Genomic DNA, 99,023 nt, shown 5'->3' on the forward strand with positions numbered 1-99,023 from the left:
GACGTTGTCGGACGGCTGACCAAAACTTCCATCGTCAAACTTCTCCTCGATCTAGAAGCCAAAGGATAACGGGAGGAATCGAAAGCGTATGGAGCCATCCTCACATTTCATTACAATATGCTCGGATTCTATAGGAGACACAGCGGAGGCTGTCGTACAGGCTGTTATCCATCAATTCCAGAATCAGCGTGTCACGATCAGAAGATACGGCAATGTAAGACATGAAGACGAGCTGCGCAAGCTGATGGAAGAGACCGCCCAGCTTCAGGGATTTGTCGCGTACACACTGGTCCAACCGGAGCTGCGGGAGATGATCCGCGAGGAAGCGGTACGTCTCGACCTGCGGATTGTGGATATCATGGGCCCGATGATGCAGGCCTTCATTGATACCTTTGATGATTCGCCCCAGGCCCGGCCAGGGCTGCTTCACCAGCTCGATGAGGATTATTTCCGCCGGATTGAGGCGATTGAATTCACCGTAGCCTGTGACGACGGGCGTGATCTTGGCGCGATGCTGAAGGCAGATATTGTACTGCTGGGCATGTCCCGTACCTCCAAGACCCCGCTCAGCATCTTTCTGGCCCACCGGGGCAAAAAGGTCGTGAATTACCCGATCGTTCCCGAAATCGGCCCGCCGCAGCAGCTGATGAGCCTGCCGCCGAACCGTCTCATCGGTCTCACCATGAAGCCCGAGTACATGCTGAAGATCCGCTCCGAGCGTCTGAAGCAGCTTGGACTTCCGGCAGGCTCGCAATATGCCAGCCTGGAGCGCATTTCTGAAGAGATGGAATATGCCGCCGTGCTGTTCCGCAAGCTGGGCTGTCCCGTTATTGATATTACAAATAAGGCGATTGAAGAAACAGCAGGTATTATTATGGGCTATATTACCGATTCTCCGTAAGTTTAGATGATTGCAGGCCTGAACCCATACAACTAACATACTGGAGGGAAACCATATGGAACGCGAATTGGCACTGGAAATTATACGGGTAACAGAACTGGGCGCTTTATCTTCAGCCCGCTGGATTGGAAGAGGCGATAAGAATGCTGCGGATGATGCGGCCACAACCGCCATTCGTTCCATGTTTGATTCCGTCTCCATTGATGGGACTGTGGTCATTGGTGAGGGTGAGATGGATGAAGCGCCGATGCTCTATATCGGCGAGCAGGTCGGGAACCGGAACGGCCCTTCGGTCGATGTAGCCGTTGATCCACTGGAAGGCACGGAAGCAGTGGCCTGCGGGCTGCACAATGCCCAAGCCGTAATTGCCATCGCGGACCGGGGCAGCCTGCTGCATGCCCCTGACATCTATATGGAGAAGCTGGCCTGCGGTCCCGAGCTCGCCGGAAGACTCAGCTTGGAGGATCCGGCTGAGGTCACCTTACGCAAAGCCAGCCTCATCACCGGCAAAGCGCTCTCCGAGTTGACGGTAATGACCCTTGACCGCAAGCGGCACGAGAAGCTCATCGCCACCCTGCGAGGACTAGGCGTGCGCGTCAAGCTGATCGGCCACGGCGATGTGGCCGGAGCCATTGCGGCAGCGCTGCCGGACAGCGATGTCGATCTGTACATGGGTTCCGGCGGAGCACCGGAAGGCGTGCTGGCAGCCGCGGCGATGAAATGCCTCGGCGGAGAGTTGCAGGGCAAGCTGCTGCCGGAGGGTCCCTTCGAGCTACAGCGCTGCCTCCTGATGGGTATCGAGAATCCGACACGCGTGCTCTCGATGGAGGATATGGTCGGCACCGGTGACGTCATTTTCGCCGCGACCGGCGTAACTTCCGGCGAATTCCTGAACGGCGTCCGCTTCATCGGCAAAGACCGTGCCGAGACCCATTCCGTCATTATGCGGGCGCAGAGCCGCACGATCCGCTATATCCGCAGTATACATTTCCTGCCTGGCAAGGATATCCCACAGGTAACGGCCAGCAGAGCGAATGCGGCTTTGATGTAAGGTACACTCCCCTCTCTTGAATCCGTTGTTTCGGGGTACAACAATAAAGAAGGGTTTCCCCTAGTCCGGCAGGACTTAGGGAAACCCTTCTTTATTATGGATACTCTAGCTTTTTGTAGCTTAACGGGTACGGCTGTGGTCTCTCAGAACTTCATTATTGTTCTTAACCTTTACTTCACCAGTCTTATCTACCCGCGCTTCCTCACGTTTCACTGTATCTTCCACACGCTCGGTCCCCTGGACTTCACGTTTATGCACATCCACTTCACCAGTGACCACCGTATTCTTGTGAACATTTACCTGTTCTTCACTTACCGGAATGCGGATCGTTTCATCTGATCCGATAGGTTCAGACGTGGAATCGTTATTCACAGCGCGCCGTTCAACCACAATTTCCTCATGGCTGACTGGAACATTGATGGTTTTCTGCTCCTCGATAATTTCCTTACGCACATTAACTTCACCCGTCTGGACCTTATTTTTGGACACATCCAGCTGTTCTTCACGCAAGCGCAGTTTACGGGCTTCGTCGTTATCCCTGTCAACATAATCAGTAGACCGCGTATTATCTAGTGTTGTGCTGTCTATGCCATCCGCGGAACCGGAGTACACATCTCCTGTCATTCCCGGCCGGTTCACATCATCAAGTCTTCTGCTCTCCCGAAGATCATGCGCCGGTGTTGAATTCATCGTATCCAGACCTGTATCCTCGCGCCCTTCCAGACCGGAGCCGTTAAATGTAGCATCTACGGTGTCGCTTACGGAATGACGGGCACTAGCCTCTGCCTGTCCTTCAGGAATTGCTTCATCTATATAACGGTCGGAGTTTGCGGAGTGATGACTGCGGAACACAGAGTACACATCACTCGCCCGGGAGCTGTCTGCATCCACCATGACAAGAATCCGGCCTTCATCCACATAGTTATCGTAACTTTGCGCTTCATCCTCCGGTATGCCAAGTCCAATCAATCCGCCTACAAGTCCGCCGGTTCCAGCGCCAACCGCAGCTCCTGCCAGCGTAGCTGCAATCGGTCCCGCAGCAAGGATAGGTCCGATCCCTGGAATGGCCAGCGCTCCAATCCCTGCCAGAAGTCCGGTTACACCACCCAGCACACCGCCGGTTGCTGCTCCTGAAGCCATTCCCTCAGGGGCTTTGGTGCCCGTCTCATTATTAATGTTATCTACATCTTGTTTGTTTCGTGCAATCACTGAGATATCGTCTGTCATAAATCCGCGGCCTTTTAACTCCTCAATAGCCTGCGAAGCCTCATGTTCGGTATAAAATACACCTACAATTTTCTTATTCATTACGATTCCCTCCTGATAGCATTTTTTTTGGGGTATTCCTTTATCATTCAGTTTGTTTCACACCTCTTACTTAACCAAACAACCAAGGCCGAAACTGTTTACTAAACCTTTCCACGCGGAATCCACAAAACAATTTATGAAACAGGAAAACATTCGGGAAATAGTCAACCAGACACATTTTCATCAAAAATATTGAAATTAAGTTAGATAATCTAACGTGTATATCCTGGTTTTTCACCATTTGTTAAGCCTTTAGGAACTTTGACCGTTACCCCGATACAGATTATACAAAAGGGACTATACTCCTCATAAGATACGGTTAACTATCATCACATTACTAAGGAGGCATAGTATGAATATGCGGCTAAAGGTTTTGAAGAAGCATCTGCTCTTCTGCTGCAGCGAGCACTGCAATAATCAGGACGTGGAAGATGTCATGCAGGAATTCAAGGAACAGCTTGTGGACAAAGGGATTAACAAAACCGTCAAAATCAATAAAACCAGCTGTCTCGGCCTTTGCGGCAACGGTCCTTTTGTTATTGTCTACCCCGACGGCATCTGGTATTACAATGTGACTACAGATGATGTGGAACGTATTGTAGAAGAGCATCTGGTGAATGGTGAGCCGGTCGAAGAACTGGTCATGCTCAAGATGGAAGCCTGATTCCGGCCCGCTCCTGTATGGCTGCCTTTTCATCATTCTATGCCCCCGCTATGCCTCCCCTATTCTCCATCCCGGAAGTCCCGCCCTACGCTTGGGGTCTGGGACTTTTTTTGCGGTTAAGCTGCCTTGGGCGATCTATTGTATAATGAGGTGTATCCTAATCCCGGAGACATTCCATACTGAAAAGAGGCTGAAGCATGGCCATATTCCAATATAATTCTGAGCGCCCTTTCCGGGGCAATCCCGATCTGCATCTTCATTATTGGGGACGTGAAGCGTGTGCTCCTGGACACAGCGTCGGCCCCGGCGTAAGGGACCTGTACAAAATCCATTTCATTCATGCGGGAACCGGCCAGGTGACTGTCGGGAGAGAAACCCATATTCTGCAGCAGGGTCAGGCGTTCCTGACGTATCCCCATATCGTTACTCATTATGCCGCAGACATGGAGCATCCCTGGACCTATTCCTGGGTTGCTTTTACAGGGGAGGAAATGGGCTATTTGCTGTCCAAAACCTCACTCGCACCCGAACACCCTGTCTTCCCTATGGATGATTCACTGATGCCCGCGCTCTATGACCGGCTTACTGCTGAGGCTGACCATGCGGGCAGTCTCGATTTGCCGCTGAAGGCGATTATGTATGAGTTCTTCGGACTGCTGGTACGCATGGTTCCGGCGGCTGCAGACCCCATCCCTCTTCCACGGCAAAAGAGCATCTACGTCGAGCAGTGCCTGCACTATCTGCATGCCCATTACTGTGAGAATGTGACCGTTGAACGCATGTCCTCCTCCCTGAAGCTGGACCGCAAATATTTATCGGCATTATTCAAAAAGACCGTCGGCCTGCCGCCTCAGCAATACCTGCTTAATTTCCGCATTGCCAAAGCCTGCGAGCTGCTGATGGAGACTCCCTGTACGATCGGTGAAATCTCACGTTCTGTCGGGTACCAGGACCCGCTCTTATTCTCGCGCATGTTCAAGAAGGTCAAAGGCTGCTCACCCAAGGAGTACCGCATCCGCCATGCCGATAATGACATTGTTCTATAAACTTCTTCCTTGCTGACATACGTTTGCCCCCACGCTTCCGCTACAATAAGCGTATGCTAACAAAACTTTAGTTTATGCTTCCGATGCGATTTTTGCCGAAGTCAATCTGGAAGCGTATGCTAACAAAACTTAGGTTTATGCTTCCGATGCGAGTTTTGCCGAAGTCTCTCAGGAAGCGTGTGCTAACAAAACTTTGAGGAGGCAACAATAAATGTATAATGCAAATCCTGAACGTTACAACCAGATGAAATACAACCGTACCGGCCGCAGCGGCCTGCTCCTTCCAGCGATTTCGCTTGGACTATGGCATAACTTTGGCGGGAATGATGTATTCGAGAACGGCCGCGCCATGATTAGAAGGGCCTTTGACTTGGGGATTACCCACTTCGACCTGGCCAACAACTACGGCCCGCCTGCCGGATCAGCCGAAGAGACCTTCGGGCAGATTCTGCGCAAAGATTTCGCCGCTTACCGCGATGAGATGATCATCTCCAGCAAAGCAGGCTATTACATGTGGCCAGGCCCATATGGCGAATGGGGCTCGAAGAAGTATCTCGCCTCCAGTCTCGATCAGAGCCTGAAACGGCTGGGACTGGATTATGTGGATATTTACTATCACCACCGTCCGGACCCGAATACACCTCTGGAAGAAACGATGGCCGCCTTGGATCTGCTGGTTCGCCAAGGTAAAGCGCTGTATGTCGGCATATCCAACTATAGACCTGAAGAAGCACGTGAAGCCGCACACATACTCCGGCGTCTCGGCACACCTTGCCTTATCCATCAGCCCAATTATTCCATGATGTCGCGCTGGATTGAAGAAGGGCTCCAGGATGTGCTCGCCGAAGAGGGCATCGGTACCATCGCCTTTTCACCGCTGCAAAAAGGCATCCTGACCGACCGCTATCTCCATGGAATCACACCGGATTCCCGCGCAGCCGGACCGAGCGTATTTCTGTCCGAGAAGGAAATTACTGCAGAAGTCATCAGCAAGGTCAGTAAGCTGAACGAGCTGGCGGCTGCACGCGGACAAAAAATGTCGCAGTTGGCCTTGTCATGGGTGCTTCGCGGCGGCAAAGTAACTTCGGCTCTGATCGGCGCAAGCAAGGTCAGCCAGATTGAGGATGCCGTTGCCTCCCTGAATGCTCCTGAGCTCAGTGCGGAAGAACTGGAGCAAATCGAGACTATTTTACGGGGATAACCTCCCACAACTACAGCACAGAAAGGAATGCAGATGAACACACACCGTTTAGGAGCATCCGATTTATACGTGAGCACTATGGGGCTCGGCTGCATGTCCCTGGGAACAGATGAAGTCAAGGCTACAGCCATCATACATGAGGCACTGGAGCTGGGAGTCAACTTCCTGGATACCGCCGATCTCTATGATGACGGCCGCAATGAAGAGATTATCGGCCAGGCGCTTCGCGGGCGCCGGGCGGATGTCATCCTTGCCACCAAAGTAGGCAACCGTAGAATTCCCGGACAAGAGGGCTGGAGCTGGGACCCATCCAAAGCCTATATCCGCTCTGCAGTGAAAGAGAGCCTGCGCAGACTGCAGACCGATTATATTGATCTCTATCAACTGCATGGCGGTACTCTTGAAGATCCGATGGACGAGTCCATTGAGGCATTTGAAGAACTGAAGAAGGAAGGGGTAATCCGATATTACGGCATCTCCTCCATCCGTCCAAATGTGATCAGGGAATATGTCTCCCGTTCCCATATTGTCAGTGTCATGAGCCAATACAGCATCCTGGACCGCCGTCCCGAGGAAGCGATTCTGCCGCTGCTGCAGCAGAACGGCATCAGCCTGATTGCCCGGGGACCGCTGGCAGGCGGGATATTAACCGAGCATGGCGCCGCCAAAGCACACCGGGATTACCTGGGCTATGACAGCGGGGAACTGCCGGTTCTCCATGAACGTCTGGTGCAGCAGACTGGAACTGCCCGCACTCTGACGGAGACCGCCCTGCATTATCCACTGGCAAATCCTGCTGTGGCCGCTATCATTCCGGGTGCAAGCAGCCTGGAGCAGCTGCGGCGGAATGCAGCCGCTGCGGCATCTCCCCCACTCACTCCGGCAGAGCTGGCTGCGATTCAGCACACCAGCAAGAGCAACCGGTACGCGCAGCACCGGTAGAGCAGCACAAGACAAAGAGGCCGTCCCTGTGGACAGCCTCTTTGTTGGTTCCCCTCACCCAAAGACCTGGGTAATGTACACCATCGCCAGCAGACCAAAGATAAAAGAATAGGTGGACGGGCGTTCGTACCCGTGACCGTGGCTCTCGGGAATCAGCTCCTTATAGACAATGAAGAGCATCGCTCCAGCGGCAAAAGCCAGCCCATACCCCACCGCGTTCTGCATATAACTGGCTGTAAAATATCCGATCACCGCCGACACCATCTCCATGAGGCCGGTTAAGGCGGCCAGCATCAACGCTTTTCGCCGGGTCACCTGGGAATTCAGCAAGAACACTGCAAGAATCAGGCCCTCCGGCATATTCTGTGCTCCGATGGCAATCGCCACCATGGGACCGAGGCTCGACTGCTCGCTGGCATAGCTGAAACCCGTACTGAGTCCTTCGGGAATATTGTGAATGAACAGAGCGATCAGCACGAGCAGAGCTTTGGAATCCATGTTGGTGAAGCCGGGTTTGTTCTCCACATCGATATGCGGAATATTGTTCTCGATTAGATCAAGAAGCAGTATTCCGGTTATCAGACCCAGGCTTAACGCGAGGATTCCCGATTCATTAATCGCCTGCGGCATTAGGCCAAAGGTGGATGCGGATACCATGATTCCGGCAGTGAAGGCCACCAGCACATCCTTCCATAGCTCGGACAATCTTCGGACAAACAGAACGGGAACCACCCCAAGCACGGTAGCCATAGCCGACAAAAAGCTGCCAAGCAGCGCAGTTTGCAAGTCTTCAACCCCTTTAGTGGACAGGACTCTTAGACCCAGCTTATGCTTCCGGCAGGCACGGTTATGTCTGTTATTTACATATATCCTCTACTGCTCCGGCAGTAGCGGCAGATACATCAAATCCTCATCCAGGTATTCAACCCCCAGCTTCATCGCCCTCGGCTCTGTGCCATAGCGGATAAATCCCAGAGATTCATACAGCCGTTTGGCGGACAAGTTAGCCGATGTTAAGGTCAGATTAAGGATTTCCAGGTCCGGTACCTGCTTCGCCCGCTTAATCAGCTCCAGCATTAAGAGCCGCCCAATCCCCTGCTTGCGCACACACGGATCAACATATACAGAATATACATGGGCTTTGTGACGGATCTTCGGTCTGCTCTCACGGAAAAAGGTTACGATACCCACCAGCCTTTCTTCCGCATCGAAGGCTCCAAGGGTGAAGTTCTCATCCGAGGGTTCCAGCCTGATCCGGGTGGTGACTATGGAGATCTTAGACTCCGACTCATAGGAACTGAGGAAAGCTTCCGGATTCTGCAGCAGCGACTGCAGCCGGAGCTCGCGGTAAATCTCCGCATCGGTAGATGTCAGCATTCTTATGTACAAAGGTATCCCTCCTGACCCGATTCTATCTTAATCTTATACTACCTTAGATATTTCCACTTGTATTGAATCGGCTAGAAGCGCTGGGCAATTGACAAAATGGCTGAATTTAGGTATATTTACTTTTATAAAATTATATTTTGCAAAATATAATTTAAATACAAATGTTTAATTCAAGAAAGGAGCTTCATGATGTCCGAGTCCAATTCTGCTTTTGGCCAGGCTCTTGTGAAATCGTTAATTGGAGAACGCGGACATATTCCGATTGCCAGAGCCTTGCCGGATATTACATCCGAGCTCGCCGGACAACGTACTGAAGGGATTCCGTACAGCATTTATCAATTATTGAAGCATATAAGCTATTGGCAGGATTTCATGCTGACCTTCCTGGAGGGGGGCAAACCGCAAGCGCCAGGAAGTGTGATGGAAAGCTGGCCGACAGAGGAAGCACCCGGGGACGAGGCAGAATGGCAGGACACCGTGAGGCATTTGCTGCAAGGCGTAGAGAAGGCGGTTGCTTTTGCCCAGACCGTACAGCTTGACGAACCGCTCCCCGGTTTTCCGGGGGAGACCAAGGGCGGAATTTTACGGAATATCGCCTCTCATAATTCCTACCATTTAGGAGAAGTTGTTCTGCTTCGCCGTCTACACGGGGCCTGGCCGCCACCTGGCGGGGGCTATCCCGCCTAATCCAACACAAAAGAGGGAATTGAAATGATGATTTTGAGTACTATACTTGTGGCGCTAGTAGCGCTGGAGCATGTGTATATTTTGGTCTTGGAGATGTTCATGTGGACCACCCCAAGAGCACAGAAGGCGTTCGGAACCACCAAGGAGTTCGCGCAGGACACGAAATCACTCGCAGCCAACCAAGGGCTGTACAATGGTTTTTTGGCCGCCGGACTGGTGTGGGGCTTGTTCCATCCGAATGACACGTTCGGATTCCAGCTTCAGCTGTTTTTTCTAATCTGTGTCGGGGTTGCAGCGGTCTATGGCGGCATCACGGCCAAGAAATCCATTCTGTTAGTCCAGGGTCTCCCGGCTTTTCTGGCGATAATCGCCCTTCTTCTGGCGAATCTGTAAATCTGATTTTTGACCATCCTATACGGACATGCGGATGACTTCCAGGTTGAGGAAAGACATTCGTAGGATAACTAAGTAAGAGGGGGCCTATAAGCTATATATTAGCTGCTTAGGCCCCCTCTTGCATTCTATTTAATAGCTATATAAATCTCCAATTCAGCATTCGCCGGATCCAAATCCCTCGCATCATATCGCTCAAAATCGCCACTATAGGTTCTTTCATCCGGTGATTCCTTGAAGTAAGTCCAGATCTCATGCCACGCCTCAGCTACTACTTCGTACACAGGTCCCTTTTTCGTCTTAAATACGAGGTATTTACTTTCGGGAACGACCGCAACTGCGTAATCATTGTTGCCTTGAACCGAATCACTGCTTGATTCATGCCCAATGACAACCGTGTAAGCTCCGCTGGCATCACTCTCATAATCCGTATACACTGCGTAAATGAAATGTGAATTCCTAGCCCAGGCTGCAGTTACGAGATTGCTCTGATAATAAGTCTCCCACAGCTTGGACAATTGCCCTTCCGGTCCTGCCTCTGCGGCGTTCGTAGTACGTACAGATACTCCGGTAATTATCAGTTTTGGCTTGTGAATTGAAAAAGTGTTCATGGTCCATCCCCCTCTTGCACTCAATTATACAAGGAGAAAGTAGACAGCTTGCTGTCATGTTTAACGGTTATCCCCCAAATCCACTATGACACCGTTGTTCTCCAGATTCTGAATGACCTGCTCTGCTTGCTTATTCAGCGGGTTATCTGCCAAAAATACTTCTTTTAAATGCGGCATAGTCTCCAGCACTTCAATATCCTGAATGAGGTTATCATCCAGATAAAGATGCTCCAAGGTTGAATTATTCTTTAACGGCGTCAAATCTTTAATTTGATTGCCGCTCAGTATGAGCCATTCTAACTTCAAATTCTGAAGAGGTCTTAGATCTGCCACCTGATTATTGCCAGCTAGAAGATCAGTCAGCTTATGTAGATTCTTAAGCGGTGCTAGACTCTTTATCTTGTTGTCTTGAACAACCAGATTTTCCAGTGAACTTAACCCAGATAGCGGTGTAAGGTCAGTAATCTGATTCCCGTCAACGGCTACAAACGTCAGTTTTTTCAGCTTACTGAGCGGTGTAATACTTTTAATCTTTTGGCCGGGAACAAATAAGCTCTGCAGGTTAACGGCATATTCAAGTCCTTGCAAACTGACGATTTTATTCTTGGATTCCATAGGATACAAAGATTCCAACTTCTGCAGATCAACCGCCTTCACCTCTTTATTAGCCGGCAGCTTTAATTCCGCCCGAATGGCTTTTGCCAAAGCCGGGTCCGTAATGAGAGATGCGGCCCAAATGGATGTTACCGGTAAGAATACGACAACCAAACAGAATACGATGATATTTTTTACTAATTTAGCAGGCATTTAGATTCTCCTTTTTAAAAACCTGAATAGTGACCCTCCTTTCTTTTATCGGATTTTTCACAAAAACTTACAGCACCTCTCCCATGACTCTATGATTATCCTGCCTTTGATTCATGAGGTATAGCCCCGTATTAAATGAAAAAAGCCCCCAAAACCACTGGGAAGCGGAATGGAAGGCTGCTGTGATTTTATGAATGGCTTGTTGGTTCTGCACTAATTATTTTGTTGCTCTGTTCCCTTTTCCTGTTATTCACCGAATACAAAACAAACAACAAAATAAACCACAGAGGCGTAAACAATAATGCCGGACGCGTATCTTCAGCAAACAGCATAATCACCAGTATCGCAGCAAACAAAGCTAAGACCACAACATTAATCGCCGGCGTGAACGGTGCTTTGAATTTGGATTTTGCCTGCAGATCAGGCCGGGTCTTCTTATATTGGATATGGCATACGAGAACCACACCCCACACCCAGATAAAACAAATGGCACTTATAGTGGTTACAATTCCAAAAGCCTGCTCCGGAACGAGTTTGCTCAGAAGAGCCCCGGCAGAGATGACAAGCGTAGATATGAATAACGAATTCCCGGGAACATGATTTTTATTCAGTTTGGCAAAATGAGCGGACGCCCGGTCCTTCCGGCTCAGATTATATAGAATCCGGCTGGTCGAGAACATCCCGCTGTTGCATGCGGAAGCGGCTGAAGTTAATACGACGAAATTGATAATCCCCGCAGCAATTGGAATCCCTACCAGACTAAAGGTTCTCACAAAAGGGCTTTCCGCCGGACTGAGCTCCGTCCATGGGTTAATGCACAGCAGGACGAATAACGCACCAACGTAGAAAAAAAGGATCCGCAAAGGGATTTTGTTGATCGCGGACGGGATATTTTTCTCCGGATCCGCAGTTTCCGCTGCCGACACTCCTACTAATTCCACGCCGACATAAGCAAATACAACCATCTGGAAGGAAAATAAAAAACCTTTCACACCGTTCGGAAATACACCTCCGTGTTCCCACAGGTTCCGGACCGTTACCGATCCTGCATCCGTCTTGAGCCCCATAATCAGGAAAATGACGCCAATGCCGATTAAAGCAAGGATCGTGATGACCTTGATTAGAGCAAACCAGAACTCGAGTTCTCCGAAGTTTTTGACGGTCAGTAAATTAAGTCCTAACAAAATGATCAGGCAGACGACAGCCGGTACCCAATGCGGAATATTAAACCAGTACTGCACATATACGCCTACTGCAATCACATCAGCCATAGCCGTCATGATCCAGCAGAACCAATAGGTCCAGCCCGTGATGAACGCGACCCGGGGACCCAGATAGTCTTCGGCAATATCCGTGAATGACTGATATCCCGCTTTTGACAGCAGAAGCTCTCCAAGTGCCCTCATTACGAAAAATACAGCGATACCCACGATTAGATAGGTAATCATGATGGATGGCCCTGCCTGCTGGATCGCTTTACCCGACCCCAGGAATAATCCTGTACCAATGGTGCCTCCGATGGCGATCAGTTGAACATGCCGGTTTGCCAGTTCTCTTTTTAATTCGGTTTGTGCCATACCTTATTCCCCCTTATGAATACATACATTGATGCACAAAAAAAAGAGACTGGATGTCATCCAATCTCCCGGTTCATAAGAATAGGAAAGAATACTTGCCTGCTGATGCATCAGCATGACAAATACATTCCGTACTCTTCTGTCCTTTTGCCTGAGATTGTGAACCCTTCGGCGCCGCGAAATTCCGCGGTCTCTCCAGAAGCTGCTCCTGCTATAGTGTGATCCATAGCAATCATAGCTTGCGAATTATGAAGTTAATGTACAATGTGTTTCTGATATTCTAACATATTACTTGCGATGTGAGTGTTAGATCAGTGATAAAAGTCTCAAGCTAATTATTTCCAGATTTCTTCGGCAATCTCTTTAATATAGGCCAGTTTGTTCCACTGCTGTTCTTCTGTCAGGTGGTTGCCTTCTTCCGTGGAAGCAAATCCGCATTGGGGGCTTAGGCAAATCCGGTTCAAATCGACGTATTGCTTCGCTTCCTCAATGCGCTTCAGAATATCCTCTTTGTTCTCAAGCTCACCAAATTTGGAGGAGAACAGGCCAAGCACAACCTGCTGATTGTCCTTCAGGAAACGAAGCGGCTTGAAATCACCTGCCCGCTCTGTATCAAACTCCAGATAATAGCCGGAGTAGTTATCGATGCTCAGGAGCGTTTGCGCGATAGGCTCGTAACCTCCGCCTACTCCAGCATAAGTCGAAACATAATTGCCGCGGCAGACATGTGTTGTAACCACGAGATCGTCCGGCAGACCCGATACCACCGCCTCGTTCAATCTGGCAAATTCATCCGCATAATCAGCCACATTCACGCCAATCTGCTGCATGAATGAAATAAACTGTTCGTCGCAAAGTGCCCCCCACGTGCAATCGTCAATCTGAATACTGCGGCAGCCTGCTTCATAGAAGGCAAGAATCGACGCTTTGTACGCCTTGGCAATATCCGACACCAGTTCCTCCCGATTCGGATAGATGGCGTTCGTAGTTTCCTTATTTTCTGCCCGGTCCAGCTCGAACAGGAATTGCGCAGCCGCAGGAATTGATTGACGCGCAACAACGTCTTCGCCTGCAACTCCTTTTAGGAATGCATAATGGGATACAAAAGGATGACTGCTGTAGCTTATTTTGCCGGACAAACGGGAGGTTTCCGGTCTGGACTGCGCGCCGTTGAATTGATAGCCCTGGTCAATAATCGTCCGCTCCACACCGTCAAATCCCCAGAAGAAGTCCAAATGCCACCAGGAGCGGCGGAATTCACCGTCGGTTACCGCTTGAAGGCCAACCTCTTTCTGTTTCTGTACGAGCTTAATGATTTCGGCGTTCTCCACTTCCTGGAGCTGCCCGGCAGTAATTTCACCGTTCTTGAATTGCAATCTGGCCTCTTTCAACGCGCCCGGGCGCAGGAAGCTGCCGACAATGTCATATCGGAATGGAGTAATGGTTCTCTTCTTAGGTTCGGTTTGTGTGCTCATAGGTTAATCTCCTCGTAAAATAGAATGAATTTAATATAGCATACCCAATGGGTATGCCATTCTACGAAAGAGATATAGCAGGCTATAGGAATTGGTTATAGCCGGAATGAGCATTGAAACTTTGACTTAGCATGTGATCTGCGGCATTATCGCATGATCTTCCTGACCCACTTGACCTTGTCACCATAAGGCGGAAATAAGAAAGGGATATCCAGCTTCGTGCTCTTGGTCAGGACGCTTTTGGTATGGGAGAACAGTTCGAAGCTGTATTTCCCGTGATACGCGCCGATCCCGGCATTCCCTACTCCCCCAAAGGGCAGGTGGTGATTGGCAACATGGCTGATCGTATCATTCACACACCCGCCGCCGAAGGAGACGCGTGAGAGTACTTCCTGCTCAACCTGAGATTGTTCGGTGAACAAGTACAATGCCAATGGTTTGGGACGGGCGTTCACCATTTCAATGGCCTCCTCCACCTGACGGAAGCCCATAATGGGCAGTATTGGCCCAAAAAGTTCATCCTGCATCGCAGGGTCCGACCAAGAGGTAGCGGCAAGAAGCGTCGGCTCGATATAGAGCTCCTCTCTGACTGTTGTCCCGCCCGCAAGCACGCTATTGGGCTCCGCTTCCAGAATGGCGGCCAGCCGGTCGAATTGGCGTTCATTAACGATTCGGCCATAATCCGGACTTACTCTTGCGTCCGGCCCGAAGAAGGTGGCCAGCACCCTTTTCATCCGGGTAATCAATTCCTCTCTAATCTCTTCATGGGCAAGCACATAATCCGGGGCAATACAGGTCTGACCAGCGTTGATCATCTTCCCCCAAATAATCCGTTTGGCCGCAACATCGAGATTCGCAGTCCGCTCAACGATTGCCGGACTTTTGCCTCCAAGCTCCAGCGTGACGGGCACAAGGTGCTCTGCTGCGGCTTTCATGACAATCTTTCCAACCGGCACACTCCCCGTAAAAAAGATATAATCAAAAGGAGCATGAATCAGCGCCGAGGTGGTCTCCTTCTCTCCTTCAATCACCCGGATATACGTCTCGTCAAAGGTTTCACCGATGAGCTTCTTAACGGCAGCAGTCACTGCAGGGGTATTCTCAGAGGGTTTCAAGACTGCACTGTTTCCTGCCGCAATGGCTCCGATCAGCGGCTCAATCAGCAATTGGAACGGGTAATTATAGGGTCCGATGATTAGAACGGTCCCGTAAGGCTCTTTATACTGGTGACTTCTGGATAATGCAAGATAGAACGGTGTTTTTACCCTTTGCGGCTTCATCCACCGCTTCAAATGCTTGCTCATGTAGCGGATGCTGTCCAGCGTATAGCCTATCTCCGTCGAATAAGCATCAAATTCACTTTTGTGCAGATCCTGATACAACGCCGCCAGTAACGTCTGCTCGTTCCGTCTGATCGCATCCGACAGCTTCCCCAGCTGCTCCAGACGAAACTCCACGCTACGCGTATAACCGCTATTGAATTTCTCGCGGTGCTCCTGCAGGATTTCATTTACCTGCTCCGGGTTCCACTGCTTCATATTCCTGCTCCTCTTTAAATAAAATAGGTTTAGAGACAATCCCGTTCCAAAGCCATTAGAAGCCTTCTTAACAAATCCACCGATTCCTGCATAGACAACTCATAATATCGCTGGGTCCCTAATTGCTCAACTTTGATTACTCCTGCATTCCTGAGCAATTTCAGATGATGGGACACTGCCGGCCGGGACAAAGTCAGCTTCTCGGTAATTTCATTCACCGTCATCCTGCCATCCTCAGATAGATGGAGTAGAATATCCTGACGGTGCGGATCGCTTAAAACTTGAAGAATTGGAAGGCTTTCGCGAAAAATCTGCAATGCCTGCTTTCCCATGCTGGTGCCTCCTTGTCTCTGCAGTCCAAATGTTTAAACATTTAAACCAATAATATAGAATCATCTTACACTTTGCTTGCCCAATAGGCAAGAGCGCTCCGATGAGTGGACGATAAAATGCCGGCTTTCCACAAAAAGAAGGTGCGAGGAGCCGGTTCATCACCGGACGCTTCTCGCACCTTCATCTTCTTGTCTAGATCAACGCGTTGAAATGGCCCTCTGCATCAACCGTTGCTGTCCGGGGATCGGTCAGACCGATTCCCTTGAATCCTCCCTTTTGTTCAGTCCGCCAGACCGGGGAAGCGTCTTGAAGCGGAGGCGCCGGTACAAAATCGACGGAGGTGATACTCCCGCTTTTCTGCACCAGTTGGGCCTCCAGCAGTCGAATTTGCCGCTGCAGCTGCTCACGGCGATAGGGAGTCTGCTGATCTCCACCCTGCGCTGCATTCACCTTGTCGAGTTCCATCAACAACCGGCTCCGCTGCTTCTCCAGGGAACTAACATCGCTTTGTGTGCTGCCGTAAGCTGCAACGGGCTGTACCGGGCTTAGGCCTAATACTGTCTGTGCCGCCATGATTCGTCCCTCCGTTTCCTTGGCCCTCATTCTCAGTTCAGGCCTTTCGAAAGTTCTAATCATATCTATTACCCGGCCGTCGCCGCGATGACAACATTCCATCGGCATATCCAAAAATAATCGTCGCATAGTCCCAGTCTGCCTCTTGTTTCGACCCTCCCTAAGGCCCACACTGAAGTCCCCAGGTGCAAATTAATGCAAATGCCGGGGCATCTTTAAGAAAGAGATTCTGAAAAATCTATTTTTTAAACAAATCCGGCAAGATGTCATAAATATATTGGTTCACCCAATTCCATGCATGTGTGCCGCCATCGCTGACGATAAAATAAAAATTCCCTTTATTCATGTCCGCTGAATATATGAAATTCTCTTTGAGCTGCTTCATGGCATCGATCTGAGGCTTCATGTTCGGATAAGCGATGTCCAAGCTGCCTGTGGCGCAGAACAGGTAGTAATCCTGTGGCGTGTAACCGGATTGTTTGGCTACATTGGCAAGATACGCCGCGGTTTCCTGTGCCTTGGTTCCTCCACCTCCCTGACCCATGATCCAACTGTCACCGCTCAGTGGCATATAATACTTGAAATAATCGAGACAATTGATGAACGTATACCAAGTCGTTACAGACCCCATGGAGAACCCGCCGAATGCCCGATGCCCTCGGGATGCTTTTAAATCCTCAGTACTTGCGGATGCTGCATAGGTACGATATTTGGTTTCCACCATTGGAACAATGTCTTTCATTAATTCCTCAGGGAAGTACTCGGGTTCATTTTTCCCTCCATAAAAGGTAGGTGTCACTACAATAAGCGGCTCAATATCACCTTTGGCAATCATATTGTCCAGGATTCTCTTCATCTCTTTGCTTTCGCCGGGGCCGCCAAAAATGAGGTTTTCATTCTCGCCACCGCCATGCATAAGGTATAGCACATTATATTTCTTGCCAGCATTAGAAGCGTTGTAACCGGGGGGAAGATAAACGTTCAGCTTCTTTACGTCTTTCCCATTATTAAGATTAGTGGCCGTGTATGACAAACTTTCGATGGTACCCGGCTGGTTACTCTCTAATCGATATTCGTCCGGAATCGTTGTAAATTCCTTCTCATTTGCCGCTTCCTCGGTTAATACCAGCTTGCTGACCGCTTCTTTTATAGCAGCGTATTGTATGTCGATTTGGCTCTGGGTAACCTTCTTGCCGTTAATAACACCTTCTGCAGCTTTAACGGCAGCTGTTACAATACTTGCATTTTGGTAACGTGTGAGATCAAGCTTTTGCGTACTCTTGATCAAATTCAAGAGATCATAAGGATTTAATCCACTGACAGCATTTTGGGTCTTACCTGTGAGCAGGACATTTCCGAACTTCCCTGTATCGTTCCATGCAGTGCCTGTAGAATCAAACGCATTAATGGTCCCCGCCCGCTCTGAACCTTTAGCATCGTTAACCTGTAGCTCGATTCCGATCACTTTTCCGTTTTCAGGCTTCTTTTGCAAAGCAATTCTTGCCTCCACTATATATCCGTCCTTCACTTTCTTAGTAGAAGTGTAAAACCGTTCGCCATTCCCTACGTCAACAGACTGAATATTTTCGTAGTTTACGCGGAAATGCAAATCATCTACACCATATTCCTGTGACTTGTCATTGTTCTCATCCAGGAAAATTTCCAATGAATCTTGCATGTATGGCGTTCCGGATTGTACAGACAGGTTCTTATCTTTGATTTCTGCAAGGATATACAGGGCCTTATCATCCCATAATGCTTTAAATACAGCCGAAGTATCGATACTACCCGATACATATTTCGGTGTAATCCTTGGCGCGTTACTCCATATCTTATCTAATGTACCGTCCATTACCGGCGAACCGAAGTAGGCAACCATTCTCCCTTGGGCGTCCAATCCACTACTGTCTACCGGTATTTTTTTGGGCCCCGCCTGTGAGTTTGTGTTTTTCTTGACCACATTGATTTTGGCAGTCAGGGTTATCGACTCTTTATTTTCCTTTATCATTTTCCATGTAATGGTTGCAGTGCCCTTAGCAAGCGCTTTCACAATTCCGGTCTGATTAACCGATGCCACCGATGGATCACTGCTGCTCCATTGAAAGGTCGAACTTGACTGCTGGTTAGCAATCTGCAAAGTGAACGTTTCCCCGACCGACAGTACTATAGTTCCCTTGTGTATAAATCCAGGTTTATCCTTGGGTGAAGCTGCCGACGCATTTGACGATAAGCCTAGAACATTTGCAAATATCATGGAGAAAAGAGCCAAGAACACAACTGGTAACCGAAATTGCGTTGTACCTTTCTTCAACAATATCGCCTCCGTCAATGAAATTGGTAGTTCTGATGTAGAGCCGCACCTCGCTTTCCACAAAGGATATCATACGAGAATTGCTTATCCACTCACTTGCAATTACGTTTTAGCAAGCGGCTTTATTTTATCTTATTTCAATATAAATATCAATGTAATGAGAACGAATGCAAACGCATAAAATTGATCATTTCCATGTACTGAAATATAGGCTTCTTTAACTTTATAAGTGAGATGTACTTACAGTAATTTAGCTAAAACGACAATGCCAATGAGTTGTTCAGATCAAAGCGGGTCGGCGGGTGGGGTAAGTGGTGAAAACGATCGAATGGAGGGGGAAACGTAAAAATGAAAAACTGCATCCTACTGGGGATTCGGTAAACCCTTATTGTGAAAATAAAACATTTTCAGAATCGCATTCATTTAATCAGTAATTTTTTTAAGCTCAAAAATAGTCGCCTCTGATAACAAGATAAGCCTATCGTTATTAACAACTAAAAAGCTTAAACCTACAGGTATGCTTATTTTTTTCGATTACAATTTTATCGCCAATAAATATTAACATTATTTATGAAAAGGTTACCTTCCGCATTATAGACGGCGAAGGGAGCGTTCGGGGACATGCTCACCTTAACGATCTTGCCCCCGTTCGATCCTGAAATTTCCAATTCGGAGACGGCTGTATTCGGGCGCATTCAAGTTGTTGAGTTCTCATCCAAATGATAGATTAGTTGCACTAAGCCTGAGGAGAACTTTCTTGTACTAACCATTTTCAAATTCAACCTCTGTTTTATGTTCACAAAGAGCGGTTTCCCTTCTCCCAAAACAACAGGGTGAACAGATAACCTAAATTCATCAATAAGTCCTAAATGAATAAAAGTTGTGATAAGGCTTGCTCCACCATATAGCCAGATATCTTTGCCCGGTTTATTCTTTAAGTTATTTACTTCTTCAAGAATATGATCATTTATGAATATTGCTTTATGATCAGTACCTGTTTGCGTTCTGGAAAATACATATTTCTCTTTACTATGAATCAATTCCCATAATTCTTTATCAGAATCCGTATCATCGATTGCCGGAGTAAATTGTCCCCATAGATCATAGCTTTTTCTTCCATAAAAAATAGTATCAATTTGATTTAAGAAATCATTAAATCCCAGCTCAGGGTCCATAATGCACCAATCGACTTCACCATTTTCCCCTTCAATAAAACCATCTAAAGTAACCGCTAAATCTAAAATTATTCTTCGTTTCATGATTTGTTACTCCTTTCGTCATCTATTGAAGACAATACACAATACAACTCTCTAGTATCCATTCCTTGATTCCTCCCTTCTATTCTGTATGTTACATTGAAATTACGACAAAACTTGTCGTAATTGGGGATACCATACCAAATTAAGTCCGTCTACTTTGTATACGTTAAAGCCTTTGTATATGAGTATTAGTAAATAAAGAATCCTGATATTTCAACCCAGCACCTATTGCTCTATCCATACAGATATGAGCGATCCAGATGATCGATCCTACTAATAGATAATCATTTGAAAAATATAAGTAAGCTAACGCAAAAAGCAAAGGAAAAATAAAGGTGTGTCCCAAATTATAAACAATCGCACCTATTTTCTTATTCATTGTGTACCCAAGCATTGTAAGGTCAGGAACGAATAAAAGAACAACAAACAACCAGACGGGAAACTGTAGCTGCATGTAAATAAAAAAGGAAAGTGCTAAGGCAAGTGCATATTCAATATGAACGATTTGTTTATTCGTCATTATCTCTCTCCTTATAGGTCTTTATGAAATAAACCAAGCATGAGTTTTTCGATATCTTCTATATTCTCTAAATACTTCACCTCACTCGCACGTTCTTTAATGGTCTGCACGACTTTCAATCCCTGTTGATAAAACCGGATTTTCTCCTCAAGTTTCATGATTTTTTGATCGAATAACAGTACTGTTGTATCCTTACATTCTGATGATATAGATTTGTTGTCTCGTAATAGAAGTAATTGTTGAATTTCCTTTATTGTAAAACCTAATTGCTTTAATACGATGATAAGCCGTATCTGTTTTTCACATTCTTCATCAAATTCCCGATAACCATTTTCTCGCCTTATTGGATTCAATAAGTTCTCTTTCTCATAATAACGAATGGTATCCGGTTGAATCTGATACTTGGTCGCAAAATCCTTGATTTTCACTTTAGCCCTCCCTTCAGTAAAATCATAACATTGGAGTAAACTCCAAGGTCAACTATTCATTCGGCCTATTTTCCCCTTATAATTGATTGATACACTGGAAGCACTGATGCTGATTTATTTTCACCGGAAAAGTGGGATGACGATATGAAAAAAATATTATCTTTTATGGATTGGGGCCTATTTGCACTTCGATCGTATCACTATATTTTGCTAGCGTCCCGTCTATTGCAAGAAAGTGAATTTTCGTTCCTAACGGTAGTGAATATCCTTTGGCTGATTCTAGCGCTTGTCGTCCCTATGCTGTTCTGGTTCCCTGGGCTTAGAAATAACAGGACTTGGTTCTGTATACTGGAGCTGCTGCTGGGCGGTTCTTATTATGTAAATTCTTCCATCCATCCGGATCTGACTTCAAGGGCGGACTATTTGCTGCTCAGTCTTATCATGGGATACTTAATGACGAAGAAGACGATCTGGGTTATTCCTGTGCTGGCTTTCATTCCTTTTTTATCGCAGACTTACTTGCATTTGCCTTGGGAGCAGGCGTTTAGCTTCGCATCTGACAATTTGCTGTTCTGCTTCATCGGTATATGGGCGAGCTCCGTAGCCAAAGCATATGAAGAGAAGAATAAACTGGCACTAGAAGTGGAGCGGCAAAATAAGCTGCTAACCCTCTACTCTGCGGAAATAGAGACAATGACGCTTCAGGAAGAGCGCAACCGTATGTCGAAGGAGCTTCATGATACATTGGGGCACTCCTTTATTTCACTTATTATGAGCCTTGATGCTTCAATTGCCCTTCTGGATCGGAAGCCTGAAGAGGTTAAAGGCCGTTTAATCCGCTTAAGGGCACTCGCTGAACAAAATCTGGACGACATGCGAAACATTGTGCATGAAATGGGAGAAGAAGAGGGGGCGAGTATTACACAGCAGGTGGAGAACCTTGTCCTCCGTTTCCAAGAGCACACGGGAACTGTAATAACCGTCAATCTGCTGGGGACAGAGCCTAGAGTGCATTTTGAAGTGCGGCAAGCGGTCATACGTATCATCCAGGAAGCTTTTACGAATGCGCTAAAACATGGAAGGGCATCTCAATTGTACTTAGAACTGGAGTTTTCCGTGAGCAGGCTGCGGTTAATTGTTCGAAATAACGGCATACCAATTAAAAAAATGGATTATGGCTTCGGATTGACCACGATGAAGCATCGAATTGAGCGATTGGGAGGCAGCTTGTCCGTGGATTCTAAGGAGGAAGCTGAGGCGATTACCGAAGTCAGATGTGAAATTCCGCTGAAAGGGGTACTGCTGCATGTCGAACATTAAGGTGCTGATTGCTGATGATCAAGAATTGATCCTGGAAAGCTTACATATCGTGCTGTCCATGGAGGAAGATATCGAAATAGCTGCGTTGGCAAAAAACGGGGAGGAAGCCATTCATGGCTGTGAGCAGTATCATCCCGACATTGTGCTGATGGATATCAACATGCCTGTCATGGACGGCGTAGCTGCAACTGCCCTGATTAAGAAGCGATTTCCTGACATCAAGATTATTATGCTGACCTCTTATAAGGAAGTAGAGTATGTGCTTGCGGCTTTAAGTCATGGCGCAGAAGGTTATCTGCTCAAGGCCATCCATCCCAAGGATTTGGCTGCAGGTATACGCGTGGTTCATGCGGGAGGCACCTTAATAACCCAAGAGATGGCGGGCAAAATGATTAAAAGCATGAGCATGAACAATTCCTCCGCCTTAAAAAGTAATGAATACGGGCTCAGCGCCCGTGAACTTGAAGTGCTGCATAAGCTGGCTTCCGGCCTGCGTAATCAAGACATTGCTGAAGCGCTTTTTCTTAGTGAAGGGACAGTGAAGAATTACATCTCAACGATTTATTCGAAGCTTCAAGTCAAGGGAAGGCGAGAAGCTGCCCGCATAGCCCGAGATTCGGGCATACTGGATCACAAGTAACCATGTCATGACCAAAGCGCACTGTGTCTTTATGACTTTTTCAGTATAAACTCATAACTACCAAACGTTATAGGAGCTGATGAAAGACATGAAGAAAAAAAGGTCCCGCAACATAGAGCGGCTGCTTCGCTTTCCAATAACCTGGATGCTTGTGGGTGCGATCGCTATTATTCTTGTACAGGGGTTATTCCTTGTGCTGACCGAGCGAGTAGACGGGGCCGGTTCCCTATTCTTAACACTCCTGTTGGGTTTAGTAGCCATCCTGGTGTATAAGCTTATTATGAAATACGTGGCTCTGCGGCCCATTCCAGAGCTATCCGGGCAGCACGCAGGGGTGGAAGCTATCCGAGGCGTAATCACCGGAGCGATTTTTATCGTAGTATCCACGCTTATTATTGTTATACTCGGCGGCTACACCTTTCATTGGGCGGCTGCTGCAGATCCGGGTTCTATTCTCATGACGTCGATTGAAACGGCGCTGAGCGCAGCCATTGTCGAGGAACTGGTGTTTCGTGGATTGATGTTTCAAGCTATACAGAAATTAGGGGGCAGCTGGATTGCACTCGCGATCACTTCGCTTACCTTTGGGGCCTTCCATCTTGGCAATCCAGGAGCAACACTATGGAGCGCACTTGCCATCACCCTAGAAGCAGGGGTTCTGCTCGGAGCCGCATTCTTGTGGCGCCGTAATTTGTGGTTCGCCATGGGGCTGCATTTTTCTTGGAATGCACTCGAAGGTTCGCTTGGCATTCCTGTGTCCGGACTACCTGCGGCCGGGTTGTTTACTGTGAAGACAAACGGCGCAGCATTGCTCACGGGAGGGGATTTTGGCCTGGAGGGCTCCATTGTTACGGTGATCCTAGGACTTGTGATTGCCATTCCGATGCTGATCGGTGCTGCACGGAAACGGCCATGATTTGTTTCTCTCAGATTAGAATGGAAAGTTGGATCTTGCAAAAGATTGTCCAGCTCATGAACTCACGATACTAAACTGAATTAGCCTTTTGGATAAATAGTATAACGTAAATAAAGTTCCCCACAGCATGCTGTGGGGAACTTTATCCCATCAGAGGCGAACCGCCAACGCTACTCCCCTTGTCCGTTCGCCGCTCCCAACCCTCCACAATATTCAATTAAACCCGCCGTTTACGCGAATCGTTTGTCCCGTTATCCAACGGGCTTGGTTGCTGACGAGCAACTCGAGAACATTCGCAATGTCCTCCGGTTCGCCGAGCCGTCCGAACGAGTTCATTCGACGGAACGAATCGACCAACTCCGGTGATTTGCCATCCAGGAACATATCGGTTGCCACTTGCCCAGGTGCGATGCAATTGATGACAATGTCCTTGGGACCGAATTCCTTGGCCAATTGACGTGTTAACTGCTCGATCGCTCCTTTCGTTGCAGCATATACGCTGTATGTTGGAAGCATAGCACCAGAGACGGACGATGAGAAGTTAATGATGGTTCCGCCTTGCATCATATGCTTCATCGCTTGTTGGCAAGCAAAAAGGGTCCCTTTCACATTGAGCGCGAAATGCCGATCAAAAGTCTCCTCAGTAATATCAGCAATCGCATGATTTTCCATGATGCCAGCATTATTGACCAATATGTCCACACGCCCAAAGCGTTCTAGCGTTTCCGAAAACAACACTTCAATTTCGTTCACCTTGCTCACGTCGGCTTGGATTGATACCGCTTGGCCGCCTAATTGCTCAATCGACTTTACAACCTCGTCCGCTTTGCCCCGGTTCGAGGAATAATTGACAGCAACCTTCGCTCCGGATCGCGCTAATTGGATGGCCACTTGGCGACCGATGCCCCGTGACGGTGTGGACGAGGGTCTGTTGATCGAGCGATTAAGCGAGTCTAAGGAACAGAACGAACGCCTCCTTGAGCGTAAAACCGACGTAGAGCAGCGCCTCATGGAGTGTACCTCCGACCCGATTCCGGTGAAGCTGGTGCAGCAATTGTTAGGTCAATTCCACTCACTGCTGCACTCTTCTCCACCAGAGACGCAGAAGACCCTTTTCCAGAGCGTCATCAGGCAGATTCACTTCGGCGTCCCGAAGGACATGCATAGCATTGAACTGGAGTTTAACCCACAAGTGCAACAGCATTTTTTTGAACTGGCCCCTTCTGCCGAAACGGCAGAAGGGGCTTTTGCTGTGAATCGGCAAAAGTCCCCGTCGAGGTACATCGTCATTCTATTGTATAAATAAAACGCTCATACATCCGGCGATAGTTCTTCTGTCCTAGCCACTTTTCTAGTGCATCTGTTAGTTTGCTGATAGGAATTTTATGCTTATCGCCTATCTCGTTTATTTTCTTAATAGCTTCTTAGGTAGTGTGGAATTTTACACTGTCCAGTATACTAAATACTCAAAATAATGATATTATTGGAAAATTGTGTTATTATTAAGCGGCACATAATACAAATTATAGGAGGAATAGAAGGATGTTGAAGAAGATTAGTTCCATATTAATTTCGGGCGTATTAATGCTATCCTTATCATCCAGTGTTTTTGCAGAACAGGGAGATCCTTCAAACCCCGATTCTACGATAATTTCGGTTAATCCAACAGTGATTAATGATCAAGACTCTATTAGGGAGAGTTTTAATGAGTTGGGAATTGATGCGGATACACAAGAGAAACTTTTGGGAAAAATGGAAAGAGGAGAAATACTAGATTCGGAAAATCCAGCAAAAATGAATGAAGGTGTTACAACTAAATCCTCCAATCCCAAAAATAGTGTATTAGGTAAATCAGCAAATTCCGCTGGTTATACTACTCGGACCGTCTTTCCAGATGGATCTATTTCTATTCTATCAGTTACGCCTGGGGCAGGAACTGTTTGTGGCTCAGGGTACTGCAATTATCAAAATACAAAGATTTATAGCAGCAATACAGTTGTAACTGCATCATTTTTAGCCAACTTCACTATTGTAAATGGCGGATATAGTTACATTTCGAATGTCTGGGACCCAAGTGTAAGAACCTTTATTAGCACTTCATTTTCAAATTTAAGTTTAAATATTACAAGACCATCTGAATCTTTACAATTTAGTGCTCAAGCTTCAATGACTTGGATCTTCTCCTCAGTTGCAGGCTCACAGAATCAGTATCTAAATTTAGATGTGAAAAATGGAGCTGCCACATCTACTCCAAACTAACATCGCTTTTACTTTATCTGATATTGGCGGTGAAATATTGAAATTCACTAAAAAAATCGGTCTTTTAACTATTGTTATTATTGTTATTGTTATTGGGGCTTATTTGATTGGTAGAATCGGGATGGACTTTAATTACTGAAAAATAAATTTTAATGTAAGAATACTCTTGCGGTCCCTTCTGCCGAAACGGCGGAAGGGACTTTTGCTGTGCATCGGCAAAAGCCCCCTTCAAGGTACATCATTATATAGTACAAATAAACCCTCAGTAGCCCGTTTACGCACCATTCTGACCGGAGTGTGACCTACCCTGCTCCTATGGCCCTTATGCTGTAAATACAGGCTCCTGCGAGTTTTTCCTCAAAAAACTTGCCGCTACTTATGATACGGTTCACCATGATTGATCTTAAACTATCATTTCGAGGGAGCGTCTACTTCAGCAGACAACGGTCATCTTACCGTCTGGTATACGAGACCTATGGCTCCAGAGTCAAATGTCTTGTTTTCCAAAAGTTTAAGATTGATCTTATCCTTAAGACCTTGGAATAACGGTAACCCGCTGCCGATCAGGACGGGAGAAACCGTAATTTTATACTCATCTATTAAATCTAGCTGCATAAGATAGTGTGCTAATCTGGGACTGCCGAGGATGACCATATCCTTGCCTGGCTGCTGTTTGAGGTTCTGGATCTCTTCCTCGATACCTTCTTTCACCAGTCTGGAATTGTTCCATTCGACTTTCTCCAGCGTGGTGGAAAAAACGATTTTGGCGGTCTCTTCGATCCACTCGGCATGATTCCGCTCATGCTGCGAAGCTGATGGGTTCGAAGGCACAGATGGCCAGTAACTGTGCATCATCTGATAAGTCCCTCGTCCCCAAATGACAGTGTCGGCAGTACTCAGAATGTCTTTCGCGTGTTTCTCCAAATCAGCATCGTAGGAAACCCAGCCAATGTCCATTTCACCGTTTGGGCCTTCTACAAAACCGTCAAGCGATGCGTGCAGAAATAGAACGAGTTTTCTCATTTTCAGCTCTCCTTTGTTCACGAGGGATATCTAGATTATACATTAACTACATTTTAGTATATTTCAACTTGGATGTTTCTTATGGATTGCTAATATAATCTGACCTTCCGTAGCTGAGTTGGGTATGTTAAGGGGATGAAGGATGAATTTTTTCGCCTTTCTCAAGCATCTGGATGAACTGCCGGATCCGCTTCTCTCGGGTTTCTGTTTTTTTGGCATTGTGAATTCGAAATACGATTGCGTATTTATTTTGTCTGTCGAGCGTATCATAGAACGCCTTGGCCTTGGCATTGCGCTCCAACTCGATCGCGAAGTCCTCGGGCAGCGAGGCGATGCTTTGAGATTCGTAGGCTTTATCCCAGTTCCCATTCTTTTGGGCCTCTTCAATTGCCTTATATCCGGAAGTCTTCATTCGTCCGTTTGTAATCAGCTGTTGCGCTTTTTCTTTATTGACTTTCGACCAGATGCTCTTGGCCCCGCGCGGAGTGAACCGCTGCAGCCATGTTTTCTCATCTAAAGCTTCTTTCTGACTGTCAACCCATCCGTAACATAAGGCAACCTCGAGCGCTTCGTTATATGAAATCGTAACGACGCCGGAATTTTTTTTCGCAATCTGTAATCGGATGCCGGGTGAAGTATAATTATCGCCGAGCCAGCTCTCAAAAGACAGTGGATCGGCAAAGGACATAACCGGCAAGTCACTCGATTTTTTTACCATATAAGTCACCTCCTGATTCAAGTGTACACAATAATAGCTGACAATGGCAGTCAGTGATTTTCGACCGGTGTTATTGGAATAAGTGCCCCATTTTGATCGTGCTCGTGAGAGTTAGCCCTTGGCCGCACTCGTCAAAAAAGCATATAATTCTTGCACATGTAAAAGAAACAGCAGGTCTCGTTCATGAGACCTGCTGACCTGCTGTTACTATTCTATTAACTTGGCTGTTGTGATTTTTTAGCAACCCTCATGTGCCATTCAGCACAAATGACAGGCGTCGCTACAATTCATTTGTATATCCCCCGCAGGATTGCCGAAAGATGAACGGGGTCTCGAACACGACCGAAGAATTATGATCTGTCGTTCCTCGTATGGCCTCCAAGATCAGATTAATGGATACACGAGCCATCTCCTCCACCGGCAGCTTCATTGTGGATAAGGACGGCACTGTGTATCGTTCGATCTCGTGGTCGCCGTACGTCATGATCTCCATTTGGTCCGGAATCTTGATACCGGCTCCATGAAAGACCGACAACGCCGCGACCGCCATAAGACTGATTGGGAAAAATACAGCCGTTGGAGGTTCACCCTCCCCCGCAAGCATTCGCAGGGCCGCGTCATTCCCCCCCTCCATGGTCATGGGGGCACTCTGGATATGCGCCTCACTCAATGTTAAACCATACCGTGGGCAGGACTCGATGAATCCCGTTTGGCGCTGGCTGTTTTTGGTCTTTTCCATATAATCGGGCATGATAATACCCACATGTTTGTGTCCACGAATTGCGAACAGTTCGGCGGTCTTTCGCCCGATTTCGTAATTATCGACATGGACGTTGGCATAGACACTACTCTCCCGGTTGAAAATGACCGTGGGCAAGCCTAATGGATTTTGTTCCAAATAATCTTGATCCTCTTGAGAAATCCCCGTCAAGATTACTCCGTTGAACAGCCCGGCGTCGCACCTGCTCCTCATCTTATGGATCTGGGAACGCCGATAGGGATGGATCGTCATCTCGAACTCGTTCTCCTCCTGCATCATAACGCCCTGCGCCCCCATGAAGAAACGGCCAAGCATGTCGGCAGACAGGTCGTTCGGCCAGAATGCGGCAATGATCGGGATATTCTTATTGCCGGACTGCCGCAGGCGACGGGCAGCCACATTGGGTAAATACCCATATCCCTTCGCTGCCTCAATCACTCTTTCCTGGGTTTTTTTTGAGATTCTCATCTCATCGCCGCGGCCATTCAAGACCAGGGATACAGTTCCAACAGATAAGTTTGTTTTCTCGGCTATCTCTTTAATGGTGGACATTGATTTCACCCTGTTCTTATTGATTACGACTATCCATGTATTCCTTACTAGTTTATCAGAGATCGCAGCTTTCACCTATTCCATACTTCATTTCACCGGTTGGAGCTTCCTTTTAGGTTTGACAAATAAGACTACCCAATGATACCTTAATAATGCTTGCTAAAACGAAATTGCAATGCGTACACTTATTAACCGTGGAGACCAGAAAATGAAGAATAAAGCAGTCATTTCTACCTCGCCCTCACTGTGGACCACAGACTTCGTACTAGTCACCACTGTCATGACGCTTACGCGTATCTGCACCCAAGTTCAGACCATATCCATGCCTCTCTATTTCCAGCATCTCGGGGCAAGCATTACACTGGCGGGGCTATCCATGACTGTCTTCACTATTGCTGCTATGGTCTGTCGTCCGTTCGTCGGAGCGTTGTTGGATCAACGGGGACGGAAGCCGATCCTGATCATGGGATTGTTTCTATATGCCCTCTCCACATTGGCTTACGGTTTCATTACCGTGATTCCGCTTCTGCTTGTTTTTCGTATCATTCACGGAGCATCATTTTCGGCCGGTTCTACCTCCACCAGCGCCATGATTACCGATATCCTGCCAGAGAAGCATATGACACAAGGGCTGGCATATTACGGTATGTTCGGCACCCTGTCCATTGCCCTAGCTCCGTCCATGACTCTTTACCTCATCGAACATTCCACCTACATGGCGCTCTTCAGCGTAACATCGGGGCTTAGTTGTATTGCCTTGTTGATCGGCCTAGCCGTTCATTCCGAGCGAAGCCGTCCCCCCAAAATAGCCGATCACCGAAACAGGCCAGAGTCGGAGCCGATGGCTACCCCGGCACCCGTTAAATATTCCATATGGAACTCATTTATCGTAAGGAAAGCTTGTTCTCCTGTGCTCACCATGCTCTCGATAACCATCGCGACGAGCGCTGTTACTGTTTTCTTACCAACCTACTCCAGAACTGCCGGAATCCCCGGTATTGGCTTTTTTTTCTTGGTGCAAGCAGTTGCCTTGGCCGCATCCAGTGTAGTGGTCAGCCATCTTTCTAAGCAATGGGGGGCGGTTATGGTGATCCGCTGCAGCTTACTCGCGCTTGGCTTCTCTATCATGATCATAAGTCTATGCCCCACCCTATGGGCGATTCTGTGTGCAGCCGCGGTTTTCGGATTTGCCAATGGACTGTTGATGCCTCAACTCAATGCCCTGGCTGTACTGAGCGCAGAACCCCATCGCAGGGGGCAGGCAAGCGCCATGTTCTACCTGGCGCTTGATATTGGGATCGGGACCGGCGCGGCGGTCTGGGGAATGGTCTCCGATACCATCGGTATCCGGTGGATCTACCTTATTGCCGGATGCTTGCCCTTAATAACTCTGTTGGTCTCTGTATTGTGCCGTATCGATTACAATCTGACATCCGTTCAAGCAGAACAACAGAATCGGTCACATGGCAACGCTGGAACCACGCCCGCAGGGCAGTCGAATGAAGGCGACCTCAATGTTCCTTGATGATTATGCATGGTGAACTCTCTTGACTTAAGTCAATGCTCCCGCCTCACCCCCTTAGTACAATGGAAGCAGAATGTATTAAAGGGGGAATGTTAATGTCTGCAGCAGTGGCGCGAACGGGGGGAATATCCCTTATTGTGATGGCGGTGGCCGCCGCATTTTCGTATGGATATGTTCATGGAAGTCTTATGGTGGAGGGAGATCCAGCCGTTACCTTCGGCAACCTGCAATCTTCTCCTCTGCTATTCAGAGCGGAAATTCTGGGGTGGGTACTGATTATCGCCTGTGATATCGTTGCCGCATGGGCGTTATATACGGTTCTCAAACCTATGCAGCAGGCACTGTCCCTGTTGGGTGCATGGCTGCGCCTTTCTTATACCGCAGTACTAGGGGTTGCGGTCTCCAGCCTGGTTGTCGTCTCCCTTCTTGCTGACAGCAGGGGCCAGGTACTGGCTGGCTTCACACCACAGGAGCTACAGGCGGGGATGATGCTTTTTCTTCGGGCTTTTGAAGCGGTATGGTCGATCGGCTTGATTCTGTTCGGAGTGCATTTGCTCATCGTGGGCTTACTAGCCTTTATATCAAGGAATATCCCGAAGCTTATTAGTATTCTGTTGCTGCTGGCTGGGGTGGGTTATATCGTGCTTCATATGAGCAGCCTACTTGTTCCTGAGTATGAAGAATTTATAAAGGTAGTCAAATGGATATTTATGCTGCCGATGACGGCGGGGGAGCTGGGCCTTGGCCTATGGCTGCTGTTCAGAGTCCCGGCTCCGCGATTTCACGGTGAATCCGCTTCTTGATCCGGCTCAGTGACTCCGGCGTCATTCCGAGATAGCTCGCCAGCTGATGCTGGGGGACGCGACTGATCAGAGCGGGTCTTTTATGAACGAGCGCCTTCAGACGGTCTTCAGGAGAAGAGGCAATAAACGCGGAGAATTCCTCCTGCATCTGACCAAAGCTTTCCTCAATCATCTGGCGGGTCATGGTCTCCAGCTGTGTATGTTTGGTGTACATCGCCTTCTCTATATCCAGCGGACCGACGACCAGCACACAATCCTCCAGACAGGTCAGGGTATACTCCGACGATTTATCCGCCTTATGCGCATTGAAAATGGAGATCGCCTGCTCCTCTGTATAGAAGCCCGAGGTGATATCCCGGCCCATAACATCGACCGCATGCTGCCGCACGCATCCCTTCAGGACAAAATAGCAATAGCCGGGAACCTCCCCCTGCCTTAGCAGAACGGTTCCCTTGCTGTATTCTTCGACAAGAATTTCGTCCAGGATGGCCTGCTGCTCTTCATTGCTTAAAGAGGTCAGCCGGTTCATATATTGGAGTAAAAGATGCTTCATATTCCAGCCCTCCCCACGTCTTATCCCTAATCATCCAGACGTTAATTACTGTGATTACTTAAACAGCTCCAAATACCGTCCCAATCCTTCCACCTCCAGCTCTTCCCTCGGGATCAACCGTAGTGCAGCCGAATTGATCCGGTAGTGCTGCTTCGCCGGCTCCGATCCATCGAAGAACAAATGGCCCAGATAGGCTCCGCTCAGCCTGCTGCGCAGCGCAGTCCGCACCTCACCTCCGCGTAAGTCCGCTTCACGCCGGATCAGCCCTTCGGCAATCGGCCCTCTGAAGCTGGGCCAGCCGGTGGAGGAATCATATTTGTCTGCCGAGCTGAACAGAGGGTCGCCGCTGATCACATCCACATACACACCGTCACGGAATTCGTTCCAATACTCATTCTCATACGGCGGCTCTGTCGCCTTATGCTGCGTGACCTCATATTGCAGCCGGGTCAACCGGCTCTTCAGGTGCTTTTGATCCTCGCGGCTGTTCCAGTGCTGTTCCAGGAATTCATCCCGTCCCGAGCCCTTCAGATAGAACTTATAATCCAAAGGATGGGTTTTATAATAATTCTGATGCAGGGCTTCAGCAGTGTAAAATGGAGCGGCAGAGAGAATCTCCGTCACTATCGGCTTATTGAACCTTTTACTTGCCTGAAGCGCCGCCTTGGACGCCTCCGCCTTCTTCCTCTGCTCTTCACTATGCACAAAGATTACCGTCCGGTAGGAATAGCCCCGGTCCATGAATTGTCCGCCTTGATCTGTGGGATCAATTAGCTGCCAGTAGATGTCTAACAGACGCTCATACGGGAAGATCTCCGGTTCAAATGTAATCTGCACAGCCTCCACATGTCCCGTCGTTTCCGTACCCACTTCCTCATAAGTCGGATTGACGGTGTGGCCGCCCGTATACCCGGAGACCAGCGAGACGATGCCCGGCAGCTCGTCAAAGGGCTTAACCATACACCAAAAACAGCCGCCCGCAAAGGTGGCAAGCTCCGTTCTGTTCTTTTCGTTCAAGCGGCGCACCTTCTTTCGCGAATTTCCCTTATTATATACGATTATCTAAGGAACGGTTGAACTTCAGCGGAAAAGGGTACTGGAAAGGACAGCTTATACTTTAGGCAGGGTACTCTTTATCACCAGGAGGATTACAACAATGAATGCTACAGGAAACGCAGATATAGATACAACTAATACACAGCGGCTAAGAATTGCCCTTACCGGAGCAAGCGGATATATCGGACATAACCTACTGGAGCAACTGACTAGGGAATATGATGTCATTGCGCTGTCAAGACACGGAGACCAGAAGGAGAACAGCGGTCATGTAGAATGGCGTTCCTGTGAGCTGTTCTCCATATCCTCTGCGGAAAAAGCCTTGGAAGGCGCAGACTGTACCATCTATCTGGTCCACTCCATGATGCCGACTGCGAAGCTGACACAGGCGCACTTCGCTGACATGGACGCCATACTTGCCGATAATTTCGCCCGTGCTGCCAGCAAGAACGGCATCCGGCAGATCATCTACCTCAGCGGCATCATCCCGGACAACAAGCCAGAGGATCAACTGTCCCGCCATCTTCGCAGCCGGGTGGAGGTGGAGCGGGTGCTGGGCTCCTACGGCGTACCTGTCACAACGATCCGCGCCGGTCTGATTGTAGGGCCGCAAGGTTCATCCTTCCCGATTCTGGCCAAGCTGGTCCGGCGCCTGCCGGTCATGGCACTGCCGGAATGGACTCGTACCAAGACCCACCCCATTGCACTATCCGATGTCCTGCGGGCCTTGACAGCAAGCATCGGGAGGGCGGAGTTGTACAACCGGGCCATTGATGTGGGCGGGCCTGACTACATGACCTACAAAGAAATGATGATCCAGACGGCAGAGGTCATGCATAAGAAGCGAAAATTAATCGACATCCCGCTTCTGACCATTAACCTGTCCCGCCTGTGGGTTACACTGATTACCGGTGCACCCAAAGAGATGGCTTATCCGTTGATTGAGAGCCTCGCCCACCGGATGGTCGCGAATCCAAGCCGCGAGGTCCCTGGCATCAGCGATGGCCGAATACCCTTCCGGGAGGCTGCGCATACAGCTCTTGAGGCGGAGGCTAAAGATACAGCAGCCCGCAAATCGAAGACTAAGGACCATTCAACAGCCGATAAGAGGAGTAACGGCAAATCGCCTGCGACCCCCTCCCCTAAGAAGCAGCGCCTCTCGGATGTGCGATCCATACAGCGCGTAATCCTTCCAACCGGCAAAAATGCCGAATGGGCTGGACGCTACTATCTGGAGTGGCTGGGACACGCGCTCGGATGGTTCATCCGTATCAATCATGATGGCGGCAATATTTACCGGGTCACTACACGGGTCAGCCAGAATCCTATCCTGGAATTAACCTATCTGCCTGAGCGCAGCCATAAGGAGAGCACGGTTTACCGCATATCCGGAGGTGCTTTTACCAAAAAAGGAGATACCCATGATGGAAGGCTGGAATTCCTCCAGCTTCCCGGTTCCCAGGAATGCATTATCGCTATTCACGATTATTTGCCCTCCCTGCCCTGGTTTCTGTACAAATATACGCAAGCCAAAGTGCATTTATGGGTCATGTATGCATTTCGGGGGCATTTGAAGCGAATGTCCGCACCATCCTAAGCAAAAGCCGCACTGCAGGTCCTAAGACCTCACAGTACGGCTATTTTTGCAGGTAAAAAAGATTGGCACCATCTTCTCCTATCTAATCCACAAGCTCATCCAGTTTGGCTTCCAGTTCAACGAGCTTGTTCTTCGCTTCATCCAACGTTTCCTTATCCCCTGTAGCTTCGGCCCGTTTGATCGCTTGCTTGGCAGCTGCAATCTGCTGTTCCAGATAGAGAATATCAGAGGCATCCCCTGAGCTGCGCAGTATCTGTGAATAGGTCATTCCCGTCATCCTTTCAGATATCTTGTTACGGATTGTTCTTCTCGTACTTTATATAATAGTGGGTCTTGCCATCCCCGTACAGCCCATCACTGATTTGTCATGCCATTTCATGCAAGAACCTATTGACTTGTAAATCTATTGTACCTATAATCAGTCTATGACTTTTCATGTAAGGAGATCTGACATGATAATTGTGGATGAAGTATACCAAACGGTTGTTTATCGTCTATCTGCAGAGGAAATAAAACACCTCATCGAACGTCTCAAGATCAAGAAAGAAGGAGAAATCGAGGGGATTAAGGATAAAATCAATAAGTATGAGCAAAAAAGGCGGGCAGAAGAGGCGATGTACCAATCGCTCTCCCCTATCCGCAAATGGTTTGCAGGACACCCTGCCAGCCATCATACCGCCGTTGAGTATATTGTTCATGTAAAAGACCGGTTTAAACGAATTGACAGCATTAAAAGAAGCATTCAAGAATTGAATCAGGTCTTACTCCTTCTAGATAATCATCCAACTACGGAAGAGATTCCGCTGTCACCAGAGATTATACGTGAAATCAAAACCATTAGGGGCATGGAGGCACTATAGAAATGAATGTGACGCTGGAGCAGCTTGGCGGAGGAGTGGATACGATTTGGGTCGTATTGAGCGCCGCTATGATTTTGCTGATGGAGGGTGGTTTTGCCCTGCTGGAAGCCGGTTTTGTAAGGTATAAGAATAGTGTGAACATCATCATGAAAGTGTTTGCCGATATCACCATAGGAACGCTGATATTTTATATTTTCGGATTTGGGCTCATGTACGGCAAAGACGCCGGCGGTTTGGTAGGCACGAGCGGATTTATGCTTCGCGGTGATCTCTCCAATCTCCATTTCACCATCTCGCTCGACACCTTCTGGCTGTTCCAGGCGGCATTCACCATCGCTGTCATCTCCATCGTGTCGGGTGCGGTTGCCGAACGGATCAACTTCCGTGCTTATCTGCTGTACGTTATTTTAATGACCGGCCTGATCTATCCCCTGGGGGGACACTGGGCCTGGGGCGGCGGCTGGCTTAGCCAAATGGGCCTGCAGGACTTCGCAGGTTCGGCTGTCATTCATGCCCTTGGAGGATTCTCGGCACTGGCGGCAGCAATCGTAATCGGCCCTAGAAAAGGAAAGTTCAATCAGGCCGGGAACAGTACGGTTGCCCTGCCAAGCAATCTGCCGTTAGCTTCAGTCGGAGCTTTCCTGCTCTGGTTCGGCTGGTTCGGCTTTAACGCAGGAAGTACCTTAAGTGCTACCGATGTCCGGATCGGACATATCGCTATCACTACTATGCTATCTGCAGCAGCAGGCGGCGGAATCACACTGATCTATACTTTATTCCGCTACCAGCGTTCAGATGCGCCATCCGTAATCAACGGCTCCCTTGCCGGTCTGGTCGGTATTACTGCCGGCTGTGCGTTTGTCAGTGACGGTGCGGCTATTCTGATTGGCGCCGTCTCCGGTCTGCTCATGATGGCGGCCACCAACTGGCTGGAAGCCCGCCGCATAGATGATCCGGTGGGCGCCTTTCCGGTGCATGCCGTATCCGGTGCTTGGGGGACCATAGCTGTAGGTTTGTTCGCCACGGATGGTGGACTGCTCTATGGCGGCGGCTGGCATCAGCTAGGGGTACAGGTCCTTGGACTGGTTACATTAGCTGCCTGGGGTTTCGCAACTACCTGGTGTGGTCTGAAGCTGATCGGGAAGCTGGTCCATGTCCGCTCCAGCGAAGAAGAGGAAGAAATCGGCCTCGACATCAGTTATCACGGCATGATCGCCGTACATCGTTCTGCTGAATTTATTGAGCTTGAAGATCATTACCTGGCGGAAGATGATAAATCCATCCATTAAGCCTGGTATTATATAGTCCCCATCCCTTACCGGGATGTCTATCCAGGGAAAAGCCGCCGAAATTGCCGGCGGCTTTTTTATGTGCTATGCGTTTAGCCGTTTGTATAATTTATATGACACATAAGTTGCTACCCCGGCCCCTATTATCACTAATATTATTGAAACAAGCGTTATATATTCGGTAATTACGAAAGACAACCCGACGATTAAAAAGCCTATGGCTAAAAAAAGATTTGCTGCAAAATGATTAGCTTCCACCCATACCCTCTCATCTTTCAAAGTCCACTTCGTTCTAAGGCCATAAACTTTATTAGGCTCCATTTTTTTCAATGGAATACATAATACAATAATAACAAGCCCTATAAAAATCCCAGCAAAAAATTTAATGCTAATTCTAAAGTCTAAACCTACTGCAATTAAAATTAGATGAATGGCCAATAAAAAGCAAAGCAGCATATTATGAACTCTGTTAATTACGGAGATATTATTTCCAACAGAGCCCACTTTTCTCCTGAAAGGCAAGAAGAGAAGCTGAGTAACTAACATTACCAGTGGCATGGCACTTACAATCCATATTTTATTAATTGGCTTATCGAATCCTCCGCTGGTCCAATGTGTTGGTACATGCTTAGGCAAGATTATAAAAGCAAGGATAGAAATAATTACACTAACAATAATTATATTGATCTGGAAAAAATCCTTTTTCATTCCAAGATCGTCCTCCCCATTATTATATCCACAGTTAAAGCTGTGTTAGTCCATTAAAGCCGGGTAAATAATATTCCGTATGATGAGTTGGTGATTCTGTGCATCAAACGAAAAATAATGATACTATGGTTGATGGGTAAAAGACTTTGCTATAGATTATATCGTTTTTATATGTTGCAACAGGAGAAGATAACATGGAATCAAATTTTTGGATGAATCTACCGAAGCCGTTTTTTATATTAGCTCCAATGGAAGACGTCACAGATATTGTATTTCGGCATGTCATTAGTGAAGCTGCAAAACCTGACGTGTTTTTCACAGAATTCACAAGTACAGAAAATTATTGTCACCCTGTAGGAAAAGAAAATGTAGGTGGTCGATTAATGTTCACTGAAGATGAGCAACCGATTGTCGCTCATATTTGGGGCAATAAACCTGCACTTTTTGAAAAAATGAGCATTGATATGAAAAAACTTGGTTTTCGTGGTATCGATATAAACATGGGATGCCCAGCACAAAATGCCGCATCCAGTGGAAAAGGGGCTGGATTAATACTCCATCCTGAAGTTGCAGCAGAAATTATTCAAGCAGCAAAAGCAGGTGGATTGCCGGTTAGTGTTAAAACAAGATTGGGTTACTCTAAAATTGATGAGTGGCGCGATTGGTTAGGACATATATTGAAACAAGATATTGTGAATCTTTCCATTCATCTTCGTACCAAAAAAGAGAAGAGTAAAGTAGCTGCACACTGGGAACTAATTCCAGAAATAAAAAAAATACGCGATGAAATTGCTCCAAATACGTTGTTAACCATTAATGGAGATATTCCGGACCGCGCAACAGGATTACAATTAGTAGAACAATACGGCGTTGATGGTGTCATGATTGGCCGCGGCATTTTCACCAATCCATTTGCTTTTGAGAAAGAATGTAAAGAACATAGCGCGAAGGATTTTCTCAATTTACTACTTTTACAGTTGGATCTTCATGATAAATATTCAACAGAAACCCTGCCACGTTCATTTAGACCACTTCTTCGCTATTTCAAAATTTATGTTCGTGGATTTAGAGGCGCAGGCGAACTACAAGACCAATTAATGGATACCACCTCAACAGATGAAGTACGTCGTTTAGTAAAACCTCTTTTAGATCAAGAATTAGATTGATAACTTGTTTATCAAAAATAATGAGAGACCTCCCAAAAGTTCAATGAACTCTTGTAAGGTCTCTCATTTTTGCACTATGTGGTCAAGCAGTGGTCGCTCATCATCGAATTACTTCGATAATGATTTCATTACATCATGCCGCCCATACCGCCCATGCCGCCCATATCTGGCATGCCGCCGCCTTTTTCAGGCTCTGGCTTGTCAGCGATAACCGCTTCGGTAGTCAGGAACATTGCAGCTACGGATGCAGCGTTCTGCAGCGCGTAACGGGTTACCTTGGCAGGGTCAACGATCCCTGCTTCAAACATGTTTACCCACTCATCAGTAGCAGCGTTGTAGCCGATGCCTACAGCTTCTTTTTTCAAGCGGTCCACGATAACGGAACCTTCTTGACCTGCGTTCGCAGCGATCGTGCGAACTGGTTCTTCGAGCGCACGAAGCACGAGGTTAACACCGGTTCTTTCGTCGCCTTCAGCTACTACTGCAGCTACAGCAGCATATACGTTCACAAGAGCAGTACCACCACCGGATACGATACCTTCTTCAACCGCAGCGCGGGTAGCGTTCAGGGCGTCTTCGATGCGCAGTTTACGTTCTTTCAATTCTGTTTCAGTTGCAGCGCCTACTTTGACAACGGCTACGCCGCCAGCCAATTTAGCCAGACGCTCTTGCAGTTTTTCTTTGTCGAACTCGGAAGTGGTTTCTTCCAGCTGGGAACGGATCTGGCTAACGCGTGCATTGATGTCCGCTTTGTCGCCACTGCCGTCTACGATTGTAGTGTTTTCTTTGGTTACACGTACTTGACGGGCATTACCCAGTTGTTCCACAGTAGTGCTCTTCAGGTCCAGACCGAGCTTCTCAGTGATCACTTGGCCGCCTGTCAGAGCAGCGATGTCCTGCAGCATAGCTTCACGACGGTCGCCGAAGCCAGGAGCTTTAACAGCTACAGCATTGAAGGTTCCGCGCAGTTTGTTCACGATCAGCATCGCTTGAGCTTCGCCTTCGATATCTTCAGCGATGATCACCAGCGGGCGGGCCTGCTGTACAATCTTCTCGAGCAATGGCAGGATTTCCTGTGTACTGCTGATCTTTTTGTCGGTGATCAGGATGTACGGGTTCTCCAGAACAGCTTCCATTTTGTCCGTATCTGTGATCATGTACGGGGAAATGTAACCGCGGTCGAACTGCATACCTTCTACCACTTCAAGCTCAGTCAGGAATCCACGGGATTCTTCAACGGTGATAACGCCGTCTTTGCCCACTTTTTCCATAGCTTCAGCAATCAGTTGGCCCACTTCATCGTCAGCAGCGGAGATAGCAGCTACTTGAGCGATAGACTGGGAATCTTCGATAGGCTTAGCGATCTTTTGCAGCTCAGTTACAGCAGCTTTAACCGCTTTGTCGATACCTTTACGCATAACCATTGGGTTAGCGCCTGCAGTTACGTTCTTCAGACCTTCGCGGATCATGGCTTGAGCCAGAACGGTTGCAGTTGTAGTACCGTCACCGGCTACATCGTTAGTCTTGGTAGCTACTTCTTTGACGAGCTGTGCGCCCATGTTCTCAAAAGCATCTTCCAATTCAATTTCCTTGGCGATGGTAACACCATCGTTAGTGATAAGCGGGCTGCCGAATTTCTTCTCCAGCACCACGTTGCGGCCTTTTGGTCCAAGTGTAACTTTTACGGCATTTGCCAAAGCATCAACTCCACGCAGCATTGCGCGGCGGGCATCTTCACTGAATTTAATTTCTTTTGCCATTGTGTTGTTAACCTCCTAAAAGTTTTGTGAGCTGTACTTCATCGTCTACACATCGTGCAAAACTTGCTTCGAAAGCATAGGCTTGTTTTGTAAGTATATTCGGTTATCACTTATGAAAGGCTATCCGATCTAGTCGAGAATCGCGTGAATGTCGCTTTCCTTCATAATCAGATATTCTTTGCCTTCGTATTTAATTTCAGTTCCGGCATATTTCGAGAACAGCACACGGTCGCCTTCTTTAACTTCCAGCGGCACACGTACTCCGTCTTTCAGGGCACCGCTGCCTACAGCGATAATTGTACCTTCTTGCGGCTTCTCTTTGGAGGAGTCCGGAAGCACAATCCCGAAAGAAGTGGTCTGCTCTTGCTCGCTTGGTTCTACCAATACGCGTTCACCTAGTGGTTTGATCATGAAAAAATAGCCTCCTTTGAAATATGTTGTTTACCTTGGAAAACATAAATGGGCTACCGTTGATGCTCATGCGTTTCAGCGGCAGTTGTGAAAAACAGGATTCTCAGCACAGCAGATGCCGGCGGCTGCCATATTTTTCACCAGCGTTAGCACTCAACCCTCTGTAGTGCTAACAACAATTTTTATGATACTCAACTTGAGGACGGATTTCAAGTCTTTTACGTAAAATCATCCAGCTTTTGCGGAAAAATATGGTCCACAGGGTTGTCCTGCCCACACTCTCTTACATTCTATCCACCGGAGGACAAAATATGCCACCCTCCTGCAGATAGAATTATATGCATCCGTTGGTCAGGTCTCCATGCCCTATTCTCAGAGCACGGCCTGTTCACTTACCTGGACTCCTCTTTCCTGACGTATCTCGCCTCCAGCTCGTTGTCCATGGCAAGCTGCTTGCGGTAGACGAAAGCAGACAGGAACACGCTGAATTCGTACAGGATCAGAAGAGGTATCGTCACAAGAAAGTCCGAGATGAAATCCGGCGGTGTGATAACCACGGCAATAAAGACGAGTGCAAAATAAGCGTACCGGCGCATTTTACGCAAGCGCAGCGGATTGAGAATTCTTAGCTTGGTCAGGAACATCACGACAAGAGGAAGCTCGAACAGCAGTGCCAGCGGGATAACCAGACTGAACATAAAGCTGAAATACTGGGCAATTCCGTAGGTCTCTTCCAGCCCCATGCTGCGGGTAATCGTAATGGTGAACGACAGCGCCATCGGGAACACAATATAGTAAGCAAAGGCAACACCGAGAATAAAAAGGATGAACACATAAGGAACGTAACGCAGAGCCGCACTCCGCTCCACCGGACGCAGGCCAGGGCTGACGAATGCCCATAGCTGATAGACGATAAACGGAACGGACACGGCTAACGATACGGCCATGGCGATTTTCATATACATCCCTATACCATCCCAGAAGGAGAAGGCATGCAGCACAAAGCCCTGAGCCTGATCGGCATGAATCAGATAGAGGTAGATCGGTTTGGCAACGAATAAACCTGCAACCAGACCGGCCACAAAGACAATAAGCACATAGATAATCCGTTTGCGCAGTTCGGTTAGATGATCCACCACTGACATTTCTTCCGCTTCCAGAGACATGACTGACACCACCCGATGACTTATGTATGAATCCATAACGACAAACATATTAATTCTTAGCTTTCAAAAAAAGGGCGCCGCCCAGTCTCAACAGCACTGAGTGAAACGCCCCCGCGTGAAAAATGATATTATTCCGGCAGGCGTCTGTCCTGCGGAAGATCTGCTGCCATAGTCTGCGGGGCTACCGTTGCCGGAGCTTCGCTTTTCTTCACAGGTTCCGGATCACTGATAATCTCGCGTGCCCCGTCCTTAAACTCACGAAATGTACGTCCGACGGCACGGCCCAGTTCAGGAAGCTTATTGGGACCAAAGAGCAGCAGTGCCAGGATGACCAGTAAAATAATTCCAGGAGCACCAATACCACTTAGCATGTGTCATTCCTCCTTCTCACTCTGTCCGTTCATGATATCGTCAACAGTAAATTAATAATACCATAACTTATGTCACACATCCATCAGCGATCTCTGACGATTCCTGGTGACATGACCGGAGAAAAAGAAATTACTGCCGGTATTGACCAGTTACCATGAGAAGCGCTTCCGGCAGTTGATCCATAATTGCCGCCAGGTTCTCATGTACCCCCTTGGGCGTACCAGGCAGGTTCACGATCAGCGTTCTTCCACGAATACCGCAAATCCCCCTGAATAGCATGACCGCGCGATTCTTCTGCATAACCGTGCTCCGCATAGCCTCTGAGAGCCCAGGCACCTCCCGTTCAATGACACGCCGGGTCGCCTCAGGCGTTACATCACGAATCGCAAGATCGGTACCCCCGGTAGTCAGCACCAAATCTGCCTGGAAATAATCCGTCAATTCAATCAGTGCAGCAATAATCTCATCCTGTTCATCCGGTACGATCCGGTATTCCACGATCTCGCCGCCTAGCTCCTCTTCCACCAGCTCCCGAATAACCTGGGCGCTCGTGTCTTCCCGTTCGCCTCTGGCCCCTTTATCGCTGGCCGTCAGGATTGCTGTTTTCCACGCCATAGGTTGTCCCTCCCTCTCACTAATCTATGTATAGACGGCCGGCTTTACGGCCTTCAATCTGCGCTTTGACCTGCATCTTGCTGTTGTGGTTCTTCCAGCGCATAATCTCCGGTTTTTCCTCCACTCTTATTCACCAGCAGTGTAGGTCCGATAATCATATCCTTCTGCAATGCCTTACACATATCGTAAACGGTCAGCGCAGCTGCCGAAACAGCGGTTAGCGCCTCCATCTCGACTCCGGTTTTCCCGGTTGTCCTGACGGTTGCTTCTATATATAGCTGGTCTTCGTTGTTATCCCAGAAGCGGATATCGATGCCGGTTAGCGGCAACGGATGGCACATGGGAATCCAGTCTGGGGTTTTTTTGGCTGCCATGATTCCGGCCACCTGTGCAACGGCAAGCACATCGCCTTTGCCGATGACTCCCGCCTTGATTGCTGTGAGCGTTCCCGGAGCCATCTTGACACTGCTGCGCGCGGCTGCAGTCCGCTTGGTAATCTCCTTGTCGCTCACATCCACCATTCGTGCTCTGCCTTGCTCATTGAAATGGGTTAACTCCATGGTCTGTTCTCCTCCCGGCAGTGAATGATGCCGTCTTCCGTAATCAGCATGTCCATAAAGGCATCATGGTCATCCATTGGCACTTCAGGAACCAGTTGATGGCTGAAAGCCAGCCCAATCCAGAACGGAGGCTTCAGGGCGAACGAGGAATCCTGCTGCCATGCAGCCCGCAATCGGTCATAGTAGCCTCTTCCATAGCCAAGTCGTCCACCCTTCCGGTCAAAAGCCAGTCCCGGCACAAAGACTACATCAGGAAGACGCAGCGCTTCCGGCTCCGGCTCATTCCCGAAGCGGGACAATGGCTCCAGAATGCCATAAGCTCCTGGTGCAAGCTCTTCCCAGGATTTAACCGCATGAAGACTCATGGTTCCTGTTGCCGGTAAAACACGGGGCAGCAGTACTTCCCGGCCATGTGTCCAGGCCTCTGCGATCAGCGCACGGCAGTCCAGTTCCGAACGGAATGGAACATACGCCAGCAGTGAAGCGGCTTGTTGCTTCTGCAGCCAATCGCCGGCATATTTGCAGACCTGAGCAGACATGAAGTCCCGTTCGATTGAAGTAATCCCGTCACGGACAGCTGTTCTCTCTGCACGAAGTCCGCGTTTGAGTTCGTTCAGCGGCGCACTGTTGCCTGTCATAGACAGCTGCCTCCCCTTGGTTATATCCTAGCTTATCATAGTTTGTAAACTCAGTTTACCACTCTTCTCACCTGTTCGCCAAGGTTGGACTTATTACGTTGTTAAAGGAACCATTACCATCCCGAAACCCCGCTCTTGTCCTGCAGCAATTGCCGCGAGAGGGATCAACCATCAAGCAAATCACAGCATAGCCGGGCCGCGCCTCCCCTCGCGCAGCAATCGCTTTTCATGTAAACTATAGAATAAGGTTTTTTGTACAGCCCCGGCAATATACGCCGAGGTGAAATATGCAAGGGCGGAGGTTTCATCGGTATGCTTCTTCAAGCGACAGGAATTACAAAATCATATGGAATACAGAGCGTGCTGGACGGCATCAGCCTGCAGGTGAACGAGAAGGAACGGGTCGGCCTGGTCGGTGTGAACGGGGCCGGCAAGTCTACTTTTCTGCAGATTCTCGCAGGAGAAATGTCCTTTGACAGCGGGCAGATTCATAAATCCAAGGAAACTACTATCGGTTATCTGGCTCAGAATAGCGGATTGCAATCAGACAAGACCATTCAGGAAGAAATGCTGGCCGTATTCGCCCCACTGATCGAAGCGGAAGCGGAGCTGCGGCAGCTGGAGGCAGACATTGCCGATCCCAAGCTGGCAGATGATCCAAAGCGTTATGAGGATCTCCTGGAACGGTATGCCAGACGCTCGGATTGGTTCAAGGATCAGGGCGGCTATGAGATGAATACGCGAATCCGCAGCGTGCTTCATGGGATGGGGTTCGGCGAATTCTCTCCGGATACACCCATCGCCACGCTAAGCGGCGGCCAGAAGACCCGGCTGGCGCTGGCACGCATTCTGCTGCAGGCTCCGGATCTGCTGATGCTGGATGAGCCGACCAATCATCTCGACATCGAAACACTCACGTGGCTGGAGGATTATCTGCGCGGCTATGCCGGAGGCATTCTGGTCGTCTCCCATGACCGTTATTTCCTTGACCGCCTCGTAACTACAATCGTGGAGATCGAACGCCACCAGTCACGGAGATACACAGGCAACTACAGCCGCTATATGGATCTGAAAGCCGCAGAATATGAGATCCGCCTGAAGCAATACGAGAAGCAGCAGGATGAGATTTCGCGGATGGAGGAATTCGTACAACGCAACATCGTGCGTGCTTCCACGACCAAACGGGCGCAGAGCCGGCGCAAAGCACTGGACAAGATGGATCGCATCGATAAACCGCTCGGTGATTTGAAAAAAGCCAGCTTTTCCTTCGAACCGGACTTCAACTCCGGCAAAGAGGTGCTCCAAGTGCGGGACGTCGCAGTTGCTTTCAGTAAGGACGCAGCGCCGTTGTTCCGGAACGCTTCCTTTGAACTGCGCCGGGGTGAAACGGCAGCCCTCATTGGTCCGAACGGAATCGGCAAGTCCACACTGCTGCAGTGCATGACCGGTACGCGGGAGCCTTCGGCAGGCACGGTCAATTGGGGAACCAAAGTGAAGATCGCCTACTACGATCAGGAACAGACTCGTCTTAATCCGCGTAATACCGTGCTGGAAGAGCTATGGAGTGAATATCCGATGCTGGAGGAGGCACGAATCCGCACGATTCTCGGCAATTTTCTTTTCAGCGGCGAAGATGTTCTGAAGAAGGTTGCCGCACTCAGCGGCGGTGAAAAAGCGCGGGTCGCCTTGTCCAAGCTTATGCTGCGCGGTGCCAACATGCTCATTCTCGATGAGCCTACCAACCATCTGGATCTGGTGAGCCGCGAGGTGCTGGAATCGGCACTGATTGATTTTGAAGGCACCCTGCTCTTCATCTCCCATGACCGTTATTTCCTGAACAAAATGGCCGAACGCGTACTGGAGCTTCACCCGGGCGGGATTGATCAATATCTGGGTAATTATGATGACTATGTTGAGAAAAAGAAAGAGCTCGAAGCGATCGCCCTGGAAGAAGCGGAGCTGGCCTCTGCCAAGGCGCCCAAAAACGCCGACACTGAAGCTTCAGCAGCAGAAAAAGGCACCGCCCTTTCTTATGAAGCAGAAAAACAGGCCAAACGCGAGGAACGAAACCGCCAGCGCAGGATTTCCGAATTAGAAGAGAATATCTCCGGGCTGGAGGAGGCCATCGCCAGAATTGAGAATGAAATGACCAAACCGGAGGTTTTCCAGGATTATATGGCACTTCAAGAGCATGAAAGTGATTTGAAGCTCAAAAAAGAGCAGCTTGGAAATTTATTTAGCGAATGGGAGAAACTTGCTGACGAATAGTGTAATGGCTCTAAATAAATATTTTTTAACTGTTCCCGATTTATTCATAAATAGTTATACACAGGGATATCCACAGTTTCCGTGTATAACTACTAGTAAAAAAAGGCCCTTGGGGCCTTTTTTTATGCGTAAAATCGCGTTTTTCCTTGTCAAGGACTTTTTATCCACCGAACTATCCACATTATCCACAATTCCCACAAAAAATCACCTCTTAGTAAATTCGTGATTTTTGTGTTTTGAAAAATGCCGTTATTGCTGATTTTACACGGTTTTTACACAATTCAGATAGAATATGTGGATAACTTTGTCCACAGCTTGACAAATGATTCAGCTGCTAGAGCAAAGCCGAATTGCAAGCCGCGATATACGCGTTCCCCGCCGCCATTACAATATCCTGATGAATAGCTGTTCCTCTAAAATGTTTGCCTTCCCTTTCCACTATGACCGCTGCCTCTGCTTGCGCATGCTCCCCGCTGCCCAGAGAATGCAGCTCAAGGCCGGCAAAGTTAATCTCCTCGGCAATCCCTTGCCCAATGGCAGTAATGACGGCTTCCAGCGGCCCGGCACCGGTACTGGTATGCGAAGTCTCCTTACCGTTTCTCAAATGCCGCACCGTAACAGCGGCTACCCTGCGCGGCGCACTTCCTGCCAGCACCTGAACCTCGCCTAACTCATACACCTGCGTCTGCTGGCCTGTTGTGCTGCTGACCATCCGCAGCAGTTCGTCGTCGCTGACAGCCTTTTGGCGGTCAGCCGACTCTTTGAAGGATTCATACAGGGCATCCAGCTCCTCTGAGCTGAGGGTAATACCATACTTTGCTGCGCGGTCCTTCAGGGCATGCCGGCCGGAATGCTTGCCAAGGATGATCATGCTGCGGGGAATGCCCAGACGATCCGGGTCCATAATTTCATACGTGCTGCGGTCTTTCAGCAGGCCGTCCTGATGAATCCCTGATTCATGCTGGAAAGCATTTCTGCCGACGACCGGCTTGTTGTAGGCAATCGGAAAATGCATCGCCCCGCTGATGATCCGTGAAGTATCGTACAGTTTATCCAGAACAATTCCTGTTTCCGCGCCAAGCACATCCCCCCGGGTCTCCAGCGCCATGACCAGCTCTTCCAGCGCACAGTTTCCGGTGCGCTCGCCCACGCCGTTGACGGTTACTTCAATCTGGGTGGCCCCGCCTGCGATAGCGGATAGACTATTGGCCACGGCAAGCCCCAAATCATTGTGACAGTGGGCGCTGTAAGTCACGGTATCCCCGCCTCTGGCTCCAAGGCGGACCCGGCGGAACATCTCACCATATTCCTCCGGCAGTGCGTAGCCTACCGTATCGGGAAGATTGATAATCGTGGCGCCCTCCTCAATGACGGCCTCAACCATTTCGATCAAGTCATCCATACCCGTCCGCGCCGCATCCATAGCAGTGAACTCCACCACCTCACTAAATTGCTTGGCATAGGCCGTCATCTCTCGGGCGGCGGCTACCACTTCAGCCCGGCTCTTGCGCAGCTGATGGCGTAGATGTATATCGGAGGAAGAGATGAACAGATGAATCCGCCGCCGTTCCGCATCCCGGGTTGCCCGTACCGCCGCATCAATATCCCCTTTGACCGCCCGGGCGAAGCCGCAGATTTCCACCCCCTGCACCTTCCGGGAGATCGTCTCCACGGCCGCAAAATCCCCCGGGCTGGATACCGGAAATCCTGGTTCGAGTACATCTACGCCCAGTCCGGCCAACTTATAGGCCAGAATAATCTTCTGCTCCGGAGTGAGGCTGGCTCCGGGAGCCTGTTCACCGTCACGCAGCGTCGTGTCAAAAATCTGAATCCGTTTCTTCACTGGAATAATCATGGAATACCTCCTGAAAGTTTTATGAGCATTGCTTCTTAGACCCAGCTTCTTACCAAACCCGCTTCGTAAGCATAGGCTAAGTTTTGCTGTACTTAAGCTTAGAGAGCCTCACGTCGACTTGAGGCTCTCCTGATTTCCCGCCCACTGCTGCCGGCAGCAAGTACCTGAATAACACAAAAAACCCGCCGTCTCTATTCAAGAGACGGCGGGTCACCCCTCCGCGGTACCACTCTTATTGACGCACAGCTTTCTTGTGTGAGCAAAGCATCAGCTGCGTCCAGCTCTTCCCCACAGATGCCCGCCAAGCCATGGCATTCCATGAGGGTCCGGTAACGGGGACATCCGTAGCGGCATATCAACAACCATTCCGCCGCTCCGCTCCCGGGCGAGATTCAATGCCTCCGGTGACTGCGTCGCACCCTCCCGCAGCTCTCTGTTCACCTTCATCATCTACTGCTCCCGTTCATCACGTGTACTCTATATTGGTGTGAAACCAATACATCCTTATAAATAATCACAAAAAAGCCTGCCGTCTCATTCAAGAGACGACAGGCTGTTCACCTTCGCGGTACCACTCTTGTTGATATCCCGGTTCAGCCAGCGCTTTAGCTGTTCCTCACGATATCCACTCTACGCCTTGCAAGCAAACCTGGAGCAATCATAGGTTCCATCCTTGCTGTGCAGGGCTACCCTCTTACGGAGGCGAACCGTAACGGTGTACGAAAGGTCTGGACAATAAACCTCCTGGCTTCCACCGTTCCGCTCCCGGACGAGTTCAGGTCTCCTTCGACTGCGTTGCACCAACCCGCAGCTCTCTAATCCCGGAGGTTCCTTACTGCTTCCATTCATCGCGTTTGTTCAAATTATGAATAATGATTGAGCTGATTATACCTGCCGGCTCCAAAAGATGTCAATAGGCTAATCTATAAAATGAATGCCCTAGACCGACCATTGTTCCAGCGACAACCCTGGATCTGCAACCATGTCCAGAGGTGTACTGCCGTCATGCCGCCATTTCACATATGCTGCGGCACCGATCATGGCCGCGTTATCGGTGCAATAGACTGGAGGCGGAATAATCAGCTCGATGCCTTCTGACGCGCAACGTGCAGTCAGTGCTTCGCGCAAGCCCTTGTTCGCCGCTACGCCTCCGCTTAGCAAAAGCTGCTTAGCTTTATTGGCTTTTACAGCCCGGACTGCCTTCTCCACCAGTACCTCAACCACCGACTCCTGGAAGCCGCGGGCAATTCCGGCCACATCCGGCGTTAGACCCTTCATCTTGCTCTGATTGACCACATTCAGCACCGCCGACTTCAGCCCGCTGAAGCTGAAATCGTAGGAATCCGGCTCCAGCCAGACCCGCGGAAGCGGTACAGCTTCGGCCGCTTCGCGGGCCAGCCGGTCCACATGGGGACCGCCCGGATATGGAAAACCGAGCGCCCGAGCGACTTTGTCATAGGCCTCACCCACGGCATCATCGCGGGTACGGCCGATAATCCGGAACTCACCTTCCCGCTGCATGCTGACCAGCTCCGTATGTCCGCCCGATACGACCAGTGTCATGTTGGGATACTGCAGATCTTTAACTAACCGGTTGGCATAAATATGCCCGGCGATATGATGCGTACCAATCAGCGGCTTATCCCAGGCTAGCGCAAGGCTTTTGGCAGCTACAACACCGACCAGCAGCGCACCTACCAAACCAGGCCCCTGGGTGACCGCAACCGCCGTCAGCTGTTCAGGCTGTATGCCAGCCGCCTCCAGCGCTTCCTCTATTACCAGAGTAATAACCTCCACGTGCTTGCGTGATGCCACTTCGGGCACGACACCGCCAAACGCCCGGTGCGTATCGATCTGGCTTGAGATGATGTTCGAGAGCACCTCGCAGCCGTCTTTGACCACTGCAACGGAAGTCTCGTCACAGCTGGTCTCGATAGCAAGTATAAGCACAGGCTGGACTTCACCCGTATGTGTCTTCATTTCAGATCCACGCTTCCTTCCGTAATCCCTTGCTCATCATACTCCGGTAAATCCGCCCACATAATCAGCGCATCCTCGCGATTATCCGAATAATATCCTTTGCGGGTGCCTGCAGGACGGAAGCCCTTTTTGCGGTACAAATTCTGGGCGACCTCATTCGAGACCCGAACTTCCAGCGTGATGGACTTCATACCCAGGAAAGCAGCCGTCTTCATCAGCTCGTATAGCAGCCTTTCACCCCATTTGCGGCCCCGGTACATCTCCAGCAAGGCAATATTCGTAACATGGGCTTCGTCGACAATAGCCCACATTCCCGCATAGCCGATGATATGCCCATTCAGCTCCATAACCATATATTTCGCAAAATGATTATGCGACAGCTCATTGCGGAAAGCTTCTTCCGTCCAGGGCATGGTGAAGGCTTCTCGTTCAATAATCAGAATCTCGGGAATATCCTCAAGCTTCATCTGGCGGAATATCGGCTCTGTTCCCTGATCTTTTACCGGCTCCGGCTCCATCATTATTGATTCAGGCTCCCTTCACTGCTCCGGCGCAGATTGGCTTCTGCTTCGGAAAGCTGAGTATAATTCGGGATCAGACTGTGCAGATCATCGCTTCCCGCCCGAAGGCGTTCTTCACCCAAATAGCCTGCCCAGCGGCCTTCCAGCTCATAGGGCACAGACTGCACCTGACCCAGTTCACGCATCAGTTGGGTAGACTCTTCACTTGCGTGCAGGCCGGTCTCACCGACAAACCAAATCACACGCGGCTTCATTCCTTCTGCAGCAGCCTTCTTCAATCTGTCGGCCAGGTGCAGCACCCAGTCTGCCATGAGGCGGATGGCGTCCGGTTCAAGCCTGTGGGGCGCCCGTTCCCCATCTGCTGCGAACAATGCCGTATAAGCTTGTCCACGGCGCGCATCCAGTAGAGGAATGATCCAATCCGGTCCTATTCCGGACCGTTCATTCACTTCTGCTTCCTCCTGCTGTGCCAGAGCCGCAACCAAGCCGCCCCAAGCCAGTACCTGCAGGCTGGAAATACCTGCTGCAGGTACCTTCCAGGCCCAGGCCAGTGTCTTGGCAGCAGTAACAGCGATGCGTGTTCCCGTATACGATCCGGGACCCAAGCCGACGGAGACTCCCCCAATCATGGCAGAGGTTGTACCGGTAGCCTGCAGCGCCTGCTCAATGATCGGCAGCAGGTGTACAGAATGGTTCCGTTCCCCCGAAGCATTCGTCTCGTGCAGCAGCTTGCCGTTTTCTGTTATCGCTACACCAAGTACAGCTGTAGATGTATCCAATGCCAAAAACCGCTTGCGCGGCTCTTCAATTTGATTCTTCATCTTTCGTTACCCCACTTCTGGATCATAGCCCGGCATAACTCGCCGTAAGGCTCCCCGCTTCCGGTCACCGTAATCAGCCGTTCCTCCGGCCCGTAATTTTCCATGGCTATATGGAGATGCTGCGGCGGCATCAAATCCGAAATTATACTGCTCCATTCCACCAGGCTCACACCCTGCCCATAAAAATACTCATCCAGTCCCAGCTCATCAGCTTCCTGAAGGGAGATGCGGTATACATCCATATGGTACAGCGGCAGCCGTCCCTGATATTCCTTGATGATTGTAAAAGTAGGGCTGCTGACGATCCCTTCCACACCCAAATGACGCGCAAAGCTCTGCGAGAATGCCGTCTTCCCTGCGCCCAGTTCGCCATCCAACCCGATAACCATACCTGCCTTAACTGATGCGGCCAGCTCTGCTGCCAGCTCATCCGTATCCGCCAGGCTATATGAACGGTAAGTGAACACCGTTTCAGCGTTGTTGTTCAAGCTGCAACTACCACCTCTACATATTAAAATACTCCAGCTTTCCAAGTTACAATACTTTCAATTATATCGGTATGATACTTCCACCGCAACAACCGTCCCTTTCTTCATTATCACAAAAAAAACCGATTGAACGGGGAATCCCCCCTCAATCGGTCCCTTTTTTTCCTGTGCATACTCCCCAGGTCTTATCTTCCCTGCTCTTCCAGACGTTCCACTCCAACGGTATGCGTATTGGTTGGACGTGAGCCCACCTGCACTGTAGCCATCCCGTTATCGGTATCCACATGTTCGATCCAGACCGGCTCCCCGTCCAGATGTACAGAGATCATATCCTTGGAGGCATAAATTTCCTTGGCCCGTTGTATGTTCATTGCTCGGTCTCCTTAAAGTTTGGTATAGCTTCCGCATCCAGCCGGTCGACATGATCGTACGATTCTTCGTCTTCTCCGGTTTTTACAATACTCTTCCAATCCACGACTTCAGCCGGGATATCCTGCTCTGATAGTACATCCATCCATGTATTTCGTTCCTGTTCCATTTTTTGCTACCTCCAATTGAACGCAGGGCTCCTTCATGCCTGGCTTATTTTTTCCCAATCTGCACAAAAAATGCATCAGGCTAGAAAAAGGCCTGCTGCCGCATACTAAGCCAAAGCCTATTGGATCAGGAGGGATCATCATGCATACCGTTTGGAAAGGGGCCATCAGCTTCGGGCTTGTCCATGTTCCGGTCAAAATGTTCTCCGCTACCGAAGACAAAGACATCTCACTTCGCTACATCCATAAGGAATGCGGAAGTCCGCTGTCCTATGTGCGCAAATGCCCTGTCTGCGACAAGGAAGTGGCCTGGGAGGAAATCGGCAAGGGCTATGAGTATGAAAAGGGGAAATTTGTCCTGTTTGACAAAGAAGAGCTGGATCAGCTGACAGAGGAGAGCAGCAAAAGTATTACCATTTTGGATTTTGTGGATTTGACCGAGATCGACCCGATCTATTTTCAAAAAACCTATTACCTCTCTCCCGATCAGGCGGGAGCCAATGCGTATCGTCTGTTGATGGAAGCCATGCGCCAGACCGGCAAGATCGGGATTGCCAAAATCTCCATCCGCTCCAAAAGCAGCCTTGCCGCCATCCGCGTGCTGGCAGACTGCCTGGCCATCGAAACCATATATTATCCGGATGAAGTCCGGCCTGTATCCCAGGTTCCGGGATTGCCGGAGCCCGGCATCGTGAATGACAAAGAGCTGGATATGGCCAAACTGCTGATTTCACAGCTATCCACCCCATTTGAGCCGGGTAAATACACCGATGACTACCGCCAGCGGATGCTTGATCTAATCACTCATAAGGTTGCCGGCGAGGAATTCCATATTGCCCCGGCCCGCCAGGAGACCAATGTCATCGACCTGATGGCCGCACTTCAGGCCAGTATCGAGGCTGTGCAGCATATCCCTGCAGATCCGGGACCGTCTGCTGCTGCCGCCAAGACAAAACCGCTAACGGCTGCCTCCCGTAAAAAAACTGCTGCTTCGAAGTCACCCAAGCCTTCCAGCGGTGAAGCAGTCATCGACGAAGCTACCGGGCCGATTCCGGTCATTGCGCCTAAACCTAAGAGGCGCACAGCCAAGAGCAAAGAAACAGGTGCTTAGCCCATGAAGCTGCAGCCGGTAGTTCCTTTTGAGCCTGTACTGGCATCACAGCTGCCGGAAGGCGATCAGTGGATTGCGCAAATAAAATGGGATGGCGTTCGTATGCTTTCTTATTACGACGGGAATGAAGCAGAGCTCATTAACCGGAGGGGGAACCGCCGTACCCTGCAGTATCCTGAAATCGCCGACCCCAGAGCATACTGCGCTGCTAACTCTGTAATATTGGATGGTGAAGTCATCGCACTCAGCGGCGGCAAACCTTCCTTCCACGAGGTCATGCGCCGGGACAGCCTAAAGAATACTGCAGCTATCAAGGCCATCCGCCCGCAAGTACCCATACTCTATATGATATTTGATATTTTGTACTGTGATGGCCTATGGCTTCTGGACCAGCCGTTATCGAGCCGGCAACAGACCTTAAACCGCATCCTGCTTCCCCATCCCCATGTCCAAAATGTACCCAGCTATGTCCGCCCCTCCGAGCTTCTGACTGCTGCACAGAACGGTAGCCTGGAAGGGATTGTATGCAAGGACATCAACAGCACCTACGCACCTGGAGGAAAAGACGGCCGCTGGCAAAAACGCAAGATCATCTCCGACGTTACTGCCGTCGTTGGCGGTGTAACCTACAGGGATGGTCTTGTGAATGCTCTCCTTTTTGGCCTATATGACAGCGAAGGTCAGCTGCATTACATTGGACATGCCGGAGCAGGCAGGATGACCGTTCAGGATTGGCGCAGCTTAACAGTACGGGCCGAGCAGCTTCGAACTCCCGATATGCCCTTTGTTGCAGTCCCGCAGCGGAGTAAGGGAGCCGTCTGGATTACGCCCCTGCTAGTGTTCAAGCTGCATTTTCTGGAATGGAACAGCTCGGGAACCCTTCGCCAACCTGTTATTCAAGCCCAAGTAGACATTCCGCCGTTGTCCTGCCGGATAGAACAAAAAGGCTGACAACACAGACGACACCCTTTTCAAGGAGACACACCCATGCCCAAGACCATCCGAGGCTCCATTACCGTTGAAGGACAAGAAATCACCATCACGAATCCGGAAAAGCTGCTATGGCCCGAGCGCGGCATCACCAAACGGATCTATCTGCAAAAGCTGGCCGCACTCTCCCCTTACCTGCTGCAATACTGCAAGGACCGGCTTTTGACGGTGATCCGCTATCCGCACGGCGTTCCGGGCATGTCCTTTTATCAGAAAAATGCGCCTGAACCCCTGCCCGGTTTTGTCCGCACAGCAACACACGAGAACATAACCTATATCGTTTTGCAGGGGCTGCCGGAGCTGCTCTGGCTGGGCAATATGGCCGCACTGGAGTTTCATCCTTCGCTCCATTATGTAGGAAGTGAGCTGCCCTGCGAATGGATGATTGACCTTGACCCGTCACTTGAGGTTGAACCGCGGATTATGGAAGCTACTTCAGTCGTAGGCGAGGTGCTGCAGTCTCTGGGACTTGCCTCAGTGCCGAAGACCTCCGGTGCCACTGGTGTCCAGATTATTGTACCTATCCGCCCTGGAGTGACCTTCGATGGCCTGCGCCGGATTGGACACTTTGTCGGACGGTATGTGACAGAGAAACGTCCGGACCTGTTCACCCTGGAGCGGCTAAAGAAGCATCGGGGGGACAAAATATATTTTGATTACCTTCAACACTACGGCGGCAAAACGCTGGCTGCACCTTACACACCACGAGCCCGGCCCCTGGCTACCGTCTCCACGCCTCTTCTATGGGATGAGGTCCGGAGGGATGTCTCACCTGCTGATTTCCACCTGCAGAATATTGAGGAGCGGCTCAGCCGTCTGGGGGATCTGATCGCCAAAGTGCCTGCACAGCCGGTGGATGCTCTGATCGCCAAGCTCCCTTAATTTCTGCTCACCAAAAAAGCAATAAGCCCGCAAATGCCTATACCGGCTGCGGGCTTATCAGGCGTCCAACATATGGACGGAAGGTATGCTATATGAGAATGCGGCGAAAATGGATAAGGACGCCGAATTGATTACTCTGCGGTTCGTAAATATACCTTCCTTCGGTAGCACTCCCGTTTTTTTGGCGGGCAGGACTAGTGGATTGATTTTTTCTTGAAGCGGCCGCCCTTAACATCATGAATATTGCCAATCGCGACAAAGGCTTCGGTATCCCAATCTTCAACAATAGCTTTAAGCTTCGCTTCTTCCAAACGGGTAATCACGACAAAAATCACTTTCTTGTTATCTCCGGAGAAGCCGCCTTCCCCATCCAGATACGTAACACCACGCCCGAGGCGCTCGGTCAGCGCTTCCCCGATATCACGGAATTTATCGCTGATAATCCATACTGATTTTGATTGATCCAATCCCTCAAGCGTAACATCAATCACCTTAAAGGCAATGTAGTACGCGATCAAAGAGAACATCGCATTGTTCCAGCCAAACACAAAGCCTGCACCGGATAGAATAAACAGGTTGAAGAACATAACTACTTCACCTACAGAGAATGGAAGCTTCTTCGAGACCAGAATGGCTACGATTTCTGTTCCATCCAGCGACCCGCCATACCTTACCACCAGGCCGACACCCACACCTAGAATTACCCCTCCAAACACTGCGGCAAGCAGCGGTTCACCTGTTAGCGGGGCTACAGGATGCAGCAGTTGGGTACCAATGGACATCAGAACTACAGCAAACAAAGTGGATAAGGCAAAGGTTTTACCAATCTGCTTATAGCCGATTACAAGAAAGGGCAAGTTAAGCAGAGTCAAGATTATCCCCAGCGGGATATGAAAGATGTGTGAAATCATAATAGAAATACCGGTAATGCCTCCGTCAATCAATTGATTGGGAACAAGAAAAATCTCCAAAGCCACAGACATCATCGCTGATCCAAGCACAATCATTACAATCCTTTGGATCAATCGGGCCCTCTTAAAAGCTTCTGATTTCTGAGGTTTCTTCTGTCCCTCATTCGTAAATATTTGCTGGCTTACAGTCATAGAACTCCCCCTGTGAAAAGTATAGTTACTGCTTATACTTTCATTATATCATAAAAGAGGGATGTTTATGGCACTAACATGTTATAACCTTCGAAAAACATTGTTTTCCGGGTCAAAACTGTCATAAAAGCGGGGATAACAGCTGACAGAGGCTTTCTATGCGCTTGACATTATTCCCTCTTGCGCGGAATTTTTCCGGATCGATAAACTCGCTATGCTCCAAATCCTGGTCGAATCCAGCTGCAAGTGCTGCAATCACCTCCGGACTAAGTATGAGGGCTGTCAGTTCAAAGTTGGAGTAAAAACTCCGCATATCCAGATTGGCACTCCCCACCGTTCCCAGAACATCATCAATAATCATCACCTTGGCATGCATGAATCCTTTCTGATAGCGGTAAAATTTCACTCCTGCATCCTGAAGGTTGTCCAGGTAGGACAGCGAGGCATGGTACACCAGCCTGTTGTCCGGTTTGTCCGGAATGATAATCCGCACATCCACTCCACCAAGCACCGCGCTCTTGAGCGCCCGGCAGATCGTAGGATCGGGAATAAAATAAGGTGAGGTAATCCATATCCGCTTCTTCGCCGCTGTAATTGATGCAAAATACATCTCCTGTGAGGCGTCGAGCGCCCCGTCCGGTCCACTGGCGACAACGAGAACCGCCTCTTCTTCCACACAGTCATGCGCCGGGAAAAAGCGGGGATGGCTCATCCCCTCGCCCGCTGCAAGCCGCCAATCTTTCAGGAAAACATATTGAAGGCTGTAGACTGCATCCCCTTCCATACGGAGATGGGTGTCCCGCCAATATCCCATCTTCGGGTCCTTCCCCAGATAATCATCCCCAACATTCATGCCTCCGGTAAACCCTACACGCCCGTCGACCACGATGATCTTACGATGATTACGAAAATTGAACCTGCGGTCCAGCAGGGAAGTTAGTGGCGGCAGGAAGAAATGAACCTCCACTCCGGCATCTCTCAGCGTACTTATGAAACCGCGTCCGAGCTTGTGGCTGCCTAGTCCATCACACAGCAGCCGCACCTTCACCCCCTGACGTGCTTTGCGGACCATGACCTCCTGAAACTGCTGCCCGATCTTATCCCCACGAAAAATATAGAACTCCATATGGATGTGCTCCCGCGCTGCTTCCATAGCTTCCAGCATGGAGTCATAAGCTTCCTGCCCTTCTGCCAGCACTTTGCATATATTCCGGCCCGTAACCGGAATCTCAGACAGTCCGGTGAGCAGGAACAACAGCCCTTTATAATCTGAAAAATGTGGATTTCCACTCTCATCTGCATTTTTAACAAGCTTGATTTTACCGGATACATGGGCACGGATCTCCCGAAACAACGAAATACATCTCTTCTTGAGCTTGCGGCTCTGCCAATAATCCCGGCCGAAAAAGTAATAGAACAGCAGCCCGAGTGGCGGGCAGCAGAAGGTAACGAGCAGCCAGGCCAACGCTCTTTGCGGGCGTCGGAATTCAAGCAGCAGGATTACAGCAATCTGCAGAATAAAAAGACATAGAAGAATCGCCAATATTATCAACCCGTCACCCTCTTGATATTTTATAGTTAGTGGCACCATAAGTCTCCCTCTTGATTCCAGCAAACCGTTGTCATGTTCCCAGCGGACATGGAATACATAGAGTAGTAGGACAATTCGGATGAGCCCACAGCAATCAGGACTTCAGTGAACACACAGGCGGCCGCACGAGCCGCAGGAAAGGAGAAGCTATGAAGAATCAGCCCGATCATAACCGGATCACGCTGCTTGTTGTCCGTGAAGCCGGACGTCCGGTAAGGCAGCTTCAGCTATCCAAGCCGCTTGCTCTGGCGCTGCCAGCTGCTGCTGCCCTTTCTATCTCCAGTCTGGTCACTTCCATGCATTTTCATGCCTCCCGCTCCATATCCGAGCTGGAAGCCGAGGCCGCGGCGCTGTCCTTAACCAATCTTCGGATGGAAATGAAGGTCGCTGATAAGGATCAGGCCTTGCTGAAGCTTCGCAGCCAGGTTAGCGAGTTATCGGAGGAAGCGGACAGCATCAAAGACAAATTGAAAAGTGTAAGTGAACTGGAGCAGCAGCTACAGTCTCTGATTGATAAAGGGAATAGCCCAGCCACCGGCGGCAAAGAGGAACCCTCTGCCTTCGATACATCCAGCACCGTAAATCCCCCTTCAACCGCATCAAGCAGAGTGTCATCTGCTCCGGTAGAACTACTGAATTCTGGCGGGACGTCTTTCACCACTGTGTCCGCAGCTGCCGCATCCCCGTTCCTGGCTGCTCCAATCCCTCTTGAAGCCACATCCGCGGTCCAGGGCAACACGTTCACGCCTCAGGTTGGCGGGGAATATATCGCGGTCTATCAGAACGATCCCCAGGAGCTGGTGCGGAAAACGAAGGATGATTATGAGGAAATCCGCAGCATGCTGGATGAAATGATGAGCAAGATCCCGGCTACGATTACAGAAGCCAAGCAAGCAAATACCGCCAGAGCCAGTCTCCAGGCCAAAAAAGCAATCGCTGAAAAAGCCCGTCTGGCACCTGTGGTTATCTGGCCCACTCCTTCAAGGGTCATTACTTCCAGCTTCGGGTACCGGTCAGACCCATTCAACGGGACTTCTGCCTATCATTCCGGCATTGATATAGCTGGCAGTATGGGCGATCCCGTATATGCTGCCATGGAGGGTGTGGTGATCTCCGCCGAACAAATGGGCGCCCGCGGCAAATATATCATCATCAAACATGACAATGGACTTGAGACATGGTACATGCATTTGAACGGAATGCTGGTTTCCCCCGGTACCAAAGTACACAAAGGCCAGAAGATCGGACTGCTCGGCAATACCGGACGAAGCACGGGACCCCATCTTCATTTTCAGGTGGTCAAACAAAACAAGCCGGTTAATCCTTTAAGTTATGTACAGCCTTAAGCAGATTTGTTCGAAAAGGAGGAAGAAAATGCATGTGGTATAAAAACAAACAGCAAGCAGCGGTGAAGTCTACCGACTCACTGATCGGGCATGGAGGTACGCTGGAGGGCAAAGTGACTTGCGACACCAACTTGCGGATTGAAGGGAATTTCAGCGGAGAGATCCACTGCCACGGTACTGTAACAGTCGGTGAGCAGGGAACCGTCCGGTCCAGCATCAAAGCACAGGATGTCATCATTGCAGGCAGGGTTTACGGGGATGTGATCGCCGATCAGAGACTAATGCTTACAGGTACCGGACAGCTGCACGGCAATATTTTGGCAGGTACATTATGCATCGTGGAGGGCAGTGTGCTGAATGGCTCCATTGTGATGGCCGAAGAGCCCGCCACTGAAAAAGCGGGCGGACTTCAGCCAAACGGGCATAAGGACAAGACTGGCAACCGCGCCTCCAAACAAGCAGAAGCAGAAACGGCTTCAACATCCTGATGAAACCCGCTGCATAAATCGGGCTAGTGTGCAATCCGCCCGATTTATGCAGCCACGTCTCTTTTGCGGAATACAATCCAGGACACTAGCATGAATAGAAGATAATAGACGGCAAGTACTGCGATGGCAAATCCTAAAGTAACCCCACCCGGTCCCTTGTCCGTTGAGAGATAACCATGCAGATCCATGTGGGTAAAGATCAGATATTTGGCCCACGCATAACGTTCAGGGCTGAAGATGGCAACAAAAATATCTTTGGCAAACATAATGAACAGAGACAGTCCGATCGCCAGTCCGCTTGCACGGAAGACACTGGACACCATAAAGGCAATAGCTGCGGTCAAGAACAACTCCGCATAGCTGCACAGGATCCCCAGGAATGTGTATTCTGCCGGACTCCATGACGACGTTGAAGCTCCTCCAAGCCCGGAAGAAGAGGAGAATATAAGCGCAGACACATACCCAAATACGATCAGTACAGCAGTGCTCAGTAAGCTGAACAGAATTAAAGAGATATACTTGGACAACAGTATTTTGGAACGGCTCCATGGGCGGATCAACAGCAGCTTAATAGTCCCCCAGGAAAATTCGCCCGCAACGGAGTCAGAGGCGATTACTACTGTAAAAATCGTATTCAGGAAAAAAGCGACACTCACGGTCATTTGAAAGCTGTTCCACAGCTCTGTTGTAGAGGTGTCACCGCTTGTAAAGTAGAACAGCGCCGGAAATAGCGCGCTTATCACTGCCAGAATAATGAGCATGATCCATGTACGAATTCGACTGTAAATTTTAACGTTCTCATTATGTATGAGAGCCGCGAAATTACCCAATGCCTTCACCTCCGGTGATTTCCAGGAATTGATCCTCAAGTGAACGGGCCAGCACTTTAATGCCGTAGACCTTGATTCCGCCCATGACCAGCTTCGCGTTCAAATCAGCGATCGCTTCCCGGTCTGCCGTCAAGGCAATTCCTCCATCCTTCAGCACCCCGGTCCCCAGCAGCGCCAAGGCCGCTTCAGGATCACTAACCTCAAACAGCGTCTCGCCGATCGGCAGGACCTCAGTACCTACTGACTTCAGCTGCTTCACGTCAATCAGCTTGCCATTCTGGATAATAGCCACCGTATCGCACATCAGCTCCATCTCGGATAACAGATGGCTGGAGACAAACACAGTCGTGCCTTCCTCCTGGCATAAACGGCGCAGATAATCCCGCAGCTCGCGGATCCCCTGCGGATCAAGACCATTCGTCGGCTCATCCAGGATCAGCAGCTTGGGACGGTGCAAGAGCGCCTGGGCTACACCTAGCCGCTGGCGCATCCCCAGGGAGTAGGTCTTAACCTTGTCGTGTATCCGCTGGCCTAATCCAACCAGCTCTACAACCTCTCCTATCCGCTTCTTGTCCACGCCTTGCACCATCCGCGCATATTGGCGCAGGTTCTGGTAACCGCTCATGAACTTGTACATCTCAGGGTTCTCCACAATTGCCCCAATATTCGCAATGGCTTCTTCAAAATGATCTTTGATGCTTCGCCCACAAATCAGGATATCTCCGCGGCTGATCGAGATCAGTCCAACCATCATGCGAATGGTAGTTGTTTTACCAGCACCATTCGGCCCGAGGAATCCGAAGATTTGACCGGGCGGGATATCAAGGGTCAAGTCGCTAACCAGCGTCTTACTGCCGATTTTTTTGGTTACACCCATTAAGCTGGCTACGGGCTTCACCACTTCTGCCGTGTTCGGCATGGTCTCACTTCCTTTCGTCGGTGTATATAAAATAATTGATAGTTCAACAATCAAGGTGATAGCCGTAACTGCGGGGAATGTCTGGACTTCCGGTCGCTGTTGTTCACGGATTTCCTGATTGTTACCGCAGTATGCGGTAGAAATCCGTGAACTGATGATGCTTCCGAAGCCAGCTTTCCTTCGGAAAGCTTTTAGGCGATCGCTAGCGCTCCTCCAGTTCCAAACTTCCCCTCCGTTACTTCCACCATATTGTAGTTTATCAATTCATTTTATATGGGTTTTATTTTACCACAACTTTCCTTTTTCCTGAAAACCGAAAAAAAAATGCAGCAATAGTAAAAGGGACAACCTCCCTCCGGTTAAGGAGAGGATGTTGTCCCTTGATTGGTTGATACTCGATGAAGCCCAGTCACAGTTGTTAAGATATTCAGCAAGCAATCTGCAACTGGCGGCTGTTAACCAGATCAGCCAGCCATTACAGCTGCTTGTAGTTACTTCGAGAGCTGTTAGCGGTTAGCGATTAGCCGCCCACACGGGCAAGCTCGCGCATATTCGCTTCAAACGCAGCCATCAGGGCAGCTTCACCGGTCAAGCCGGTCTGTTCTACCTTGCGGATCTGCTCCATCATCCGTTTGTAGTCTTTCGGAATAACACGGGCAAACTTCGGCAGAGCCTCATCCCATGTATCCAGAATGCGTTGACCGGCATTACTGCCTGTAAGCTCGGTATGACGGATGATCAGATTCTGCAGTTCAGCAATTTCCTCAGGCTCTTCCACACGCTCCAAGAGAACCATCTCAATATTGCAGCGCTTGACGAACGTATTATCCGGATCATATACGTAGGCGATACCGCCTGACATGCCTGCCGCAAAGTTGCGTCCGGTGGCGCCAAGTACAACCACACGACCTCCGGTCATGTATTCACAGCCGTGGTCACCCACGCCTTCCACAACGACATTCGCACCGGAGTTACGGACGGCGAACCGTTCGCCGGCAATCCCGCTGATGTAAGCTTCACCGCTGGTAGCACCGTACAGGGCGGTATTCCCAATGATGATATTGTCCTCAGCGGCAAAGGTCGCCTTAGAGGACGGCTTAATGATCAGCTTGCCTCCAGAAAGTCCCTTGCCGACATAGTCATTAGAATCCCCTTCAACGGTGATCGTGATTCCCTTCGGTACGAAGGCACCCAGACTCTGTCCGGCCGAACCGGTGAAATGCAGACGGATCGTATCATCAGGGAGTCCTGCTGCACCATATTTACGCGTCAGCTCACTGCCCAGAATGGTTCCAACCGCACGGTTGACGTTCGTAATCGGCAGCGAAGCTTCAACCACAGTCCCGGATTCCAAAGCCGGTGCGGCAAGGTCCAGAAGCATCGATACATCCATTGTTTCTTCCAAACCGTGATTCTGGGTCTGACTGCGGAAGCGGGTGCTTCCTTCCGGCATAGCCGGAGTATGCAGCAGGCTGCTCAGATCTACGCCCTTCTTCTTCCAGTGGCTCGAAGCTTTGACAGCATCCAGACAGTCTGTGCGTCCAACCATTTCCTGAATCGTGCGGAAACCAAGCTCTGCCATGATTTCACGCAGATCCTGTGCCACAAAGGTCATAAAGTTCACGACATGCTGCGGGTCACCCGTAAAGTTCTTACGCAGCTCCGGATTCTGTGTAGCTACACCAACCGGACAAGTATCCATTTGACATACACGCATCATAATGCAGCCTACCGCTACAAGCGGTGCAGTAGCAAATCCGTACTCCTCAGCACCGAGCAGTACAGCGACTGCCAGGTCACGGCCGCTTAGCATTTTGCCGTCAGTTTCCAGTACAACACGGTCGCGCAGATTGTTCAGCATCAAGGTCTGATGCGTCTCAGCCAGACCAAGCTCCCAAGGCAGACCGGCATGACGGATAGAGTTCATCGGCGATGCGCCTGTACCTCCATCGTAGCCGCTGATCAGGATAATATCGGCACGGCCCTTGGCTACCCCGGCAGCGATGGTTCCGACACCGACTTCAGACACGAGCTTCACGTTAATATTGGCACGAGGATTAGCATTCTTAAGATCGTAGATCAATTCAGCCAGATCCTCAATAGAGTAAATATCATGATGCGGAGGCGGAGAGATCAGACCTACACCCGCTGTGGAGCCGCGCACTTCGGCGACCCAAGGATATACCTTGCGGCCCGGAAGCTGTCCGCCTTCACCCGGCTTGGCCCCCTGCGCCATCTTGATCTGAATTTCGTCCGCATTGACCAGGTAATTCGAGGTAACCCCGAATCGTCCCGATGCCACCTGCTTAATCGCACTGCGGCGGGAATCACCATTGCTGTCCGGAGTAAACCGGGCCGGATCTTCTCCGCCTTCACCCGTATTGCTCTTCCCGCCGATGCGGTTCATTGCAATCGCCAGTGTTTCATGCGCTTCCTTACTGATCGAGCCAAAGGACATGGCACCGGTCTTGAAGCGTTTCATGATGGATTCTGCTGACTCTACCTCATCCAGTGGGACAGGTGAGTTCGCAGGCTTGAACTGCAGCATGGAACGCAGCGTCTGATGTTTCTCGCTCTCTCCTTGTACAAGTGCCGCATACTTCTTGTACAGCCCGTAATCACCGCTCCGCACGGAATGCTGGAGAAGATGAATGGTCTGCGGGTTGAACAAATGTTCTTCCCCGTCACTGCGCCATTGGTATTCACCGCCGGAATCCAGCACCTTGTCACTGCCATCCTTATCCGTAAAGGCGCGGTTATGAGAGGCAAGCGTCTCTGCCGCCACTTCTTCCAGACCAATACCGCCTATGCGGGAAGGGGTCCAGGTGAAGTACCGGTCCACGAACTCCGAATTCAGGCCGACCGCTTCAAAAATCTGCGCTCCCCGGTAGGATTGGATCGTGGAGATGCCCATTTTGGAGAGTATTTTCACCACGCTCTTTGTCGCAGCTTTGATATAATTCTTCACAGCCTTCTCATGCGAGATTCCGCGCAGCAGGCCCTGGCCGATCATGTCATCCAGACTCTCGAAAGCGAGGTACGGATTGACCGCACTCACCCCATAGCCGAGCAGCAGCGCATAATGATGCACTTCACGCGGTTCGCCGGATTCCAGCAAAATGCTGACCTTGGTACGGGTTCCCGAGCGGATCAGATGATGGTGCAGGCTGGAGACGGCAAGCAGTGCTGGAATAGCGGCATTCTCACGGTCTACGCCACGGTCAGACAGAATCAGAATATTGTGGCCTTTGGCCATAACGCGGTCAGCAGCTTCATTCATCCGCTCCAGCGCAATGCGTAGTCCCTCCGCACCCAGCTCAGCCGGGAACAGAATTGGAATCGACATCGACTTGAATCCTGCACGGCGGACGTGGCGGATCTTCGCAAAATCCTCATTGGACAGGATCGGTGAATCCAGCGAAATCTGCCGGCAGCTCTCAGGTTCAGGCTTAAGCAGGTTGCGCTCAGGTCCGATCGTTGTCGCTGTAGAGGTAACCAGCTCTTCACGGATCGCATCAATCGGCGGATTGGTTACCTGGGCGAACATTTGTTTAAAATAATTATAGAGACGCTGCGGACGGTCAGACAGTACAGCCAGCGGGGCATCATAGCCCATCGAGCCTACAGCCTCCGCACCAGTAGAAGCCATCGGCTCAAGCACCTTGCGCAGATCTTCAAAGGTATATCCGAAGGATTGCTGAAGCTGCTGCACATTGTCATGCTTCGGATTCGGCAGCTCTGGAGCCTCAGGAAGCTCATCCAGCCCGATCAGATGCTCATCCAGCCACTGGCGGTAAGGCTGCTCGGAAGCAATGGCGGCTTTGACTTCTTCGTCGGAAATGATCCGGCCCTGCTTCGTATCTACCAGCAGCATACGTCCTGGTCTTAACCGGTCCTTGTATAGTACATCCTCGGCAGGAATATCAAGCACTCCGGCTTCCGAGGATAAAATAATCATATCGTCTTTGGTTACATAATAACGCGCAGGGCGAAGGCCGTTGCGGTCAAGAATTGCACCGATCTGCACACCGTCGGTGAAGCCCATTGCAGCGGGTCCGTCCCATGGCTCCATCAATGTGCTGTGATATTCGTAGAAAGCCTTCTTTTCTTCGTCCATGCTGTCATGATTGCCCCAAGGCTCAGGAACCATCATCATAGCCACATGCGGCAGGGAACGCCCGCTGAGGTAAAGGAATTCGAAGGTGTTATCGAACATGGCAGTATCGGAGCCGTCAGGATTCACAACAGGCTTGATCTTGCTCAGGTCTTCACCGAACACTTCACTCTTGAACAAGGACTGGCGTGCATGCATCCAGTTCACATTGCCCCGCAAAGTGTTAATCTCACCGTTGTGGATCATGAAACGGTAAGGATGGGCACGTTCCCAGCTCGGGAAGGTGTTCGTGCTGAAGCGGGAATGCACAAGGGCAATCGCTGATTCCAGCGCTTCATTCTGCAGATCCAGATAGAACTGCCCTACCTGCGCAGTGGTCAGCATGCCTTTGTATACGATCTTTAGACAGGACATACTTGGCACATAGAAAGATTCGCCTTCTTCTGCACCGCCATAGCGGATCGACAACTCGGCACGTTTGCGGATAACATACAGCTTGCGCTCAAATGCGAGTTCATCCTTGATGCCTTCGGAACGGCCGATGAATACCTGACGAACATAAGGCTTGGCCGCCTTGGCTGTCTTGCCCAGCATCTCGTCAAAAGTAGGTACATCGCGGTAACCGAGCACCTGCTGGCCTTCCTCGGCGATAATCTCGCTAAGGAGTGCTTCATGGCGGGCCCGGATCTCCTCGTTGTGAGACAAAAAGATCATGCCTACGCCGTAATGCCCTTGCTCAGGCAGTTCAAAGCCCAGCTTACTGGCTTCTCCGGCAAAGAAACGATGCGGAATCTGCAGCATAATGCCGGCGCCGTCACCCGAGTTCGGTTCGGCTCCCTGGCCTCCACGATGCTCCATGTTGAAGAGCATGGTCAAAGCGTTACTTACAATATCATGGGACGGCTTGCCTTTGATATGGGCGACAAACCCCATCCCGCAGGCATCCTTTTCAAACTGGGGATCGTACAGGCCCTGTTTGACGGGCAGTTCAGTGTGTCTCATTGTACGCAACCTTTCTATTATAAAGTAGACGGATTTCAGGAAAAATTTTCAGTGTTAATTCTTAATATTTATTCAAGACAGATTGGTTATATTATTTTATCATCGACCTGACATGAGTGCAATTTAAACTTTTTTATGAGCTTGATTAACAAATGCTTTTGCGTCACAGCTTTAGCGGATAAAAGCGTAAAAAATCTTTGTTATGCATAAATATGCAGTAATAACGAATAAGCACTTATTCAATGAAAGCGTTTCATTCATTTTCCTGACACAATCGTGGAATATTTTGGTTTGCCTTTTACTCTAAATGATAAAAATAGCAAAAAGAACGCCCCGGAGAGGAGCGTTCTTTTTGAATTGCTTTATGAAGTATTTTTCAATTATAAACTTAATACTTGATCTTGTTGCATAGCCACTTCACTATCCCGGTCACGGGTTATGAAGTAGGTAAAGGTACAAGCCAGGAATACTATACCATAAATGGCCAGCATTCCGGCATCGCTCCACATAGTATCGAAGTTACCGGTTGAGATTACTGCCTTGAACCCTCTTACGCTATAAGTCATAGGCAGCAGCGGGTTGAAGAACTTCATCCAATCCGGAATCAGCTCGAGCGGGAAGGTTCCGGCGCTAGTTGTCAGTTGGAATATCAGGACAACGATAACTACGAACCGGCCCGGCTGATCCATCCAGGTAACAATGGCTTGAATCATCCACATGAAGGCAATACTTGTAATGAAGGTAAAGGCATAGAACAACGGTACATTCTGCACTTCAAGTCCAAGTCCGTAGAGAACGATAAGGATGGCCATCAGGGACTGGAACACGCTCATCATCGAGAAGGTAAGGGTGCGGCTGACGAAACGGTTGAACCGGCTGGCACCAATCACTTCGGAATCACGCATTGGAATAACAATGGTGCAGATAAGTGCGCCTACGAACAAACCAAGCGACAGGAAGTAAGGTGCAAACCCTGTACCATAGTTCTGTACAGTAGTGAATTCCTTCTCTTCAATCTCTACAGGCTGGGCAAACATCGATACCAGCGCATCGGTTTTCTTCACGGTGCTGGTCTGTGTAGCTGCATCACCGAGCTTCACTGCCAGCTCCCCGGAGCCTGCCTTCAAGTCGTCCAGTCCGTCCTTAAGCTGTACAGCTCCATCGCTCAGCTTCTTTGAACCGTCTGCTACAGAGGTGAGACCGCTGCTAAGCTGACCGGCTCCATCCATTAGCTTCGACGTGCCCGCTTCCAGCGCCTTGCCGCCGTCAGCAAGCTTCGCACCGCCTGCTGCCGCTTCGTCCAGCTTCGCACCGAACTGCTTCATGCCTGCGGCGAGCTTGCTGCCGCCAGTCTCCAGCGCTCCGGCTCCGGCCAGGAGCTGCTTCTGTCCATCCAGCAGCTGGGTGCTGCCGGCATTCAGCTGCTGTGCCCCGTCATGCAGCTGGGTCACTCCAGCATCCAGCTGTTGCGAACCCGCGTGCAGCTGATTCGCCCCCTGCACCAGCTGCTCCTGACCGCTATGCAGCGCAGTTGCGCCATCGAGGAGCTGCTGCTGGCCCTGATCGAGCTGTGCAGTCCCTTGAGCAACTGCGGTGCTGGCCGCGAGCAGCTTCTGTACATCCGGGCTTGCCGCCAGCTGCGGATTAGATTTGGCCAGCTGTGACAGGCCTTCCGCCACCGCTTTGGCTCCCGCACTTACCTTCGCACTGCCGTCCTTGGAAGCTTTCAGGCCCGCTTCCAGCTTCGCACTGCCGTCCACGGAAGAGGTCAGGCCCGCTTCCAGCTTCGCACTTCCATCCACAACGGATTTAGTGCCGGCTTGCAGCTTAGTGGTTCCGTCTACAGCCGATTGGGTACCTGCTTGCAGAGCAGCTGCTCCGGCTGCGGTCTTTTGCAATCCGGCATTGAGCTGCTTACTGCCGTCCGCGGTCTGTGATACGCCATCCTGCAATTGTTTATGTGCTGCTGACAACTGCTGGAGTCCGCCGGCAAGTGTGCTGCTGCCGTTCTGCAGAGCAGCCGCACCATTATTCAGATCTGCCACACCTTTAGTAAGCGGCTCAGTTCCAGCCAAAAGCTTACCGGTGCCTTCGCTCAGCACCAGCAGGTTATCCTTCAGCTTGAGCGCACCGTCGTCCAGCTTGGTGGCTCCATCGGCAATCTTGGTGGCGCCGTCGCCCGCTTCGCCAAGACCGCTGGCGATATCGGTGATTTTATCAAAAACAGAGGTGGTATAAGCTTCCGTAATTTTTGCAGATACTTTAGTCTTGATATCTTTCACGGCTGTACCGCCGATTTGGCCTGCCAAGAAATTATAGCCTTCATTGGGCTCATAGATGATCTTGGCCTGCTTCGGGCTGTCATCCAGCAACGTAGTCGCATTCTCGGAGAAATCTTCCGGAACCACGATGGTCATATAATAAGTCTCGTCTTGCATGCCGGCATCAGCTTGTGCCCGGGTGACAAAGTTCCATTTGAACCCGTCCGTTTTCTTCAGCTCCTCTACCAGGTCATTCCCGGCAGTAAGCTTCGTCCCCTCATAATCGGCACCTTTATCTTCATTAACAACAGCAACGGGCAGCTCGTTCATTTTGCCGTACGGGTCCCAGAATGCCTTCAGGAACAATCCGCTGTACAGGACCGGAATGAACAAGACAACAAACATTGGAATCAGCACCTTGGGATTCTTGAGCACTGCGCCCAGATCCTTGGCAAATACGGATAAAGATTTCATTCTGGTTCTCTCCTTCTGATCATATGCTCTCTTTAAAATGCTATAAGTATCTAAAAAAGGTGAATCTCTTGAAAACTTGCAGTAACACCAACTGACTGATTTCCCCATCCGGTCATTCAAGAGCAAATAAAAACTCCTGCCGGAGTCGTGTGAGGCTGCCAAATCTCTAGTTAATGTAACTGCTCAGCCAACCCTTCTGCCAAAAAGAGATGAAAATAGCTTGTAATCTGATCCTTCGTCAATGGCACATGCACCTTGTTCAGTTCGGCTGTAAGCACAATATACAGTCTGAACATTACCAGCGATACAATTTTGGGGTCACAGGGTTTCACTTCCCCTTGCTCAACAGCATATTCTACTTCACGCTGCAGATATTCCAGTACCACATTCTCAAGTTTGTCGAGACCTTCGTTCGCCTGAGGGGTTCCAAAATCCCGGCTTTCCTGGGACAGCTTGATGAATAGCTCATGTTCGCTGCGAAATTCGAGCAGAGCATCTAGAACACGGTGTAAATTTTCAAAAAATGACCGGTCCCGCTTGATCTCCCGCTCAGCGATGACTTTCATTTCCATCATCACATCACGTAGTATCTCATCAAACAACTGTTCCTTGTTCGTAAAAAAGGTGTAGATGGTTCCTTTGCCAACATTAGCGATCTTCGCGACCTGATCCATGGTTGTTGCCTTGTAGCCGAATAATGAAAAAGACTTGGTTGCGGCTTGGAGCACCTGTTGCCTTCGATCTACCACAGCCACCGGAGCGCACTTCCTTTCTTCATAAAATAGGCTGCCATACTGATATGACTGTTTTACTATTCTGGTCAATCGGTCAATACCCACTTTATCACGTTGCTTCCAAGTTTGCAATACTTGGGGGAAATCTTTATTTTTTTAATTTTTGCAGTGTTTTAACTTTCTATTTACGTCTAATTTGTATAATGTGAGAAAAGAAGCAATATCCCTAGTATAATAGAAGAGAAGATTAATCCTACCCATGAAGGAAAGTAGCAGGTGAACTTATGCGAAAGAAAAGAGTACTGCTGTTTTCGGAAGGCTTCGGTACGGGCCATACAGGGGCAGCCTATGCTCTGGCCGAAGGAATAAAGCGTCTTAGCCCGGATGTACAGTGCCGGGTCATTGAGCTTGGCAAATTCCTTAACCCTACGGTCGCTCCCTGGATTCTTTCAGCTTACCGCAGAACAGTCAGCAGCCAGCCGAAGCTGGTCGGCATGATGTACAAAACCCAATATCATAAATCTCTGAACCGGTTGACCAAGCTGGCGCTTCACCGGATTTTTTATACACATGCCTCACAGGTCATCGAGCAGCTGAAGCCCGATCTGATTATCTGTACGCATCCTATTCCGGCCGCTGTAATTTCACGCTTGAAACGGCAGGGGCTGGATGTGCCCATGTATACTCTGATTACGGATTATGATGCACATGGTAGCTGGGTCAATGAAGAAGCGACCCGTTATCTGGTGCCCACTTCCCGGGTCAAGTCCATACTTACCGGCCGCGGGATCTCCCCTGACAAGGTTACCGTTACCGGGATGCCTCTGCATCCCAAGTTCTGGGAACGGTCAAACAAAAAGCTGCTGCGTAAGGAACTTGGACTTGCTGATATCCCTACAGTACTAATTATGGGGGGCGGCTGGGGAATCATGTTCGGAAAAGAAGTTATGGACTCGCTCACCGCTCGTATGGATGATATCCAGCTTGTCTTCTGCATGGGCAGCAACGACAGGCTGATAGCCAAAATGAGAGCAAATCCCCTGCTGAACCATCCCAATGTGAAGATTCTGGGATACAGCAGCGAGATCAATAAGCTCATGGACGCTTCTGATCTGCTGATTACGAAGCCCGGAGGGATGACCTGTACGGAAGGCCAGGCAAAAGGCATTCCGATGCTTTTTTACAGCGCTATTCCCGGCCAGGAAGAAAAGAACTGCCAGTATTTCGTGGAACTGGGTCTGGCCGAGGAACTCGATTCCGGTGTGGTCGACAAATGGTTCTCGCTGCTCCTGCGTGAGTATGCTGGCCTTGAAGAGCTGCGCAGACGGCGGCTCACCCCGGATCACCAGCAGCCGAACCACTGCGCTTCCACCGTGCTCCAGTTACTAGGTGGACCTGTAGCCGGAATATCTGCGGATCTTCGGGGAGGACGGGTTGCTGCTGCCCAGGCACGAAATGAAGAAGCCGTCTACGTTACACCTTAAACGGCGATCCACCTTTAACGCTAACATAACCAAATAGAAACGGTACCGGCTAACAAGTCCGGTACCGTTTCTATTTGTAATGAAGCCAAGTTGCCTCAGAGCTATTTTCAGGACTTGACTTCTATTTATAAAAAGTATGATTGCCGATCGTTTTGGCGTACTGTCTGGAATGATGTACCGTCAGATCCTGGGCAAGCTTAAGCGACAAAAAGAAATACGTATCGTCAGTCACTGCTTTGTTGCCGGAGAGCGCAGCAGCAACAGCCTTAATACTGTCCCCGTTTGGCTTCACGCGCTTAAGACGCCCGTTGGCCACAGGACTGAATTGGCTTTTCTGATAAATCACATCATGAATGGTGTCGGGAAAATTGGCTGACCGTAGCCTGTTCAGAACAACGTTGGCGACTGCCACCTTGCCCTGGTACGGTTCACCTTCTGCTTCTGCCATGACGATTTTTTGCAGCAGTAGCAGGTCTTCTTCGGATACCGCGTAGCTCCAGGTCGCTTGACCTCGCTGCTCCTGGCTTAATAGCTTTGTCCGAGAGAAGAACAATTGAGTGGGGGGGTGTTGCTGAATTGCCGTGTGTTTGGTATTTACGAGCTGGCTCCCCTTAGCCACCGCCTGCTTGGCCACTTGCTGTGCCACGGGCGGAGTCGACTTCACCACAGCTACCTTTTGCCGGAGAATGCCAGTCCTCACTGCTGTGCCTTGGGGCTTCAGTATATCGGGACTGATCCACTCCATGTTCTGCCAGTTTTTCTTGGTCTGGGCCAGATTGGCGGCTGTGGTGTAGAGCATGGGTTTTGGGGTATTCTTGGTCCTTATCAAGCTAGTCGAGGCTTCACTGGACTGTGTCCACACCGAGGTTTGACCATTCGAGTTGAAATGATTCATTTGTACTGTATTTCTGCCTTTAGCGGTTCCTTCAGAACCGAGCAGGCTTATCGCAGAGAAACACACCAGAATAACGCCAACAAGCAGCGCAATACAGCGGTTTTGTTTAAAAATTACCATTTTATACCTCCTAAATTTACGGCACATTCCTATTGTATGTAACCGAAAATGGAAGCTTTGAAAACTTACTAATCGATTTTATTTCAGAAAAAAGTTAATTTTTCGATCATTTCATACATAGGAATGGCATGCATCCTGGTAGCATACACCACAAAACCATCCACCGTCCAGTTTAATTTACCATAATCTTCCTCGTTATAAGGCGGCTGAGCACGCAAATCAGTAAGTCTCCCGAGGCTGAACGGAAGTTCACCCCTGTATTTGCGGGCTAAAGTAAGATGAGGTTTAAACTCTCTGGCTTCGGGTATGAAACCAAGAGGACGTGTGGCGGTAATCACATGTTTCTGGAGATCCAACAGTTGCTCCATGTCGCCGGAAACGCCCGCCCAGAGCACCTTTGGCGCTTCCGGGCGCCCAAATGCCCCCCAATCTGTGAGGTGCAATTGAAATGGCTTACAAGTTGAAGCCACCTCTTTCAGCGCCTCAAGAAGAGCAGGAATTGACGGTTTCGGTGTATCTCCGAGAAATTGCAGGGTAATATGGTAATCCTCATAATGTGTCCATTTAGCAAAATTCAGCGAGGCAGACAAAGCGCTGCTCTCTTTCCCCAAGCTTTTGCATAGTAGAGAGGGAAGATTTACTGCAATGAACAAACGCTCCATTTCAGAGCCGGACAGCTTAGGTTCCATTTCAATTTCACCTTTCAGAGCAGATTTGTTATCCTTATTCTATACAGAATGAGACAGACTATTAAATAGTATAACGGGAGGGAACCATCTTGACGAAGTCCATTGTATGTCTGCACACTCTTTCACCACGGCAGCAAGAGCTAATCCGCGAAGCTGCCCCAGGTTATTCCCTTATGCTTGGAAACGGCAAAAATCCTGATCTTGCGATGCTTGCTGAAGCAGAAATTGTTATCGGCTGGGGCAAAGGAATCAGCGATACACTACTGAAGCCGGAGTCCCCGCTGCGCTGGCTGCAGACCTGGTCGGCAGGCGTGGAGAAACTTCCTCTGGACGCTATGAAGAACAAAGGTATCCTCCTGACTAACGCCAGCGGTGTGCACGCCGAGCCGATTACAGCAGTCATATTCGGCTTCATGCTGCTCTTTACGCGAAATCTGCATACGGCTGTGCGCAACCAAATGAACCGCCGCTGGCATTCCGAAGGCAATGAGAGCGAACTGACCGGCAAAACCGCTGTTATAGCAGGAACCGGTGCCATCGGCAGTGAAACCGCAAGAATCGCGAAGGCCTTCCGGATGAAAACTGTGGGTATCAGCCGCTCCGGTAAGCCGGTGGACGGCTTCGATGAAGTCTACACGACCGGTCAACTGAAGGATGCCGTAGGTCAAGGTGACTTCGTGATCAATACCCTCCCGCTTACTGAAGAGACGCAGCAGCTGTTTGATGCGGAGATTTTCTCAGCCTGTAAACGAGGATCTTATTACATTAATATTGGCCGGGGAGCCACAACCCATACCGAAGCTCTGATGGATGCGCTGAACAGCGGCCATTTGGCCGGTGCCGGCCTGGATGTATTCGAGACCGAGCCGCTTCCACCGGAACATCCGCTATGGGGAATGGAGCAGGTTGTCATCACACCGCATTGTGCCGGTTCAACGGACCGCTATGCGGACAGGCTGGTTGATATTTTTGTAGAGAATATGAAGTCCTATTTGAATTCAGGAACGCCTTCACGCAATCTGGTAGACTACAGCCGCCAGTATTAACGGAGTAAGTAAAAAAAGGGGGGTGTCCTAAGGACAACCCCCTTTTTCATGTGCACGAACCGTTTCCGCATCAGCAAAAAGCCTGCTAACACTACGCTCTGCTATACCTGAAACCGTGTTACGGATTCTTTCAGCTCTCCCAGCAAGGATCTAAGCTGTTCTATCCCCGTTGCCACCTCATTGGTGGAGTTGACCTGTTCATGGGCCGACGCCGACGTCTCTTCCACACTGGCTGCGGATTGCTGGGCCAGTGCTGAGATATGCTGGCTGAATTCATTCATGGTTTCACTTGCTCCCGTCATCTGCTGGAGGTCATTGCCCATCTCTTCAATGGTACTGGACATCCCATACACAGACTTGTTAATCTCAGCCAAGGCTTCACCTGTCTCCATAATTTTGCGGCTGCCCTCTTCTGTCTGCTCCACACCGCTACGCAATTGCTGGACCATTTCCCTGGAATCTTGCTGGATACCTTGTGTGATGGCTGTAATCTCCGAGACCGTCTGCTGGACATCCTCGGACAGCTTGCGCACCTCTTGTGCAACAACAGCGAAACCGCGTCCGCTCTCTCCGGCTCTCGCCGCTTCAATGGCTGCATTGATTGCCAGAAGATGTGTCTGTTCTGAGATGCTGCGGATTGATCCCACCAGCCTGAATATGCCTTCGTTCTTGAGATTCAACTCTTCTACGGCCTCCATGGACTGTGACACCACCTCGGCAATTTGGTTCATTTGCGCTACTGAGCTTTCCATTAATTCTTTTCCTTTATCGCCCTTTATCCGTACCTGCTCAGAATGCTCCGACAGCTCTACGCCTTTGCCGGCAAACTTCTCAATCACATTATTCATATTTTCTACAGCTCTCGATGCGTCTACAGCTGCTTCGGCCTGACTTCCAGAGGCCTTGGCCAGTTCCTCCATGGTAAGGGCAATCTGAATCCCCCCTTCCTTGGTTGTATTTACATTATTAACCAAACCTTCACTTTGCTCTGCAATAATCTCCTCAACGCTTCTGATCCGATTGACAATTTCCAGAAGAGTCCGGTTCGTGTCATTTACCGTTTTAGCCAAGAGGCCGATCTCATCCTTATTGCCAACACGGGTATCCTCAGCTGTCAGATCACCATTTGCTATGCGCTGCAGATGCGCTGTCACCTTCTTGACCGGAAGAATCATCATCCGCCGGATGAGCATGTTGATCCCCCCGGTTACAAGCAGCACTACCGCCAGAACGGCAAGATTCAGGATCCAGGAGGTTCTGTAAATGTCATCAGCCTGCTCTCCTTTATCCGCAGCTTCCTTTTGATTGTACGCCACAAGTTTCGCGATATCGGTCTGCATGGCATTAAACGCGGCAATCCCTTTTTTCGAGACTTCCAGAGCAAGCTCCTCATCACCTGAATCGCTAAGCTTGATGGTCTGGCTATTGATGGTCATGTACTCATCCCACTTATCCTGAAGAGCATTGAACTGCTGCAATTGATCTTCGCTCTGAAGCGTCGCCTTATAGTTTTTCATGGTTTCGGCCAACTTGCGGATGTACGAATCATGTTCCTGCTCAAGTTTTGCCTTCTCAGTACCTTCGGTATCCAAAATATGCTGCATGCTGACAGACATAATATGCTCCGAGTAGTAATTAATAGTATGTATCTGATTCAACGCAGGAATCATCTCGTCAACGATCTGGCCCGTATTCTTCTCCATCTTGTTCATTTGAGACAGGGAGACTCCCCCTAGAATCATCACCAGTATGGCCAAGACCACATAACCGGAGGCTATCTTAGTCGCGATGCTGCCTCTGATGCCGCTTACCGTCCGCTTGATAATCCCACTATTCCATTGATCCGGGGAACCTTTCTTCCAAAAACTACTTTGCCTGAACTTCTTAATCATATATGCGCCCCCTCCATCTTTTTGCGAAAACATAGCTTCAACTTCCACTTGTTACATTTCATTTTCATAAATGGGCAAAAATAAAGACTATAGTCTTTATTTCGGCAGGAAATACCCGAAAATTTATACTTATTTTCCTAAAAATCGCGACTTTGGTCCGGGTCCCATATATACAGCGTCCCTCTCGTGCTGCCACCCGGCTGAGAAAGAATACAGCGGTACTCCCATAGGGGAATACCGCTGCGTATTGAGCTTAATACTTGAAAATGGATTAACGGGAAATCGTCACTTCGTCAATATACATAGTTGCTGCCCCTGCCCCCGGAGGCGTCAGAATCTGAATGCCCAAACTGTTTGCTTGCTTCAGATCAGCCATAGTGAACGGCTCCACCCCATTCCCTACAAAGATATTATAGATAGTGCTGATATCGCTGAAATCAATTACGAATTCAGTAAACCCGTTACTGGATACCTTCTGCGCCCCGGAATCCAGCCATACGGTATACCCCCGGAGCTGAAGGAACAGCTTTGCCTGAACCTCAGGAAGGGCAGAACTCATTCTGACTTTTGCAGTAAGCTTCGTATACGGGCTCAGATCGAGATCGGCATATTTGGCAGCCGCCAGAAATGAATTGTCCGTCCATGAGAATTCCAGCTTCAAGGACTGCTGGCCTGCAGCGTACACATCCTTTGACACGGACACTGCTCCATTATTGAGTGCCCAGCCGTCTGTGCCGGACTCAAATCCATAATGAATATCGGGAACAGCTGACGTTAAAGCAACCTCCTGCAGATAGAGCGTAGCGGTTCCTCCGCCTCCTGATAAGTCTTCAATCTTGACTCCGATCGTCTTTACCGCCGATAGGTCGACGCCCGGTGCCGCTGCTGCAGCCGGTAAAGAAATCGACAATGTTGTATACCCGCTCGAATCAACAGTTATGGGTGTACCGCTGTCACTCCACGCCCAGCTTGAACCCGTTTTGATAAACAACCGAGCTTTGGCTGTACCGTTCGACAGTTTAACCTTAGCATTAATTGTATCCAGACCGGATATATTCAGGTTCGCAGGGTCCACGGCAAGCTCAAATGATTCTTTGTAGCTTCCATCGGCATTCTGGCCTGTGTTTACCAGATCAAATTGTACACCAGCCGCTTGTTCCGAAGCCGCGAATTCCGGAGCCTGGGCATTAGCGGAATCTCCATTTGCTGCAACCCAGCCTACAATATCCGCAGCACTGTTGAATGAATACAATATTCCAGCTGCGTGGGCACCCGGCGCTCCGCCATTGTCGCCGGACATATCAGGTAGCGATGCATCATATACCGCCTGAATATCGTCAAAATACAGCGTACCCTCATGGGCCTGTGCATCCATTGCGTTCACGTAGAGATTCAGACTTTGCACTTTCGCCAGTCTTTCCTTCGTAAGCGCACCCCCTGTGCCCCAGCTCATTTCGGTCAAATCTTTGAGGCTTAAGACAACCTTACCGTTAGAGCCCGGATTAATGACCGGATACGCTTCAAAGTATCCGCCGTCAATCACCAGTTGAACGACCAGCTTGAGCGGCGCTCCTGTCTGGGCATAAGAGCTACTGCCGTCAGAAGCCACCCACAAGCTTAGTGCGTTATAGTCAGACCAATCGAGAGAACCCAAGCTTTTCCCGATTCCTGTATATCCTGCGTTATTGATTGTGTAGTGGAGCTTCATTCCATAGTTGCCCGAGTATTTACGGTCTTGGCTTAACGTTACACCGATATCATCTCCACCGGCCTTGGGGTATTTAGCCGCAAGCGCATCGTCACTTGAACCATAGGATTCAAAATTATCTACCAGCGCAGTATCAGACACCGGAGCAGAATAGGTATTATAGAGACCTAAATTATCTACATAAATAGGCAGTTCCCCTTGAGCGGCAAGACCGCTTCCTACAAGAGATAGAGCCAGGCCGGTTGCCGCTGCTGATTTATCAGCCTGATCCAGTTCAACTACGGCATCGAACTTATAATACTGAGCCCCGGCAACAGTCACTTTATCCAGATCAGACAAGGATTTGTAGCTGGAATCCATCCCGTACTTGGTATTCCAGTCTTCCGGTAGCTGCACGACTCCCCGCACTGCGGCATTACCCGATACATTTTGAGCGGCCACAGGGATCAGAGCTGTGAATTTCACACGATTAACCTTGGACAGGTCTATTCCTTCGAGCGCATCAGGTGTCAGTTGAAGCTTCAATTCCTGCCAGGTATCATCAGCAGACAGCCCTTCCGAGATCCGGATCGCCAGCTTGCCGTCTCCATCCAGTACGGAATGGCTAAGATCAGTCTTGATGGTGTCACCATTTCCGGCCAGCCCGGACCATGTGCCATTATTCTGAATCCGACCTACATCTGCCGCCGTGTCAAAAGTGATCTCTTTGAGCGGAACCTCGCTGATCTTCACGAATACGGAGACACTTTGTGTGAGCACTGTATCACCCGGCCCATAGGACTTCACCGTAATCTCTGTAGAATTACCGTTCAAGCTAGGGTCAGGCTTCCAGGCCGCAGTGTAATATCCGTCTGCGCCAAGTACCATAGCCTTCTCTACCGTGGAGTCTCCTATTCTGTACGTCACTTTGGAAGGTACAACATTAGCCACCTTAGCACGAATAGTTGTCGTTGACTCCCTTACCGTTCCGATATTATTCGGAGTAACGATATGCATAAACGGCTCTGGAGTTGCCGCGTTCACCGCAAGACCGTACTTGTTGTCATTCTTCACATCACCGGCAAAAGCGGAATAAGGATCGTTATAGAAATTAACGAAGTCCGGAAGCAGCTCATGGTCTGCTTTTTTAGGCACATTCTTATAGGGAACGTAAAGATTATTACCCTCCCCGAAGTTAGCCCAGGTCAGCATATAGGAGATCTTTGCTGCATCCGGGTCAGCCTTGATTGCATTAAGCACCTTAGTGAACCATTCCAGCTCATTATTTCCGGTCGTCTTCATCCCTGCGGCACTATAGCCGTATTCCGACAGGGTGACAAGCTTGCCTCTGCTCTGAGCCAGCCCGGATATCATCCGCAAATCCTTAACAAGGCCGTTCAGGAATGCCTCAGATCCTGCATTATCCTTGTTGTCATATTGGTCCATACCTAGAATGTCCACATATTGGTCACCCGGATAAGTCGTCAAATACTCGCTTTCATTTCCGTTAAACGAACCATTTGGAGAAAAGACGTACAGGAAATTGTGGACGCCTTTGACGTCGCGCAGGTACTCCACGGTATACCGGTATAATTCGGCGTATTCACTCTTGGTAGTGGTTGCCGCCCCCCACCAGAACCAGCCGCCGTTCTGTTCATGGAAAGGGCGGAACAGGACCGGAATGAGATTGCCGTCATCGTCTTTAAGGTTGTTCGCAAAGGCTGCAATCCGGTCAAGGTAGACATTGAAGTCGGCATTCTTGTCACCACCGGGCAAGATGCGCTCGACTACAGATGCTGTGGCGCCTTTGGTATTGCTGGTATCATTAAAGCTTCCGCCTGTAGCAAAATTGTAAGGATGAGTACTCATCGTTACGATTCCGCCCAACTCATGAGCATGCTTCATGGCAGCGCTCAAGCCCAGCCGGCTGGCCTCATAGTCTCCGCTAACACCCGGAGGAGCCTCATGGCCGTCCAGGCTAAGGGTATCCCAGCCGAATACTGCCGGGTAGTCACCGGTCGAGCTGTACACGTCGGATATTACGTTCCCTGCTTCATCTTTACCGGCAAAAGACACGGTTGTATCATGCTGATGTCCGAACATGACTTCCTTACCGCTTTTCTCATTAAGATAAGCAAAGAGGGATTTGGTAGCCGCTGTAGCAGAAGGATCAACGACTCGTACAGTAGGAGTGACGGTTCCTGTTCCACCGCTTCCGCCGGAGTTACCCGAGCTTCCGGAGCTGATGGTAACCGCCGGCATTCCCGCTCCGGTCAGCGTAGCCACTCCCGCCTTAACACTATAGATTCCTGCCGCCAGAGGCTGGCCGTTCAGGACAACAGATGCTGCACGCACCTCAAGCCTGTTGATCGTTCCCTTGCCCGTCAGTGAAGTACCTGCGGCACCACTGCCGATTACCATCTCGGAGATCACTGCATTCTCGTTCACCTCAATAATAGAAGCGCTTTCAATATTCATACGGCTTATAGTTGTAGAGCCCTCATCAGCTATACGTACTTTACCTTCCGGACGGTTAACATACACCGCAGCCAACTTAGAATTATTGAAATGGATGGAGTTCTCCCCGCCCCCGGCGGTGTATACGGTACCCCGCACCGTTACGTTCTCCAAAGATGCTTCTCCGCTGCCAATGCCGGGCGCCAAATATAAATTGCCCGAAATCACACTGTCTTTGAGTACAGCACCTGTGTGGTTGATCAGTACATTGCCCTGAATAGTCCCGCCTGTAACCGTTCCAGCCGTGTTAATGTAGCGGTTGACCAGTCTGTCAACGATGCTCACCATCTCAGCCCGGGTGATGGCAATGTCCGGACGGAAGCTACCGTCAGGATATCCGCTGAGCGTACCGTTCAGCGCCTGAACGGATTCCTTGGCATAACCGCTGATAGTACTACTGTCCGTAAAAGAGACAGGCGCCGCATCAGCGCTTGGTTGTAATGAGAATACTGCCGCCAAAAGGGCAGCTGCATCCTGGCGGGTTACTTTTGTATCCGCTTTCGCTTTATTGTCCGGGAAGCCTTTATAATAGCCTGCCTGTTTGGCGATAGACAGGTCCTTGGCATACCAGGCTCCTGCCGGCACATCTGCAAAGGAAGTCTCTGCAGCAGCACTGAATCCGAAAAGCTTGTTTACAATGCTGACCAGTTCAGCCCGGGTCACCTGGTTATCTGGCCGGAACGACCCGTCAGGGTATCCTTGAACCACACCGTTGCCCCGCCACTTTGCAATGCTGTCCTGGGCCCAGTGCGTCCCCAATTTCTCATCCGACTTGCTGCTTGCAAGTGCGGGTGCCGCCATCGAAATAACCATGATGGAGGTAAGGAGCAGCGCGAATCCTTTTTTGAATCTCTTCATTCATTTGTCCTCCTTTTGTGTAAGGGTTTTCATAATACAAAGAAACACAATAACTACATTGGCAATATTAGCATTTAAATAATAAATAAACAATAACAAAATTATATACCCTCCTTGAATTTATTCTTTAATTCACGTCACCGAAAGTATATGCGATGACCCATAACTACATAAAACCCATATAATACAGGTATATTTCAACTGTATTCCTCCTACAAAATTGAGATACACAACGGAATTACACCAACCATAAATAACTAACAAAATAATAACAAAATAGAGCAAGAGAACACCAGAATTCAAAAACAAAGACCAGAAATGCAAAGGAAAGACCAGAAAAAAGCCGTGCCCGCTACAGGTACGGCTTACTTTATTAGTAAGATTCACTTCCAATACACCGGTTTCCAGTAATCCGCTCCATCCTAGTCCAGATCATAAATGGAGCCGACCTTTAACCCATATAGCTCGTTGTATATTTTCTCGGCAAAAGCGTCCGTCATTCCGGCGATATAATCAATGACCATATGCTCCCAAGTCCAGATGGGTTTAGTCTGGCGCTGATCCTTCTCAAAACGCTGCAGCCAGTCGCTTGGGATAATCGCCCGCGAGGTTTCCGGGTCCAGGAACGCTTCCCATAGGCGCCGCAGAATCCACTCACTGCGTTTTTGCAGCCGTTGTACCCGCAGATCACGTATCATCGTGACCCAGGCGAAGCTTTTCAGCACACTGACGGTCCGCAACATATCCTCGTCCTCCTGACCCTCTTTAATGAAGGTAACCTTCTTCCAGTCCCCGTCCTCAATGACTCCAAGGCTGGCGACAAAGGTGCTGACCCAGTAAGCCTTGACCTCACGCCGAGTGCGGGAATAGTCATTTTCACAGGTTGGCATCTTCTCCATCCATACCCGAAGGAACGAGCTCAGCACCTCATTAACCTTAATGTGTATATCCGCTTCCTTCCAGCCCATCCAGAAGGCATCCTCCAAAGTGGTGATTTTCTCCACGATCAGCTTCTGGATATACGCATCATGCATGAAGTGTTCATGCACCTCGATTTTACCGGCCTTAATGCCGTCCTCCAGATCATGGGCAGAGTATGCAATATCATCACAAAGGTCCATCAATTGAGCTTCAAGCGTCTTTTTCCCTTCCGGGACTCCCCACTGGCTGCGGATCTCCGAAATATAATTCCATTCGTGCAGATACATGCCCTTCTTCAATACTGTACCGGGAAAAGGGTATTTATTAATGCCCAGCAGCACCGCATCCGAGAGATTCAGCCCGTCGATATTCTCACGTTTCTCCAGGAACATAATCAGCCGGAAATTATGGGCATTGCCTTCAAAATGCTCAAACTGCCGTCTCATATTCTCACGGATTGTCTCCTGCTGCACCGGACCTGCGCTTGATTTGCGAACCGCCTCCTCCGTCTTCTTCGTTACAAGGCGTTCTAATATGCCATCGAGTACCTCTTCCCCTTTGTGGCCAAATGGCGGATGACCGAAATCATGGGCGATTGCCGCACATTCTACCACCTCCGGATCAATGACCAGCCCGGGATTATCCGCTTGTCCGGTCTCCACCTCCGGGTAGGAGCGCAGCAGACTTTTGGCCGCTTCACGGGCAATCTGTGCCACCTCCAACGAATGGGTCAGACGCGTACGGTAATAGTCGCCGGTGCCTGCACCGAATACCTGGGATTTGCCTTGCAGCCGGCGGAAGGTCGGCGAATGGATCAGACGCGAATAATCGCGTTCATATGCTGCTCTAGAAGTTTCCAGGCGGGTAATCTCCGGATATTGCCGATGCTCTCTTTTTTCAATTAGTGTCATATCCGCTGCCCCCATCCTTGTTCTGTATTTAATATTTCATTATAGTCATTTTGCCCGGAACTTTCACTCTAAAATACATATAGGCAGGGCATCCTTCCAAGTTCTTTAATTGCGAAGGAACTTAAAATAGGGTAGTCTTGAGCTATTATAGCTGTATTCAGAGAACTGCCGCAGTTCATCCTTAGGAGGCTTTATCCATGTCCGACAATACTTCCTACACCACAGAAGAGATCGCCCGGTTGTTGAAGATATCAAAACTTAAAGTCTATGATCTCATTAAAAAAGGTGAGCTTCCCTCCTACCGGGTAGGCAAGCAGATGCGTGTGGATCTCTCCGATCTGGAGGCATATAAACAGAACTCGCGCAGCGGGGCGTCCGGAAGTCTGGCGCCAGCCCCAGGACTGGTTGAAGCCCCGTTGTCCGCAGTTCCCCCTACCCTGCCGACGCAAATCGCACAGACGCAGGGGCATTCAAGCAAGACCACTGGCATAAATGTGGTGATAACCGGCCAGGATATGTCGCTGGACATTTTGGCTACGCATCTGGAGCGCCGTGAGTCTTCCGCCCGTCCACTGCGGTCGTACGCCGGGAGTCTGGACAGCCTGATTGCGATGTACCACGGAGAATCCGACATTGTCAGCACTCATCTGCTGGATGGAGATACTGGAGAGTACAATTTGCCCTATATCCGCAGACTGCTAGTCGGCTTTTCTTATATCGTAGTACGAATGCTGACGCGGAGTGCAGGCTTCTATGTACAAAAGGGCAATCCGAAAGGCATACGGGACTGGTCTGATCTGAGGCAGAACGGAATTAGGCTGGTCAACCGTGAGCGCGGCGCAGGAGCAAGGGTCCTGCTCGACGAGCAGCTTCGCCTCCATGGCATCCCATCCTCCAGCATCAGCGGGTATGCGACTGAGGAGAACAGCCATTTTGCCATTGCCGGCAGAGTCGCCCGGGGAGAAGCCGATGTGGGCATCGGTACAGAAAAAGCCGCCAAGATTATTGACGGCATCGATTATATTCCGCTTATTCAGGAGCGGTACGATCTGGTGATACTCAAGAAACCCGAGCACGAGGCACTGATCGGAACCGTTATTGATATTCTGCGCTCCACCGCCTTCAAGAACGAGCTCAGCTCCATTCACGGCTATGACCTCAGCGAGACTGGCACGGTCATTTTCGAAACTTGATACTTCTACCGCTTTGGGCTTACTCGCTTACTCGGATGCCTTCTTTTCCTTGGTGTACTTGAACTTAAAGCTTCCCTTCGTTCCGGTTCCTACGATCTCCAGCTTGTAGGTGCCGGTTTGTTGTATCTGCAGGTCTTCCTCACCTTCCTTGTCCGTCTCCAGCTCTTTGAACAGCTTATGGTCAGGATCGTACAGCTTCATGGTCAGTTCACCCTTTTCCACCTTGGAAGCATAGCTTATATGAATGGTATCCCCTTCCTTAAGCTTCAGATTATGCTTCTCGGTGCCGGACAGCAGCCGGTAAGAAGCCTTGATTTGGTGCGGGGTACTGGAACCCACGTACATCAGCTTTTTCTCGCATCCAGTAACCATGATCAAAGAACCTGTTAGAATCAGCAAACATAGCCCCTGCCAACGTTTGTTCACTTGAATTCACTCCCCTGATATATAATCTGTCCGCAGTGCGGGCAGTATTGGGCGTGCACACCACTTGCACTCTGCACTTTCTGCCGCTTCCGGGCAAAAAGATACAACACAACCCCCATAAAATTAGGAATATAAAAAACAGCAGTCATCCACAGCCATGTATTCATTTGTTTGCGCGAAGAATCCTTATATACGAACACACCCAAAGCTACGTATAAACCGACAAACAGCAGGATTGCCAGTGCCGTTATAGTCACCCAGACCGGATCCTCCTCCCACATATCGGACATATAGGGAATAATCCAATAGCCGGAATAGGCCAACAGAATAATCATTATTGTTGTGATGCCCCAAAATACCAGCAGACCCAAATAGGTATGTTTATTCATTTCCCTTCCCTCCTTTCACCTGAGCCACAAAGGTCAGGTTTGTGCAATTTCCGCATCTCTGCCCGACATATACAACAGAAGCACCACTAAGGCAACCGCCGGAACAACCCCTAAGGAGAGCAGGAGCGTCAGCTTCCAGAGCAAGGGAATCGGTCCCATTAGCAGACATCCCCACAACAGGAGCAGAGCCAGTGCAATCAGTACCGCCAGAGCTGCAAACCTTGTTCCCGGCACTTCCTTCCGGCGCATTCGCCGCAGGGTTACAGGAACCAGCCACGCCGGAGCCGGAATCTCCCTGCTATAATATTCACGCAGCATTTCTTCACACTTCTCATCCCCGGCCTTATCCCTCATCAATACTCCTCCCTCCATGGCTCTACTGCTTTTTGCAGCAGCTTCTTGCTCTGATTCAATCTGGACTTCACAGTCCCAGTGGGAATACCCAGCATTTCTCCGATCTCCTCATAGCTGAACTCTTCATAATAGAAAAGCACCAATGGACCCAAATACCGTTTGGGCAGCTTGCGGAGCCCCTTCTCCAGACAGGCGTTCCGTTCATTCTGCAGCAGTTGCTCCTCCGTCAGCGGCGCCCCGTCCCGAAGTTCAGCCCAGGGTACACGGCTGTTTTCCCCACCGGCAAGCCGCTCATAGAGCTTTTTCCATTTCCGGTAGCTGTCCCGGTGCAGATTCAAGGTCAACTTGAACAGCCACGCCTTAAAAGACCGCTCCGAATCGTAACGATCCAGCTTGCGGATCACCCGCACCCAAACCTCCTGAAACAAATCCTCCGCATCCGGAGCATTCAGGGTAAGGTGGCGGCAGAAACAGTACAAATCATCCTGGTATCTTTCCACTAAAGGTCCGAGCATTTCCTGTCTGCCCGTCAGGTATCCTTCGATGAGCTGCTTATCAGTAATCATGTTCCTCTGCCCGCCCTTTCATATCCTATTACGAAAGCATCCGGCTCTTTGTTCGAAATTTCACAAAACTCTTATTTCTAAAATAATACAGCAAAAAGCAGGTCCCCTGGGCACTTCAATGCCCTAGGACCTGCTCTTTATTCGGAAATGGATGATTTACGTAGCCTTCCTTTACAAGGAACGGCGGTTGACGAACATCAGCATGAGTGCGGAGATGACAATAATCGAGCCTACCCACATCCAGGCCAGCGTCATATTCCCGCCATCGACAGCCACATAAATGGCAGTAGGTACAGTCTGTGTACGCCCCGGAATATTGCCAGCCACCATAATGGTAGCTCCAAATTCCCCGAGCCCCCGGGCAAATCCAAGCACATATCCTGCTGCCAGCGAACGGCCGGCGAGCGGAAGCGTCACATACCTGAGCACCTGAAGTTCACTGGCTCCCTGCGCACGTGCAGCGTCCTCGAGATCCTTCTCCACCCCTTCAAACCCGGCCTTCACCGTACGGTATACGAGAGGAAAAGCAACAACAACCGCAGCTATGACTGCCGCCCCCCAGGTAAAAAGAATAGTATGCTCCGTAAACAGTTCGTACAGCTTCCCAATCCAGCTCCGCCGGCCCAGCATCACCAGCAATACGAACCCGACCACGGTTGGCGGCAGCACCAGCGGAAGAAGCAGCACGGTTTCAATCAGACTGTAGCCGGGAAACCTCCGTCCCGCCATCGCCTTGGCTGCCAGTGTCGCCAGCAGGAACACTATAATACTTGTGATAACTGAGATCTTAACCGAAAGCCAGACCGGGGCGAAAAAATCGGTCCAATTGATCTCCACTGCTCTTCACCCCGTTTATATTTTGATAAGCCAAACTTTAGATTTCCATAATTTATTCAGCAAGCATAAAGCCGTAGCTGGTGAAGATATCACTTGCTGACTTTGTCTGAACATAGCTGTAAAAAGCTTTGGCCTCTGTCTGATGCTTCGATTCCTTCATGACACCTACCGGATAATTAATCGGCTTATGCACATGCACGCCTACTGTAAGAGCAATCCTCACTTTGTTCGAAGTAAGAGCATCCGTCTTGTAGACGAATCCGGCATCAGCATTTCCGGTTTCCACATAAGAGAGCACCTGTCGCACATCCTTGGCAAATACCAGCTTGCTTTGCAGCGTATCCCATACGTTCTTTGCTGTCAATGACTGTTGTGCATATTGTCCGGCTGGAACCGATTCGGGTTGTCCGATAGCTACTTTCTTGAAAGCTTTATCCGTAAGCTGTGTAATGGTAGTGATGGAGGACTTGGAATCCGAAGGCACCACCAGCACCAGCTGATTCTTCAAAAGCTCCGTATTATCAGAAACAAGGCCGCCATCGACGAGTGCTTTCATTTGCTTGTCACCCGCTGAGAAGAACAGGTCGGCAGGAGCCCCTTGTTCAATCTGTTTCTGCAGAGTACCGGAAGCGCCGTAGTTGAAGACAAGATCAATATCCGGATGCTGTTTCTCATAGAGAACCGCAATCTTATCGAGACTGTCCTGCAGACTCGCTGCGGCTGAGATGATAATTTCAGTCTTTTTCGCCGCCTCGACTTGCTTCTCCAGCACCGCCAACAACCCCGCCGCCAGCAGCACAGCCATTACAACCCCTGCGAACTTCTTGAACATCCCCATTCCTCCTATGTATGTATCCTGTATATTTTGAGGATATTTTAGCATATCATTTTCAAATTTTCTATACGTTTGATTATGTTTGTATATATTTAGTTATATATAGTTATTTATTATTCATAATGTACTTCGAAAAAAAATACAAAAAAAATCCTTCTAGGCCTTGTAATCGCCTAAAAGGATTTTATGGACTGGGCATTAATTCTTCATTCGTGGATCCAGCACATCCCGCAGACCGTCCCCCATGAGATTGAAGCCCAGCACAGTCAGCATGATGGACAAGCCGGGAAACACTACCGTCCAAGGAGCTTTCTGGATAAATTGCCGGGAGTCAGAGAGCATCTTGCCCCACTCCGGGTCAGGCGGCTGGGCACCAAGGCCCAGGAAGCCAAGGGCAGCGGCTTCGATGATGGCCGTGGCAATACCGAGTGTACCCTGCACAATAATCGGTGTCAGACTGTTAGGGAGAATATGAGTAAGCAGAATACGGGTGTTGGTCATCCCGATCGCTCTGGCCGCCGTAATATACTCCTCCGACTTCAGCGAGAGAACCTTCGCCCGCACAAGCCGGCCATAGGATGGGATATTTACGATCGCAATAGCATACAGCGCGTTCTGTAAGGAAGGTCCAAGGATTGCCACGATCGCAATAGCGAGCAGAATACTTGGAAAGGCAAGCAGGATATCGAACAGGCGCGAGATCAGCATATCAATCCATTTACCGTAGAAGCCAGCTAATATTCCCAGAAACGTTCCCGCTATAATGGATCCGATGACCGAGAAGAAGCCGACCCACAGCGAGATACGTGCCCCATATATAATTCGCGTGAACATATCTCTCCCCAGATCATCTGTACCAAACCAGTGATCAGCCGACGGCGCTTTTAGCCGGTTAACCAGCTCCTGCTCTTTGAAGCCGTACGGCGCGATAAGCGGCGCCAAGAGCGCTATCAGCACAAAAAACACAATAATGCATAGTCCAAGCATAGCTGTCTTGTTCTTGCGGAAAGCCTTCCACGCATCGCGCCAAGGTCCGGATACCTTGTCGGCAGGTTCAGCCTTAGGTGTTACATTCATTGATACCTGTCCCATGGTTCATCCCTCACTTGTAATTGATGCGCGGATCGATAGCAGCGTAGAGCAGATCCACAAGCAGATTGATCACAACAAAGATAAAGGCAATGATCAGGATCCCCGTCTGAATGACCGGATAGTCACGGGAACTAATCGCCTCAAATATATATCTTCCTACGCCCGGCCAAGCAAAGATCGTCTCGGTCAGCACAGCACCGCCGAGAAGAGCGCCTGTCTGCAAGCCTATTACCGTCAGCACAGGAATCAGTGCATTCTTGAGCGCATGCTTGTACACGACCAGGAATTGCGACATACCCTTGGCTTTTGCCGTACGAATGTAGTCTGAATTCATAACCTCCAGCATGCTGGAACGGGTCATCCGGGCAATAATCGCCATCGGAATTGTGCCCAGTGCGATGCTTGGCAGGATTAAGTGCTTAATTACGGTCCACAGCTGTCCCCACTGTCCAGCGATGATGGTGTCAATCACATAGAGATTGGTGATACTCTCGACCGGATTGCGCTGGTCCATCCTTCCTATTGAGGGAAGCCAATGCAGCTTCAGCGCAAATAGCAGCTGCTCCATCAGCCCAAGCCAGAAGATCGGCATGGAGACGCCAATAAGTGCAATGACCATCGCGGTATAGTCAAACCATGAATTTTGCCGCCAGGCGCTCAGAATCCCCGCATTGACACCTACAATGGTTGCGAACAGCATACTGGCAGCCGTAAGCTCCAGCGTAGCTGCAAGGTAAGGCATAATTTCTTTGGCAATCGGCGTCTTGGTTCGTATGGAGGTCCCCAGATCCCCTTGCAGCAAATCACCCATATAGTTGAAATACTGCTGCAGCCAAGGCTTGTCCAGACCGAGCTGCTCCCGAAGCGCCTGCTTCGACTGCTCCGTGGCCTTTTGACCTAGAATGGTTTCTGCGGGATCACCCGGAATGGCATGAATAATGGAAAAAACGATAATTGTCATCCCGATCAACACAGGGATTAGAACCATAATGCGTTTTAATAGGTAGGAGTTCAAGTTCGGCTCACCTTCCAAAGTTCCTTAAGCATAACTTGCCGCCCTGTTGCAGCGGCGGCAAGGAAATGCTTAGGGAGCATACTATTCGAAGTAAATTTCGCTGTAATATTCCGTACCTGTCGGACCTGGGACATAACCCTTCAGATTGGCTTTAGCAGCCAGTAGAGGCGTAGTATGCACCAGCGGAATCCAAGGCGCATCCGCTTTGATGATTTCTTGAGCTTGCTTGTACAGATCGGAACGTTTGGCCTGATCCGTCTCTTTCTGGGCATTAATCAGGAGAGTATGCAACTCCTCATTTACGTAGAAGGTACGGTTGTTGCCTGGAATCGCATCCTTGTCGAGGAGCGTGTACAGGAAGTTATCCGGATCCCCGTTATCACCTGTCCAGCCAAGCATGTAGATATCATCTTTATCTCCGGCTTTGGTATCATCCAGATAAGTCGCCCATTCCGGGGATTCAATAACCGTTTTGACGCCGATTTTTTCCCAGTCAGCTTGAATGGCTTCCGCTACCTTTTTGCCGTCAGGCATGTATGGCCGGGATACAGGCATTGCATATAGCGTCACAGTATCCGGCAGGCCATCAGGGTATCCGGCTTCCGCCAGAAGCGCCTTGGCTTTATCCAGATCGTATTCGTAATCCTTCACGGCATCGTTATATCCCCACAGTGATGGAGGCATTGGATTCACTGCGGCAGTAGCCTGGCCTGAGAAGAAGGCATCGATAATAGCTTGTTTATTCACAGCATAATTCAGCGCTTGTCTTACTTTTACATTATCAAAAGGTTTCTTCTTGAAGTTGAAGCCGAGGTAAGCAACATTGAACGGCGGACGCTCTATCTTCTGCAGTTCAGTATTACCTTCAAGCGTGGACAGATCATCCGGGCTCAAATCCTCCATGAGATCGATCTCGCCGTTCTGCAGGGCATTGAAGCGCGCCGAGTTGTCCGGAATAGAGCGAACAATGACTTTGTTCAGCTTAGGAAGGCCTTCTTTCCAGTAGTTAGGGTTCTTATCCAGCGTAATGGAATCATTGTGCTTCCATTCGGTGAAGACAAAAGGCCCGGTGCCTACAGGCTCATTTTTGAAGTTTTCTTTCTTTTCTTTAATAGCTGTTGGACTGGCAATCCCGAACGAGGTCATCGCAATATTTTGCAGGAATGGTGCCTGAGGCTGGTTGAGTATAAATTGTACGGTTGTGGCATCTACAGCTTTTACTTCCTTGATCACACGGCTGCCGTCCGGACCGAACATGGAATCATAATAATCAAAAGAATCGCCCTCGAATTTGAATTCACTTGCCGGATCACTCCAGCGGGTGAAGTTGAACACTACAGCTTCTGCGTCAAAATCCGTTCCATCGTGGAACTTTACACCCGGATGCAACTTAAAGGTGTAAGTCAGACCATCCGCCGAAACCTCCCAGCTGTCAGCAAGCGAAGGCTGCACTTCAGAAGTCCCCGGTTTGTACTCCAGCAGGGAGTCAAATACCTGATGGGCAATCTTCAGAGATTCGCCGTCGGTGACAATGGCCGGATCCAGCGAGGCAGAGTCGCCGCCGCGTCCCACAATCAATGTGTCCTGCGTAGTTGCTGCTTCAGGTGAGCTCTCCGGTGCCGTGGTTGCCGCTGCATTCGAGCCAGCAGTTGCTTCTGTAGCGGAATTGTTGTTACCTCCGCAGCCGCTTAATGTCAAAACCGCCCCCAGCGTTACTGCCAGTGCAAGACTACTCCATTTCTTCATCTCTAGAAAACTCCCTTCTTCGATTAAAAGTGTTAAAACGTTTATATGGAGCCGCGCCAAAGCGCTGCCATATACCAGGGCTAATGATCGCTTAAGAAAGTGTCTTCTTCGCTGAATAATTCTAGGCTAATTGAGTATGGGCCTCTGGGGTATACAAGTGACATGCGGTTAAGTGTCCATCCCGAGTCTCCAGTAGCGGGGGTCTTACATTACGGCAGACATCCATTACCCGCGGGCAGCGTGTATTGAAGGCACAGCCTACCGGGGCATTCGCAGGGCTTGGCACCTCTCCCTGCAGAATGATCCGTTCCTTGCGGATATCCGGATCAGGTTCAGGCACTGCTGACAGCAGCGCTTGAGTATAAGGATGTTCAGGCTGGTCGTATAGTTTGTTCTTATCGGTAATTTCTACAATCCGTCCTAGATACATTACGGCGACACGATCACAAATATGCTTCACCACACTGAGATCATGGGCTATGAATATGTAGGTTAGTCCGAATTCTTTCTGTAGATCCTGCATTAGATTAATGACCTGAGACTGGATGGACACATCCAGCGCAGATACGGGTTCATCAGCGATAATCAGCTTCGGCTGCAAGGCCAGCGCTCTGGCAATCCCGATCCGCTGGCGCTGACCGCCGGAGAACTGATGCGGATACCGCTGAAGGTGAGCTTTGGCCAGACCTACAACATCCGCCAGCCGCTCTACTGCGGCCCGCCGTTCTTGTGCATTGCCTACGCCATGCACAATCAGGGGTTCTTCCAGGATACGCTGCACGGTATTGCGCGGGTCCAGTGAAGAGAACGGATCCTGGAAAACAATCTGCATTTCCCGCCGGCGCTTCCGCATCTCTTCCATAGACAGCTTCCTAATATCCTGGCCTTCAAACCAGATTTCTCCCGCGGTAGGCTCAATCAGACGAAGCAATGAACGTCCGGTTGTCGATTTGCCGCAGCCGCTCTCCCCTACAAGGCCAAAGGTCTCACCTTGTTTCACTGTGAAGGAAATATCATCTACCGCCTTGACATAAGCCTCAGTCTTATTGAAAAAACCTTTATGGATCGGATAATATTTTTTGAGGTTCTTGACCTCCAGCAGATTCTCACTCATACCGCATCCTCCTGTTGACTATCATGCAGCCAGCATCTGCAGCTGTGATTCTCATCCTGCAGCTTCAGCTGTGGAAGCGATTGACGGCAGATCTCCATTACATTCGGGCAACGGGGTGCGAACCGGCATCCCTGCATTTCCTTGCTCAGGATAGGAACATTCCCGGGAATGGAATACAGCCGTTCCCTGGTTTCGTCCATTCTTGGTACCGACTCAATAAGCCCACGAGTATACGGATGAAGCGGGTTCTTGAAAATATCCCTTACGCTACCTTCCTCCACCACCTTGCCGGCATACATCACGGCGACCCTATGGCACATCTCCGCTACCACGCCAAGATCATGAGTGATGAGCATCACCGCTGTCCCCTGCTCCTCGTTAAGCTTGCGGATCAGATCCAGAATCTGTGCCTGTATCGTTACATCAAGTGCCGTCGTCGGCTCATCGGCAATGAGCAGTTCAGGACTGCAGGAGATCGACATCGCAATCATCACCCGCTGCCGCATTCCTCCAGACAATTGGTGGGGATACTCATCAATAATAGCCTCTGGCCGTGGAATACCTACCTTGCTCAGCATATCCACGGCATGTGCACGCGCTTCCTTCTTGGAGAGCCCCTTGTGCAGCCGGACAGTTTCTATAATTTGCTGGCCTACAGTAAACAAAGGATTAAGAGAGGTCATCGGTTCCTGAAAAATCATCGACACAGCGTCACCGCGGATTTTCCGCATTTCTTTTTCCTTCAAAGGAACGATATCCTGGCCCTTCAGCCAAATATGTCCACTCACTATTTTGCCCGGCGGATTCGGAACGAGCTTCAGAATGGACAGCGAAGTAACGCTTTTCCCGCAGCCCGACTCTCCAACCACACCCAGAACCTCACCTGGATTAATATACAGATCTACACCGTCCACAGCCGGCACTTCGCCTCGGTCGGTAAAAAAATGAGTGTGAAGATCCTCAATTCTCAAAATGGGCTGGATCAAGATCATACCTCTCTTCTACTTAAAAATTGAACAAAGGTCAAATGAGAGAATAGTGAGTTATCTCATAGACGGCAGAATCATTAACCCAAACCTGACATCATGCGGCAGAAATGTGAGTAAAATAAACATAGTTGTTATTTAATGTATAACATTACTATAGAAATCTATTGTAGACAAGGAGAATTTACGCATTTAACTAACATTAGTGGTTATAACGGAATAAAATAATTCCTGTTAAAATAAATCTTGTATTATTTGTATAGTGACAACCATTTCTCCAGTTGATTTCTTAATAACTCCCGATAATATTGAGGCTCGAGAATCTCCGCTTCTTCTTCGAATTTTAAGATCCAGCGTACAAAACCAATATCCTGTTCCACCGCCACCTTAAAATAAACACACCGATTCTGACGGTCTACCCTTACAGGTCTGACGAACATATCCTCATTCTTGATCCGTTCCATCATCCGTTCCGAAAACCTGATCTTGAACTCTACCTGCAGACTGTCCTGATCCAGAGACCATTTCTTCTCCATAAAAGCCTGCAAATCAAATTCCTCTTTGGAAAACCAGTGATTCGTTGGCTCCACATGTAGGAACCCGCCAAGATGAAACGTCCGGATAATCCCGAACCGATGACAAAAACCGATTAAATGATAACGATTTTCCAAGGGAACAAGACAGTAGGGATCAATCTGGATGCGTCTTTCTTCATAGGAATTGTAACTATAGTCGGCCAGAATACTGCTTTGCTTCATAATGGCAGCCAATATTTCAGTTAGAAAAGGAGGAAGCTCATCCTGGGGTCCGCTTCTTTCCACCCAGAGCGGTCCTGCTTCTTTATTGGCAGTTTCCATAGTCTCTTCCCTTTCTGCCTTCTGCTTGTAGGCTGCGGCCATTACTTTCTCATAGGCGCTCTCAAAGCCTGGAGGCAGCAAGGGCTTGATATCATCCATCATGTCGCGCAGCTGTGAAAATGCGGCCGATTCTTCATCCGACCAATCCAGAGGATATAGAGCAAAATTTCCTATAAACGTATATCCTTTTCCATGTCCCAAATGGGTTATAGGGATATGCATGGCACTGAGTGCATCCATATCCCGGTATATCGTTCTCTCGCTGTTGCCGCAGCGTTCCGCCAGTTCCCGGGCCAATATTCCAGGCTTGGCTTGTACCAGCGTAATGATGCGCATTAACCGGATCAATCGGTCTGTCATTTTCAGTTCCCCTTGATTTCATGGTAAAATAGACCCATTATTTTTGATAAAATAGTTATATAAGACTATAAATATTGATCTTATAACCGAAATTAATAATTATAATAGAACTATTTTACTATATTACCACATCTATAAATTACACCAGCCGTCAACTAATCCAAGTAAATGTTAATGAAAATTGATCTTATGTATGTACTGGCAGGACTACCATGCAGCCCTATCTTGTAGAAGTCTTCCTCCATACCGGAGTCTCAGCGTCAAGCTGTTTATACACGGTTTCTGCTTCCTTCACAAGCTGCAAATCTCCTGATCTTGCCGCCAGAAGCAGCAGATCGTCTGCTTGCCTCCGAAGATGCTCAAGGTCCTTATGTATAAAGCTTTTTGTCTGCTGCCACAGCGTTTCTTCCAGCATTTTTTCGGTTTTAAGCAGTTCCAAGTGCTTTTTCACATGGAAGCAGCATTGTTCAGACAAAACATCTGTATGATTCGAATATTCCATACTCAGTTTTTTCAAGGGTAGCTCGCGAATACGTTCTACAGGAGGCTGCTTATACTGCCACTGTAGCCATAGAGCTTCGTGTAGTCCTGCCGGTTTGGCTGCCATAGCGAATTCTAAGGCGATAAATTTGCGCGATTTGGAATATATTTTCCCAAGACGTAACAGTATCGATCGTCCTTCCCCGGTCTCTGCACTACAGCCATAGCATGTATTGAAGGTCACATGACTCTCCAGCCATATTCTAAGTTCGATCTCACGGGCTACCACCTTCCTGCCTCGCTTACGCGATTCCTCATGCTCTGAAATCCCTTTCCACTCTATGAGCAGAACGACATTTTGGGCTCCGCCGGCTAAAATCCGTTCCTGACTCCATGTAAATATGGGCTGAATACTTGCTTGCATATTTCCACCTCTTTCTTTTTTTGGATCTTCTATTAATGTACCAATATTGGCGGACAACTCCTTGTCATGGAATATATGTTCGGTCCTATAATATCGACAAAAAAGAGGCATTCTCCTGGTAAAACAGAGTGCCTCTTTGTGAATAGTCATTCCTTTGTCTAAATGTGACGAATAATCCCCATAATTTTAGCGATTTGTTGCGTTTCTCCTATTCCGTACCCCATCAAAAAAGAACCCCAGTGCCCATTTCGCACATAACAGCGAGAACACAAAAAACAGGATTGCCCAGGCAATTGCAGGCAGCGGTGTAAGTCTTGCCAGATTGGCTGCATCTCCTGCACGCCCAGGTGTAAATACTGCTGCCGATACCAGAAACAGGGTACCCGTGACGGATTCCTCCAGGGTCAGAAAAGCCAGAAACAAATAATAATATTTACCGGCCTTCGGCCAGACAAACAGCATAATCAAATTCAGCAGGATGAACCCGCTCAGCCATAACATTCCGAAACCACCCCGTACGTACAGGACAAGCATGATCAGGGCAACCGAGGTTGCCATGATTAGCCCCCATGTATACCGTCCTATATTATATAAATAGAACAGCAGGAGCGAGAATACAGAAGCCAGCAAGTAACCCGCAAGGGATATGAGAATTGCTTTGCCACCCGCTTCTATGGCTGAATAGGTTACTCCGCTGTGATCCGCGTACAGCTCAATCCGCAGAACACTGCCCGAGAGCACAAGCGTCACCAGCGCATGACCAAATTCATGGAACATAGTATCGAGATTGCGGAACAGGGAGGAGAAGGGTATCCATCGCGTTAGTAGTGCAGAACCTGCTAGAAACAACAGGGTTTTGAGCCATTTATTCATTGCATACAGCCCCTTTCCGTTCAAAGTATACTTTAATTCAAGCGGTAACGATAGATCGTAGATTACGCTATTGCCGTCTCTACAGAAACCAGCAATCTTCCGGCAAGAAATAGAAACCATTAGGCGTCTTATACTGTATTACGGATAGTGATGGTTATCCCATAACGCGCGAATATTGTCTTGCTATGCTAAAATAAGAGGGAAGGCTAACCTAATACAGGTGGTGATTCTAATGAAGCAAAAAGTAAAACGCACTTATGCCAAGCTGTTGTCTTCAGCTCTGCTGCTCCTGGGATTGTCAGTCCTCTTTCCCTCTCCTGTGGCAAAAGCTAATTATTTCAATGATATATATAATGGATTGCAGAGTTTCTCAGAACTTCCTGGTGAGGTTAATCAGCTGCAAGAGAGTTACCAGCAAACGACGGAGGAGCTTCAGCAGACCAAAGACCAATTGGACCAGACCCTGCAGCAGATGGCGGAATATCAGACCCAGAACGCGGCTCTGCAGGAGCAGAACCGTCAGCTTAGCCAAGTAGTCAATGAACTGAAAGATGACCGCACCGCGAGGGAAAAGTACTATAACCGGATCAAAAATACGGTGATTACCGGAATTGCGCTCGTACTCGGTTACTTCCTGCTGATCCGGGTGCTGCGGCTGGGCATGCGCCACCGGTCCAGAAAAGGTGACCGCCTGCATTAATGAGTACATGAGGGAGTGTTAACTATGAACGTCGATATTCAGGATGAAGGCGACAGTGGGAGCGGACAAGCCTTAGCCTTCACTGTAGAAGAGAACGAAGAGCTTCATGTACTGCATCCGCAACAGATTATCGCCTATCAGGGCCCTTCTTCAGGCCGTGCCGACCGGTTCATGGATGTTAAAGGAATGTACCGCAAACGCAAACTGATCCGCTCGGATATGACAGGTCCCTGCCGCTTCGTCGCCGCCTTGCCTCCCGGCTACCGCGTCAAAACCTTCCAATTGGACGGTAAGAGCGATTTGCTCTATGACTTCAGGCATCTGTTCTTCTACAGTAAAGGAATCACTATGCAGACAAGAGTGCTAAGCATGAAGAATATGTTTGTGACCCGCGACATTATCAAGGTCAAATTCTCCGGACCGGGAAGTATCGGTATTCTGACTGAGGGAACAGTATGCGAGGCCGAGTTGCATCCCTTCGATCCTATATATGTAGATGCTGGCAGTATCATCGCTTATCCCGAAAATGCCAAGCTTGAGCTAACGGTCTACGGAAATCACTTAGCCAGCCAACATATGAGCTACCACTGGAAAATGACCGGTCATGGGCCGGTGATGTTTCAGGCTGGACGCCAGAGCCGGCGCTTTGAACGTGACAATAATGAAGATGGCATTATCAAACGCTTTCTGCGTGAAGCTCTGCCTTTCGGTGGAGTGTTCATTAAGTGAATCTGTAACAAAAGAGCGCCCGCGATTAGTATGGGACTGCACCCTGTTTGTGAGACAGTGATCAAAACACCTTGCAAGTTTAAGCAGCCAGTCGCCGAAAATCTACCGGCGACTGGTTATTTAGTTTCGCTTGAATTCGAATTGAGTTATAGTAAGTGATGTAGTCTCGAACGGTCTGTTCAACGATTGCAGTCGTTGTACACCTAAGATCTTCGAGGTAGAACGTTTCAGACTTTAGGGTGGAATGAAACGACTCAATGGGGGCATTATCAGCGGGCGTTCCTTTACGGGACATGCTCATGGTAATGCCTTTTCCTTTTACTGCAGCCTGGTACATCTGAGACGTGTACACGCCGCCCTGGTCGCTGTGGAGCAACATGTTTGTCAACTCTGGAAGTTGGTCCAGTGTATCCAACACCAAGGATGTATCCT

At 49.5% G+C, this 99,023-nt stretch carries 95 protein-coding genes, 1 riboswitch and 2 other annotated features (1 of these 98 running past the window's edge); of the genes, 32 read left to right on the top strand and 63 right to left on the bottom strand.

All coding sequences use genetic code 11. From position 1 onward, the window contains the following. The 3 genes in view from AC0MA3_RS10920 to glpX are tightly spaced (at most 55 nt apart) and all read left to right on the top strand, a layout consistent with a single transcriptional unit that may run on beyond the window. Window positions 1–69, top strand: the 3' portion of a protein-coding gene (locus tag AC0MA3_RS10920; RefSeq protein WP_474656179.1) for a helix-turn-helix transcriptional regulator. 576 nt of this gene lie to the left of the window's left edge; only the last 69 of its 645 coding nucleotides appear in the window; its start codon lies off the left edge, out of view; the stop codon is at window positions 67–69. Between the two features lie 19 nt (window positions 70–88). Continuing rightward, complete coding sequence (locus AC0MA3_RS10925) at window positions 89–901, top strand: pyruvate, water dikinase regulatory protein (protein WP_379154717.1); 813 nt, start codon at window positions 89–91, stop codon at window positions 899–901. Between the two features lie 55 nt (window positions 902–956). Then, a complete protein-coding gene (gene glpX, locus AC0MA3_RS10930) occupies window positions 957–1,952 on the top strand; it encodes a class II fructose-bisphosphatase (protein WP_474656180.1) in 996 nt (331 codons plus the stop codon). A 120-nt stretch (window positions 1,953–2,072) separates the two neighbouring features. Here glpX and AC0MA3_RS10935 read toward each other — a convergent pair whose 3' ends face one another. Continuing rightward, window positions 2,073–3,260 (bottom strand): YsnF/AvaK domain-containing protein, encoded by a 1,188-nt coding sequence (locus AC0MA3_RS10935; RefSeq protein WP_474656181.1) that lies wholly within the window; start codon window positions 3,258–3,260, stop codon window positions 2,073–2,075. Window positions 3,261–3,612: 352 nt separating this feature from the next. Here AC0MA3_RS10935 and AC0MA3_RS10940 point away from each other — a divergent pair, with 352 nt between their 5' ends. From AC0MA3_RS10940 to AC0MA3_RS10955, 4 genes are all read left to right on the top strand, one after another. Beyond that, the gene (locus AC0MA3_RS10940) at window positions 3,613–3,924 is read left to right on the top strand and encodes a (2Fe-2S) ferredoxin domain-containing protein (RefSeq protein ID WP_379154708.1); all 312 of its coding nucleotides are present in this window, start codon (window positions 3,613–3,615) and stop codon (window positions 3,922–3,924) included. A 197-nt stretch (window positions 3,925–4,121) separates the two neighbouring features. After that, window positions 4,122–4,970 (top strand): AraC family transcriptional regulator, encoded by an 849-nt coding sequence (locus AC0MA3_RS10945; protein ID WP_379154706.1) that lies wholly within the window; start codon window positions 4,122–4,124, stop codon window positions 4,968–4,970. A 211-nt stretch (window positions 4,971–5,181) separates the two neighbouring features. Beyond that, window positions 5,182–6,171, top strand: coding sequence for an aldo/keto reductase (locus AC0MA3_RS10950; RefSeq protein WP_474656182.1), 990 nt, complete (start codon window positions 5,182–5,184; stop codon window positions 6,169–6,171). A 33-nt stretch (window positions 6,172–6,204) separates the two neighbouring features. Then, window positions 6,205–7,113, top strand: coding sequence for an aldo/keto reductase (locus AC0MA3_RS10955; protein WP_474656183.1), 909 nt, complete (start codon window positions 6,205–6,207; stop codon window positions 7,111–7,113). A gap of 54 nt (window positions 7,114–7,167) precedes the next feature. Here AC0MA3_RS10955 and AC0MA3_RS10960 read toward each other — a convergent pair whose 3' ends face one another. Both AC0MA3_RS10960 and AC0MA3_RS10965 read right to left on the bottom strand, forming a co-directional pair. Continuing rightward, the gene (locus AC0MA3_RS10960) at window positions 7,168–7,899 is read right to left on the bottom strand and encodes a ZIP family metal transporter (protein ID WP_379154697.1); all 732 of its coding nucleotides are present in this window, start codon (window positions 7,897–7,899) and stop codon (window positions 7,168–7,170) included. An 87-nt stretch (window positions 7,900–7,986) separates the two neighbouring features. Continuing rightward, window positions 7,987–8,502, bottom strand: coding sequence for an N-acetyltransferase family protein (locus AC0MA3_RS10965; RefSeq protein ID WP_474656184.1), 516 nt, complete (start codon window positions 8,500–8,502; stop codon window positions 7,987–7,989). Window positions 8,503–8,691: 189 nt separating this feature from the next. On the opposite strand from AC0MA3_RS10965, the gene AC0MA3_RS10970 reads away from it, so the two are divergent. Beyond that, a complete protein-coding gene (locus tag AC0MA3_RS10970; RefSeq protein ID WP_474656185.1) occupies window positions 8,692–9,189 on the top strand; it encodes a DinB family protein in 498 nt (165 codons plus the stop codon). Window positions 9,190–9,213: 24 nt separating this feature from the next. Continuing rightward, window positions 9,214–9,582, top strand: a complete 369-nt coding sequence (locus AC0MA3_RS10975) for a DUF1304 domain-containing protein (RefSeq protein WP_474656186.1) — start codon at window positions 9,214–9,216, stop codon at window positions 9,580–9,582. A gap of 128 nt (window positions 9,583–9,710) precedes the next feature. Here the strand turns inward: AC0MA3_RS10975 and AC0MA3_RS10980 are convergent, their stop codons facing one another. The 11 genes from AC0MA3_RS10980 to AC0MA3_RS11030 all read right to left on the bottom strand — a co-directional run bounded on the left by AC0MA3_RS10980 (window position 9,711) and on the right by AC0MA3_RS11030 (window position 21,014). Then, a complete protein-coding gene (locus AC0MA3_RS10980) occupies window positions 9,711–10,193 on the bottom strand; it encodes a GyrI-like domain-containing protein (protein WP_474656187.1) in 483 nt (160 codons plus the stop codon). A gap of 60 nt (window positions 10,194–10,253) precedes the next feature. Next, complete coding sequence (locus tag AC0MA3_RS10985; RefSeq protein WP_474656188.1) at window positions 10,254–11,000, bottom strand: leucine-rich repeat domain-containing protein; 747 nt, start codon at window positions 10,998–11,000, stop codon at window positions 10,254–10,256. 188 nt (window positions 11,001–11,188) lie between these two features. Further along, a complete protein-coding gene (locus tag AC0MA3_RS10990) occupies window positions 11,189–12,577 on the bottom strand; it encodes an amino acid permease (protein WP_474656189.1) in 1,389 nt (462 codons plus the stop codon). A 129-nt stretch (window positions 12,578–12,706) separates the two neighbouring features. Further along, window positions 12,707–12,786, bottom strand: a riboswitch (glycine riboswitch). A gap of 126 nt (window positions 12,787–12,912) precedes the next feature. Then, a complete protein-coding gene (locus AC0MA3_RS10995; protein ID WP_474656190.1) occupies window positions 12,913–14,052 on the bottom strand; it encodes a 5-methyltetrahydropteroyltriglutamate--homocysteine S-methyltransferase in 1,140 nt (379 codons plus the stop codon). Window positions 14,053–14,198: 146 nt separating this feature from the next. Then, entirely contained in the window at window positions 14,199–15,590 is a 1,392-nt protein-coding gene (locus AC0MA3_RS11000) for an aldehyde dehydrogenase (protein ID WP_474656191.1), read from the bottom strand. A 29-nt stretch (window positions 15,591–15,619) separates the two neighbouring features. Continuing rightward, entirely contained in the window at window positions 15,620–15,922 is a 303-nt protein-coding gene (locus AC0MA3_RS11005; RefSeq protein WP_379154671.1) for an ArsR/SmtB family transcription factor, read from the bottom strand. Window positions 15,923–16,115: 193 nt separating this feature from the next. Then, window positions 16,116–16,496, bottom strand: a complete 381-nt coding sequence (locus tag AC0MA3_RS11010; protein ID WP_474656192.1) for a hypothetical protein — start codon at window positions 16,494–16,496, stop codon at window positions 16,116–16,118. A gap of 238 nt (window positions 16,497–16,734) precedes the next feature. Beyond that, on the bottom strand, window positions 16,735–18,807 hold the full coding sequence (locus AC0MA3_RS11015) for a sugar-binding protein (RefSeq protein ID WP_474656193.1): 2,073 nt from the start codon (window positions 18,805–18,807) through the stop codon (window positions 16,735–16,737). 695 nt (window positions 18,808–19,502) lie between these two features. Continuing rightward, window positions 19,503–20,066: a dihydrofolate reductase family protein gene (locus AC0MA3_RS11020; RefSeq protein ID WP_474656194.1), complete on the bottom strand. Its 564-nt coding sequence runs from the start codon at window positions 20,064–20,066 to the stop codon at window positions 19,503–19,505. 166 nt (window positions 20,067–20,232) lie between these two features. Continuing rightward, a complete protein-coding gene (locus AC0MA3_RS11025; RefSeq protein ID WP_474656195.1) occupies window positions 20,233–20,586 on the bottom strand; it encodes a DUF4260 domain-containing protein in 354 nt (117 codons plus the stop codon). An 11-nt stretch (window positions 20,587–20,597) separates the two neighbouring features. Then, on the bottom strand, window positions 20,598–21,014 hold the full coding sequence (locus AC0MA3_RS11030; RefSeq protein ID WP_474656196.1) for a MerR family transcriptional regulator: 417 nt from the start codon (window positions 21,012–21,014) through the stop codon (window positions 20,598–20,600). Between the two features lie 144 nt (window positions 21,015–21,158). Between AC0MA3_RS11030 and AC0MA3_RS11035 the strand changes: the two genes are divergently transcribed. The 3 genes from AC0MA3_RS11035 (at window position 21,159) to AC0MA3_RS11045 (ending at window position 23,890) form a co-directional block, all read left to right on the top strand. After that, window positions 21,159–22,334, top strand: coding sequence for a sensor histidine kinase (locus AC0MA3_RS11035; RefSeq protein ID WP_379154653.1), 1,176 nt, complete (start codon window positions 21,159–21,161; stop codon window positions 22,332–22,334). Then, window positions 22,321–22,974, top strand: coding sequence for a response regulator transcription factor (locus AC0MA3_RS11040; protein ID WP_379154650.1), 654 nt, complete (start codon window positions 22,321–22,323; stop codon window positions 22,972–22,974). Before AC0MA3_RS11035 ends, AC0MA3_RS11040 begins: the two co-directional genes overlap by 14 nt. Window positions 22,975–23,062: 88 nt before the next feature. After that, window positions 23,063–23,890, top strand: a complete 828-nt coding sequence (locus AC0MA3_RS11045) for a lysostaphin resistance A-like protein (protein WP_474656197.1) — start codon at window positions 23,063–23,065, stop codon at window positions 23,888–23,890. Window positions 23,891–24,103: 213 nt separating this feature from the next. Here the strand turns inward: AC0MA3_RS11045 and AC0MA3_RS11050 are convergent, their stop codons facing one another. Then, a complete protein-coding gene (locus tag AC0MA3_RS11050) occupies window positions 24,104–24,781 on the bottom strand; it encodes an SDR family oxidoreductase (protein ID WP_474656198.1) in 678 nt (225 codons plus the stop codon). On the opposite strand from AC0MA3_RS11050, the gene AC0MA3_RS11055 reads away from it, so the two are divergent. Together AC0MA3_RS11055 and AC0MA3_RS11060 are read left to right on the top strand one after the other, a co-directional pair. Next, on the top strand, window positions 24,774–25,196 hold the full coding sequence (locus AC0MA3_RS11055) for a hypothetical protein (protein WP_474656199.1): 423 nt from the start codon (window positions 24,774–24,776) through the stop codon (window positions 25,194–25,196). The genes AC0MA3_RS11050 and AC0MA3_RS11055 overlap by 8 nt on opposite strands. A 236-nt stretch (window positions 25,197–25,432) precedes the next feature. Then, window positions 25,433–26,149, top strand: a complete 717-nt coding sequence (locus tag AC0MA3_RS11060; protein ID WP_474656200.1) for a hypothetical protein — start codon at window positions 25,433–25,435, stop codon at window positions 26,147–26,149. A 447-nt stretch (window positions 26,150–26,596) separates the two neighbouring features. Here the strand turns inward: AC0MA3_RS11060 and AC0MA3_RS11065 are convergent, their stop codons facing one another. From AC0MA3_RS11065 to AC0MA3_RS11075, 3 genes are all read right to left on the bottom strand, one after another. After that, a complete protein-coding gene (locus AC0MA3_RS11065; protein WP_474656201.1) occupies window positions 26,597–27,172 on the bottom strand; it encodes a dihydrofolate reductase family protein in 576 nt (191 codons plus the stop codon). A 127-nt stretch (window positions 27,173–27,299) separates the two neighbouring features. Next, the gene (locus AC0MA3_RS11070) at window positions 27,300–27,890 is read right to left on the bottom strand and encodes a YdeI/OmpD-associated family protein (RefSeq protein ID WP_474656202.1); all 591 of its coding nucleotides are present in this window, start codon (window positions 27,888–27,890) and stop codon (window positions 27,300–27,302) included. Between the two features lie 280 nt (window positions 27,891–28,170). After that, window positions 28,171–29,202, bottom strand: coding sequence for a LacI family DNA-binding transcriptional regulator (locus tag AC0MA3_RS11075; RefSeq protein WP_474656203.1), 1,032 nt, complete (start codon window positions 29,200–29,202; stop codon window positions 28,171–28,173). Between the two features lie 208 nt (window positions 29,203–29,410). Between AC0MA3_RS11075 and AC0MA3_RS11080 the strand changes: the two genes are divergently transcribed. Together AC0MA3_RS11080 and AC0MA3_RS11085 are read left to right on the top strand one after the other, a co-directional pair. Then, complete coding sequence (locus AC0MA3_RS11080; RefSeq protein WP_474656204.1) at window positions 29,411–30,727, top strand: MFS transporter; 1,317 nt, start codon at window positions 29,411–29,413, stop codon at window positions 30,725–30,727. 95 nt (window positions 30,728–30,822) lie between these two features. Beyond that, window positions 30,823–31,530: a DUF4386 domain-containing protein gene (locus AC0MA3_RS11085; protein WP_474656205.1), complete on the top strand. Its 708-nt coding sequence runs from the start codon at window positions 30,823–30,825 to the stop codon at window positions 31,528–31,530. Here the strand turns inward: AC0MA3_RS11085 and AC0MA3_RS11090 are convergent. Continuing rightward, window positions 31,487–32,083: a Crp/Fnr family transcriptional regulator gene (locus tag AC0MA3_RS11090; RefSeq protein WP_474656206.1), complete on the bottom strand. Its 597-nt coding sequence runs from the start codon at window positions 32,081–32,083 to the stop codon at window positions 31,487–31,489. The genes AC0MA3_RS11085 and AC0MA3_RS11090 overlap by 44 nt on opposite strands. A gap of 54 nt (window positions 32,084–32,137) precedes the next feature. Continuing rightward, the gene (gene msrA / locus AC0MA3_RS11095; protein WP_474656207.1) at window positions 32,138–33,100 is read right to left on the bottom strand and encodes a peptide-methionine (S)-S-oxide reductase MsrA; all 963 of its coding nucleotides are present in this window, start codon (window positions 33,098–33,100) and stop codon (window positions 32,138–32,140) included. A gap of 139 nt (window positions 33,101–33,239) precedes the next feature. Between msrA and AC0MA3_RS11100 the strand changes: the two genes are divergently transcribed. After that, window positions 33,240–34,736, top strand: a complete 1,497-nt coding sequence (locus AC0MA3_RS11100) for an NAD(P)H-binding protein (protein ID WP_474656208.1) — start codon at window positions 33,240–33,242, stop codon at window positions 34,734–34,736. Window positions 34,737–34,818: 82 nt separating this feature from the next. Here AC0MA3_RS11100 and AC0MA3_RS11105 read toward each other — a convergent pair whose 3' ends face one another. Then, window positions 34,819–35,004 (bottom strand): hypothetical protein, encoded by a 186-nt coding sequence (locus tag AC0MA3_RS11105; RefSeq protein ID WP_474656209.1) that lies wholly within the window; start codon window positions 35,002–35,004, stop codon window positions 34,819–34,821. Between the two features lie 184 nt (window positions 35,005–35,188). On the opposite strand from AC0MA3_RS11105, the gene AC0MA3_RS11110 reads away from it, so the two are divergent. Both AC0MA3_RS11110 and AC0MA3_RS11115 read left to right on the top strand, forming a co-directional pair. Then, the gene (locus tag AC0MA3_RS11110) at window positions 35,189–35,596 is read left to right on the top strand and encodes a hypothetical protein (RefSeq protein WP_474656210.1); all 408 of its coding nucleotides are present in this window, start codon (window positions 35,189–35,191) and stop codon (window positions 35,594–35,596) included. Between the two features lie 2 nt (window positions 35,597–35,598). After that, window positions 35,599–36,885 carry an ammonium transporter gene (locus tag AC0MA3_RS11115; RefSeq protein ID WP_474656211.1) on the top strand — a complete coding sequence of 429 codons (1,287 nt, stop codon included), beginning with the start codon at window positions 35,599–35,601 and terminating at the stop codon, window positions 36,883–36,885. Between the two features lie 84 nt (window positions 36,886–36,969). On the opposite strand, the gene AC0MA3_RS11120 is transcribed toward AC0MA3_RS11115, so the two are convergent. Beyond that, window positions 36,970–37,593, bottom strand: coding sequence for an SdpI family protein (locus tag AC0MA3_RS11120; protein ID WP_474656212.1), 624 nt, complete (start codon window positions 37,591–37,593; stop codon window positions 36,970–36,972). A 194-nt stretch (window positions 37,594–37,787) separates the two neighbouring features. Between AC0MA3_RS11120 and AC0MA3_RS11125 the strand changes: the two genes are divergently transcribed. Beyond that, window positions 37,788–38,759 (top strand): tRNA dihydrouridine synthase, encoded by a 972-nt coding sequence (locus AC0MA3_RS11125; RefSeq protein WP_474656213.1) that lies wholly within the window; start codon window positions 37,788–37,790, stop codon window positions 38,757–38,759. A 128-nt stretch (window positions 38,760–38,887) separates the two neighbouring features. On the opposite strand, the gene groL is transcribed toward AC0MA3_RS11125, so the two are convergent. From groL to AC0MA3_RS11160, 7 genes are all read right to left on the bottom strand, one after another. Then, entirely contained in the window at window positions 38,888–40,519 is a 1,632-nt protein-coding gene (gene groL, locus AC0MA3_RS11130; protein ID WP_379154599.1) for a chaperonin GroEL, read from the bottom strand. Between the two features lie 129 nt (window positions 40,520–40,648). After that, window positions 40,649–40,930: a co-chaperone GroES gene (gene groES, locus AC0MA3_RS11135; protein ID WP_379154596.1), complete on the bottom strand. Its 282-nt coding sequence runs from the start codon at window positions 40,928–40,930 to the stop codon at window positions 40,649–40,651. Window positions 40,931–41,322: 392 nt separating this feature from the next. Continuing rightward, window positions 41,323–42,096 carry a twin-arginine translocase subunit TatC gene (gene tatC / locus AC0MA3_RS11140; protein ID WP_379154593.1) on the bottom strand — a complete coding sequence of 258 codons (774 nt, stop codon included), beginning with the start codon at window positions 42,094–42,096 and terminating at the stop codon, window positions 41,323–41,325. A 128-nt stretch (window positions 42,097–42,224) separates the two neighbouring features. Next, window positions 42,225–42,467: a twin-arginine translocase TatA/TatE family subunit gene (locus AC0MA3_RS11145; RefSeq protein ID WP_379154591.1), complete on the bottom strand. Its 243-nt coding sequence runs from the start codon at window positions 42,465–42,467 to the stop codon at window positions 42,225–42,227. Between the two features lie 130 nt (window positions 42,468–42,597). Then, window positions 42,598–43,083 (bottom strand): MogA/MoaB family molybdenum cofactor biosynthesis protein, encoded by a 486-nt coding sequence (locus tag AC0MA3_RS11150; protein ID WP_020429419.1) that lies wholly within the window; start codon window positions 43,081–43,083, stop codon window positions 42,598–42,600. A 53-nt stretch (window positions 43,084–43,136) separates the two neighbouring features. After that, a complete protein-coding gene (gene moaC, locus AC0MA3_RS11155; RefSeq protein WP_474656214.1) occupies window positions 43,137–43,643 on the bottom strand; it encodes a cyclic pyranopterin monophosphate synthase MoaC in 507 nt (168 codons plus the stop codon). After that, complete coding sequence (locus AC0MA3_RS11160; protein WP_474656215.1) at window positions 43,634–44,281, bottom strand: 5-formyltetrahydrofolate cyclo-ligase; 648 nt, start codon at window positions 44,279–44,281, stop codon at window positions 43,634–43,636. The genes moaC and AC0MA3_RS11160 overlap by 10 nt, the downstream gene beginning before the upstream one ends. A gap of 312 nt (window positions 44,282–44,593) precedes the next feature. Here AC0MA3_RS11160 and AC0MA3_RS11165 point away from each other — a divergent pair, with 312 nt between their 5' ends. Next, on the top strand, window positions 44,594–46,549 hold the full coding sequence (locus AC0MA3_RS11165; RefSeq protein WP_474656216.1) for an ABC-F family ATP-binding cassette domain-containing protein: 1,956 nt from the start codon (window positions 44,594–44,596) through the stop codon (window positions 46,547–46,549). Window positions 46,550–46,883: 334 nt separating this feature from the next. Here AC0MA3_RS11165 and AC0MA3_RS11170 read toward each other — a convergent pair whose 3' ends face one another. The 7 genes from AC0MA3_RS11170 to AC0MA3_RS11200 all read right to left on the bottom strand — a co-directional run bounded on the left by AC0MA3_RS11170 (window position 46,884) and on the right by AC0MA3_RS11200 (window position 52,752). Continuing rightward, entirely contained in the window at window positions 46,884–48,404 is a 1,521-nt protein-coding gene (locus tag AC0MA3_RS11170; protein WP_474656217.1) for a 2-isopropylmalate synthase, read from the bottom strand. 195 nt (window positions 48,405–48,599) lie between these two features. After that, window positions 48,600–48,880 (bottom strand) — a binding site (T-box leader). 62 nt (window positions 48,881–48,942) lie between these two features. After that, window positions 48,943–49,262, bottom strand: a binding site (T-box leader). A gap of 81 nt (window positions 49,263–49,343) precedes the next feature. Continuing rightward, window positions 49,344–50,384, bottom strand: coding sequence for a tRNA (adenosine(37)-N6)-threonylcarbamoyltransferase complex transferase subunit TsaD (gene tsaD / locus AC0MA3_RS11175; RefSeq protein ID WP_474656218.1), 1,041 nt, complete (start codon window positions 50,382–50,384; stop codon window positions 49,344–49,346). Then, entirely contained in the window at window positions 50,381–50,905 is a 525-nt protein-coding gene (gene rimI, locus AC0MA3_RS11180; RefSeq protein ID WP_474656219.1) for a ribosomal protein S18-alanine N-acetyltransferase, read from the bottom strand. Before rimI ends, tsaD begins: the two co-directional genes overlap by 4 nt. Next, on the bottom strand, window positions 50,905–51,726 hold the full coding sequence (gene tsaB, locus AC0MA3_RS11185) for a tRNA (adenosine(37)-N6)-threonylcarbamoyltransferase complex dimerization subunit type 1 TsaB (protein WP_474656220.1): 822 nt from the start codon (window positions 51,724–51,726) through the stop codon (window positions 50,905–50,907). The genes rimI and tsaB overlap by 1 nt, the downstream gene beginning before the upstream one ends. Further along, complete coding sequence (gene tsaE / locus AC0MA3_RS11190; protein WP_474656221.1) at window positions 51,723–52,214, bottom strand: tRNA (adenosine(37)-N6)-threonylcarbamoyltransferase complex ATPase subunit type 1 TsaE; 492 nt, start codon at window positions 52,212–52,214, stop codon at window positions 51,723–51,725. Before tsaE ends, tsaB begins: the two co-directional genes overlap by 4 nt. Before the next feature lie 185 nt (window positions 52,215–52,399). Then, on the bottom strand, window positions 52,400–52,585 hold the full coding sequence (locus AC0MA3_RS11195; RefSeq protein WP_474656222.1) for an H-type small acid-soluble spore protein: 186 nt from the start codon (window positions 52,583–52,585) through the stop codon (window positions 52,400–52,402). After that, window positions 52,582–52,752 (bottom strand): hypothetical protein, encoded by a 171-nt coding sequence (locus AC0MA3_RS11200; RefSeq protein WP_474656223.1) that lies wholly within the window; start codon window positions 52,750–52,752, stop codon window positions 52,582–52,584. The genes AC0MA3_RS11195 and AC0MA3_RS11200 overlap by 4 nt, the downstream gene beginning before the upstream one ends. Window positions 52,753–52,892: 140 nt before the next feature. On the opposite strand from AC0MA3_RS11200, the gene ku reads away from it, so the two are divergent. The 3 genes from ku to ligD are packed head-to-tail and all read left to right on the top strand — an operon-like array spanning window position 52,893 to window position 55,733. Beyond that, window positions 52,893–53,861, top strand: coding sequence for a non-homologous end joining protein Ku (gene ku / locus AC0MA3_RS11205; protein WP_474656224.1), 969 nt, complete (start codon window positions 52,893–52,895; stop codon window positions 53,859–53,861). 3 nt (window positions 53,862–53,864) lie between these two features. Then, window positions 53,865–54,812 carry an ATP-dependent DNA ligase gene (locus AC0MA3_RS11210; protein ID WP_474656225.1) on the top strand — a complete coding sequence of 316 codons (948 nt, stop codon included), beginning with the start codon at window positions 53,865–53,867 and terminating at the stop codon, window positions 54,810–54,812. 36 nt (window positions 54,813–54,848) lie between these two features. Continuing rightward, the gene (ligD, locus tag AC0MA3_RS11215) at window positions 54,849–55,733 is read left to right on the top strand and encodes a non-homologous end-joining DNA ligase (RefSeq protein ID WP_474656226.1); all 885 of its coding nucleotides are present in this window, start codon (window positions 54,849–54,851) and stop codon (window positions 55,731–55,733) included. 194 nt (window positions 55,734–55,927) lie between these two features. On the opposite strand, the gene AC0MA3_RS11220 is transcribed toward ligD, so the two are convergent. After that, on the bottom strand, window positions 55,928–56,836 hold the full coding sequence (locus AC0MA3_RS11220; protein ID WP_379154546.1) for a YitT family protein: 909 nt from the start codon (window positions 56,834–56,836) through the stop codon (window positions 55,928–55,930). A gap of 121 nt (window positions 56,837–56,957) precedes the next feature. Then, window positions 56,958–58,388: a cardiolipin synthase gene (cls, locus tag AC0MA3_RS11225; RefSeq protein ID WP_474656227.1), complete on the bottom strand. Its 1,431-nt coding sequence runs from the start codon at window positions 58,386–58,388 to the stop codon at window positions 56,958–56,960. Window positions 58,389–58,576: 188 nt separating this feature from the next. Here cls and AC0MA3_RS11230 point away from each other — a divergent pair, with 188 nt between their 5' ends. Together AC0MA3_RS11230 and AC0MA3_RS11235 are read left to right on the top strand one after the other, a co-directional pair. Beyond that, window positions 58,577–59,773 (top strand): M23 family metallopeptidase, encoded by a 1,197-nt coding sequence (locus tag AC0MA3_RS11230; protein ID WP_474656228.1) that lies wholly within the window; start codon window positions 58,577–58,579, stop codon window positions 59,771–59,773. Window positions 59,774–59,805: 32 nt separating this feature from the next. Further along, window positions 59,806–60,261, top strand: coding sequence for a bactofilin family protein (locus AC0MA3_RS11235; protein WP_474656229.1), 456 nt, complete (start codon window positions 59,806–59,808; stop codon window positions 60,259–60,261). 44 nt (window positions 60,262–60,305) lie between these two features. Here AC0MA3_RS11235 and AC0MA3_RS11240 read toward each other — a convergent pair whose 3' ends face one another. Beyond that, on the bottom strand, window positions 60,306–61,091 hold the full coding sequence (locus AC0MA3_RS11240; protein WP_379154536.1) for an ABC transporter permease: 786 nt from the start codon (window positions 61,089–61,091) through the stop codon (window positions 60,306–60,308). After that, window positions 61,084–62,010 carry an ABC transporter ATP-binding protein gene (locus AC0MA3_RS11245; protein WP_474656230.1) on the bottom strand — a complete coding sequence of 309 codons (927 nt, stop codon included), beginning with the start codon at window positions 62,008–62,010 and terminating at the stop codon, window positions 61,084–61,086. The genes AC0MA3_RS11240 and AC0MA3_RS11245 overlap by 8 nt, the downstream gene beginning before the upstream one ends. 373 nt (window positions 62,011–62,383) lie before the next feature. Here AC0MA3_RS11245 and AC0MA3_RS11250 point away from each other — a divergent pair, with 373 nt between their 5' ends. Continuing rightward, complete coding sequence (locus AC0MA3_RS11250) at window positions 62,384–62,527, top strand: hypothetical protein (protein ID WP_474656231.1); 144 nt, start codon at window positions 62,384–62,386, stop codon at window positions 62,525–62,527. Window positions 62,528–62,530: 3 nt separating this feature from the next. Here AC0MA3_RS11250 and gltB read toward each other — a convergent pair whose 3' ends face one another. From gltB to AC0MA3_RS11265, 3 genes are all read right to left on the bottom strand, one after another. Continuing rightward, window positions 62,531–67,126: a glutamate synthase large subunit gene (gene gltB / locus AC0MA3_RS11255; RefSeq protein ID WP_474656232.1), complete on the bottom strand. Its 4,596-nt coding sequence runs from the start codon at window positions 67,124–67,126 to the stop codon at window positions 62,531–62,533. 380 nt (window positions 67,127–67,506) lie between these two features. After that, window positions 67,507–69,861 carry a YhgE/Pip family protein gene (locus AC0MA3_RS11260; RefSeq protein ID WP_474656233.1) on the bottom strand — a complete coding sequence of 785 codons (2,355 nt, stop codon included), beginning with the start codon at window positions 69,859–69,861 and terminating at the stop codon, window positions 67,507–67,509. A gap of 170 nt (window positions 69,862–70,031) precedes the next feature. Next, on the bottom strand, window positions 70,032–70,616 hold the full coding sequence (locus tag AC0MA3_RS11265) for a TetR/AcrR family transcriptional regulator (RefSeq protein ID WP_379154524.1): 585 nt from the start codon (window positions 70,614–70,616) through the stop codon (window positions 70,032–70,034). A 263-nt stretch (window positions 70,617–70,879) separates the two neighbouring features. On the opposite strand from AC0MA3_RS11265, the gene AC0MA3_RS11270 reads away from it, so the two are divergent. Then, the gene (locus AC0MA3_RS11270) at window positions 70,880–72,079 is read left to right on the top strand and encodes an MGDG synthase family glycosyltransferase (protein WP_379154521.1); all 1,200 of its coding nucleotides are present in this window, start codon (window positions 70,880–70,882) and stop codon (window positions 72,077–72,079) included. Window positions 72,080–72,200: 121 nt separating this feature from the next. Here the strand turns inward: AC0MA3_RS11270 and AC0MA3_RS11275 are convergent, their stop codons facing one another. Further along, on the bottom strand, window positions 72,201–73,094 hold the full coding sequence (locus AC0MA3_RS11275; RefSeq protein ID WP_474656234.1) for a cell wall hydrolase: 894 nt from the start codon (window positions 73,092–73,094) through the stop codon (window positions 72,201–72,203). 83 nt (window positions 73,095–73,177) lie between these two features. Beyond that, the gene (gene thpR, locus AC0MA3_RS11280) at window positions 73,178–73,783 is read right to left on the bottom strand and encodes an RNA 2',3'-cyclic phosphodiesterase (protein ID WP_474656235.1); all 606 of its coding nucleotides are present in this window, start codon (window positions 73,781–73,783) and stop codon (window positions 73,178–73,180) included. Between the two features lie 89 nt (window positions 73,784–73,872). On the opposite strand from thpR, the gene AC0MA3_RS11285 reads away from it, so the two are divergent. Next, window positions 73,873–74,829, top strand: coding sequence for a D-2-hydroxyacid dehydrogenase (locus AC0MA3_RS11285; protein WP_379154511.1), 957 nt, complete (start codon window positions 73,873–73,875; stop codon window positions 74,827–74,829). Window positions 74,830–74,930: 101 nt separating this feature from the next. Here AC0MA3_RS11285 and AC0MA3_RS11290 read toward each other — a convergent pair whose 3' ends face one another. The 3 genes from AC0MA3_RS11290 to AC0MA3_RS11300 form a co-directional block, all read right to left on the bottom strand. Further along, window positions 74,931–76,721 carry a methyl-accepting chemotaxis protein gene (locus tag AC0MA3_RS11290; protein ID WP_474656236.1) on the bottom strand — a complete coding sequence of 597 codons (1,791 nt, stop codon included), beginning with the start codon at window positions 76,719–76,721 and terminating at the stop codon, window positions 74,931–74,933. Window positions 76,722–76,992: 271 nt separating this feature from the next. Continuing rightward, a complete protein-coding gene (locus tag AC0MA3_RS11295) occupies window positions 76,993–81,783 on the bottom strand; it encodes a glycosyl hydrolase (RefSeq protein WP_474656237.1) in 4,791 nt (1,596 codons plus the stop codon). A gap of 422 nt (window positions 81,784–82,205) precedes the next feature. After that, a complete protein-coding gene (locus AC0MA3_RS11300; protein ID WP_379154502.1) occupies window positions 82,206–83,615 on the bottom strand; it encodes a deoxyguanosinetriphosphate triphosphohydrolase family protein in 1,410 nt (469 codons plus the stop codon). 197 nt (window positions 83,616–83,812) lie between these two features. Here AC0MA3_RS11300 and AC0MA3_RS11305 point away from each other — a divergent pair, with 197 nt between their 5' ends. Beyond that, window positions 83,813–84,808 (top strand): substrate-binding domain-containing protein, encoded by a 996-nt coding sequence (locus tag AC0MA3_RS11305; protein ID WP_474656238.1) that lies wholly within the window; start codon window positions 83,813–83,815, stop codon window positions 84,806–84,808. Between the two features lie 27 nt (window positions 84,809–84,835). On the opposite strand, the gene AC0MA3_RS11310 is transcribed toward AC0MA3_RS11305, so the two are convergent. The 14 genes from AC0MA3_RS11310 to AC0MA3_RS11375 all read right to left on the bottom strand — a co-directional run bounded on the left by AC0MA3_RS11310 (window position 84,836) and on the right by AC0MA3_RS11375 (window position 97,162). After that, a complete protein-coding gene (locus AC0MA3_RS11310; protein ID WP_474656239.1) occupies window positions 84,836–85,234 on the bottom strand; it encodes a hypothetical protein in 399 nt (132 codons plus the stop codon). Then, window positions 85,231–85,623: a hypothetical protein gene (locus AC0MA3_RS11315; RefSeq protein ID WP_474656240.1), complete on the bottom strand. Its 393-nt coding sequence runs from the start codon at window positions 85,621–85,623 to the stop codon at window positions 85,231–85,233. Before AC0MA3_RS11315 ends, AC0MA3_RS11310 begins: the two co-directional genes overlap by 4 nt. 33 nt (window positions 85,624–85,656) lie before the next feature. After that, window positions 85,657–85,977, bottom strand: a complete 321-nt coding sequence (locus AC0MA3_RS11320; RefSeq protein WP_474656241.1) for a hypothetical protein — start codon at window positions 85,975–85,977, stop codon at window positions 85,657–85,659. Next, window positions 85,977–86,543, bottom strand: a complete 567-nt coding sequence (locus tag AC0MA3_RS11325) for an RNA polymerase sigma factor (protein WP_474656242.1) — start codon at window positions 86,541–86,543, stop codon at window positions 85,977–85,979. Before AC0MA3_RS11325 ends, AC0MA3_RS11320 begins: the two co-directional genes overlap by 1 nt. 171 nt (window positions 86,544–86,714) lie before the next feature. Continuing rightward, window positions 86,715–87,374 carry a molybdate ABC transporter permease subunit gene (gene modB, locus AC0MA3_RS11330; protein WP_379155846.1) on the bottom strand — a complete coding sequence of 220 codons (660 nt, stop codon included), beginning with the start codon at window positions 87,372–87,374 and terminating at the stop codon, window positions 86,715–86,717. 58 nt (window positions 87,375–87,432) lie between these two features. Then, window positions 87,433–88,212: a molybdate ABC transporter substrate-binding protein gene (gene modA / locus AC0MA3_RS11335; RefSeq protein WP_474656243.1), complete on the bottom strand. Its 780-nt coding sequence runs from the start codon at window positions 88,210–88,212 to the stop codon at window positions 87,433–87,435. Window positions 88,213–88,413: 201 nt separating this feature from the next. Continuing rightward, window positions 88,414–89,307, bottom strand: a complete 894-nt coding sequence (gene nikC, locus AC0MA3_RS11340; RefSeq protein WP_379154481.1) for a nickel transporter permease — start codon at window positions 89,305–89,307, stop codon at window positions 88,414–88,416. A 10-nt stretch (window positions 89,308–89,317) separates the two neighbouring features. Beyond that, window positions 89,318–90,322 carry an ABC transporter permease gene (locus tag AC0MA3_RS11345; protein ID WP_474656244.1) on the bottom strand — a complete coding sequence of 335 codons (1,005 nt, stop codon included), beginning with the start codon at window positions 90,320–90,322 and terminating at the stop codon, window positions 89,318–89,320. A gap of 81 nt (window positions 90,323–90,403) precedes the next feature. Then, window positions 90,404–92,068 (bottom strand): ABC transporter substrate-binding protein, encoded by a 1,665-nt coding sequence (locus AC0MA3_RS11350; protein ID WP_379154474.1) that lies wholly within the window; start codon window positions 92,066–92,068, stop codon window positions 90,404–90,406. A 121-nt stretch (window positions 92,069–92,189) separates the two neighbouring features. Then, window positions 92,190–93,182, bottom strand: a complete 993-nt coding sequence (locus AC0MA3_RS11355) for an ABC transporter ATP-binding protein (protein WP_379154471.1) — start codon at window positions 93,180–93,182, stop codon at window positions 92,190–92,192. Then, entirely contained in the window at window positions 93,179–94,168 is a 990-nt protein-coding gene (locus tag AC0MA3_RS11360; protein WP_474656245.1) for an ABC transporter ATP-binding protein, read from the bottom strand. The genes AC0MA3_RS11355 and AC0MA3_RS11360 overlap by 4 nt, the downstream gene beginning before the upstream one ends. A 251-nt stretch (window positions 94,169–94,419) precedes the next feature. Continuing rightward, window positions 94,420–95,385: a helix-turn-helix transcriptional regulator gene (locus tag AC0MA3_RS11365; protein ID WP_379154465.1), complete on the bottom strand. Its 966-nt coding sequence runs from the start codon at window positions 95,383–95,385 to the stop codon at window positions 94,420–94,422. A gap of 220 nt (window positions 95,386–95,605) precedes the next feature. Next, complete coding sequence (locus tag AC0MA3_RS11370) at window positions 95,606–96,289, bottom strand: hypothetical protein (RefSeq protein ID WP_474656246.1); 684 nt, start codon at window positions 96,287–96,289, stop codon at window positions 95,606–95,608. Between the two features lie 186 nt (window positions 96,290–96,475). Continuing rightward, window positions 96,476–97,162 carry a M50 family metallopeptidase gene (locus AC0MA3_RS11375; protein WP_474656247.1) on the bottom strand — a complete coding sequence of 229 codons (687 nt, stop codon included), beginning with the start codon at window positions 97,160–97,162 and terminating at the stop codon, window positions 96,476–96,478. Window positions 97,163–97,394: 232 nt separating this feature from the next. Between AC0MA3_RS11375 and AC0MA3_RS11380 the strand changes: the two genes are divergently transcribed. Beyond that, window positions 97,395–97,862 (top strand): hypothetical protein, encoded by a 468-nt coding sequence (locus tag AC0MA3_RS11380; RefSeq protein ID WP_379154456.1) that lies wholly within the window; start codon window positions 97,395–97,397, stop codon window positions 97,860–97,862. Between the two features lie 24 nt (window positions 97,863–97,886). Next, window positions 97,887–98,591 carry an AIM24 family protein gene (locus AC0MA3_RS11385; RefSeq protein WP_379154453.1) on the top strand — a complete coding sequence of 235 codons (705 nt, stop codon included), beginning with the start codon at window positions 97,887–97,889 and terminating at the stop codon, window positions 98,589–98,591. A 79-nt stretch (window positions 98,592–98,670) separates the two neighbouring features. Here AC0MA3_RS11385 and AC0MA3_RS11390 read toward each other — a convergent pair. Continuing rightward, window positions 98,671–99,023, bottom strand: a 353-nt coding sequence (locus AC0MA3_RS11390; RefSeq protein WP_474656248.1) for a transposase, incomplete at its 5' end; no start/stop codon positions are given.

The sequence above is a fragment of the Paenibacillus sp. LS-5 genome (assembly GCF_056121505.1).

Bases quoted from the DNA above. Each gene is read 5' to 3' on its own strand.
- AC0MA3_RS10925 (WP_379154717.1), top strand. From the start codon at position 89: ATGGAGCCATCCTCACATTTCATTACAATATGCTCGGATTCTATAGGA.
- glpX (WP_474656180.1), top strand. From the start codon at position 957: ATGGAACGCGAATTGGCACTGGAAATTATACGGGTAACAGAACTGGGC.
- AC0MA3_RS10935 (WP_474656181.1), bottom strand. From the start codon at position 3,260: ATGAATAAGAAAATTGTAGGTGTATTTTATACCGAACATGAGGCTTCG.
- AC0MA3_RS10940 (WP_379154708.1), top strand. From the start codon at position 3,613: ATGAATATGCGGCTAAAGGTTTTGAAGAAGCATCTGCTCTTCTGCTGC.
- AC0MA3_RS10945 (WP_379154706.1), top strand. From the start codon at position 4,122: ATGGCCATATTCCAATATAATTCTGAGCGCCCTTTCCGGGGCAATCCC.
- AC0MA3_RS10950 (WP_474656182.1), top strand. From the start codon at position 5,182: ATGTATAATGCAAATCCTGAACGTTACAACCAGATGAAATACAACCGT.
- AC0MA3_RS10955 (WP_474656183.1), top strand. From the start codon at position 6,205: ATGAACACACACCGTTTAGGAGCATCCGATTTATACGTGAGCACTATG.
- AC0MA3_RS10970 (WP_474656185.1), top strand. From the start codon at position 8,692: ATGTCCGAGTCCAATTCTGCTTTTGGCCAGGCTCTTGTGAAATCGTTA.
- AC0MA3_RS10975 (WP_474656186.1), top strand. From the start codon at position 9,214: ATGATGATTTTGAGTACTATACTTGTGGCGCTAGTAGCGCTGGAGCAT.
- AC0MA3_RS10980 (WP_474656187.1), bottom strand. From the start codon at position 10,193: ATGAACACTTTTTCAATTCACAAGCCAAAACTGATAATTACCGGAGTA.
- AC0MA3_RS10985 (WP_474656188.1), bottom strand. From the start codon at position 11,000: ATGCCTGCTAAATTAGTAAAAAATATCATCGTATTCTGTTTGGTTGTC.
- AC0MA3_RS10990 (WP_474656189.1), bottom strand. From the start codon at position 12,577: ATGGCACAAACCGAATTAAAAAGAGAACTGGCAAACCGGCATGTTCAA.
- AC0MA3_RS10995 (WP_474656190.1), bottom strand. From the start codon at position 14,052: ATGAGCACACAAACCGAACCTAAGAAGAGAACCATTACTCCATTCCGA.
- AC0MA3_RS11000 (WP_474656191.1), bottom strand. From the start codon at position 15,590: ATGAAGCAGTGGAACCCGGAGCAGGTAAATGAAATCCTGCAGGAGCAC.
- AC0MA3_RS11005 (WP_379154671.1), bottom strand. From the start codon at position 15,922: ATGGGAAAGCAGGCATTGCAGATTTTTCGCGAAAGCCTTCCAATTCTT.
- AC0MA3_RS11010 (WP_474656192.1), bottom strand. From the start codon at position 16,496: ATGGCGGCACAGACAGTATTAGGCCTAAGCCCGGTACAGCCCGTTGCA.
- AC0MA3_RS11020 (WP_474656194.1), bottom strand. From the start codon at position 20,066: ATGAAACGAAGAATAATTTTAGATTTAGCGGTTACTTTAGATGGTTTT.
- AC0MA3_RS11025 (WP_474656195.1), bottom strand. From the start codon at position 20,586: ATGACGAATAAACAAATCGTTCATATTGAATATGCACTTGCCTTAGCA.
- AC0MA3_RS11035 (WP_379154653.1), top strand. From the start codon at position 21,159: ATGAAAAAAATATTATCTTTTATGGATTGGGGCCTATTTGCACTTCGA.
- AC0MA3_RS11040 (WP_379154650.1), top strand. From the start codon at position 22,321: ATGTCGAACATTAAGGTGCTGATTGCTGATGATCAAGAATTGATCCTG.
- AC0MA3_RS11045 (WP_474656197.1), top strand. From the start codon at position 23,063: ATGAAGAAAAAAAGGTCCCGCAACATAGAGCGGCTGCTTCGCTTTCCA.
- AC0MA3_RS11055 (WP_474656199.1), top strand. From the start codon at position 24,774: ATGGCCACTTGGCGACCGATGCCCCGTGACGGTGTGGACGAGGGTCTG.
- AC0MA3_RS11060 (WP_474656200.1), top strand. From the start codon at position 25,433: ATGTTGAAGAAGATTAGTTCCATATTAATTTCGGGCGTATTAATGCTA.
- AC0MA3_RS11065 (WP_474656201.1), bottom strand. From the start codon at position 27,172: ATGAGAAAACTCGTTCTATTTCTGCACGCATCGCTTGACGGTTTTGTA.
- AC0MA3_RS11070 (WP_474656202.1), bottom strand. From the start codon at position 27,890: ATGGTAAAAAAATCGAGTGACTTGCCGGTTATGTCCTTTGCCGATCCA.
- AC0MA3_RS11075 (WP_474656203.1), bottom strand. From the start codon at position 29,202: ATGTCCACCATTAAAGAGATAGCCGAGAAAACAAACTTATCTGTTGGA.
- AC0MA3_RS11080 (WP_474656204.1), top strand. From the start codon at position 29,411: ATGAAGAATAAAGCAGTCATTTCTACCTCGCCCTCACTGTGGACCACA.
- AC0MA3_RS11085 (WP_474656205.1), top strand. From the start codon at position 30,823: ATGTCTGCAGCAGTGGCGCGAACGGGGGGAATATCCCTTATTGTGATG.
- AC0MA3_RS11090 (WP_474656206.1), bottom strand. From the start codon at position 32,083: ATGAAGCATCTTTTACTCCAATATATGAACCGGCTGACCTCTTTAAGC.
- AC0MA3_RS11100 (WP_474656208.1), top strand. From the start codon at position 33,240: ATGAATGCTACAGGAAACGCAGATATAGATACAACTAATACACAGCGG.
- AC0MA3_RS11105 (WP_474656209.1), bottom strand. From the start codon at position 35,004: ATGACCTATTCACAGATACTGCGCAGCTCAGGGGATGCCTCTGATATT.
- AC0MA3_RS11110 (WP_474656210.1), top strand. From the start codon at position 35,189: ATGATAATTGTGGATGAAGTATACCAAACGGTTGTTTATCGTCTATCT.
- AC0MA3_RS11115 (WP_474656211.1), top strand. From the start codon at position 35,599: ATGAATGTGACGCTGGAGCAGCTTGGCGGAGGAGTGGATACGATTTGG.
- AC0MA3_RS11120 (WP_474656212.1), bottom strand. From the start codon at position 37,593: ATGAAAAAGGATTTTTTCCAGATCAATATAATTATTGTTAGTGTAATT.
- AC0MA3_RS11125 (WP_474656213.1), top strand. From the start codon at position 37,788: ATGGAATCAAATTTTTGGATGAATCTACCGAAGCCGTTTTTTATATTA.
- groL (WP_379154599.1), bottom strand. From the start codon at position 40,519: ATGGCAAAAGAAATTAAATTCAGTGAAGATGCCCGCCGCGCAATGCTG.
- groES (WP_379154596.1), bottom strand. From the start codon at position 40,930: ATGATCAAACCACTAGGTGAACGCGTATTGGTAGAACCAAGCGAGCAA.
- tatC (WP_379154593.1), bottom strand. From the start codon at position 42,096: ATGTCTCTGGAAGCGGAAGAAATGTCAGTGGTGGATCATCTAACCGAA.
- AC0MA3_RS11145 (WP_379154591.1), bottom strand. From the start codon at position 42,467: ATGCTAAGTGGTATTGGTGCTCCTGGAATTATTTTACTGGTCATCCTG.
- AC0MA3_RS11150 (WP_020429419.1), bottom strand. From the start codon at position 43,083: ATGGCGTGGAAAACAGCAATCCTGACGGCCAGCGATAAAGGGGCCAGA.
- moaC (WP_474656214.1), bottom strand. From the start codon at position 43,643: ATGGAGTTAACCCATTTCAATGAGCAAGGCAGAGCACGAATGGTGGAT.
- AC0MA3_RS11160 (WP_474656215.1), bottom strand. From the start codon at position 44,281: ATGACAGGCAACAGTGCGCCGCTGAACGAACTCAAACGCGGACTTCGT.
- AC0MA3_RS11165 (WP_474656216.1), top strand. From the start codon at position 44,594: ATGCTTCTTCAAGCGACAGGAATTACAAAATCATATGGAATACAGAGC.
- AC0MA3_RS11170 (WP_474656217.1), bottom strand. From the start codon at position 48,404: ATGATTATTCCAGTGAAGAAACGGATTCAGATTTTTGACACGACGCTG.
- tsaD (WP_474656218.1), bottom strand. From the start codon at position 50,384: ATGAAGACACATACGGGTGAAGTCCAGCCTGTGCTTATACTTGCTATC.
- rimI (WP_474656219.1), bottom strand. From the start codon at position 50,905: ATGATGGAGCCGGAGCCGGTAAAAGATCAGGGAACAGAGCCGATATTC.
- tsaB (WP_474656220.1), bottom strand. From the start codon at position 51,726: ATGAAGAATCAAATTGAAGAGCCGCGCAAGCGGTTTTTGGCATTGGAT.
- AC0MA3_RS11195 (WP_474656222.1), bottom strand. From the start codon at position 52,585: ATGAACATACAACGGGCCAAGGAAATTTATGCCTCCAAGGATATGATC.
- AC0MA3_RS11200 (WP_474656223.1), bottom strand. From the start codon at position 52,752: ATGGAACAGGAACGAAATACATGGATGGATGTACTATCAGAGCAGGAT.
- ku (WP_474656224.1), top strand. From the start codon at position 52,893: ATGCATACCGTTTGGAAAGGGGCCATCAGCTTCGGGCTTGTCCATGTT.
- AC0MA3_RS11210 (WP_474656225.1), top strand. From the start codon at position 53,865: ATGAAGCTGCAGCCGGTAGTTCCTTTTGAGCCTGTACTGGCATCACAG.
- ligD (WP_474656226.1), top strand. From the start codon at position 54,849: ATGCCCAAGACCATCCGAGGCTCCATTACCGTTGAAGGACAAGAAATC.
- AC0MA3_RS11220 (WP_379154546.1), bottom strand. From the start codon at position 56,836: ATGACTGTAAGCCAGCAAATATTTACGAATGAGGGACAGAAGAAACCT.
- AC0MA3_RS11230 (WP_474656228.1), top strand. From the start codon at position 58,577: ATGAAGAATCAGCCCGATCATAACCGGATCACGCTGCTTGTTGTCCGT.
- AC0MA3_RS11235 (WP_474656229.1), top strand. From the start codon at position 59,806: ATGTGGTATAAAAACAAACAGCAAGCAGCGGTGAAGTCTACCGACTCA.
- AC0MA3_RS11245 (WP_474656230.1), bottom strand. From the start codon at position 62,010: ATGCCGAACACGGCAGAAGTGGTGAAGCCCGTAGCCAGCTTAATGGGT.
- gltB (WP_474656232.1), bottom strand. From the start codon at position 67,126: ATGAGACACACTGAACTGCCCGTCAAACAGGGCCTGTACGATCCCCAG.
- AC0MA3_RS11260 (WP_474656233.1), bottom strand. From the start codon at position 69,861: ATGAAATCTTTATCCGTATTTGCCAAGGATCTGGGCGCAGTGCTCAAG.
- AC0MA3_RS11270 (WP_379154521.1), top strand. From the start codon at position 70,880: ATGCGAAAGAAAAGAGTACTGCTGTTTTCGGAAGGCTTCGGTACGGGC.
- AC0MA3_RS11275 (WP_474656234.1), bottom strand. From the start codon at position 73,094: ATGGTAATTTTTAAACAAAACCGCTGTATTGCGCTGCTTGTTGGCGTT.
- thpR (WP_474656235.1), bottom strand. From the start codon at position 73,783: ATGGAACCTAAGCTGTCCGGCTCTGAAATGGAGCGTTTGTTCATTGCA.
- AC0MA3_RS11290 (WP_474656236.1), bottom strand. From the start codon at position 76,721: ATGATTAAGAAGTTCAGGCAAAGTAGTTTTTGGAAGAAAGGTTCCCCG.
- AC0MA3_RS11295 (WP_474656237.1), bottom strand. From the start codon at position 81,783: ATGAAGAGATTCAAAAAAGGATTCGCGCTGCTCCTTACCTCCATCATG.
- AC0MA3_RS11300 (WP_379154502.1), bottom strand. From the start codon at position 83,615: ATGACACTAATTGAAAAAAGAGAGCATCGGCAATATCCGGAGATTACC.
- AC0MA3_RS11305 (WP_474656238.1), top strand. From the start codon at position 83,813: ATGTCCGACAATACTTCCTACACCACAGAAGAGATCGCCCGGTTGTTG.
- AC0MA3_RS11315 (WP_474656240.1), bottom strand. From the start codon at position 85,623: ATGAATAAACATACCTATTTGGGTCTGCTGGTATTTTGGGGCATCACA.
- AC0MA3_RS11320 (WP_474656241.1), bottom strand. From the start codon at position 85,977: ATGAGGGATAAGGCCGGGGATGAGAAGTGTGAAGAAATGCTGCGTGAA.
- AC0MA3_RS11325 (WP_474656242.1), bottom strand. From the start codon at position 86,543: ATGATTACTGATAAGCAGCTCATCGAAGGATACCTGACGGGCAGACAG.
- modA (WP_474656243.1), bottom strand. From the start codon at position 88,212: ATGTTCAAGAAGTTCGCAGGGGTTGTAATGGCTGTGCTGCTGGCGGCG.
- nikC (WP_379154481.1), bottom strand. From the start codon at position 89,307: ATGGGACAGGTATCAATGAATGTAACACCTAAGGCTGAACCTGCCGAC.
- AC0MA3_RS11350 (WP_379154474.1), bottom strand. From the start codon at position 92,068: ATGAAGAAATGGAGTAGTCTTGCACTGGCAGTAACGCTGGGGGCGGTT.
- AC0MA3_RS11355 (WP_379154471.1), bottom strand. From the start codon at position 93,182: ATGAGTGAGAATCTGCTGGAGGTCAAGAACCTCAAAAAATATTATCCG.
- AC0MA3_RS11365 (WP_379154465.1), bottom strand. From the start codon at position 95,385: ATGACAGACCGATTGATCCGGTTAATGCGCATCATTACGCTGGTACAA.
- AC0MA3_RS11370 (WP_474656246.1), bottom strand. From the start codon at position 96,289: ATGCAAGCAAGTATTCAGCCCATATTTACATGGAGTCAGGAACGGATT.
- AC0MA3_RS11375 (WP_474656247.1), bottom strand. From the start codon at position 97,162: ATGAATAAATGGCTCAAAACCCTGTTGTTTCTAGCAGGTTCTGCACTA.
- AC0MA3_RS11380 (WP_379154456.1), top strand. From the start codon at position 97,395: ATGAAGCAAAAAGTAAAACGCACTTATGCCAAGCTGTTGTCTTCAGCT.
- AC0MA3_RS11385 (WP_379154453.1), top strand. From the start codon at position 97,887: ATGAACGTCGATATTCAGGATGAAGGCGACAGTGGGAGCGGACAAGCC.